Annotated in this window: 97 protein-coding genes, 3 tRNA genes and 2 pseudogenes (1 of these 102 running past the window's edge); 51 read left to right on the forward strand and 51 right to left on the reverse strand. The window is 65.3% G+C overall.

Translation table 11 applies throughout. The annotated features are described in order from the left end of the window. The 4 genes from rplI to rpsF form a co-directional block, all read right to left on the reverse strand. Positions 1 to 417, reverse strand: a 417-nt coding sequence (rplI, locus tag ABD243_RS09845) for a 50S ribosomal protein L9 (RefSeq protein ID WP_344364877.1), incomplete at its 3' end; no start/stop codon positions are given. 17 nt (positions 418 to 434) lie between these two features. Then, on the reverse strand, positions 435 to 674 hold the full coding sequence (rpsR, locus tag ABD243_RS09850; RefSeq protein WP_003800144.1) for a 30S ribosomal protein S18: 240 nt from the start codon (positions 672 to 674) through the stop codon (positions 435 to 437). 125 nt (positions 675 to 799) lie between these two features. Further along, positions 800 to 1,372 (reverse strand): single-stranded DNA-binding protein, encoded by a 573-nt coding sequence (locus ABD243_RS09855; protein ID WP_116766774.1) that lies wholly within the window; start codon positions 1,370 to 1,372, stop codon positions 800 to 802. A 55-nt stretch (positions 1,373 to 1,427) separates the two neighbouring features. Beyond that, positions 1,428 to 1,733, reverse strand: coding sequence for a 30S ribosomal protein S6 (gene rpsF, locus ABD243_RS09860; RefSeq protein WP_026266755.1), 306 nt, complete (start codon positions 1,731 to 1,733; stop codon positions 1,428 to 1,430). Between the two features lie 260 nt (positions 1,734 to 1,993). On the opposite strand from rpsF, the gene ABD243_RS09865 reads away from it, so the two are divergent. The 12 genes and pseudogenes from ABD243_RS09865 to ABD243_RS09920 form a co-directional block, all read left to right on the forward strand. Next, positions 1,994 to 2,677, forward strand: coding sequence for a DUF1345 domain-containing protein (locus tag ABD243_RS09865; protein WP_344364881.1), 684 nt, complete (start codon positions 1,994 to 1,996; stop codon positions 2,675 to 2,677). A 178-nt stretch (positions 2,678 to 2,855) separates the two neighbouring features. Further along, positions 2,856 to 5,729 (forward strand): helix-turn-helix transcriptional regulator, encoded by a 2,874-nt coding sequence (locus ABD243_RS09870; RefSeq protein WP_344364883.1) that lies wholly within the window; start codon positions 2,856 to 2,858, stop codon positions 5,727 to 5,729. Between the two features lie 604 nt (positions 5,730 to 6,333). Then, complete coding sequence (locus tag ABD243_RS09875; RefSeq protein ID WP_344364886.1) at positions 6,334 to 6,993, forward strand: acetyltransferase; 660 nt, start codon at positions 6,334 to 6,336, stop codon at positions 6,991 to 6,993. Beyond that, the gene (locus ABD243_RS09880) at positions 6,990 to 8,129 is read left to right on the forward strand and encodes a DegT/DnrJ/EryC1/StrS family aminotransferase (RefSeq protein ID WP_344364888.1); all 1,140 of its coding nucleotides are present in this window, start codon (positions 6,990 to 6,992) and stop codon (positions 8,127 to 8,129) included. The genes ABD243_RS09875 and ABD243_RS09880 overlap by 4 nt, the downstream gene beginning before the upstream one ends. Beyond that, on the forward strand, positions 8,126 to 9,580 hold the full coding sequence (locus ABD243_RS09885; RefSeq protein WP_344364891.1) for an oligosaccharide flippase family protein: 1,455 nt from the start codon (positions 8,126 to 8,128) through the stop codon (positions 9,578 to 9,580). Before ABD243_RS09880 ends, ABD243_RS09885 begins: the two co-directional genes overlap by 4 nt. Positions 9,581 to 9,609: 29 nt before the next feature. Beyond that, positions 9,610 to 10,854 carry a glycosyltransferase family 4 protein gene (locus ABD243_RS09890; RefSeq protein ID WP_344365306.1) on the forward strand — a complete coding sequence of 415 codons (1,245 nt, stop codon included), beginning with the start codon at positions 9,610 to 9,612 and terminating at the stop codon, positions 10,852 to 10,854. After that, positions 10,851 to 12,065: a glycosyltransferase gene (locus tag ABD243_RS09895; RefSeq protein WP_344364894.1), complete on the forward strand. Its 1,215-nt coding sequence runs from the start codon at positions 10,851 to 10,853 to the stop codon at positions 12,063 to 12,065. The genes ABD243_RS09890 and ABD243_RS09895 overlap by 4 nt, the downstream gene beginning before the upstream one ends. A gap of 1 nt (position 12,066) precedes the next feature. Continuing rightward, complete coding sequence (locus ABD243_RS09900) at positions 12,067 to 12,951, forward strand: glycosyltransferase (RefSeq protein ID WP_344364896.1); 885 nt, start codon at positions 12,067 to 12,069, stop codon at positions 12,949 to 12,951. 426 nt (positions 12,952 to 13,377) lie between these two features. Beyond that, positions 13,378 to 13,803 (forward strand): hypothetical protein, encoded by a 426-nt coding sequence (locus ABD243_RS09905; RefSeq protein WP_344364898.1) that lies wholly within the window; start codon positions 13,378 to 13,380, stop codon positions 13,801 to 13,803. Positions 13,804 to 13,805: 2 nt separating this feature from the next. Next, a complete protein-coding gene (locus ABD243_RS09910; RefSeq protein WP_344364900.1) occupies positions 13,806 to 15,134 on the forward strand; it encodes an O-antigen ligase family protein in 1,329 nt (442 codons plus the stop codon). Next, complete coding sequence (locus ABD243_RS09915; RefSeq protein ID WP_344364903.1) at positions 15,134 to 15,811, forward strand: hypothetical protein; 678 nt, start codon at positions 15,134 to 15,136, stop codon at positions 15,809 to 15,811. The genes ABD243_RS09910 and ABD243_RS09915 overlap by 1 nt, the downstream gene beginning before the upstream one ends. Before the next feature lie 283 nt (positions 15,812 to 16,094). Beyond that, positions 16,095 to 17,278: pseudogene (locus ABD243_RS09920) on the forward strand (IS3 family transposase); the annotation flags it as partial. Between the two features lie 100 nt (positions 17,279 to 17,378). Here ABD243_RS09920 and ABD243_RS09925 read toward each other — a convergent pair. The 16 genes from ABD243_RS09925 to ABD243_RS10000 form a co-directional block, all read right to left on the reverse strand. Next, on the reverse strand, positions 17,379 to 18,470 hold the full coding sequence (locus tag ABD243_RS09925) for a glycosyltransferase family 4 protein (RefSeq protein WP_344364906.1): 1,092 nt from the start codon (positions 18,468 to 18,470) through the stop codon (positions 17,379 to 17,381). After that, the gene (locus tag ABD243_RS09930) at positions 18,463 to 19,716 is read right to left on the reverse strand and encodes a glycosyltransferase (protein ID WP_344364908.1); all 1,254 of its coding nucleotides are present in this window, start codon (positions 19,714 to 19,716) and stop codon (positions 18,463 to 18,465) included. Before ABD243_RS09930 ends, ABD243_RS09925 begins: the two co-directional genes overlap by 8 nt. 266 nt (positions 19,717 to 19,982) lie before the next feature. Continuing rightward, a complete protein-coding gene (locus ABD243_RS09935; protein ID WP_344364911.1) occupies positions 19,983 to 21,296 on the reverse strand; it encodes a M18 family aminopeptidase in 1,314 nt (437 codons plus the stop codon). Between the two features lie 60 nt (positions 21,297 to 21,356). Beyond that, positions 21,357 to 22,808: a hypothetical protein gene (locus tag ABD243_RS09940; RefSeq protein WP_344364913.1), complete on the reverse strand. Its 1,452-nt coding sequence runs from the start codon at positions 22,806 to 22,808 to the stop codon at positions 21,357 to 21,359. 476 nt (positions 22,809 to 23,284) lie between these two features. Continuing rightward, a complete protein-coding gene (locus ABD243_RS09945) occupies positions 23,285 to 24,769 on the reverse strand; it encodes an amino acid permease (RefSeq protein WP_344364916.1) in 1,485 nt (494 codons plus the stop codon). Positions 24,770 to 25,109: 340 nt separating this feature from the next. Continuing rightward, positions 25,110 to 25,802, reverse strand: a complete 693-nt coding sequence (locus ABD243_RS09950) for a response regulator (protein WP_344365308.1) — start codon at positions 25,800 to 25,802, stop codon at positions 25,110 to 25,112. 16 nt (positions 25,803 to 25,818) lie between these two features. Next, entirely contained in the window at positions 25,819 to 27,237 is a 1,419-nt protein-coding gene (locus ABD243_RS09955) for a sensor histidine kinase (protein ID WP_344364918.1), read from the reverse strand. Positions 27,238 to 27,268: 31 nt separating this feature from the next. Beyond that, positions 27,269 to 28,159, reverse strand: a complete 891-nt coding sequence (locus tag ABD243_RS09960) for an ABC transporter permease (protein WP_344364920.1) — start codon at positions 28,157 to 28,159, stop codon at positions 27,269 to 27,271. 3 nt (positions 28,160 to 28,162) lie between these two features. Then, positions 28,163 to 29,104 (reverse strand): ABC transporter ATP-binding protein, encoded by a 942-nt coding sequence (locus ABD243_RS09965; protein ID WP_344364923.1) that lies wholly within the window; start codon positions 29,102 to 29,104, stop codon positions 28,163 to 28,165. A 180-nt stretch (positions 29,105 to 29,284) separates the two neighbouring features. Next, a complete protein-coding gene (locus ABD243_RS09970) occupies positions 29,285 to 30,781 on the reverse strand; it encodes a bifunctional phosphatase PAP2/diacylglycerol kinase family protein (protein WP_344364925.1) in 1,497 nt (498 codons plus the stop codon). A gap of 74 nt (positions 30,782 to 30,855) precedes the next feature. After that, entirely contained in the window at positions 30,856 to 32,043 is a 1,188-nt protein-coding gene (locus ABD243_RS09975) for an MFS transporter (protein WP_344364927.1), read from the reverse strand. Next, entirely contained in the window at positions 32,040 to 32,813 is a 774-nt protein-coding gene (locus ABD243_RS09980; RefSeq protein WP_344364930.1) for a DeoR/GlpR family DNA-binding transcription regulator, read from the reverse strand. Before ABD243_RS09980 ends, ABD243_RS09975 begins: the two co-directional genes overlap by 4 nt. 130 nt (positions 32,814 to 32,943) lie before the next feature. Beyond that, the gene (locus tag ABD243_RS09985; protein WP_116766317.1) at positions 32,944 to 34,626 is read right to left on the reverse strand and encodes an ABC-F family ATP-binding cassette domain-containing protein; all 1,683 of its coding nucleotides are present in this window, start codon (positions 34,624 to 34,626) and stop codon (positions 32,944 to 32,946) included. Positions 34,627 to 34,697: 71 nt separating this feature from the next. After that, positions 34,698 to 36,722, reverse strand: coding sequence for a penicillin-binding transpeptidase domain-containing protein (locus ABD243_RS09990; protein WP_344364934.1), 2,025 nt, complete (start codon positions 36,720 to 36,722; stop codon positions 34,698 to 34,700). Between the two features lie 103 nt (positions 36,723 to 36,825). Beyond that, positions 36,826 to 37,482, reverse strand: coding sequence for a response regulator (locus ABD243_RS09995; protein WP_344364937.1), 657 nt, complete (start codon positions 37,480 to 37,482; stop codon positions 36,826 to 36,828). Then, the gene (locus ABD243_RS10000) at positions 37,479 to 38,849 is read right to left on the reverse strand and encodes a sensor histidine kinase (protein ID WP_344364939.1); all 1,371 of its coding nucleotides are present in this window, start codon (positions 38,847 to 38,849) and stop codon (positions 37,479 to 37,481) included. Before ABD243_RS10000 ends, ABD243_RS09995 begins: the two co-directional genes overlap by 4 nt. Before the next feature lie 188 nt (positions 38,850 to 39,037). On the opposite strand from ABD243_RS10000, the gene ABD243_RS10005 reads away from it, so the two are divergent. Together ABD243_RS10005 and ABD243_RS10010 are read left to right on the forward strand one after the other, a co-directional pair. After that, positions 39,038 to 40,147: an FtsX-like permease family protein gene (locus ABD243_RS10005; protein ID WP_344364941.1), complete on the forward strand. Its 1,110-nt coding sequence runs from the start codon at positions 39,038 to 39,040 to the stop codon at positions 40,145 to 40,147. A 45-nt stretch (positions 40,148 to 40,192) separates the two neighbouring features. Beyond that, positions 40,193 to 40,975, forward strand: coding sequence for an ABC transporter ATP-binding protein (locus tag ABD243_RS10010; RefSeq protein WP_344364942.1), 783 nt, complete (start codon positions 40,193 to 40,195; stop codon positions 40,973 to 40,975). A gap of 33 nt (positions 40,976 to 41,008) precedes the next feature. Here the strand turns inward: ABD243_RS10010 and ABD243_RS10015 are convergent, their stop codons facing one another. From ABD243_RS10015 to ABD243_RS10035, 5 genes are all read right to left on the reverse strand, one after another. Further along, positions 41,009 to 42,457, reverse strand: coding sequence for a phytoene desaturase family protein (locus tag ABD243_RS10015; RefSeq protein ID WP_344364944.1), 1,449 nt, complete (start codon positions 42,455 to 42,457; stop codon positions 41,009 to 41,011). Then, the gene (locus ABD243_RS10020) at positions 42,450 to 43,919 is read right to left on the reverse strand and encodes a glycosyltransferase family 87 protein (protein ID WP_344365310.1); all 1,470 of its coding nucleotides are present in this window, start codon (positions 43,917 to 43,919) and stop codon (positions 42,450 to 42,452) included. Before ABD243_RS10020 ends, ABD243_RS10015 begins: the two co-directional genes overlap by 8 nt. 270 nt (positions 43,920 to 44,189) lie before the next feature. Continuing rightward, positions 44,190 to 44,411, reverse strand: a complete 222-nt coding sequence (locus ABD243_RS10025) for a hypothetical protein (RefSeq protein WP_344364948.1) — start codon at positions 44,409 to 44,411, stop codon at positions 44,190 to 44,192. Between the two features lie 650 nt (positions 44,412 to 45,061). Then, positions 45,062 to 45,646, reverse strand: a complete 585-nt coding sequence (locus ABD243_RS10030) for a histidine phosphatase family protein (RefSeq protein ID WP_175460367.1) — start codon at positions 45,644 to 45,646, stop codon at positions 45,062 to 45,064. After that, a complete protein-coding gene (locus tag ABD243_RS10035) occupies positions 45,647 to 47,125 on the reverse strand; it encodes a CCA tRNA nucleotidyltransferase (RefSeq protein ID WP_344364950.1) in 1,479 nt (492 codons plus the stop codon). It abuts the gene before it with no gap. Positions 47,126 to 47,296: 171 nt separating this feature from the next. On the opposite strand from ABD243_RS10035, the gene ABD243_RS10040 reads away from it, so the two are divergent. The 5 genes from ABD243_RS10040 to trxA all read left to right on the forward strand — a co-directional run bounded on the left by ABD243_RS10040 (position 47,297) and on the right by trxA (position 53,345). Beyond that, positions 47,297 to 47,845: an NUDIX hydrolase gene (locus ABD243_RS10040; protein ID WP_344364952.1), complete on the forward strand. Its 549-nt coding sequence runs from the start codon at positions 47,297 to 47,299 to the stop codon at positions 47,843 to 47,845. A 60-nt stretch (positions 47,846 to 47,905) separates the two neighbouring features. Next, entirely contained in the window at positions 47,906 to 49,972 is a 2,067-nt protein-coding gene (murJ, locus tag ABD243_RS10045) for a murein biosynthesis integral membrane protein MurJ (RefSeq protein WP_344364954.1), read from the forward strand. 171 nt (positions 49,973 to 50,143) lie between these two features. Further along, positions 50,144 to 51,760 (forward strand): protein kinase family protein, encoded by a 1,617-nt coding sequence (locus ABD243_RS10050; protein ID WP_344364957.1) that lies wholly within the window; start codon positions 50,144 to 50,146, stop codon positions 51,758 to 51,760. 261 nt (positions 51,761 to 52,021) lie between these two features. Then, positions 52,022 to 52,978, forward strand: a complete 957-nt coding sequence (trxB, locus tag ABD243_RS10055; protein WP_344364959.1) for a thioredoxin-disulfide reductase — start codon at positions 52,022 to 52,024, stop codon at positions 52,976 to 52,978. A gap of 40 nt (positions 52,979 to 53,018) precedes the next feature. After that, entirely contained in the window at positions 53,019 to 53,345 is a 327-nt protein-coding gene (gene trxA, locus ABD243_RS10060; protein ID WP_091248528.1) for a thioredoxin, read from the forward strand. A 6,175-nt stretch (positions 53,346 to 59,520) separates the two neighbouring features. On the opposite strand, the gene ABD243_RS10065 is transcribed toward trxA, so the two are convergent. From ABD243_RS10065 to rpmH, 8 genes are all read right to left on the reverse strand, one after another. Next, positions 59,521 to 60,792 carry a ParB/RepB/Spo0J family partition protein gene (locus ABD243_RS10065; RefSeq protein WP_344364963.1) on the reverse strand — a complete coding sequence of 424 codons (1,272 nt, stop codon included), beginning with the start codon at positions 60,790 to 60,792 and terminating at the stop codon, positions 59,521 to 59,523. A 68-nt stretch (positions 60,793 to 60,860) separates the two neighbouring features. Further along, entirely contained in the window at positions 60,861 to 61,928 is a 1,068-nt protein-coding gene (locus ABD243_RS10070; RefSeq protein ID WP_344364965.1) for a ParA family protein, read from the reverse strand. An 87-nt stretch (positions 61,929 to 62,015) separates the two neighbouring features. Beyond that, positions 62,016 to 62,666, reverse strand: coding sequence for a 16S rRNA (guanine(527)-N(7))-methyltransferase RsmG (rsmG, locus tag ABD243_RS10075; RefSeq protein ID WP_116766328.1), 651 nt, complete (start codon positions 62,664 to 62,666; stop codon positions 62,016 to 62,018). Between the two features lie 16 nt (positions 62,667 to 62,682). Next, positions 62,683 to 63,273 carry a Jag family protein gene (locus ABD243_RS10080; RefSeq protein ID WP_116766329.1) on the reverse strand — a complete coding sequence of 197 codons (591 nt, stop codon included), beginning with the start codon at positions 63,271 to 63,273 and terminating at the stop codon, positions 62,683 to 62,685. Further along, complete coding sequence (gene yidC / locus ABD243_RS10085; protein WP_344364968.1) at positions 63,273 to 64,247, reverse strand: membrane protein insertase YidC; 975 nt, start codon at positions 64,245 to 64,247, stop codon at positions 63,273 to 63,275. Before yidC ends, ABD243_RS10080 begins: the two co-directional genes overlap by 1 nt. A gap of 15 nt (positions 64,248 to 64,262) precedes the next feature. Continuing rightward, a complete protein-coding gene (yidD, locus tag ABD243_RS10090; RefSeq protein ID WP_425547167.1) occupies positions 64,263 to 64,673 on the reverse strand; it encodes a membrane protein insertion efficiency factor YidD in 411 nt (136 codons plus the stop codon). After that, positions 64,637 to 65,077 (reverse strand): ribonuclease P protein component, encoded by a 441-nt coding sequence (rnpA, locus tag ABD243_RS10095; RefSeq protein WP_116766331.1) that lies wholly within the window; start codon positions 65,075 to 65,077, stop codon positions 64,637 to 64,639. The genes yidD and rnpA overlap by 37 nt, the downstream gene beginning before the upstream one ends. A 41-nt stretch (positions 65,078 to 65,118) precedes the next feature. After that, complete coding sequence (rpmH, locus tag ABD243_RS10100; protein ID WP_003800212.1) at positions 65,119 to 65,256, reverse strand: 50S ribosomal protein L34; 138 nt, start codon at positions 65,254 to 65,256, stop codon at positions 65,119 to 65,121. A gap of 463 nt (positions 65,257 to 65,719) precedes the next feature. Here rpmH and dnaA point away from each other — a divergent pair, with 463 nt between their 5' ends. From dnaA to ABD243_RS10155, 11 genes are all read left to right on the forward strand, one after another. Continuing rightward, positions 65,720 to 67,141 (forward strand): chromosomal replication initiator protein DnaA, encoded by a 1,422-nt coding sequence (gene dnaA / locus ABD243_RS10105; protein WP_018775671.1) that lies wholly within the window; start codon positions 65,720 to 65,722, stop codon positions 67,139 to 67,141. A 584-nt stretch (positions 67,142 to 67,725) separates the two neighbouring features. Further along, complete coding sequence (dnaN, locus tag ABD243_RS10110; protein WP_091248545.1) at positions 67,726 to 68,850, forward strand: DNA polymerase III subunit beta; 1,125 nt, start codon at positions 67,726 to 67,728, stop codon at positions 68,848 to 68,850. Between the two features lie 103 nt (positions 68,851 to 68,953). Beyond that, positions 68,954 to 69,838 carry a phosphogluconate dehydrogenase (NAD(+)-dependent, decarboxylating) gene (gene gnd / locus ABD243_RS10115; RefSeq protein ID WP_116766332.1) on the forward strand — a complete coding sequence of 295 codons (885 nt, stop codon included), beginning with the start codon at positions 68,954 to 68,956 and terminating at the stop codon, positions 69,836 to 69,838. A gap of 27 nt (positions 69,839 to 69,865) precedes the next feature. After that, positions 69,866 to 71,089 carry a DNA replication/repair protein RecF gene (recF, locus tag ABD243_RS10120; RefSeq protein ID WP_344364975.1) on the forward strand — a complete coding sequence of 408 codons (1,224 nt, stop codon included), beginning with the start codon at positions 69,866 to 69,868 and terminating at the stop codon, positions 71,087 to 71,089. Further along, positions 71,086 to 71,646 carry a DciA family protein gene (locus ABD243_RS10125; RefSeq protein ID WP_116766334.1) on the forward strand — a complete coding sequence of 187 codons (561 nt, stop codon included), beginning with the start codon at positions 71,086 to 71,088 and terminating at the stop codon, positions 71,644 to 71,646. Before recF ends, ABD243_RS10125 begins: the two co-directional genes overlap by 4 nt. A 454-nt stretch (positions 71,647 to 72,100) precedes the next feature. Further along, the gene (gyrB, locus tag ABD243_RS10130; RefSeq protein WP_116766335.1) at positions 72,101 to 74,158 is read left to right on the forward strand and encodes a DNA topoisomerase (ATP-hydrolyzing) subunit B; all 2,058 of its coding nucleotides are present in this window, start codon (positions 72,101 to 72,103) and stop codon (positions 74,156 to 74,158) included. Between the two features lie 59 nt (positions 74,159 to 74,217). Next, positions 74,218 to 76,953 carry a DNA gyrase subunit A gene (gyrA, locus tag ABD243_RS10135; RefSeq protein ID WP_344364977.1) on the forward strand — a complete coding sequence of 912 codons (2,736 nt, stop codon included), beginning with the start codon at positions 74,218 to 74,220 and terminating at the stop codon, positions 76,951 to 76,953. Beyond that, positions 76,950 to 77,582 (forward strand): DUF3566 domain-containing protein, encoded by a 633-nt coding sequence (locus ABD243_RS10140; protein WP_116766337.1) that lies wholly within the window; start codon positions 76,950 to 76,952, stop codon positions 77,580 to 77,582. Before gyrA ends, ABD243_RS10140 begins: the two co-directional genes overlap by 4 nt. A gap of 97 nt (positions 77,583 to 77,679) precedes the next feature. After that, positions 77,680 to 77,753, forward strand: a tRNA-Ile gene (locus ABD243_RS10145). A gap of 69 nt (positions 77,754 to 77,822) precedes the next feature. Further along, positions 77,823 to 77,939: a DLW-39 family protein gene (locus ABD243_RS10150; RefSeq protein ID WP_217639728.1), complete on the forward strand. Its 117-nt coding sequence runs from the start codon at positions 77,823 to 77,825 to the stop codon at positions 77,937 to 77,939. Positions 77,940 to 78,008: 69 nt separating this feature from the next. Beyond that, positions 78,009 to 78,084, forward strand: a tRNA-Ala gene (locus ABD243_RS10155). Positions 78,085 to 78,159: 75 nt separating this feature from the next. On the opposite strand, the gene ABD243_RS10160 is transcribed toward ABD243_RS10155, so the two are convergent. Further along, complete coding sequence (locus ABD243_RS10160) at positions 78,160 to 78,528, reverse strand: cupin domain-containing protein (RefSeq protein ID WP_091248561.1); 369 nt, start codon at positions 78,526 to 78,528, stop codon at positions 78,160 to 78,162. A 131-nt stretch (positions 78,529 to 78,659) separates the two neighbouring features. Here ABD243_RS10160 and ABD243_RS10165 point away from each other — a divergent pair, with 131 nt between their 5' ends. Beyond that, positions 78,660 to 79,604 carry a DMT family transporter gene (locus tag ABD243_RS10165; protein ID WP_344364985.1) on the forward strand — a complete coding sequence of 315 codons (945 nt, stop codon included), beginning with the start codon at positions 78,660 to 78,662 and terminating at the stop codon, positions 79,602 to 79,604. Positions 79,605 to 79,650: 46 nt separating this feature from the next. Here ABD243_RS10165 and ABD243_RS10170 read toward each other — a convergent pair whose 3' ends face one another. Together ABD243_RS10170 and ABD243_RS10175 are read right to left on the reverse strand one after the other, a co-directional pair. Then, positions 79,651 to 80,523, reverse strand: coding sequence for a glycosyltransferase family 2 protein (locus tag ABD243_RS10170; protein WP_116766340.1), 873 nt, complete (start codon positions 80,521 to 80,523; stop codon positions 79,651 to 79,653). 145 nt (positions 80,524 to 80,668) lie between these two features. Beyond that, positions 80,669 to 81,661 carry a hypothetical protein gene (locus ABD243_RS10175; RefSeq protein ID WP_344364989.1) on the reverse strand — a complete coding sequence of 331 codons (993 nt, stop codon included), beginning with the start codon at positions 81,659 to 81,661 and terminating at the stop codon, positions 80,669 to 80,671. A 155-nt stretch (positions 81,662 to 81,816) separates the two neighbouring features. Here ABD243_RS10175 and ABD243_RS10180 point away from each other — a divergent pair, with 155 nt between their 5' ends. Continuing rightward, complete coding sequence (locus ABD243_RS10180; RefSeq protein WP_116766342.1) at positions 81,817 to 82,362, forward strand: peptidylprolyl isomerase; 546 nt, start codon at positions 81,817 to 81,819, stop codon at positions 82,360 to 82,362. 9 nt (positions 82,363 to 82,371) lie between these two features. Further along, positions 82,372 to 83,238 (forward strand): rhomboid family intramembrane serine protease, encoded by an 867-nt coding sequence (locus ABD243_RS10185; protein ID WP_344364993.1) that lies wholly within the window; start codon positions 82,372 to 82,374, stop codon positions 83,236 to 83,238. Between the two features lie 1,202 nt (positions 83,239 to 84,440). Here the strand turns inward: ABD243_RS10185 and ABD243_RS10190 are convergent. Continuing rightward, a complete protein-coding gene (locus ABD243_RS10190; protein WP_116766344.1) occupies positions 84,441 to 85,046 on the reverse strand; it encodes a DNA-3-methyladenine glycosylase I in 606 nt (201 codons plus the stop codon). Between the two features lie 164 nt (positions 85,047 to 85,210). Continuing rightward, on the reverse strand, positions 85,211 to 85,462 hold the full coding sequence (locus ABD243_RS10195) for a cell division protein CrgA (RefSeq protein WP_116766345.1): 252 nt from the start codon (positions 85,460 to 85,462) through the stop codon (positions 85,211 to 85,213). 167 nt (positions 85,463 to 85,629) lie between these two features. On the opposite strand from ABD243_RS10195, the gene ABD243_RS10200 reads away from it, so the two are divergent. Together ABD243_RS10200 and ABD243_RS10205 are read left to right on the forward strand one after the other, a co-directional pair. After that, positions 85,630 to 86,430, forward strand: a complete 801-nt coding sequence (locus tag ABD243_RS10200; protein ID WP_344364997.1) for a class E sortase — start codon at positions 85,630 to 85,632, stop codon at positions 86,428 to 86,430. 170 nt (positions 86,431 to 86,600) lie between these two features. Beyond that, positions 86,601 to 87,242 carry an anthranilate synthase component II gene (locus tag ABD243_RS10205; protein ID WP_116766346.1) on the forward strand — a complete coding sequence of 214 codons (642 nt, stop codon included), beginning with the start codon at positions 86,601 to 86,603 and terminating at the stop codon, positions 87,240 to 87,242. A gap of 36 nt (positions 87,243 to 87,278) precedes the next feature. Here ABD243_RS10205 and pknB read toward each other — a convergent pair whose 3' ends face one another. From pknB to ABD243_RS10240, 7 genes are read right to left on the reverse strand one after another with little or no spacing between them, the layout of a single operon-like run. Beyond that, a complete protein-coding gene (gene pknB / locus ABD243_RS10210) occupies positions 87,279 to 89,255 on the reverse strand; it encodes a Stk1 family PASTA domain-containing Ser/Thr kinase (protein WP_344365002.1) in 1,977 nt (658 codons plus the stop codon). A 6-nt stretch (positions 89,256 to 89,261) separates the two neighbouring features. Further along, positions 89,262 to 91,103, reverse strand: coding sequence for a protein kinase domain-containing protein (locus ABD243_RS10215; protein ID WP_344365004.1), 1,842 nt, complete (start codon positions 91,101 to 91,103; stop codon positions 89,262 to 89,264). Further along, positions 91,100 to 92,557 (reverse strand): peptidoglycan D,D-transpeptidase FtsI family protein, encoded by a 1,458-nt coding sequence (locus tag ABD243_RS10220; RefSeq protein ID WP_344365007.1) that lies wholly within the window; start codon positions 92,555 to 92,557, stop codon positions 91,100 to 91,102. The genes ABD243_RS10215 and ABD243_RS10220 overlap by 4 nt, the downstream gene beginning before the upstream one ends. Then, positions 92,554 to 93,996: an FtsW/RodA/SpoVE family cell cycle protein gene (locus ABD243_RS10225; protein WP_116766349.1), complete on the reverse strand. Its 1,443-nt coding sequence runs from the start codon at positions 93,994 to 93,996 to the stop codon at positions 92,554 to 92,556. Before ABD243_RS10225 ends, ABD243_RS10220 begins: the two co-directional genes overlap by 4 nt. Continuing rightward, positions 93,993 to 95,699: a PP2C family protein-serine/threonine phosphatase gene (locus ABD243_RS10230; protein ID WP_344365012.1), complete on the reverse strand. Its 1,707-nt coding sequence runs from the start codon at positions 95,697 to 95,699 to the stop codon at positions 93,993 to 93,995. Before ABD243_RS10230 ends, ABD243_RS10225 begins: the two co-directional genes overlap by 4 nt. A gap of 2 nt (positions 95,700 to 95,701) precedes the next feature. Further along, on the reverse strand, positions 95,702 to 96,184 hold the full coding sequence (locus ABD243_RS10235; RefSeq protein ID WP_116766351.1) for an FHA domain-containing protein FhaB/FipA: 483 nt from the start codon (positions 96,182 to 96,184) through the stop codon (positions 95,702 to 95,704). Continuing rightward, positions 96,181 to 96,930 carry an FHA domain-containing protein gene (locus ABD243_RS10240; RefSeq protein ID WP_116766352.1) on the reverse strand — a complete coding sequence of 250 codons (750 nt, stop codon included), beginning with the start codon at positions 96,928 to 96,930 and terminating at the stop codon, positions 96,181 to 96,183. Before ABD243_RS10240 ends, ABD243_RS10235 begins: the two co-directional genes overlap by 4 nt. Before the next feature lie 384 nt (positions 96,931 to 97,314). Here ABD243_RS10240 and ABD243_RS10245 point away from each other — a divergent pair. Beyond that, a tRNA-Leu gene (locus tag ABD243_RS10245) sits at positions 97,315 to 97,397 on the forward strand. Between the two features lie 196 nt (positions 97,398 to 97,593). Here ABD243_RS10245 and ABD243_RS10250 read toward each other — a convergent pair. Then, on the reverse strand, positions 97,594 to 98,286 hold the full coding sequence (locus ABD243_RS10250) for a TetR/AcrR family transcriptional regulator (protein ID WP_116766353.1): 693 nt from the start codon (positions 98,284 to 98,286) through the stop codon (positions 97,594 to 97,596). A gap of 183 nt (positions 98,287 to 98,469) precedes the next feature. Between ABD243_RS10250 and ABD243_RS10255 the strand changes: the two genes are divergently transcribed. The 4 genes from ABD243_RS10255 to ABD243_RS10270 all read left to right on the forward strand — a co-directional run bounded on the left by ABD243_RS10255 (position 98,470) and on the right by ABD243_RS10270 (position 102,977). Beyond that, on the forward strand, positions 98,470 to 99,858 hold the full coding sequence (locus tag ABD243_RS10255; protein ID WP_344365017.1) for a flavin monoamine oxidase family protein: 1,389 nt from the start codon (positions 98,470 to 98,472) through the stop codon (positions 99,856 to 99,858). 45 nt (positions 99,859 to 99,903) lie between these two features. Next, positions 99,904 to 100,827 carry a universal stress protein gene (locus tag ABD243_RS10260; RefSeq protein WP_116766355.1) on the forward strand — a complete coding sequence of 308 codons (924 nt, stop codon included), beginning with the start codon at positions 99,904 to 99,906 and terminating at the stop codon, positions 100,825 to 100,827. A 14-nt stretch (positions 100,828 to 100,841) separates the two neighbouring features. Then, entirely contained in the window at positions 100,842 to 102,374 is a 1,533-nt protein-coding gene (locus ABD243_RS10265) for an APC family permease (protein WP_344365314.1), read from the forward strand. A gap of 120 nt (positions 102,375 to 102,494) precedes the next feature. After that, complete coding sequence (locus ABD243_RS10270; RefSeq protein WP_116766356.1) at positions 102,495 to 102,977, forward strand: pyridoxamine 5'-phosphate oxidase family protein; 483 nt, start codon at positions 102,495 to 102,497, stop codon at positions 102,975 to 102,977. 48 nt (positions 102,978 to 103,025) lie between these two features. On the opposite strand, the gene ABD243_RS10275 is transcribed toward ABD243_RS10270, so the two are convergent. Then, complete coding sequence (locus ABD243_RS10275; RefSeq protein WP_344365022.1) at positions 103,026 to 103,664, reverse strand: NADPH-dependent F420 reductase; 639 nt, start codon at positions 103,662 to 103,664, stop codon at positions 103,026 to 103,028. Between the two features lie 52 nt (positions 103,665 to 103,716). Then, the gene (locus ABD243_RS10280; RefSeq protein ID WP_344365024.1) at positions 103,717 to 104,352 is read right to left on the reverse strand and encodes a hypothetical protein; all 636 of its coding nucleotides are present in this window, start codon (positions 104,350 to 104,352) and stop codon (positions 103,717 to 103,719) included. A 206-nt stretch (positions 104,353 to 104,558) separates the two neighbouring features. Between ABD243_RS10280 and ABD243_RS10285 the strand changes: the two genes are divergently transcribed. Further along, complete coding sequence (locus ABD243_RS10285) at positions 104,559 to 104,936, forward strand: VOC family protein (protein WP_091248617.1); 378 nt, start codon at positions 104,559 to 104,561, stop codon at positions 104,934 to 104,936. 65 nt (positions 104,937 to 105,001) lie between these two features. On the opposite strand, the pseudogene ABD243_RS10290 reads toward ABD243_RS10285, so the two are convergent. After that, positions 105,002 to 105,417, reverse strand: a pseudogene (locus ABD243_RS10290) (NADPH-dependent FMN reductase); the annotation flags it as partial. 83 nt (positions 105,418 to 105,500) lie between these two features. After that, entirely contained in the window at positions 105,501 to 105,905 is a 405-nt protein-coding gene (locus ABD243_RS10295) for a DUF5997 family protein (protein ID WP_043479868.1), read from the reverse strand. A 78-nt stretch (positions 105,906 to 105,983) separates the two neighbouring features. Between ABD243_RS10295 and ABD243_RS10300 the strand changes: the two genes are divergently transcribed. The 10 genes from ABD243_RS10300 to ABD243_RS10345 all read left to right on the forward strand — a co-directional run bounded on the left by ABD243_RS10300 (position 105,984) and on the right by ABD243_RS10345 (position 113,779). Then, on the forward strand, positions 105,984 to 106,733 hold the full coding sequence (locus tag ABD243_RS10300) for a LysR family substrate-binding domain-containing protein (RefSeq protein WP_344365030.1): 750 nt from the start codon (positions 105,984 to 105,986) through the stop codon (positions 106,731 to 106,733). A gap of 40 nt (positions 106,734 to 106,773) precedes the next feature. Continuing rightward, a complete protein-coding gene (locus ABD243_RS10305) occupies positions 106,774 to 107,094 on the forward strand; it encodes a DUF6221 family protein (protein ID WP_116766360.1) in 321 nt (106 codons plus the stop codon). A gap of 131 nt (positions 107,095 to 107,225) precedes the next feature. Next, positions 107,226 to 107,528, forward strand: a complete 303-nt coding sequence (locus ABD243_RS10310) for an urease subunit gamma (RefSeq protein WP_018775629.1) — start codon at positions 107,226 to 107,228, stop codon at positions 107,526 to 107,528. A gap of 10 nt (positions 107,529 to 107,538) precedes the next feature. Continuing rightward, a complete protein-coding gene (locus tag ABD243_RS10315; protein WP_344365034.1) occupies positions 107,539 to 107,889 on the forward strand; it encodes an urease subunit beta in 351 nt (116 codons plus the stop codon). After that, entirely contained in the window at positions 107,886 to 109,670 is a 1,785-nt protein-coding gene (ureC, locus tag ABD243_RS10320) for an urease subunit alpha (RefSeq protein WP_344365037.1), read from the forward strand. The genes ABD243_RS10315 and ureC overlap by 4 nt, the downstream gene beginning before the upstream one ends. Before the next feature lie 19 nt (positions 109,671 to 109,689). After that, the gene (ureE, locus tag ABD243_RS10325; RefSeq protein ID WP_344365040.1) at positions 109,690 to 110,172 is read left to right on the forward strand and encodes an urease accessory protein UreE; all 483 of its coding nucleotides are present in this window, start codon (positions 109,690 to 109,692) and stop codon (positions 110,170 to 110,172) included. Positions 110,173 to 110,346: 174 nt separating this feature from the next. Next, the gene (locus tag ABD243_RS10330) at positions 110,347 to 111,015 is read left to right on the forward strand and encodes an urease accessory protein UreF (protein WP_344365042.1); all 669 of its coding nucleotides are present in this window, start codon (positions 110,347 to 110,349) and stop codon (positions 111,013 to 111,015) included. Between the two features lie 54 nt (positions 111,016 to 111,069). Further along, on the forward strand, positions 111,070 to 111,687 hold the full coding sequence (ureG, locus tag ABD243_RS10335; RefSeq protein ID WP_344365043.1) for an urease accessory protein UreG: 618 nt from the start codon (positions 111,070 to 111,072) through the stop codon (positions 111,685 to 111,687). 200 nt (positions 111,688 to 111,887) lie between these two features. Next, positions 111,888 to 112,730, forward strand: coding sequence for an urease accessory protein UreD (locus ABD243_RS10340; RefSeq protein ID WP_425547169.1), 843 nt, complete (start codon positions 111,888 to 111,890; stop codon positions 112,728 to 112,730). A 17-nt stretch (positions 112,731 to 112,747) separates the two neighbouring features. Then, the gene (locus ABD243_RS10345; protein ID WP_344365316.1) at positions 112,748 to 113,779 is read left to right on the forward strand and encodes a HoxN/HupN/NixA family nickel/cobalt transporter; all 1,032 of its coding nucleotides are present in this window, start codon (positions 112,748 to 112,750) and stop codon (positions 113,777 to 113,779) included. A 53-nt stretch (positions 113,780 to 113,832) separates the two neighbouring features. Here ABD243_RS10345 and ABD243_RS10350 read toward each other — a convergent pair whose 3' ends face one another. Next, positions 113,833 to 115,343, reverse strand: partial view of an alpha-galactosidase gene (locus ABD243_RS10350; protein ID WP_344365048.1) — the 3' portion only. Its footprint extends 655 nt past the window's final position; 1,511 of the gene's 2,166 nt are visible here — the last part of the coding sequence; its start codon lies off the right edge, out of view; it ends in the stop codon at positions 113,833 to 113,835.

The following is a 115,343-nucleotide window of genomic DNA, read 5'->3' on the forward strand; positions in this document are numbered from 1 at the left end:
GGAAACGTCGTCGTGCAGACGGACGTTTGCCTGGTAGGAACCGGTCGACTTGATGTGTGCCGGCAGTTCAACCTTGCGCTTGTCGATGCGGCCCAGGCCAGCGGCCTCAACAGCGTCGGCCACGTCGCCCTGCTTGACGGTGCCGAACAGGCGTCCGGTTGCGCCAGCCTTGACGACCAGCTTGACCGGCTTGGCGGAGAGTGCAGCGGCCTGCTTCTGAGCGTCTTCCAGGGAAGCGTGCTCGCGGGCAACGCGGGCAGCCTTGATGGACTCAACCTGCTTCTCGCCACCCTTGGACCAGGTCAGGGCGAAGTTGCGGGGCAGCAGGTAGTTACGTGCGTAACCGTCCTTGACCTCGACAACATCGCCAGCAGCACCGAGACCGGTTACTTCGTGGGTCAGAATGAGCTTTGCCATGTTAGTTAATCCCTTCCTTAGCCGCGGCCAGCGCCGGAGTAAGGCAGCAGAGCAACTTCGCGGGCGTTCTTGATTGCCTGGGCGATCTTGCGCTGTTCCTGCACCGTGACGCCAGTGACGCGACGGGCGCGGATCTTTCCGCGGTCGGAGATGAACTTGCGCAGCAATGCTACGTCCTTGTAGTCGATGACAGTGATGTCAGCGGCCTTCAAGGGGTTGGACTTTGGTTTGGGCTTACGGAGTTCAGCCTTAGCCATCGTGGAGCTCCTATTCGATGGAGCCCGTGGATATTGATCCACGGGATGGTGGTGATCCGGCGCAGTCTGCACCCGGCCGCCTTGCGGCGTCCCGGCGGCTTTCGTTGCCGGACCTTAAATGTTGTTTAGAAGGGAGGTTCGGAATCCGGGCCGTTGCCCCAGCCGCCGCCTGCATTGCTGACCCCGGGCGTGGCCCAGGGGTCTTCCTGCGCTGCGGGCTGGTTGCCGCCCCAGTTTCCACCGGCGTTGCCGCCCTGGTTTCCACCAGAGTTGCCACCGAAACCGCCGCTGTTGCCGCCGCCGAAGCCGCCCTGTCCACCCGGAGCGCCGGAGCGCTGGGTGCGGTTGACCTTGGCATTGGCGTAGCGCAGGCTCGGGCCGATTTCATCGACCTCGAGCTCGATAACGGTGCGCTTCTCGCCTTCTTTGGTTTCGTAGGAACGGCTCTTCAGCCGGCCGGAGACGATCACGCGCATGCCCTTGGTCAGGGATTCGGCGACGTTCTCGGCTGCTTCACGCCAGACCGACGCGCGGAGGAACAGGGTTTCCCCGTCCTTCCACTCATTGGACTGCCGATCGAAGGTACGGGGAGTAGAAGCGATGGTGAAATTCGCTACGGCCGAACCGGACGGTGTGAACCTGAGTTCGGGGTCACTGGTGAGATTACCGATGACCGTGATAGTGGTTTCGCCTGCCATCTACTGCCTCCTTGTGCGTTCCTGCGGGGATGAAGATTGAAGGTTGACCGCTGAATTACTCAGCAACAACTTTCTGCTCTTCAGGGCGGGTGATCTTGGTGCGCATGATGGTCTCGTTGAGACTCAGCTGGCGGTCAAGTTCCTTGGCGGTGGCCGGCTCAGCGGTGAAGTTCACCACGGCGTAGATACCTTCGGACTTCTTCTGGATTTCGTAAGCCAGGCGACGACGGCCCCAGATGTCAACCTTTTCGATGGTTCCACCATCGTTGGTGATGACGTTCAGGAACTTCTGAAGCGACGGCTCAACGGCACGCTCTTCGACCTCGGGGTCGATGATTACCATCAATTCGTAAGGACGCATATGTGAACCCACCTCCTTTGGGCTAAGCGGTTACGGCATTTCCGTAACAGGAGGTTCATTTGCGGTGCCGTGCGATGCCCGGCCACCGGAACGGAGGCAGGGCGCAGCACAGACTTCAATATCTTAGTGCATCGTGGCTTGTTTCGGCGATTCCGTGTCCCCACCGTACGGGTCCCGCGGCAGGCCCCGGAAGGGCGGGGGCGGCCATGTGGATAACTGCGGCGGCGAGGTGGTCGCCGTCGGCATGCCATGATCGGGGAATGAACACCGGATCCCGGCCCCGACGTAATGTCCGCATCAGGAGGAGCCGCCTGCGTTTCGCCGTCATGCTGCTGGCAGGGTTGCTTGCCGCAACGGCAGCCGGCCTGACCGGGCACTGGGTTCAGGCTCCCACCATTGGCTGGTGCGGCGCTGCCCTGACCTACATCGTCTGGATCTGGCTCGTCATCGGGCGCCTCGATCCCGCAGACACACGGTTGCACGCCACAACAGAAGACCCGTCTCGGAGCACGACGGACCTGCTTATCCTGGCCGCAAACATGGCCAGCCTGGCGGCGGCAGCGGCGGTCATCGTGGATTCCCACAACAACACTGACACCTTGTCCCGGATTGCCGGCGGCCTGCTCGCCGTGGTTTCGGTGGCACTGTCCTGGACGCTGGTCCAGACGCTCTTCACCCTCCGCTACGCGGAGTTGTACTACGGCACGGGCGCGAAGGCAGGCTCCCGGGTGGGCGGCATCGACTTCAACCAGAGCCGGCCGCCGCAGTACACCGACTTCGCTTATCTGGCCACGAGCCTCGGCATGACCTACCAGGTCTCGGACACCGCCCTGCAGAACCATGGCATCCGGGCCGAGGCGCTCAAGCACAGCCTGCTGTCCTACCTCTTTGGGACCATCATTCTGGCTACTACCATCAACCTCGTGGTCGGCGTCGCCGCGTAGGCCGGAGGGTGGGGGCGCCCTCGAGTTGTCCGCCGGGTCAGGCAATGCGGATAGTTCTTCTGTCTGGTCCGAGTACTTCCGAGCCCCACTACTCGTGTTTTGCAAACCCTGTACTCGATTATCCGAACTTCCTAGTCCCCGGGTAGAACACAAGCTACATTGTCATCAGCGCAGCCATTTGGTCAGGGCTTACGGTCCAGTCTGGAGCGTTATCCCGGACCATTGTTTTGCAAAAAGCGTTGGCGTGTCGAAGGTGAATTTGTCAGTTCGGGCTGCTTTCTCTTTTCCGAAAGAGGCTGGAACCCTGACTGAAAGGTCTCTTGGGGATGGAATCGGGGCACCTATGGTTTTGTTTGGCAGGGAAAAGGAAATCGTCCGTGTCATAGCGCTGATCCGGAGCCCCCGGGAATCCGCCCTGGCGGTCACGGGAGGCCGCGGAAGCGGCAAGTCTTCGCTGCTGGCGGAGATCCCGAATTTGCACGACTACAAGACGGTGCTCCTCCGCGCCAATCCGTCAGAGTCGACGTGGCCCTTTTCCGGTCTTACGGCCCTGCTCAACGGAATCGACGATCCCGCACTGGCGCCCCTCACCGACTACGTGGCCACCTCGCCGCGCGGAAACCTCGACGCCGCCGATATTTCAACGATGCTCCTCTCTGCGCTCCGGCAATGGTCCGCAGACCGGACGGTCGTCGTTGTTGACGACGCTGAGCAACTGGATCCTGCCAGTCAGATCGTTCTCGGCTTCGTGGCCCGTCGCCTCGCCGGCACAGGGCTCGTGCTCATCGTCAGCATGCGCGGCGAGACGCCGCACAGTCCGTTTGCCCGGATGGCAACGCTTCGCTTGGAGAATCTGAGCCATGGCGACACTGTGAGAATGCTCGAATCCATGTCGCCTGGACAGGTCGGCCAGGCAGCAATCCACGCTGTTGCCACGGCCACTCAAGGCAATCCCTTGGCAGCGATTGAGCTCTACAATGAGCTGACTAAGCGCCAAATCCAGGGGAAATACGCCCTCCCCATCCCCTTGTACTTGAATGGAAGCTTTGAGCCTGATCTGGCGGCATCGATTTCGGGGCTGTCGCCGCGTGCGAAGCGGGCGGTTGATCTCCTTTCCCTTTCTTATCGGAGCAGCGCCGATCTTCTGGAAGAAATGCACGGGGACCTGTCGGCCGGGGTGGATGAAATTGTCTCTGCCGGAATTGCCGTCCGAACCGGATCGTACGTCAGAATTCAGAACCAAATGCTACGTGCCCATATCTTCTCGGCTATGCAGCCGGCGGAAAGAACCGCACATCACCACGAGTTGGCTGCGGCCGCCGAAACCGCGGATCACCAGGCGTGGCCGTGGCATATGAGCTACACCCCGGCCATGCGCCGGGACACGTCCTTCAGCCTGCTCCGCCATGCCGTTGAGCTTGCGCGGGCGGAGGAGACGCAATCCGCGATCGAGTACATCGAGCGGGCCCTCGCCATCAACCCCTGGGAAGCGGAGACCGCTGCCAGACTGGGCACGGTCGCGGAGGTGTTGTTCAGCAGGGGAGAATTCGTCCACGCGAAACGCTACCTGGACTGGGCACAACGGATCACGAAGAACCGGGCCCTGACGCTGCGCCTCACCGGTCTCGATTTCCAGATGGAGCTGATGAAGGGCAATTCCATGCGGCCGAGCATGATGATTCGGTTGATCAAGGAATTCGGGCATCACGATCCGGGACTCTCCGCCTGCCTCCTGTCCATCGGCGCCCTGCACATGGCCGAACGCTGGCAGGTCCAGGACGCCGGGCAGCTGTTGGAGCATGCGGAGCAGTTCCTGGGTGACGCGTCCGGCGAAGCCGTGGCCGTGAACCAGCGCGCAAGGCTTCTGGCCGACGCCGTCAAGGGGAGCGTTGATCGGATCTCGCGAGCTGCCGACGGCGGCACCAACAGTTCCCCCGCGTCGCTGCTGCTCAAAGGCCGCGCCTTGACGTACGCCGAGAACTACGAAGGAGCCCGCGACCTCTTTTCCCTCGTCCGGAACTTGAGCGGGGCCAGCGACGCGAACTGGAGTGAGACTGCACGGTACTTCGCGGCGGACAACGAAATCCGCGCCGGGAACTTCCGTTCCGCCGTTGCACTGATAGACGAGATTGCCGGATCCCCAACAAGCCAGCAGTATCACCGCGGGATGCGCAACAACTTCCTCCTCTGGCGGGCCCATTCAGTCGGCGACACGGTGGAGGCTCAGGCTTGCCTCGCAGAGGCGCAAAAGTTTGTCAGCGCCGACGCACCTCCACGGACGGTAGCGCAATTGTTCGCGTGGCAGGGGCATTTTGCGCTGATGCGCGGCGAGCTTGAGGAGGCGGGAGCCCTGCTGTCCAGGGCTGCAGAAATTGGCATGGACTTCAGCAACCCCGCTCTTTTGCGCTGCGAGTCGGACCTGGTTGAAGTGCTGGTCAAATCAGGTCACCGTCGCGAGGCCGCCCGTGCCCTCACCAGGATGGAATACAGGTCAGCCGGCCTGAAATCCCGGTGGCTGCTGATGGCCGTGTCCCGCTCCCGCGCCCTGGTTGCGGAGGGCGAACGCTCCTTGGAGCTCTTCTCACAGGCCCTGGATTCGTGGCAAAAGGACGATTCCCTCTTCGAGCGGGCGCGGACACTTCTTTGCTATGCCGAGCGGCTGGAGACTTCCGGCAGGCCCAAGGACGCCAAGAACGCCCTACTGAGATCTAAGGCGCTTTTCGAAGAATCGGGCGCCGCGTCTTGGACACAACATGTGGACGCGATGTTGCTCGGCGACGGCGTGCGGAATGTCCCGGAGATCCAGAGCCCGGCCCTGCTGCTGCTCTCGGACCAGGAGCGCGAACTTGTTCAGCTCGTGGCCCGGGGCCGGCGCAACAAGGAAATCGCCGCATCGCTGTTCGTGTCCGTCAGGACGGTTGAGGTGCGCCTCACCGCGATTTATCGAAAGCTGGCGGTCCAGTCCCGTTCCCAGTTAACATGCCTCGTATCGGCCGGGGGAACCACGCCACCACCGGAGTTGGCCCGCGAGGCGTCCCCGCTGGCTGTTTAGCGGCCCCACTGCTACCCACGACTTCCGGGTTCTGCACTGAGCGGGCCGAGTCGCGCCCTCGGACAGGGCCGCCGCCCCGCCACGTTCGGGCGGACGACATCCGCAATCCCGCAGATCCCGCATACTTCCCCTGCTTTGACCACATGGAGCCGCCGTTTTCCGTTTTTTGCTGTCGTTCAGGGCTAGTTTTTTTCCTAGCGCACGGAGTGAACAGCTGAGACGGGTCGATGTGACCGGCCTCCGCCGGCAAGATCCGGAACGAATCGGCTTCGCGCCCACAGGTTGGGCGAGAAAGTAGGTGGGGGATGACAGTTTGGCCAGTGGCACGTCAGTTCAGGCAACCTGACAGGAATAGTCCGACCCCAGTCGCGGAGCGCCTCTTTATATGGAACGCGGCCGCGGCCGCCCCTCACAGGTTCAACCTTGCCGTCACCGGCTGGGTTGCCGGGTCCGTTGCTGCACAACGGACCCACGAACAAGAGCTGGCAGCTTCCGGACCTGACGGAACCCACGTTCGGAAGCTGCCAGCCGACCTCGCCCGCGGAGCTGCGCTGAAAGCTCAGCGTCCGCGCGCCGGCGTCCCGGGCAACGGGAGGGTGACCCGGTGAGCGAGCTGTTGTTGATCTCCGCCAGCGGCCTGGCACGTGAGGTTCTGGCCACGGTTCGCAGCAGCGGACGCTATGACGTCGTCGGCTTCCTTGATGACGACGAGGAATTGTCCGGAATCGAAGTGGACGGAGCCCCGGTCCTTGGAACCATCGATGACGCGGTCCGCTACACCCACGCTTTCCTTCTGGTCTGCGTGGATTCCAGCCGTCCCCGAAAGGCCGTCGTGGAACGCTTGAATGCGATGGGTATCGGCACCAACCGCTATGCCACCGTGATCGACACGACGGTCCGGATGCCTGAAGGCTGCCGGATCGGCCGGGGCAGCATCCTGCTGCAGAACGTGACGTTGACAGCCTCGGTCACCCTGGGCGCCCACGTGGTGGCCATGCCGGGAGTCACTTTCACGCACGACGACGTCGTGGACGACTACGCAACGTTTGCCGCCGGCACCTCCCTTGGCGGCGGCGTGAGGATTGGCCGGGCGGCTTACCTGGGAATAAATTCCAGCGTCCGGGAACGGACGTCGGTTGGAGCCTACGCCACAGTGGGGATGGGCGCCGCGGTACTCAGCAACGTGCCCGACGGCGAGACCTGGGTGGGTGTCCCGGCGCGCGAGATGGACCGTGAACCATTCGGATTCAGGGGCGGACAATGAGCGCGGGGATACCGGTGCGGGCGGACACTTCCGTACCCTTAGTGGACCTGGTGGCCCAGCAGGCCGACGTGAACGCGGAGGTCATGGAGGGACTCGCGGAGGTCTTCAGCAAAGCGGCCTTTATCGGTGGACCGGCCGTGGCACAGTTCGAGGCTGCATACGCCGAATTCCTGGGTGCCCGGCACTGCGTAGGCGTGGCCAATGGAACTGATGCGCTGGAACTGGCGTTGCGGGCGTCCGGTGTTGCGGCCGGCGACGAGGTCATCCTTCCGGCAAACACCTTTATCGCCACAGCGGAGGCGGCGAGTCGGATCGGTGCCGTCCCGGTACCAGTCGACGTCGATCCTGAATACTTGCTGATTAATCCTGAGGCCGTAGCAGCCGCTGTCACGCCGCGTACGCGGGCCATTGTACCGGTGCACCTTTTCGGTCAGACGGCCTTCGTTGAGCGGCTCATTCCTATTGCCTCGGCCTGCGGCGCCGTGATCATCGAAGACGCCGCGCAGTCGCAGGGCGCCACCCGGTTCGGCCGTTCAGCGGGAACGCTGGGGCTGGCGGCCGGAACCAGTTTTTACCCTGGCAAGAATTTGGGGGCGGCCGGCGACGCCGGTGCGGTCATGACCGACGACGCCGGGCTGGCGGCCCAGGTGCGGACGCTCAGCTCCCACGGGAGCTTGAGCAAGTACGTGCACGATGTCGTGGGGTTCAATTCGCGTCTGGACGCCGTCCAGGCAGTGGTGCTTCGCGCCAAACTCGTGAAGCTCCAGATGTGGAACCAGCGGCGGCGGGCTGCAGCTGAACGGTACAGCCGCATGCTCGCTGAAGTGCCGGGGGTGGAAACCCCCCGCGAGGCTCCCGGCAATGTGGATGTCTGGCACCTGTACGTCGTTCGTGTTCCTGACCGCGATGCCGTGCTCGCTGCCCTTCAGGCCGTTGGAATCCAGGCCGGGGTCCACTACCCGGTGCCCTTGCACCTCAGTGGCGCCTACGCCGTTCCGGGGGTGCGGGAAGGCTCGTTCCCTGTCGCGGAGCACGCCGCCGGCCGAATCATTTCGCTGCCGCTGTATCCACACATCACGGAGGCCCAGCAGGAACGCGTGGTTGGGGCCCTGATCGAGGCCAGGAAGTGGTCATGAAGCCCAGCATTGAAGCACCCGGGGCCACCAATGCCTTCGCGTGGAGTCTTCTCAATACAGCGCTCTCCCGGCTGGGAACTTTGGCGATCGGCATACTACTGGCCCGCCTGCTCGGGCCGGAGTCGTTCGGAACCTTTGCAATCGCCCTCGTGGCCCTGATGGCCATCCTCAGTTTCAATGAGCTCGGAGTTTCTCTGGCAATCGTCCGATGGCCGGGGGATCCGCGGGAAATTGCCCCGACGGTCAACACCATCTCCGTCGCTGGCAGCGCCGTCTTCTGCTGTGGTGCTTTCTTCGCAGCGCCGCTTTTCACCGCAGCGATGGGCGACCCGGAAGCGACTGACGTGATCCGGGTGCTCATCGCCAGTGTCTTCATCAATGGGATTGTTGCGTCACCGGCCGCGCTTCTCCAGCGGGGATTCCGGGAAAAGACCCGCCTGGGTATAGACCAGGTAAACGTTTGGATTGGAGCAATCCTCTCAGTCCTTCTGGCTGTAGCCGGAATGGGAGCGATGGCATTGGCCGTGGGCCGCGTTGCAGGCAGCCTCATCTCCGGAGCCGTGTTTCTTGCGGCCTCACCCCTCCCGTATCGGTTTGGGCTGGATCGTTCGCTGGTTGGACCCTTGCTTCGCTTCGGGATGCCGCTGGCCGGCACCAGCCTGATCTTTTTTGCGGTCAGCTACGCGGACCAATTGGCGGTAGGTACCATCCTTGGTTCCACCGCTCTGGGTTTTTACGCGTTGGCATTTAACCTTTCCAGCTGGCCTGTCAGCATCGTCGCCCAGCCACTTCGGCGGGTCGCCCCTGCTTCGTTTTCTGCCCTGCAGCATGACCGTGCCGCAATGAACGCAGCGCTAACCTCCATCATCGCCCTGCTGGGATCAGCAGCACTTCCTCCCGTCTTCTTCCTCGTGGGAAGCGCGGTCCCCATAGTGGCCTTCATTTACGGCCAGGCCTGGCTGCCTGCCGCTTCTGCACTGTCCTGGCTTGCCGTAGCAGCGATCTCTAAGGTGTTCTGCGATCTTGCGTATGACTTCCTCGTGGTATTGGGAAAGTCCGGGACGGTCCTGATGATCCAGGCCGCGAGCCTCCTGGTGCTGGTACCCGCGCTTGTCGCCGGGGCATCATGGTTTGGTTTGGCGGGGATCGCCGCGGCCCAGGCCTTCGTTGCCTGCAGCGTTGTATTGCCCCTGTACCTTTGGCAACTGCAGAAGAGCGGCATACGGCTGCACCCGATTGCCAGGAAGATGCTGCTCCCCCTTGTGGCTTCGGTTATTACGGGGTTGTTGGCGTGGACAGCGGCATCAATGATCCCGGACACGCTCCTGGCTCTCGTCGCCGGAGGCGTTGCCGCGCTCGTGGTTGCCGCGATTTTGGTTCGTAGGCAAGCAGATCAGTTCAGACTACTGCGAACCATTGGCCGCACCGCGCCTAAGGAGGTTCCGGCGTGAGGATTCTTGTTTACCCCCATGACCTGAATATGGGCGGAAGTCAGCTCAACGCAATAGAACTGGCAGCTGCGGTGCGCGCTCTGGGCCATGACGTGATCATGTTCGGCCAGCCCGGATCCCTGAACCTTAGAATCAAGGAGTTGGGACTGGAATTCATTGCCGCCCCGAAGCCGCACCACCAGCCATCCCGCACAATCGTACGTGCACTGGCCGACGTCATCCGCGACCGGAAGATCGACATAGTGCACGGCTATGAATGGCCACCCGCCCTTGAGTCCCGGCTCGCCGTCGACCGCAGCCCTGGAACAGCCGTGGTGTGCACTGTGATGTCCATGGCCGTTGCGCCGTTTATTCCCAAGACGATGCCCCTGCTGGTGGGGACGCGGGAAATCCTGGATGCGGAAGTCGCCTTCGGTCGTGCCAGCGTCGAGCTTCTGGAACCACCTGTCGACGTCAAGCTCAACAACCCTTTCCTGGAACTGCCGTTGGACGACTTCCGGCAGCGTTGGAACCTTAACCCTGACGCCTACACCGTGGTACTGGTCACCAGGCTTGCCCAACAGCTGAAGCTTGAAGGCATCCTTACCGCCATCAAGGCAGTTGGCGCCTTGGCCGGGGAACTGAAAATCCAACTGCTCCTGGTCGGTGACGGTCCAGAGAGGGACGCTGTGCGGGCCAAGGCTCAAGAAATCAACCAACTGAACGGCCCGGGAACAATTGTCCTGACCGGTCAGCTCGAAGATCCGCGGCCCGCGTACCTGTTGGCAGATGTGGCTTTGGGCATGGGCGGCTCTGCCCTGCGCGCCATGGCCTTCGCCAAGCCGCTGATCGTTCAAGGAGAAATGGGCTATTGGAATCTGGTCACCCCTGAAACACTCCCCGACTTCCTGGAGCAAGGCTGGTTCGGAGTCGGTCCCGGCAAATATGCAGGGGAAGCCCGTCTGGTGGAAATTCTTCGCCGGCTCCTGCCCGACGACAAGCAGCGGACGGCGCTCGGCGAATTAGGCCTTCGGACCGTTCAGGACAGATTTTCTCTCGACCGGGCCGCCCGGTTGCAGGAGCACTTTTACCGTGAGGCTCTGAGGGCTCCCCGGCGATCCAGCCCGGTGACGGACGCTCTGGCCGTACGGCTGCTGATCAAATACCAGGTGGCCGCCCACGCCAAACGGCTCTTTGGGCGGCTTGCTGCCGACGATTTCAACGCAAGGCCAGTCAGGGCGCGAACCGCTCCACGCGCAAAGGGATCCAAAACGAGTCCAGCGAGGATGCTGTGAAAATTCGAGACAGCAAAGCCGACAGGATCTTCGTCTACATCCCAGGGAATCGGTGGGACGACGTCGAGGGCACTGACCAACGCCTGGCCGCGGCGCTGGGGGAAAACATCCCTGTCTTGTGGGTGGACCCGCCGCTCGCCGTCCATCGCTCGTTCGATCGTGGTGCACGGCCACTGTTCGGAGGGATTGAACTTCAGGACGTTGCATCCGGTATCACGCGAGTGCGGTGGCTTTTTGTTCCCGGCGCCACAAGGGAACCCGTGGCCCCCCTCACGGCGGCTGCGCTTTCCATCGTCATCAAGAGTTGCCTGAAAGTAACAGGTGGCAGACCCGTCGCCGTCATGTGCACTTCGCCTGTCATGACCATTCCGGACGGAGTCTCCGGCACAAAGATTTTGTATGTCACGGACGATTGGATCTCGGGCGCGGATTTGATGGGGCTTTCCCCGAGGTTGGTCAAGAAGAACCTGGCCCGCAATCTGCAACGTGCCGACATCACTTTGGCAGTGTCACCGCATCTGGTCAACACCCTCAACCAGGAGTCGGGACTGCGAGTCGAAGCCGGACTCCTGCCCAATGGTTGTGTTCTCCCCGCGAAAGCTGCCAAAGGCAATCGAAGCCGAACGGCTGCACTTGTTGGAACGCTGAACGAACGCCTGGACATTGCGCTGCTCGAAAAGCTGGCTGAATCGGGTATATCGCTGCTCGTCATCGGACCCCGTACCGACAAGGACCCGGCGGTCGGTGCGCGGCTGGACCGCTTTCTTGCCTCTGACACAGTCCGCTGGCTCGGCAAACTGCCGGCAGCGTCCCTCCCGGGTTACCTGGCCACTGTCAGCGTAGGCCTGACACCCTACGTCGACAGTGAATTCAACCGAGCCAGCTTTCCCCTAAAGACCCTGGACTATCTGGCAGCAGGTTTGGCGGTAGTGGCCACGGATCTCCCCGCCGTGCGCTGGCTGGAATCCGAAGACGTGGCGGTGGCGAAGGACCACACCGAGTTTCTGAACCTGGTGCACCTGGCTACGGGCACGCCATCAGATCCGGCGATCGAAGACCGGCGCCGAAGTTTTGCCAGATCACATGCTTGGAGCGCCCGGTCGTCCGCCTTGCTGGCACTTCTGGGCGCACCCTCACCGGACCGTCAGATCAGCACATCAGCGAACACAACTGCCAGCAACCGCACCGCGGTCAGCTTAGCGAAGGAGTGACATGCGAACCGACGTGGACCACGTCATATTGACCCGTTTCAATCTTCCCTCCGAAGGCGCCGAAAGCACCGTCCGCGCCAAAGAAGGCTGGCTGCGCACGCGCGTTGAGCTCTTCGAACGCTATTGCCTGCCGTCAGTGGAAAACCAAACAGTACGTTCCTTTCACTGGGTGATCTACTTTGATCCGCAAAGTCCAGAGTGGCTGAAAGCCAGGATCCACGAGCTAGCCCTTGGGTCCATGTTCACACCGATTTACCGAGCCAGCGTCAATCAGGCGGAACTCGTGACGGATCTTCGCGCGGTTACCGGCTCGAAAGCGCCGCGCCTGCTCACCACGAACTTGGACAACGACGATGGTCTGGCCTCAGATTTCGTTGCCCGGCTTCAACGAGCCCCCGCCGGCGAGCAACGTACTGTCATCTATCTGGTACACGGACTCATCCGTTCCGGAACGGGGCTGTATCTCAGAACCGACAGGGCAAATGCATTTTGTTCTGTTCAAGAGGATTGGGATTCTGCACAGACGTGTTGGGCCAACTGGCACAACCTGCTTGGCCGGACCATGAATGTCATTGAAATCGGGGGGGATCCTGCCTGGCTTCAAGTGATCCACGGAACCAATGTCAGCAACCGGATCCGAGGAAGACGCACAACGGTTGACACCTTCGAACCGTTATTTGGCGCCCTGCTGAACGGTGCAGTAGACCCGGGGCGCGCGGCTCTCGTCCGCGACCTGCTGGTGGACCGGCCGGGTCGCTATGCCAGGGATCTGGGGCGTGGCGCGCTCAAACGAGCAGCCATGTCGGTGCTGGGAAAAGAGGGCATCGACCGGCTAAAGGCCGAGTGGGCATCCCGCCCGATGCAGCGGAACCAGATTTCCCGCTGAAAGCACAAATGTTTTGCACCGTGACCTCGTCGGATCACGTGAATGGAAGAGGGGAGCTGGGCAATGTTCTTGCACAATCTTGGTTGGGGACTCCTGAGACGGTGGTACTTCGTCCTGGTGGGTATCCTCATCACAGCAGCTGGAGGGCTGTTTGTGTGGACCGCCGTTCCCCCCTCATACCAAGCCACCTCGACAGCTGTCCTCCTGCCACCCTCTTCATTGGTCGGAGAGAAGGGAAACCCTTACCTCTTCATGGGTGGCCTAGATCAGGTAGTGTCTGTCCTGACTGTCAGGCTCAGGTCCGCCGAGGTCGCAGAACCGTTGATTCAAGGCCGTGGAGACCTGAGCTATTTGGTGGAGAAGGACCCCGCTTCCCCAGGGCCCATCATGCTTATAACAGCCACCGGTAACTCAGAGGCAAGCGCCATGGAACTACTGGGTGAGGTGGTACGGGTTATTCCCGCGAACCTCACCGTGATGCAGGACCAGCTTCGGATTCCGACCTTTTCCCGAGTTGAAGTCATGACGATCGTTCAGGACCATACCGCGGTCCTCCTCATTAAGGACCAGTTGCGCGTGCTCCTGGCCGCCGTTGCGGGCGGGCTCGCAGTCACCGTTTTGGTGACGGCGCTGTTGGATCGGGTCATGATATCTAGGAGAAAAAGGCGGGATGAACGGCGCAATCAATCGTCGAATCAGATACCAACACTTTTACAGGAACCGGAAGCTCCGCATCTCGAGGTACAGTCCTCCGCCGGCAGGCGAGCCGCGGGCCCAAGCAAGGGGAATGTGGGTAGTGCTATCGCCCGGGATCAGGAGTTTGATATTCCGACCGCGACATCGAACCCGTAGCCATGTCCAACGTTGGAACACCAGCTCTGGCCCGTCTGGCCGAGCTTCGCGGTGAGCTCGGCCGGATCCGGCCTGACGCCACAACGGTCCTGACGGCCTATGCGGTCCTGCTGTATGTGGTCCCGTCTGACCGGCGCATTGCGCCCCTGGGGGGCGCAGGATCACTGGCATCCCTCCTTGCCACCGCAGCCTTGCTCTGGTGGGGCTGGCACCAAATCAACGTCGCAACCCCCGTGCTGCGTCCCAAGATCCAATGGGTCCGCGTCGGCGCCTTCACGTTCTTCGGGGCCTGTGTGGCCAGCTACGCGGTGTCGGCGCTGACTCCGCTGACCGCCGCCGACGCAAGCGTCGCGGACCTGGGGCTGGTCCGCGTTGCGGCCTTGGTGGGGATCCTTCTTGTCGCAAATGACGGCATTACCACCGAAGCGCGTCTGCTGCTGCTGACGCGCCGCCTTTGCTGGTTGGGGGCCGCGTATGCCGGCCTCGGAATCGTGCAGTTCTTTACGGGAACAAGCTTCGTTGACACGATCCAGATCCCAGGGCTCACAGCATCCGTTGACGCGGGGATCAACGCGCGGAACGGCTTTCCGCGGGCCGTCTCGACAGCCCTCCACCCACTGGAGTATTCGGTGGTCCTGACCATGATCCTGCCGCTGGCCCTGGCTATGGCCATTCATGACAAGCAACGGCCAGCCATTCCCCGCTGGAGCCCCGTGGTGCTGATCACCATGGCCTCCGCCCTATCCGTTACACGATCGGCGCTCCTCGCCACGGCTGCCGTCTTTCTGGTGCTCCTTCCCTCCTGGCCCCGCGCTGCCCGCATAGCCATGATCGCCGCAGCTGCCTGCGGATCGCTGGCACTCTACCTGGTCGTGCCGGGGATGGCGAGCACCATCCTCGCCATGTTTACCGAACACGACACCAGCGTCACGTCCAGGACGGACAGCTACGGCACGGCACTGTCGTTCATTTCCATCAGTCCACTATTCGGGCGCGGTTTTGGAACCTTCACGCCGGCCTACCGAATCGTCGACAACCAATATCTGCTCAGCACCATTGAAATCGGCGTCGTGGGACTGGCATCTCTGCTGGCGTTGGTACTTGCAGCAATGATCATCCCCTTGAAGCGCCGGCGGTCATGGAACACTCAACCCATGCGGGGACTGGGACCGGCGCTGTTCGCGTCCATGCTTGCCGGCGGCATGATTCTTGCCTTTTTCGACGCTTTCGCCTTCTCGCAGGCCTGCGGCACGCTCTTCATGGTCATGGGACTGTGCGGCTGTTACTGCAACATACCCAGCAAGGGTTTTGAGACAATAGAGGAACGATAATGGGCACTTGGACCCGGTTGTTTTACCGCATCAGAGCCAACGCCAGCACCATCTTGCGCAGACGGCTCCTGGCACTCCTTGTCGTTCTCATGATGCTCCCAGTGACATTTGCCGCCAGGGGTGTGGAAGGAGTGTTTTACAGCCGCGCGGATGTACTCTTCCTGCCTCCGCCATCGCTTTTTGGCGGGAACCTCCTCCAAGCAGATCCAGCCCAGACGCTGTCGTTTGCCGCGATTATCGAACACCGAATCAATGCCGAGCAGCCCAGCACCGCTCCACGCAGCACATCGGCACCCCTGTACGGAACGGGCGCCCGAAACACCCATGCCGTGTACATTCCCAGCTCCGGCGGTCAGTGGCAATTGAGCTTCAGCCGGCCAGTGATCACCGTGGAAGTTGTTGCCGACTCCGCCGAAGCAGCCACCAAAATGCTCAATCAACTCGTGGGAAGAATTTCCGACCTGTCGTCGCAAACCCAAACGGACAACGGCATTCAGACAGCTGCCCAAATAAGTACCGAACTATCTCCCGGACTGCCTTACGTGACCCATGTTTCCGTGCGCAATGATCGGGCGGTCGTTGCCCTCGTCCTGCTGACTCTGGGGCTTGCCGTCGGCGTTCCGTTGGTCACGGAGCGCTTCACCACGAGCCGAAAGAAACCGGCTCTTCGCACCTAGGCACGGTTGAGTGTGACCTCGCAGGAGGGCGGTGCGCGGCCGCGGCGAGCAAAGCATCTGAGTCTGTTGGTGAGGCGCCGAATGCCGCTCTTCAATGCCCTGCCCATGCTCACCTGCGCAGGGCCAGGAAACCTGCGGCTTGTTGCCCGAGTGCGCGGCCGAACGGAACAGCCCCCAGGATCCTGCGGGGCGGCGCCTGCCGGGTCGGACTGGGCCGCCACGGAGTTCTCGGACAGTGGACCCCCTTAAAATCGGGGGACTACTGAAATGAGGAATGTGCAGAATGCCTGCATCACGTCGCCGGTTCAGCCAGGAGTTCAAGGACCAGCTGTGCGAGGAAGTCGTCTCGACGTCGAAAACGATCAAGTCCGTCGCCGACTCGTACGGGGTCGGTGCCGAGACGCTGCGTAACTGGCTGAAGAAGTACCGGCAGGAACACGACACAGCCGCCACCGAGGCTCCGCTGACGGGCTCGGAGCGGGCCCGGCTGAAGGAGCTGGAACGGGAGAACCAGGAGCTGCGTGCGGCGACCGCGTTCCTGAAAAAAGCCGCTGCATACTTCGCGCGGGATCCACGGTAGTGGCGAAGTATGAATTCATCGATTCCCAGACCCGGTCCCCGGACGCGCCGCCGTTGCTGAAGATGTGCCGCTGGCTCGGGGTGTCCCGGTCCGGGTTCTACCACTGGCGCTCCCGCCCCCTTTCGGCCACCGCGGCGCGCAGGGACGTGCTCACGGAGCGGGTGAAGCACTTCTTCGCCTCCTCCGGCGGCACGTACGGCTACCGGCGGATCCACGCGGACCTGGCCGCGGAGGGCACCGAATGCTCCCCGGAGCTGGTCCGCCAGATCATGCGTGCCAACAACCTGGTGCCGTGCCAGCCGCGCCCGTTCCGCACCACCACGGAAGCGGACGCTGAAGCCGCGGCGAAGATCCCTGACCTGGTCCGCCGGGACTTCACCGCGGACCGTCCCGGGGAGAAGTTCGTCGGCGACATCACCTACATCCACACCTGGCAGGGCTTCGTCTACCTGGCCACTGTCATCGACTGCTTTTCGAAGAAGGTCGTGGGCTGGGCCGTCGCCGACCACATGCGCGCCGAGCTGGTCGAATCCGCGCTCCGGAACGCCGCGGCATCCACGCTCATCCGCCCCGGCGCGATCTGGCACTCGGACCGGGGCAGCCAATACACCTCCGCATCCTTCCGGGCCCTCGTGGCGGGCCTGGGCATGCGTTCGTCGATGGGCCGCACAGGGGTGTGCCGGGACAATGCCGCAGCGGAGACGTTCTTCTCGGCGCTGAAGAACGAGCGCGTCCACCGCACGGTCTACGCCACCAAGGCCCAGGCCAAGCGGGATGTCATCCGCTACATCGAGGGCTTCTACAACAGCCGGCGCCGGCACTCCGCCCTGGACTACCGCTACCCCAACGAGGTCCACTACAGTTACCAGCAGCCGCCCGCGGCAGCGCACAGAAAACCACTAATCCGCTGTCCGAAATCTCCTAAGCGGCCCAGACCGCGAATTTAAGGACGCGTGAGCCAAGTCGGGCGGACTTACCATGCAGCCTTTAAGACCCCGTAGCCGCTTCTGCTATGACGCGGCTAATGCCGTCGCTGAAAATGCGGTTGTCTTTGCTTTGCTCCACCAACAGGCGGCCTGCCGCCCCCATCCTGTCGGCCCGCTCCGGATCGTTCCATAGCGAAACAATTGCCGCCCGCAATGCCTCCACGTCCCCCGCGGGAACCCAGAGCCCCTCGCGCCCTTCAGTAAACGCCCCCCGTTGCCCCTCCACATCAGAAACAATGACCGGCCGGCCCATTGACCAAGCCTCATTCATGCACGTGATGCCGTTGTCACTGTTCGTCGGTTTGAGAGGAACAATCACCAGGCGGCATTTAGCGTACATCGCCCGCAACTGAGAAGGCGGCATTGTGCCAAACGTTACATTTGCCGGAATACTTTCCCCGGCGTCGCATTCTCCGGATGAAGAGTTCCACCAGTCTTGCCGTGACGTATCCAGCGCGCCGGCAATATGACAGGGAATATCCAGTCCCTCCAAGGCCTTCACAAGAGTACGATAGTCACGCATCTCACCGCCGGCGGCACAAACCATGGAGCGTTCAGGAGTCTGACCGCGTCCGCTCCAGAATTCAGAATCGGTTGTCCACGGCAAGCCAATGAGCTTTTCTGCAGGAATGCCGAGTTCGAGTTCCGCAATCTCGCGCTGAGTTGCCGGGGGCAGGATTATCTTGGTTATTCTGCTATGCACCAGTTTGAGCAATCTGGCTTTCTTGGGCTCAGAAATTCTGGTGAAGAGGGCTACGATCGTCATGCGTCGGAATGTCACTTTGAGCAGCAGCGCCAGCACGAGCGCCACATTGGCAACGCTCCAAAAGAAGACAACGTCGTATTTTCGCCCAGTTCGGTATACCTCCAGGACCTGGACAACCCACATCGGCAATCGCTTATAGATCGATTGCCGCCACTTGGGCGGATTCGTCTGAAGGCGCTGGTCCAGATATTCCACTTCAGCGTCAATATCGTGCACCCAACTGCGCGGAATGGCCCCTTGACGTTCCAACTCGCGCAAGTCGTCGAGGTATGGCGGAAAGAATAGTGAGTTTGGCACGAGTAATACCCGCAATCTTTTGTCATCCATCAGATCTGTCCCCTCCGGCTACGCTTTTGGCCCCGCCTGCCGCCATCGAGTCCAGCGATACTCCATCACGTTGGGGTTCCTGGGTGACGATTCTCGGCCGCCTGGGGCCACGCGCCCGGAAACTCCTCAGCAGGTCCGGGCCCGGCAAGACTGGCACGGTCGGAAACGCCGTTGCGGCACTCTCCCCGGTCGATTTGTGCGGCTCTAACCGCGCCACTTCATCAAGCACTGCATTACCGCTGTCCGACAAGTCAAGGGCCCTGCCAAGGCCCCTGCTAAGAATTTCCCGGGCAAAGTACTCCTGGTGGTCGTCGACATGCTCACGGTTATGCGCCGACCGAACAGCTAGGACAGGAACGGCTCCGTTGTCCAACGCCTGCAGGACAGAACCCACACCGGCATGGCAAACAAAGGCGTCTGCCTCCCTTATGAGTTGCCCCATCTCCGACCAGGGCAATTCACGATGTGCCGCTCCGGGCAGGTCATGGCGTGACGTGGCTCCGAGCTGCCACGTCACTGAACAATCGTCGGGCAGCATTGCCTTCATCGCATCGACGGCGCGGTCGAATCGATACGGCTGGATGGTGCCCAGGCTAATCAGCACATTCCTGACGGGGGTGCCGTCGCCCCGGGACCGGACTTCCCAATTGTCCAGCACGGATCCTGCGTATTTCCACCGGTCATTCGCCCAGCGTTCATACTGGGTGTAGGTCCGCACGGCGGGAAACAAGCCAAGGATCCTGCCCGTGGTCGACGCCGCATGTGTTCTCGTCAAACTCTCCACATAAAGCGCTCGGACGCCCATTGCGGAAGCGAGCGGCAGGAAGGAGACGGCCACTGCGGCTCCGGTGCTCACCACGTAGTCGAATGACCCGCTTCGAAGAATTCTGTATGCGGTCAATAGCGTGCGCAATGTGCCCTGCGCATCCCGGGTTCCAACGGGGGAAATGAAGCGCACGTTGTGGCCAGCAAGCATGGACCGCGCCTGAGGGGTGTCAAAGGTGACCCACACGGATTCTGTATCTGGACCCGGATACAGGTCGGCAATCTTCTTCAGTTCGGCCAGGTGTCCACCGCTTGAAGATACCCATAAGACACGTTTGCCCGGCGCGATCAATCGGCCCAATGTGGCCGTCACGATCGTCCAGTCCCAAAACAGGCCAACGAAAACCGTTTGCGGGAGAAAAATTCTAATGCAGACTTCATTTTCGGCTCCATCAGTCGCGGCACAGCCACGCAGCGGCATGATCCGGGGGTCTGCACTCCCCCTGTTCCTGCCAGAGGCACCGGCTTCCCGGCACCCGCTGTCGCATTCAGTTAGTTGTTACAGGTGTCCCGCGGGTGGTGAGACGGTGAGTCTCTCCGCCATGCGACCCGGATCCATGAGGCCGCATGCCCGCGGAGCATCCGTATTTTTCAACCGTAGGCATGGCCGGCCGTATTCGCTAGGCATTCCTGGCGACTATGTGGCTATCCGCACCAACTTTGTGGTGCGGACCGGAGCCCGGACCTTTACGCCGCCGTGCGGAAGAACAGCTCGGTCACCGTGGCCAGCCGGTGCGGGTCCTCGACCCCGCACAGCTCGCGCGCCGAGTGCATCGAGAGCAGGGGCACCCCGACGTCGACCGTCCGGATCCCCAGCCGGGTGGCGGTCAGGGGGCCGATCGTGGAGCCGCACGGCATCACGTTGTTGGAGACGAATTCCTGGTACGGGATGCCGGCGTCGGTGCACAGCCGCGCCCAGAGGGCGGCCCCGGCGGCGTCGGTGGCATAGCGCTGGTTGGCGTTGATCTTCAGCAGGGGGCCGCCGTTCAGGACCGGCCGGTTGGCGGGGTCGTGCCGTTCCGGGTAGTTCGGGTGGACTGCATGGCCCGCGTCCGCGGAGACACAGAACGACCCCGCAAAGGCCTGCCGCCGCTGGCTCGCCGAAGCCCCGAGCCCGTCGGAGATCCGCACCAGAATGTCTTCAAGGACCGGTCCGCAGGCGCCGGAGCGTGATGCGGAGCCGATTTCCTCGTGGTCGAAGGCTGCCAGCACGGCGATCGGTGCACCCTCCGGCAGGGGCGTGCCGGCGTGGGCGATTAGCGCCGTGAGCCCGGCGTGCGTCGCGGAGAGGTTATCGAGCCGGCCGGAGGCGAAGAATTCGCGTTTCGCGCCGAACACCGCTGGGGCCTGGGTGTCCGCGATGACGACGTCGTACCCGCCGATCTGCGCCGGATCCACGTCCGCGTCCGTGACCCTCGCCGCGAGGAGGCCGAGCAGGTCCTCGCCGGCCGGATCGCCGAGCCCGAACACCGGATTCATGTGCTGCTGCTTGTCCAGGGCCAGGCCTTCGTTCACTGCCCGGTCCAGGTGGATGGCGAGCTGCGGGAAACGCAGCAGCGGCCCCGTGGCCGTGAGGTGCTGCGCGCCGTCGCGCATGACGAGCCTCCCTGCGAGCTGCAGTTCGCGGTCCAGCCAGGAGTTCAGGAGGGGGCCGCCGTAGACCTCGACGCCGGCCTGCAGCCAGCCGAACTTGCCCGTGGTGGGCTTGGGCTTGAGTTTGAACGACGGCGAATCCGTGTGGGCGCCGAGGATATTGAATCCCGTGGTCGGGCCGGCGGCCGGGGGCAGCACCCAGGCGATGAGGGCGCCGTCGCGCATCACGTAGAACTTGCCGGCCGTGGCGGCGGGTGCCGCCCAGGGCCGCAGCTCGTCGAGGCCGGTGAAGCCTGCCTCGTCCAGCCGGCGCGCGGCCTCGTGGACGGCGTGGAAGCTCGACGGCGACGCGCTGACGTAGGCGCCGAGGTCCTGGATGTGGTCTGCGGCAGAGCTCGGTGTTGGCATGGTTTCGAGTCTAGCCCGGCCCGGGACGGCTCAGACCGTGTGCAAATTGGCTATCACGCTTTATTTGCCGTCGCGGCGTGTGCAGATACGCTCGTCCTGCCATTTTTCGCAGGCATAGCCGTCCCGAAGCGTCGACTCCACCTTGGCCCAATAGGCGTTCCAGGTCGGATCTCCATCTTTTGGCCCCGCTGCCGGTGACAGGAGGATCACCTCCGCCCTCGGCAGGCACTCGGCCACACTGTTGAGGACCTCCGCAGTATCGAAGGCGTACTGCTGGAACCGGGGACAAGCCAATTTCCAGTCCCGCAGTCCATAGGCATGGCCGTCGTCGTCGTTCGCGCCAAGTCGCGCATAGGTTCCTGAGGGACCCACGGACAGGACGGCCCGGGCTTCCGCGGACACATCGTTCAGGGCGGCCAAGGAACGGGGACCGGAGATCAGTGCGGCTCCACCATACCGCAAGGGTGCGGTTGGCCCGGAGAGCGCCACTATCAGGCCCACGAGGGCTGCCATGTGGAGCTTGGACCTGACGTTGAAGCCAGACTGGAACCTTTGGACAGCACCGACCCCGACAAGGATCGCAGGAACGTAGAGGACCTGACCGTGATGGTCCCACATACCGGTAAACCCCAGTACCACCAGCGCCGCGACCAATGCAGTTGCCGCGCAGGCCCACAACATCAGGCTGCGTCGTTCCACGGGACGCGTGCCCCCGGCGAGGCGGTTCTCTGCAAACACCCAGACGATGGCCCCTGCGACGGCCGTCGCAACCACAACGGCATCAATCGATGCTACGAGCATCAAGTGCCCGACGAAGGAGCCCCACCGCTCGTCCACAAGGTCACCTTGCGAGTAAGAGACGTTTGCCAGCTGTGCCTGAAGGTAAGGGAACAATTCCCCCCGGGCGTACAACAAGCCCGCCAAGGCTGCCGCGCACAAGGCAAAGGCGGCGCTGCCTGGGACCAGAGCGCGCCATTCCTTGCGGAGGGTGATGACCGTGAGGATCAGCAGCAAAGCGATCGGCAGCATAACCAGCTTCAGACAGGCGAGAATTGCCAGCAGGAAGCCAGCTGCCGCAAACCGCCGTGAAACGGTGGCTGCCAAGACCAAGAGGACAAGCGCCGTCCCCGGCAAATGGGTGTACCCGGGCCGGTACAGCCCACCGGTCAGGATCAGGGGCGTCATCCCGAAAGCGGCAAACAGCGCCCCGGGAGCGTTACACCCCAGCTTCCGGGCCAGTACATAGACGGCAGTCCCGGCACTCACGATCCACGTGAGTTCCAGGAGGATATCCGCGTACGGTGAGATCGTCCTGCCCAAAGCGAGGCTGTAGTAGAACAGTGGATCCTTGTTGTCCCAAACGTCGCGGTACAGGGTGTCTCCGGCCAGGAGCCGCTCGGCCACCGAAACGAAGATGCCTCGGTCGCTGCTGGTACCCGGGATAATCCGCGGGAGCAGGGCCACCCAGATGACGAGCAGGGAAACAGGTACCCATTTTCCCAGTGACCGCACATACGCCCTAGTCCCTGTGCGAGTGTCCCGATCCTGCGCATTGCTTGCGGCTGCAAGTCCCTTGGCTCCCACATCCATGCATTTCCCGCCTTTTCTCCGGTCACCTGAGCAATCGTGGCAATAGCGTGTTCCGACCAGAGGGAAGAGCCAACTTCCGGCACTGTGCCCCCACTAACGAGCCGGGTAGAGCCTGTGCTGGGAGAATATGGCAATCAAAACGACAGGTCAACGGCTCAAGTGGATTCTCTAACGGGTGGTGGCTGGCCTGGTGTGCCTGGCCGTTTCACCTGGGTTGCCGCGGGCGGGGGAGGCCACCGGCACCTTATCCCGCATCCGGCCAGCGACTGGACATGTTCCCCCTTCAGCCTGAACTGGTCCCCGGAAGTTGGACTGGGATATTCATTTCCGACTTCCGGGGAGCAGTTCAGCGCCGGGGTTGGGCATGTCCCGGTGGTGCTGGGTCCCGCGCCGGAAACCTAGGCCTCGGTTCGGGCCCCTGCTGCCTCCAAGTCGGCATCCTTCGCCGCGTCCACGCCCGCAGCGCCCTCGACCTGCCCGGCAGGAGCGGCGGGAGCGGCAGAAGCAGCACCCGTTGCGGGGACGGTGGCCTTGGCGCCGTTCTTGCGGTAGCGGAAAACTCCGAGTCCCACGACGACGGCGGCGAGTGCCAGCGAGAGGACCAGCGATTCCCGCGTGGATTCCAGGATCACCATGCCGATCAGGAGCGCGACGATGCTGACGATGGCCGCCCAGGTCAGGTACGGGAAGAGCCACATCTTCAGCTGGAGGTCCTTGGCGGCGGCGCCCATGCGGCGGCGCAGGATCAGCTGGGAGACGGCGATCACGAGCCACACGAACAGTGCGATGGCGCCGGAGGTGTTAACCAGGAACAGGAAGACAGTGTCCGGGGCGATGTAGTTCAGGCCGACCGTGACGAAGCCGACCACCGTGGAGGCCAGCACGGCGGAGGAGGGCACGCCGGTCTTGGAGATCCGCATCCAGGACCGGGGGGCGTCCCCGCGCCGCGACAGCGAGAACAGCATGCGGCTGGCGGTGTAGAGGCCCGAGTTCAGGCAGGAAAGCACCGAGGTCAGCACCACGATGTCCATGATGGTGCCGGCTCCGGGGATCCCGAACAGTTCGATGACTGCAACGTAGGGGCTCTTGGCGACGGAGGCGGAGTTCCAGGGAAGCAGGGTGACCACGATCGCGATGGATCCGATGTAGAAGACGAGGATGCGCCAGACGGTGGATTTCACGGCCTTCTTGACGGCGTCGACCGGGTTCTCGGATTCGCCGGCGGCGATGGTGGCAATTTCCGCCCCGAAGAAGGAGAAGACGACGACGAGGATGCCGGCCAGGACGGCGCCGGGACCGTTGGGCATAAACCCGCCGTGACCGATCAAATTGTCCAGCCCGGGTGCCGGGACGCCCGGGATGAGGCCCAGGATCGCGGCGACACCGAAGAGCAGGAAGAGCACGATTGCCGCCACTTTGATGGACGCGAACCAGAATTCGAACTCGCCGTAAGACTTCACGGAGCCGAGGTTGGTTAGCGTCAGCAGCACCATCAGGGCAAGAGCCCAAACCCACTGGTCAATACCGGGTACCCAGCGGTGCATGATGGCCGCCCCCGCCGTGGCTTCGATGCCGAGGACAATGATCCAGAACCATGCGTAGAGCCAGCCGATGCTGAACCCTGCCCACCGGCCCAGGGCCTTGTCCGCGTAGGTCGAGAATGAGCCGGTTTCCGGGTTGGCCGCAGCCATTTCGCCGAGCATGCGCATGACGAGGATGACGACGAGTCCCGCCGCGGCGTAGGCCACCAGGATACCGGGGCCGGCCTGCTGGATCGCGGCGCCCGAACCGACAAACAGTCCGGCGCCGATCACGCCGGCGATGGCGATCATGGATAGATGCCTGGGTTTCAGTGATTTTGAGAGCTGCTGGTCAGCGTGCATGGAAGCGCCGTCCTTCGTGGGGGGTCCGGGCCCGTTTTTATGCCGGCAATGCATGGGTTCCATACTGTGCGGCGGGCCACAATGTCGTTTCACCCTAGACCGCCTCGCGCACTGCCCGTCTTGTGCAGTCCTACAAATGACGCGGGGTCAGACCGGGCCATGACCCAACAAAGAGGTGCAGCAAGCAACCAAAGTTGCCTCAAGGGCAATTTGGTAATGTGCCTGAAACCACTGCTTCAAAACTACCGGCCGGTAACCAGGTCGCCTGCCCCGCCAGCCGTCGGGCAGGCGCCCGTCCGACGGGGCGCCTCCGCCGGTCGTGCGCTTCGGCTAGCAGTCGCTAGTAATCCGCGTTGCTCGGCACCACGAGCCCGGTCTCATAGGCGTACACAACCGCCTGGACGCGGTCGCGGAGGTGCAGCTTGGTCAGGATCCGGCGCACGTGCGTCTTGACCGTGGCCTCGGACAGGAAGTACCTATGCGCAATTTCGGCGTTGGAGAGGCCCTCCGCCATCGCCCCCAGCATTTCGGTTTCGCGCGGGGTCAGGTCCTCCAGCAGGGGATCCCTCGCCGGACGCGCCGGGTTACCGGCCGGGCCGCCGCCGCCGTCCACCCCGGACGGGCCCGCCCCCGCCGGGTCGGCGCCGCCCCCGGCACCGCGGACATAGGTCTCCAGCAGCCGCTGCGTGACACGCGGAGCAACGACGGCGTCGCCGCTGGCCACAATCCGCACGGCACTGATCAGTTCGGCAGGGGCGACGTCCTTGAGCAGGAACGCCGAGGCCCCGGCCTGCAGCCCGGCAAAGGCGTATTCATCGAGGTCAAAGGTGGTCAGGATGATGATCTTGGCGCGGGACGCCGAGGCCGCAATGGCCCGGGTCGCCTCGATCCCGTCCAGCACCGGCATCCGGACGTCCATCAGGACGACGTCGGGCACGAGCTCCCGGGCTTGCCGGACCGCATCGGCGCCGTCGGACGCCTCGCCGACGATGCACAAGTCATCTTCGCCCTCGAGGATGAGACGGAACCCCATCCGAAGCAGCGGCTGGTCATCCACCAGCAGAACGCGTATGGCTTCTTTGTCGGCCACTGTTCCCCCTTGTTTGTGTTGCGGCTGTTGGTATTAGAGCTGTTGGTGTTGCGGCTGGTGGAGTTGCCGTGTCTTCATTGCAGTTCAGTTCCGCGTGCACCCGCCAGCCGCCGTTGCCGGTATGCCCTGCCTGCACCGTGCCTGCGTAGATCTTGGCCCGCTCCCGCATCCCGGCAATTCCCTGGCCGGTGCCTAGCGATTCCCGTGAATCGGCGTGCGCGCCGGCCCCCGGACCGCCGAATTCCACGGTTCCGCGGCCGTCGTCGGCCACGTCAATGGTCACGAGCAAACCGTTCCGGACGATGCCCACGTCCACGCGGCTCAGCGCACGCCCGTAGCGCAGCACATTGGTCAGCGACTCCTGCACGATCCTGTAGACGGTCAGCTGGAACGCTGCATCGCCGGGCAGCGCCGGACCGGTGTGCGTGTAATGCAGCGGCAGGCCTGCGGTCCGGAAGCCTTCAAGCAGTTTGGCGAGGCTGCCGCCGTCCACGAGCGGTTCCCGCGGAGCATGTCCCGCGCCGGAATCGTCGCGCAGCACACCGAGGACGCGCCGCATGTCGGCCAGCGCGGTCCGTCCCGTCCGGGAGAGTTCCTCCAGAACGCCGGCGGCGCGCTGCGGATCCTTCTTGACCACGACGGCGGCGCCGTCCGACAGGCTGATCATGACGGTCAGCGAGTGCGCCACGACGTCGTGCATTTCGCGTGCGATCCGGTTGCGTTCGGTGACCGAGCCGAGCTGCTGGGCGCGGGCCGCCCAGGCGGCTATCTCGTGCTCGTGCTCGCGCCGTTGCCGCACCGAGATCCCGATCCCCGTGGCGATCACGTTGGAAAGGGTGATGCTGATGGCGGCCGCGATGCTCGTGATCAGCTGGAAGTTCTCCGGCGTGCTGACGGCCATGTCCGGGAGCCGCCCATCCAGCGGGCCAACCGCGAGCATGAAGTACAGGAGCACGAGCGGGGCCGTCGTCACGGCGAGGGCCGCCAGGGCGAAACGCCGGTTGCGGACCACCGCCACCGCGTACAGCGCAAACCAGAGCCCGGCGGAGACATTGGAACCCCACGGATGCAGGAACGTGACGGCCAGTTCCAGTGCCCCCACGGCCGCCGTTACCTGCACCGGGCGGGAGCGCCGGAAAAGCAGGACCGGAGCGGCCGCCGCGAGCAGCACGGTGACCTGCCATTCGCCGTGAATGAGTGACTCGACCGCCGTGGGCGTGACCAGGAGCAGGTAGCAGAGCACCACCAGGACATCCATGACCCGCGGACGGGCCAACAGGTAGCGGCGGAGCCAACCGCGCCGGCGTGCGGTGATTTCGGCGAAGGACGCGTCGGCCGGAGCGGTTGACGCGTCCTTCACGGGCACAGCATCGATCATGCTCTGAGCCTAGACTGCGGGATCTGCAGGCCTAGACATCCCGCCTCTTGAGCATGACGCCGGCGAGGATCACGGGAACAACAACCCAGGCGCCCAGGACCAGGCCGGCCTGCCAGGCTTCCAGGGTGTCCGGGACGTGGTCCAAAGCCGTGAGCGGATCCACCGTGTTGCCCGGCAGGTACTTGCGGGCCTCCACGAAGAAGTCCCCCGGAATGAGCTGGAAGGCGATGGGTGCCACGAAGAACAGGCCCACCAGGCTCATGATGCCGCCCGCCGAGTTGCGGATCAGGGTTCCCAGGGCCAGGCCGATCGCCGCGACGGCTGCCACGTAGATGCTGTTGACGATGAGCATCTTGACCGACTGCGAGCTGCCCAGGTCAAGGCCAAGGCCGTAGTTGTCCAGGATCGGCACCGAGACGAAACCGGCGGCCAAGGTGGACGCGGCCGTGACCACGAAGGACGTCAGCACCACCACCACGAGCTTGGCCGCGAACGCCGGGATGCGCTTGGGCACGGCCGCGAACGTGGACCGGGCCATGCCGGTGGTGAATTCCGAGCTCATCAGCAGCACGCCGAGGGAGCCGAGGATGAGCTGGGCGAAGGCGATGCCGGAGGTGGGGACGCCGACGGCGAGGTCCCCTCCCTGCGCCGCGATCCTGGCGGCCGCCTGCGGGTCCCGCGCCGCGGCCTCGGAGAACTGCCCCGTTCCCCAGGCGGAGAGTGCCCCAAACCCCACCATCACCACAATCGTGGACCCGAGCAGGATCAGGGTGGAGAGCAGGGTGCGGAACTTGATGAATTCGGAGTTGAGGACCCGCGGGAAGCTGGGTCCGGGCCCGGTACTGGTGCCGTCTCCGGACCGTTGGGGGCCGGCGTCGGCACCGCGGGGCGAGGGCGTGGATTCAACGGTAGTGGAACTCATGGCTTACTTGCCTCCGGCTTCGGCGGGATCGGCGCCCGTGGTGATCAGCGAGTGGTATTCGACCTCATCCTTGGTCAGTTCCATGTAGGCCTCCTCGAGGCTGGCCTGGAGCGGCGTGAGTTCGTAGATCATGACCTGGTGTTCCAGCGCGGCGGTGGCGATCTGCCGGGGGTCCAGCCCCTTGACTTCCAGGAGCTCGCGTTCTTGGACCTCCACCGAGACGCCGGTTCCGGCCAGCAGCTGCATGAGCCGGTCCGGCTGGTCGGTCCGGACCCGCGTGCGGCCCTGGCCTTTGCCGGTGATGATCTCCTGGATCGGGGCGTCGGCGATGATCCTCCCGCGGCCGATCACGATCAGGTGGTCCGCCGTGACGGCCATTTCACTCATGAGGTGGCTGGAGAGGAAGACCGTGCGCCCCTCGGAGGCCAGGTACTTCACCAGGTTGCGGACCCACACCACCCCCTCCGGGTCGAGACCGTTGACGGGCTCGTCGAGGATGACGGTCTGCGGGTCGCCCAGGAGGGCCGCGGCGATGCCCAGCCGCTGGCCCATGCCGAGCGAGAAGCCGCCGACCTTTTTCCTGGCCACTTCGGCCAGTCCGGTCATCTCGATCACGTCGTGGACGCGCTTCTTGGGGATGCTGTGCGTCGCGGCCATGGCCAGCAGGTGGTTGTAGGCGGAGCGGCTCGTGTGGACGGCTTTGGCGTCCAGCAGCGCGCCGACGTCCCGCAGCGGGGCGGCGTGCTTGGTGAGCGGCGATCCGTTGACGGTCACGGAGCCCGACGTCGGCCGGTCCAGTCCCATGATCATGCGCATGGTGGTGGATTTTCCGGCCCCGTTCGGGCCCAGGAAGCCGGTGACCCGGCCGGCTTCGACGGTGAAGTTGACGCCGGCGACGGCGGTCTTGTCGCCGTAAACCTTGGTCAGGCCTCGTGCTTCGATCATGGAAGCGTTCCTTTGCGTAGCGGGCTGTTGTCCGGGGCGCCGCAGTCACGGGCCCGTCTGCACACCACGCTACCGACGCCGGGGGCGAATTTCGCCGGTCTCAGGGATGATTCAGGGGCGAATCAGGGTAGTCCGGGAGGATGACAGGCCGTCCGCGGGCAGGGGCGGCACGAGCGTGATTCAGTCGAGCGGCGAATAGTACGTCAGCGCGCCGCGGCGGACCGCGAACTCCACGCTCCGCACGCCGGGCATGACCTCACCGTCAACGGCCAGGACCATGGGCCCGTCCCCTGGTTCCACCGTGATCCGGTCTGTTTCGGTGAGGTGGGTGATCCCGGAGGTGGCCACGGTGCCGGTCAGCACGGCCCAGAGCAGCCGCAGCCGGGCGAACGGCTCGTCGGCGGTGATCATCCGCAGGTCCAGGACTCCGTCGGCCAGCACGGGGCGCACCAGCGGCGCGTGGTCGCGGGGGTAGTAGCGGCCGCGGCCGATGTAGAGGATCCACAGCCGGTGCCGCACCCCGTTGACGATCAGCGTGGTGGGGGTGCCGGCCGCGAAGGTCCGGAACATGGCCACCACACCGGCGAGGGGTTTGCCGAGTGCCGGCTGGAGCTGTTCGCGCCGGCGGACCAGGTTCGGGTAGAGGCCGATGCTGGCGGTGTTGAGCATGCTCAGTTCGAGGTGCTCGGGGCTGTCGGGGAGCCCTCGCTCAACGCTCACGTGGCCGACGTCGGCCACGGCCGCCTCGCCGCGCGATGCCGCCCGGACGGCCGCCTCCAAGGTGGGTGTCCCGGCGTCGCGGGCGAAGTGATTGAGCGTTCCGCCGGGAAGCACCAGGAGCGGGAGCGAATGTTCGACAGCGGTGGCCGCCGCGGTACCGACGGTTCCGTCACCGCCCCAGACGCCGAGGGCCACAATCCCCGGGCGGGTCCCGACGCCGGCTATTTCCGCCGCGATGTCCTCGCCCTGGCCGATTTCCTGTATATACGCTTTGGGGAATATTTTCTGGAGGGCGTCTGCGGTCTCGTCGGCATAGGAGCCGCCGAGGGCGTTAATCGCGATGCCGAGGCCCTGACCCTCCGGAAGGTCCGGAGCCCGGAGGGCGCTGCGGCGGGTCTCCGGGAACGGCGGCCGGACAGGCCACCATTTCCGCGTCACCATGGCCGCCCCGGCGCCGATCGCGGAGCCGAACAGCACGTCCGAGGGCCAGTGGGCCCCCGTGTGGACCCGCGAGTAGGCCACCCCGGCCGCGACAGGCGCCAGCGCCGCTCCGAGTCCCGGCCGGACCATGCCGACGCCCAGCGCGAAGGCAACCGCGGAGGCGGAGTGGCCCGACGGCATCGACGAACTCGTGGGCTGGGGGTTGACGAAGCGGAAGACCGGCAGGTGTTCGGGCAGGGGGCGCCTCCGGGGCAGGAGCGTCTTGAACACCACGTTGGTGACGGCCGACGCGACGCCTTGCGCAATGAGCCCGTGCACGGCTGCCCGCCGCGTCTTTCCGGGCACGAGGGCCAGGACTCCGGCGATGCCGAACCAGAGCTTGCCTTTGTTGGCGGCTGCGGACAAGCCGCGGAAAAACTCATCGTGGCCACCGCCCGGCAGCTTGGACACGGCGCGCACAAGTTTGCGGTCGAGGGTCGACAGGCGGCCGGGAGCTTTCCTCAGCATGGTTCGCATCTGACCACCATACTGCCGGAGCCGGAGCGCCGCAGGCAGGGCCCCGCGGCAGGCTATCAGCCTCGCAGGGCTCCCTACTTGGCGGGCAGCGGCTTCGCGGCGCCGGCGAGCAGCAGGGCCACGAGAATGGGAATCCCGATCGCCAGCAGTGCGGTCCTGATCCCCGTCGCATCGCCCAGGAAGCCCAGCAGGGGCGGCCCGGCGAGGAACGCGATGTAGCCCAGCGTGGACACCACGGACACCCGTGCGGCCGCCTTCCGGGGGTCATCCGCCGCGGCCGACATCCCGATCGGAAACGCAAGGGCAGCCCCCACGCCCCAGAGCACGGCACCGGCGGCGGCCAGCCAGATGGTGCCGGCGAACACGAAGAGGCAGAGGCCCGCAGCCGCTGCGGCCATGCTGGCGCGGAGTACGGCCACACGGCCGTAGGCGTCGATCGCGCGGCCGCCGAAGAAACGCATGGCCGTCATGGCGAGCACGAAGGCGGCGAACATGAGCGCGCCCGTGGACTGTTCAGCGCCGAGACCGTCGACCGCAGCCTTGGCAATCCAGTCGTTGCCGGCGCCTTCGGTCAGGGTGGCGCCCAGGACGACGACGCCGATCAGGAGCGTGCGGCCGTCCCGCCACGCGGAGACGGCCTTGCCACGGCCCGTTTCTCCGGCGGCGGACCCGGCGTCGGCCTGATGGGGCAGGAAGTAGCGCGGGGCCACGGTGGTCAGGACGGCGACGATCGCGGCGACGACCAGCAGGTGCTCCGGAAGCCCGACCCCCAGGGTGGACAGTCCGGCACCGATGAGGGCTCCGACGAACGCGCCGCCGCTGTAGGCGGCGTGGAACTGCGGCATGATGGTGCGCCCAAGCCGGTGTTCGACGTCGGCGCCTTCGATGTTCTGCGAAACATCCCACAACCCGACGCCGATCCCGAAGAGGAACAGGGAAGCGGCAGTCCCCGGCACGGAGGCCGCCATCAGGGAAAGCGCCACGCCGACGCCGGCCGCCGCGGCAAACAGCCCTGCACTGCGGACCGTATTGGCGGTGCCGATCCGGCCCACGACGAATCCGGCCGTGGGCAGGGCGATCAGCGAGCCGACCGCCAGGCACAGCAGCAGTGTTCCCATCTGCCCCGAGGTAATGTGCAGGATTTCCGTCACCGCGGGGATGCGGGCGGCCCAACTGGCGAAGACCAGTCCGTTGATCCCGAAGACCAGGAACGTGGCCCCGGCGGCGGCCTTCAGTTGCGGCTCGGTTGCGGTGCTGGTCATACGATCACTGCTTCCACTGAGTGTTGCGCGAGGTGGGCATGTTCTTCCGGACTGAGCCGCCGGTCCGTCACGATGGCATCCACGGCATCCAGGGATGCCACGAGGGCGACGGCGCTGGCATCCCACTTGGATCCTGCGCAGGCGACGATCACCCTGCCGGCGGATTCGAGGCCGGCGCGCTTCACGGCGGCGTCGTCAAGATCGTGAGCCAACAGCCCGTCCTTGAGGTTCAGGGCGCAGGGAGTGACCACGGCGGTGTCGAAGCGCAGCGAGCGGATGTTCGATTCCGTCATCGGTCCGCGGAAGGACATCTCGCCGGGGATGAGGCTGCCGCCGGGCATCAGGAGCTCGGGACGCCGACCCGCGGGCGCATCCTCAGGGGACAGTATGCTGACGGCCCGCAGCGACATGGGCATGATGGTCATGTCGCGCTGGCGCAGCTGGCGGGCGATCTCGGTCGCCGTGGTGCCACTGTCCAGCCAGATGTGGCCCCGGTCCTGGAGCATGGCCGCCACGCCGGCGGCAATCCGGACCTTGACGGCGTGGTCCTCCAGCTCGCGCTGGCCGTAGGCAGGGTTTTCTCCCCGCAGCACCAGGCTTCGGGCGCCGCCGTGCACCCTGCGGAGGACGCCATGGAGCGCCAGCACGTCGAGATCGCGCCGGATGGTGGCCCCGGACGCGCCGCAGGCGGTCATCAGTTCGTCCACGGTCATCTGGTCCCGATGCCTCAGCAGCTCGCCGATCAGGCGATGCCGCTCATCAGTATTCATGAAGAAATGATAGCAGTCGGTGATCATTTGATCATCGAATGCGCAACTGCGATCACACCGTATGGGACGGGAGGGCAGCTATGTCCCTACGGCAACGTGGGGAAGTGCAGGACGCGAGGGAGGGTCTACCTTAGCGGGCGCGCTCGACGCGCTTTTCGTCCCAGACCGGCTCGGCCGATTCATAGACCTTGCCGTCCGAGCCGAAGACCAGGAAGCGGTCGAAGGTGCGGGCGAACCAACGGTCGTGGGTGACCGCCAGGACGGTGCCCTCGAAGTGGTCGATCGCCCGTTCCAGGGCCTCGGCCGAATGCAGGTCCAGGTTGTCCGTCGGCTCGTCGAGCAGCAGCAGCGTGGCGCCGGAGAGCTGGAGGAGCAGGATCTGGAAGCGGGCCTGCTGGCCGCCGGAGAGCGACTCGTACTTCTGCTCGGACTGCCCGGCGAGGCCGTAGCCGTCCAGGGCGCCGGCGGCGGCTTCGCGGCCGAGCCCGGAGCGGTGCTCGTCGCCGCGATGCAGGATCTCCAGCAGGGTTTTGCCCAACAGATCGGGCCGGACGTGGGTCTGGGCGAAGAAGCCGGGCCGGATCCGGGCGCCGAGTTTCACGGTGCCCTCGTGCGGAACCTCCGCAATCTCGACGTCGGACACCGGCAGGTGCTCCCGTTCGGGGTCGGTGCCGCCGGTGGCCAGCAGGCGCAGGAAGTGGCTCTTGCCCGAACCGTTGGACCCGAGGACGCCCACGCGGTCACCGAACCAGATCTCCGTCGAGAAGGGCTTCATGAGGCCGGTCAGCTCAAGCTTTTCGGCCACGATGGCGCGCTTGGCGGTGCGCCCGCCCTTGAGCCGCATCTGCACGTTTTGCTCGATCGGCAGGGCCTCGGGCGGGCCGGCCTCGAGGAACTTCGCCAGGCGGGTCTGCGCGGCGTGGTACCGGTTGGCCATGTCTGAGCGGAATGCCGCCTTGTTCTTGTACATGTTGACGAGTTCCTTGAGCTTCACGTGCTCCTCATCCCAGCGCTTGCGCAGCTCCTCAAAGCGTGCGTTCCGGTCCGCGCGGGCGTCCACGTAGGAGCCGAAGCCGCCGCCGTGGATCCACGCGCCGGCACCGTTGATACCCGGTTCCAGCGTGACGATGCGTCCCGCGGCGTTGTTGAGCAGTTCACGGTCGTGGCTGATGAAGAACACGGTCTTCTTCGAGTCATTCAGCTTCGCTTCGAGCCAGCGCTTACCCGGGACATCGAGGTAGTTGTCGGGTTCGTCGAGGAGCAGCAGTTCATCGGGGCCGGCAAAAAGAGCCTCGAGCACCAGCCGCTTCTGCTCGCCTCCGGAGAGGCTCGACGCCGGGCGGTGCTGCGCGCGGTCAAACGGCAGGCCGAGGGCCGCCATGCACACCTCGTCCCAGACGGTCTCGACGTCGTAGCCGCCGGCATCTCCCCAGTCCACGATCGCCTGGGCATAGTTCATCTGCGTGGGCTCGTCGTCGTGCTCCAACATGGCCAATTCTGCCTCGTCCACGGCGCGCGCGGCAGCCGCCAGCGCCGGCGGGGCGGCTGACACCAGGAGGTCCCGGACCGTGGAGTCGTCGCGGACTTGGCCCACGAACTGGCGCATGATGCCCATGTTCCCGGAGCGGCCAATCACGCCTTCGTCCGGGACGAGGTCACCGGAAATGATCCGGAACAGCGTGGTCTTACCAGTTCCGTTCGGCCCGATCAGCGCGGTCTTGGTGCCGTCCGGGACCTTGAAGGTCACCCCGTTGAGCAGCTGGGTGCCATCGGAGAGGAAGTAATCGATGCCGGAAACGTCAATATGAGCCACGCATTCAATCTTCCCACGGCCGCGCGGGACTCCCGGCGGACGCCCCCGCAGGACGTGAGGGAGCGGCCGGGTCAGCTGGCCCGGGTGAGGAACTCCTTGAGCAGCGGACCCGACGTGGTGGCCCCGAGGCCGCCGTCCTCCACGAAGACGGCGACGGCCAGATCACCGTGCACGGCGACGATCCAGGCGTGGGTCTTGGGCGGGGTGTCATTGCCGAACTCGGCCGTTCCGGTCTTTGCTCCGACGGGCTCGCCCGGGACGGACGCCAGGAACCCGGCGTGCCCGCTGGTCACGACGGCGCGCATCATGTCAGCCAGTGACGCCGCCTCCGCCGCAGTAATCGGCGCCCCGGCGGCCGTGGCCGGTGCCGCCGCAGCGGATGTCGTCGCGTCACCGGACGGCGGCGCTGCCGGCGCCGTGCCGGAGGCTCCGGTGCCGGCCGTGGGCGTGCTCCCGGCGCCCGGGGAAGTGACGCCCGCATTTGGATTCAGCACCAGCTGGGCCGCCACCGGGGCACCCTTGGCCACGGAGCCGGCCATGATGGCGGCGGCCAGCGGGGACAGGAGCACCTTGCCCTGGCCGATCATGGACGCGGCGTGCTCGGTGCCGGCGGCTTCACCGGGGACTGAGCCAAGGAACGCGGCCGACCCCAGCGCGGGCGCCTCGACGGCCACGCCGAGGGAGGTCGCCGCTGATTCGAGCTGCGCCTGACTCACGGAGTCCCGGGCGTTGATGAAGGCGGTGTTGCAGGAGTGCGCGAAGGCATCGCGCAGCGTCACGGAACCCAGGGAGGACGCGGGGTACCCCTCGGCGTTCTTGAAGGTGCGGCCGTCCACCGTGAGGGTGGGCGGGCAGTCCACCTTGGAGTCCGGGGTCATTCCGTTGCGGAACATGGCCAGGGAATCAACCATCTTGAAGATCGAGCCGGGGGCGTACTGGCCCAGCATTGCCGTGTCATAGCCGTTGCTGCCCGGGCCGGAAGCCGCTGCCAGGACGGCGCCGCTGGAAGGCCGAAGCGCCACGATGGCCGACGCCGGACCGACGTTGCCGAGGACGTCCTCCGCGAGCTGCTGTAACTTCGGGTCCAGGGTGGTTTTCAGCGCGGTTCCGGGCTTCATCCCGGTCCGGAAGAGCACCCGCCGCGGATCCGGGGAGGTCGCCTGGATTTCCGCGGCGGTAAGGCCGGCTTTCTGCGCGCGGATCACGATGCCGTCGGTTCCCCGCAGCTGCGCGTCATACTGCTGTTGCAGGCCTCCGTTTCCGGTGGTGTCGCCGGGCTTGAGTGCGCCGCCGGACTTTTCGATCTGCTCCGCGTTGGCCTCGGAGACGGTACCCAGCAGGGCCCGTGCAAACGTCCGGGTGGGGGCCAGCGGCAAGGTGTCCGGGATGGTTCGGGCGCCCGGGATGGCCGAGATTTGCTCGTCGGTGACGGTCCGGGCGCCGTCTTCGCGCAGGGTGATGGCCGGGACGAATGCCTCAGGACCTGTCGCGGCGACCTGCTGGGCGTAGGCGGCCGGGTCGACGCCGACGAGTTGGGCAAGGTTCGTGGCGGAGTCAGCGGGGTCCGCGCCGCCGAGTGCGGGTTTGTCGATGCCAATGTTGACCACGGGCCGGTACGTGACCAGCGGGACGTCGCCGGCGCCCAGAATGTCGGCCCGCTGCGGCGTCTGGGTGGCGCGGGTGACGACCTCCCCGTCAGCGAGGTCCGGGACAAGGATGGCCGGTTTCCATACGGTGAGCCATTTGTCGCCGGACTTCTTTAGCTGCGCGGAAACGGTATATTTCCATTCCTCCGCCCCGACCTTCCAGATGTAGTTGAGCGGAAATGTGGCCGTGTCCGCGTCGAATACAAGATCTCCGGCCTGCACGGCCGGTTTGTCCGGATCAAGTCCCTTGAAAATTTCCTTGAGCTGGTCATTTGCGGCGCCCGAGTCCTTGCCCTCAAAGGCGACGGATCCGACGTCGAGCGCGGATACTGCGGTGGCCAGCTGCTTGGCAGCATCTTGCGCGCCGGCCCGGCCGTCGCCGCAGGCGGCCAGCGAGCCGCTAAGAACAAGGCCCACAAGGGCCAGTGCAAGTTTTGGTGAGTTCCCCATGGCGACATTATGCCCCGGGCCACGGACAACGCCCTTGTCACACGAGGCAGTCACACAACGCGATCGCACCGCAGGACCGCCCAACTTCCCCGCATGACGCCGGCTAGGGCCTCCGGATGATGCGCCGCTGCGTGGCCACGGCGATTGCGGCGGTGCGGTTGTCCACGCCGAGCTTGCCGTAGATGTGGACCAGGTGGGTCTTGACCGTTGCCTCGGAGATGAAGAGCTGCTTCGCGATCGCCCGGTTTCCCATGCCCGTGGCCAGCAGTTCCAGCAACTGGATCTCGCGGGCGGACAGGGCCGGCTCCGGGTTCCGGATCCGGCCCATCAGCCGGGCGGCGACCTCGGGGGCCAGCGCCGTTCCGCCCGCGGCGGCGGACAGTACCGCCTGGCGGATCTGCTCGGGCGGGGCATCCTTGAGCATGTAGCCGCTGGCGCCGGCCTCGACGGCGGCGAGGATGTCGGCATCGGAGTCGTAGGTGGTAAGGATGAGCACCGGCGGCGCGGGCTGGCCGGTTTCTCCGGCCTTGATCCTGCCGGTGGCGGTGACCCCGTCCATGCCCGTGCCCATCTGCAGGTCCATGAGCACCACGTCCGCGGGCTCGCCCGAGGTGTGGAGCCTGGCCAGTCCGGCCAGGGCGGCGCCGCCGTCTGCTGCCTCGGCCACGACGGTGATGCCGTCCAGATCACCGAGCATGGCCCGCAGCCCGGCACGGACCACGGGGTGGTCGTCCACGAGGAACACGCGGATGTTGTTCACTGCCATCGCTCCTTGACGTGCGCGGGCCCGGCGGCGGAACGGTTGGCTTCGCCCAGGGGGAGCCGGATGGCCACCACGGTTCCCTCTCCCGGGGCGGATTCGATGTCCAACCGGCCGTGCAGGGCCGCCACGCGCTCCCGCAGCGACGTCAATCCATAGCCGGAACCGTCCGGGCGGGCGGTCAGCGCCGCGGGATCGAACCCGGTGCCGTCGTCGTAGATGTCCATGGCCACGTCCGATCCCAGGAAGGACAGGGTGACGACGGCGGTACTCGCCTTCGCATGAACCCCGACATTGGCCAGGCTCGCTTGTGCGGCGCGGAGCAGGGCGGTCTGCAGCGCTGCGGGAAGGTCCACAGGCGCACCCTCGACGTCGAGGCGGCAGGACAGGCCCGCGCCGCGGGCGGCGGCTTCCGCTTCAGTCTTTTCACACAGCCGAAGGAGACTGGCCACGAGGGAACCGTCCTCAAGATCGGGGGATTGGAGGGCCCGGACGAAGTTGCGGGCCTCTGCAAGGTTGGCGGCGGCCGTGTCCTGGACTATACGGAGCCTTTCCCGGGCCACGGCGGGTTCGCCGTCGTCCAGCGCCTTCTCGGCCGCGCGCCCCATCAGCACGATGCTCGACAGGCCCTGGGCGAGGGTGTCATGGATTTCGCGGGCGAGCCGGCCGCGCTCGGCGAGGGTGCCGGCATCGTGCTGGGTCCGGGCAAGTTCGGCGCGCGTGCGGCGGAGCTCCTCCGCCGCCTGCCGCTGGTTATCCGCCTCCAGAAACAGCGCCCGGTAGGCCAGGCCCGTGACCACAGCGAAGGCTGCGCCGAACGCCGGCCCGAGCACCATGGGCAGCTGCAGCGCCATGCCGGCCGGCTCCGCACCGTCCTGCTCCGAAGGTGCGATACCGCCGTTGTGGAACCAGAGCGCCGCAATGACCAGAAGGGTGCTTAGGGCGATCGCCGGCAGCGCCAGCCGCCGCCGGAGCACGTGCAGCTGCAGGAAGAACAGCGGAAAAGCCAGCCAGACGAAGTCGGCGCTGGTCCAGATCAGCAGGAGCCACAGGAGGCTGACACCGCCCAGCCACCAGCCGGAATAGGGCCTCGGATCGAACCGGGCACGCCCGGCGGCATGCCGCTTCTCCAGGATGGTACCCACGAGATAGAAAGCGGCGAGCAACAGGGCCAGCAGCAGGGTGATCCAGCCCGGGCCCGTAATTCCGCCGGCCACCAGCCGGACCAGCGCCACCAGGAGCAGCACAGCGAAACCGACGTGAAGGCTCACCCGCAGAACGCGCAGAATGACGGCCGCCCCGGTGGACTCGGTCTGACCGCTGTGACGTGTGCCGTCGTGGACCGTGTTGCCGGCGTCGCCCTCCATGCTTCCAGCCTAGTGCCGGGCGGGCGGGCCGCCTGCGGAAATCGGCGCGGCGACGGCGGAATCAACCATTTGGTTGATCGCAGAGCCGTCCTCACGGTGCGGCCGGTCCAGCCGGGCGGCCGATGTCCGGGAGCCGGGCGAAGGGAAGGCTGGAAGAAACGCCTCCTTCCTCACGAAAAAGGACAACCATGTATCTCGCCATCCGCGATATCCGCTTCGCCAAGGGGCGGTTTGCCCTCATGGGGGCGGTCGTCGCCCTCATCACGCTCCTGCTCGTCATGCTCTCCGGGCTCACCGCCGGACTCGGCAACCAGTCGACGTCGGCCCTCGCCGCCCTCCCGGCCGACCAGCTGGTCTTCGGCGCCCCGGCCGGGAGCGCGCCCAAGGCCTCGTTCACCGAATCCGAAGTCACGCGCGCCCAACAGGCCGAGTGGGCGGCACGCGACGGCGTCGCCCGCGCCGACGCCGTGGGAATCAGCCAAAGCCGATTCCAGGCGCTGGGCGCAGGAGGCGTACCGGCACGCACAGCCAGTGTCGCGGTCTTCGGCACCGAGCCGGGCAGCGGCCTGGCGCCCGCCGAACTGACGGAGGGAAGTGTCGCCGTCGGAGCCGTCCTGGCGCAGGAACTGGACCTCAGCGTCGGCAGCCGCGCCTCGGTGGGCGGCACCGAGCTCGTCGTGACGGCCGTCGTTCCGGAGCAGTGGTATTCGCACACCGGCGTCGTCTGGACCACGTTGGCCGACTGGCAGAACCTCGCCCACGTCCCCGACCGGGGCGCCGCAACGGTGCTCGCCGTGACGTTTGGCCCAGGAAACTCCGCCGCCGGCGCCGGCGTGGATCTTGACGCCGCCAACGCGGCGGCGGGAACCGTCAGCACCACCGTGGACGGATCCTTCCAGGCCCTCGGCTCCTACAAGAGCGAGAACGGCTCGCTCCTGCTCATGCAGGCGTTCCTGTACGGCATCTCTGCCCTCGTGATTGTCGCCTTCCTGACGGTCTGGACGGTCCAGCGCACCCGGGATATCGCCGTCCTGAAAGCGCTGGGAGGGTCCGCCCGCTACATCCTCCGGGATGCCATGGCCCAGGCGGCCCTGGTGCTGCTGGCCGGCGCCGCGGCGGGAGGCCTGGCCGGGATGGCCGGCGGGGTCCTCGCATCCCGGGCCGCCCCGTTCCTCCTCACGCCGTGGACAACGCTGCTGCCGATCGCCGGAATCGTGCTCCTGGGCCTGGCCGGGGCTGCCCTCGCCGTCCGCAGCGTTGCACGTGTGGATCCGCTCATCGCCCTCGGCGGCAACTGACCTGCCCACGCCCGGGCCCGTTATATTCCCAGAAAGGCATATCTGATGCATTCCACCCTGAACAACCCTGTCCGGAACAATACCGCCCTGAACCTTGTCAACGTCACACTGGAGTATCCTGACGGAGACGGCACCCTCAAGGCCCTGGATGATGTGAGCCTCAAGGTTCACGCGGGGGAGTTTGTCTCCTTGATTGGCCCGTCGGGGTCCGGCAAGTCGTCCCTGCTGGCCGTCGCCGCCACCCTGGTCCGGCCCTCCGCCGGCCTGGTGGTGATCGACGGACAGGATGCGGGCGGGCTCTCCGACGCCGGACGGACGGCACTGCGCCGGGACAAGATCGGCATCATCTTCCAGCAGCCCAATCTCCTGCCCTCCCTCACCGCGGTGGAACAACTGGTGATCACCCAGCGCCTCCGCGGCGGGGCCGCCCGCGCGGGGGCCGACCGCGCCGCGGGACTCCTGGAACGCGTCGGTCTCGGACAGGCCCTCGCGAAGCGGCCCCACCAGCTATCCGGCGGGCAGCGCCAGCGCGTAAACATTGCCCGGGCGCTCATGGGAAGCCCTGCGGTGTTGCTCGTAGACGAGCCGACGGCGGCCCTGGACCACGACCGCAGCGAGGCGATTGTCAGGCTGCTGCGGGAGGTTACGGACGAGTTCGGCGTGGCGACCGTCATGGTCACCCACGACACCGACTTCGTGCCGTTCACGGATGCCGTGGCAAGCATGCGCGACGGACGGCTTTCGGCCCCGCGCCCGGCCGCGGCCGTGGAAGACACGGCGACGAGTGGGGACGACGCCGCGGCCGTGGAGGTGCCGCACTTGGGATAGCGCCTCGTGTGGGCCGGGTTAACCGGGTTGGGGCTAGGGGACCCGGTGGCCGAGGTCCGGGACGCCTAGCCCGAACATGTCCTTCAGCGCATGGCTCGCCGCGTGGAAGCCGGGCATCCCGGTGACCCCGGGGCCCGGCGGGGTGGAAGACGAGCACAGGTACAGGCCGGGCAGCGGTGTCCGCCAGGGAACGCGGCTGAGCACGGGCCGGCGCAACATGCCGCGAAGGTCCATGCGGCCGGCACTGAAGTCCCCGCCGACGTAGTTCTCGTCATACGCTGCCAGCCCGGCGGCGGTCGTCACCTTGAACTGAATAACCAAGTCGCGGAATCCGGGCGCGAAGCGCTCCAGCTGCGCCATCACAGCCTCGCTCATGTCCACCGTGGAGCCCGACGGAACGTGGCAATAGGTCCAGAGGATGTGCCGGCCAGCCGGAGCGCGGCCGGCATCGAAGCGTGAGGGCTGGGAGACCAGCACGTACGGCCGGTCCGGATGCCGGCCGGACGCAACCTGGTTCTCCGCGTCGGCAGTCTCCGCCCGGGTGCCCCCCACATGGACCGTCCCGGCATCGGCAAGGCCGCCAGCCGCCCACGGAACCGGCCCGGAGAGAATGAAGTCCACCTTGCAGGCCGCGTTCCCGAAGCGGAAGGCCTTCAGGGCACGCCGGTAGCCCGCCGGGAACATGTCCCCGGCCAGGCCCAGCAGCGCGGGGGGCGCCACATCCAGCAGGGTGGCCCGGGCCGGGGGCAGCTCGGCGAGCGAACTGATCCGCTGCCCGGTCTCGATAACTCCGCCGTGGGCTTCGATGTCGGCGGTCAGCGCCCGGGCAATCGCGGCCGATCCGCCGTGCGGAACGGGCCAGCCGCCGACGTGCCCCAGGGCACCCAGCATCAGGCCGGCGCCGGCGGCGGTCACCGAGGGCAGCGGTGCCACGGCGTGCGCGGCGGCGCCGCTGAGCAGGGCCGGGGCCAGGTCCTCCCGGAACCTCGCATTCCACAGCCGCGACCCCTGTTCGAGCGTCCGGAAGCCGAATGCGGCGGCTGCCGCGGGGTGCCGCGGAATCCGCAGCAGCTGGTTCAGGGTCAGATCGGCCACTCCCTCCACCCCGCGCACGAGCGGGGCCATGAGGCGGCGGTAGGCGGCGCCGTCGCGGCCGAGTTCAGTAGCCGTGCGCTCCAGGGAGCGGTATGCCAGCGCCGCGCGGCCGCCGTCGAGCGGGGACCCGTAGGAGACGTCCGGGACCGCGAGGGTCACCCGCCGGGACAGCTCGAACCGGCGGAAGAACGGCGAGGCCAGGACCATCGGATGCACGGCCGAACAGACGTCATGGAAGTGGCCCGGTTCCATGAGTTCGGCGGTGCGCAGTCCGCCGCCGGGGGTGGGCGCGGCCTCGAACACCCGGACCTTGAGCCCGGCCCGCGCCATGGTCACCGCCGCTGCCAGCCCGTTAGGGCCGGCACCGACGACGGCGACGTCAGTCACCTGTTGCAGCCTTCTGCCACGGCAGCAGGGACGCCGCGGGTCGGCGGAGATCCAGCCGCAGCCAGTCCGGGGCGCCGTTGAAGGGGCCGCCGTGGGGATCATCCACGCGAAGCCGCCGGACGACATCCGAGGACGGATCCCAGATGTCCCAAGCGACACGAACCATCAGGTAGCCGGTGGCAAGCATGTGGGCAACCACCGCCAGGACGTAGTACGGCATATCGATGTTGTGCTGGGTGGAGCCGCCGCTGGTGGCCTGCCCGAGGTACATCCAGATGGCGCCCCAGTGCAGTGCTTCGATGGCCTGCCAGATCAGGAAGTCCCGCCAGCGGGGCCGTGCGAGGGCGATCAGCGGGATCAGCCACAAAACGAACTGGGGCGAGTAGACCTTATTCGTAAGGATGAAGGCCGCCACGATCAGGAATGCCAGTTGCGCGATCCGCGGCCGCCGCGGTGCTGTCAGGGCGAGTACCGCGATCAGGACGCAGGCCACGAGGAACAGGTCCAATGCGAGGGAGTTGATGGCTTCGGCCTGAAGCTGGTTCCAGCCCAGGCGGCCGGCCACCAGGTTGAAGGCAAACCACGGTGAGCTGTAGCCGGCCGGACGCTCCTGCGTGAATTGGTAGAAGTATTTCCAGCCGTCCGGATTCGCGGCGGCCACGGGAACGTTGACCACCAGCCAGGCTGCGATCGCGGCACCGGCAGTGATCATGAGCGCCCGGATGCGCCCGGTCCGCAGTGCAAGCAGCAGGACGGCGCCGAGAATCAACACCGGGTAGAGCTTGGTGGCCGTGCCCAGGCCGATGAAGACTCCGGCGAGGATCAGCTTGTTGCGGGAAAAGAAATACATGCCAAGGGCCAGCAGGCACACTGCCCACATGTCCCAGTTGATGACGCCCGCCAGGACTATGCCGGGGGCCAGGGCAACCATCGCCGCGTCCCAGGACCGCCGCCGGTTCGTCCGTGCCGTGGCCAGGACCGTGATGATCCAGACGGCGGCGATCAGGGTGGCGTTGACGTCGAAGTACCCCAGGACCCTCGGGTTCCCCGTACCGGCGCCGGGCACCAGGAGCGCCGTGGCGCCTGCGATGAGTCCCATCAGCACGGGGTACTCAAAGAGAGCCCCCTGGGTGATGAACGGGAAAGCGCCGTCGCCAAGGCCCCGATTGCGGAACAGCTCCGGAAAATCCGAGTAGCACGTGGCGTAGAACTGTCCGGGGGTTTCCCAGCCGTTGGTGCGGCAGTAGTTCTTGAGGACAATGCCGGTCATGGCGGCGATGACGGTGAGGATCACGAGCACGCGGTCCACCGTGAAGAATCCGGGCGAAACGATCCCGGGCGCCGAGCGGTGCCCCAACGGGCCGCCTACCAGTTCCGTGAAGTTTCGGAGAAAAGGGTCGCTGCGGCTCGGGATGACCAATCGGACCCGTTTGCGGTGTTCCGGCGCCTTTGTCTCCTGCATGACCTTGAGCTTACCGGGGGCCGTTGCCGCTCGCCGCGCTCCGGCCCGGCCGGCACGTCGGTTCACTGCCAGAGCCGCGCCGGAGGCGCCCGCGGAGGGGCTTAAATGAGGGAGCCCGTGCGTCGCCGCACGGGCTCCCCGGGGTTCGGTTCCGATGTCAGCCATCAGCTCCTCCTTCGCTGCAGACAGTCCTGCCGGTCCGTGATTTCATCCCGGCGATTTCATCCCTGTACGGGACCGCGGCGGAAGCGTCCGGTCTTCATCGGGGGGTCAGCGGAAGAGGCCGGCCTGGTGAATGGCGAGGAAGACGTCGTCGCGCTTCTGGTCAAGGAGTTGCCCGTTGAAGCGTGTTGACTCCTTGCGGGTCGGCTTCCTGGTCAGAAACAGGGCCTTGTAGAGCTTGGTCATCATGGTGGTCACCTCCTCTCGAGGCTTGATCGGTGCGGCCGCGCGGCGGGTGCGGCGGACTGGGGCGGTGGTTGCTGTGGTCACGGAGACCCTTCGGTCGGGGAACCGCCGGCCGGCCGGGGCGCCACGGAAATGGCCGGGCCAAACGGACGGGCGGCAGTTATTGGGCACAACAAATAAAGCCATATGTGCATTGAATTCGAATAGCACCGTCCGGACACAACAATTAAGCGTGAAATTCCGGAGCTTTAATTTGAGTCGGAATTCCCCGGGTGCGGAGAGATATTCGATGGAGAATGGCCCTGGACGCGGTGGTGCCGCAACCCCAACAAGAAGCTGGGTTCCGAACTATGGGGGCGCTGCGCAACCGCGTGGTTCCGCCTGTTCAGGCTGAGGTCAAAAGGCTTCCCCTCAGGGAAGCCCGCTGCCGCCGTCCCCAGGCTGCGTTACCTGGGAGGGATGGGCGGTTAGGAGACGGTCAGTCCAAAATTTGGGCGCGGTACAGCGAACGAGGCCGGGGTGGCGGTGGTGGAGTACATCCATCCGCTAGTCAAAGTAATCATCATTTTCCCAACCTCCTTTTCTGTCCTGCCGTGGCTCCGGCTGACTGGCCGGGCGACGTGCGCCGTGACCCTGGCAAGTCGCTCTGGGGTCATGAATAAAAATACACTACGAATACGGCAGTTGCCTACCGAATTCATAAAGTTTTTTGAAGTTTATTTTGTTAAGTGAATTTAGAGGCCCCAGCGCACGATTGCCGGCGTCTTCTTATCCCATCCCAGCGTGCACACTTTGGCGGTCCCCAACACGAAATGCCGTCCCTCGTGGGGGTCCAGTCCGAGCCAGCGGGCGGTCAGGATTCGGGAGAAGTGTCCGTGCGCGACGATCAGCACGTTATCCAGGCCCGATTCCAGCACGCGGGCCACGATCTTGTCCGCGCGGGCGGCGACGTCGTCGAGCGCCTCTCCGTTGGGGACGCCGTGCGTCCAGATCAGGTAGTCGGGGTTGTCCTTGCGGATGAGGTCCGAGCTGATGCCCTCGTAGTCGCCGTAGTCCCATTCGACCGCCAGCGGCTCCAGCTGGGCGTCGGGGTAGCCGGCGAGTTCGGCGGTCCGGCGCGCCCGGCGCAGCGGCGAGGTAAGCACGAGGTCAAAGTCGACAGTCTCGAGCACCCTGCGCGCCTCCACGGCCTGCTGCTCGCCTTCCACCGTGAGGGGCATGTCGGTGAGCCCGGTGTACTGACCGCTTTTGGACCACTCGGTTTCCCCGTGCCGCAGGATCCACAGTTGGGGGCGGGGGCCGTTGGAAGGTGCAATCACTTAGGACTCCTCGGTGGTGGAAGGTTCGGCGCCGGCGGGCGCCGCCTCGGGCTGGGCCGCCCACCATTCCCGCAAGCGGGATTCGGCGACGGCGGGATCGAGCGGACCGTGCTCCATGCGTTCTTCCAGCAGGAATTTGTAGGCGCGTCCCACGACCGGGCCGGGCCTGAGCCCGAGCAGGGCCATGATCTGGCCGCCGTCCAGGTCCGGGCGGACGGCGTCGAGGGATTCCTGTTCCCGCAGCGCCGCAATCCTGTCCTCGAGGTCGTCGTAGGCGAAGGACAGCCGGTCCGCCTTGCGCTGGTTCCGGGTGGTGACGTCGGAGCGGGTGAGCCGGTGCAGGCGTTCCAGCAGGGGCCCGGCGTCGGTGACATAGCGGCGGACGGCGGAATCGCTCCAGCCGGCCTCGCCGTAGCCGTAGAAGCGCATGTGCAGCTCGACGAGCCTGGCGACGGCCTTGATGGTGTCGTTGTCGAAGCGGAGCGCCTTCATGCGCTTGGCGGTCAGCTTGGCGCCCACCATGTCGTGGTGGCGGAAGCTCACGGCGCCGCCCGGTTCAAAACGGCGGGTGGCCGGTTTTCCGACGTCGTGCATGAGAGCGGCGAACCGCAGCACAAAATCCGGGCCGGGAACCGGGCCGTCTGTCCCCGTCTCCAAGGCTGCGGCCTGTTCCAGCACCTGGAGCGAGTGCTGGTAGACGTCCTTGTGGCGGTGGTGTTCGTCCGATTCAAGGCGCAGGGCCGCGACTTCAGGCAGCACGAGGTCGGCGAGTCCGGTGTCCACCAGCAGGTCCACGCCGGCCCGCGGGTGTGCCGCGCAAATGAGCTTGGTCAGTTCATCACGCACACGCTCGGCCGAGATGATGCTGATCCGCTCCGCCATCCGGGCCATCGCCTCGCGGACGTCCGGGTGCACCGAGACTCCGAGCTGGGCCGCGAACCTGGCGGCGCGCATCATGCGCAAGGGGTCGTCGGAGAAGGACGTTTCCGGCGGTCCCGGTGTGTTGAGGACGGAGGCGTGCAGGTCGCGGACGCCGCCGAACGGATCCACGAGCTCCAGCATGGGCAGCCGCAGCGCCATGGCGTTGATCGTGAAGTCCCGCCGCAGCAGGTCATCCGTGAGCGACGTTCCGAAGGCCACCACGGGCTTCCGGGATTCAGGATCGTAGGCGTCGGCCCGGTAGGTGGTGATTTCAATCTGGAAATCGCCCTTGCGCATTCCGATGGTGCCGAAGGCGCGCCCGATCTCCCAGTAGTTGTCTGCCCATTTCTTGATCAGGGCGACGGTCTGGTCCGGCGTGGCGTCGGTAGTGAAGTCCAGGTCGGGGGAGATCCGGCCGAGAAACAGGTCACGGACGGGCCCTCCCACGAGCGACAGCTCGTGGCCGGCGTCGACGAAACGCTGCCCAAGCTCCAGAACCACCGGATCCACCTGGAAGGCAACGGTGTGGGAGTCAGTCTTGTGATGTGCGTGCGCCATAGTTACTTAAGCTTGTCAGAAATCCGCGCCAGCACCACACCGGAGCCTTCCGGGATCCGGCTGGTTCGTCACGATTGCGGACGAAGCACCGCAAGCCCAGTTTTCCGGCAGTCCATTTTCCGGCCATGTTTAGGTCATCAACAGCGGGCAAGAGTCGTTAGAGTGGACATCATGGCCCATCCCGTACCGAGCGCTCCCGGCAGGAGGACAAACGCACCGTTGCCGTCGGCAATAGGTGCCAATGTCGCGCCCGTCCAGCACTCGGGCCAGGCTTCCCTTCCCACAGTGGAGGAAATCTCCGCCGGCGGCGTCGTGGTGGACATGTCCGACGCCGAACTCCGGGTCGCGATTATCGCCCGCCTCAACCGCGGCGGCCGGCTCGAGTGGTGCCTGCCGAAAGGGCACCCGGAAGGCAAGGAAAGCAACGAGGAAGCTGCCATCCGCGAGATCGCCGAGGAAACCGGGATCGAAGGGAAAATTCTGGCGCCGCTGGGTAGCATCGACTACTGGTTCACCGTGAGCGGGCACCGTGTCCACAAGACTGTGCACCACTACCTCCTGCGCGCCACGGGCGGGGAACTGACCATAGAAAACGATCCGGACAAGGAAGCGGTGGACGTCGCCTGGGTTCCCATCCAGGAACTGGCGCGCAAGCTGTCCTTCCCTAATGAGCGCCGCATCGCGGATCTGGCCAAGGAAGTCCTCCCGGCGGACCGCTGAGGTCCCCGAGCGGCCGGTCACGGCCCCGGATAGCGACTAATGCCCCGCGCGGGTGAGACGATGAAGACGATGTCATCAGCCAAACCCGCCCCCGTTCCCTCCGGCCCCGCCGATTCCAAAGCTGTCCAGTCCGGAGAAGCCCGTTCCAGCGCCATCATGGCCGCGGGAACGCTCGTTTCGCGTTTTCTGGGCTTCGCCAAGACGTGGATGCTGGCGGCCGCCCTGGGTCTGGGTTCCACCGTCAATGACACCTTCATCAACGCCAACAATCTCCCCAACCTGATCTTCCTGCTGGTGGCGGGCGGGGTCTTCAACGCTGTTCTGGTGCCGCAGATCATCAAGGCCAGCAAGGCGCCGGACAAGGGAGCGGACTATATCAGCCGGCTGCTGACCCTGGCGGTGCTGGTGCTGCTGGTCCTCACGCTGGCGATCACGCTGCTGGCGCCGTCGGTCATTCAACTGACCACCCAGGGCTACTCGCCGCAGCAGAAGGCCCTCGCGGTGTCATTCGCGTTCTGGTGCCTCCCGCAGATCTTCTTTTACGGCCTGTACGCCCTGCTCACCCAGGTCCTCAACGCGCACGGCGCCTTCGGGCCCGCGATGTGGGCGCCGATCGTTAACAACATCGTGGCGATCGCCGGGCTGGGCATGTTCATCGCCATCATGGGGGCGAACGCCGTCAACCCCCACACGGTCGACAACTGGGGGTCCTCCCAGACCTTGCTGGTGGCCGGGTTCTCCACTATCGGCGTCGTCGCGCAGACCGCCATCCTGCTCATTCCCGTGTTCCGGCTGCGCCTGGGCCTGCGGCCGCGCTTTGGCTGGCGCGGGGTCGGGCTGGGCCATGCCGCGAAGCTGAGCGTCTGGACCCTGGCGACGGCCGCCGTCGGGCAGTTGGCGTTCCTTTACGTCATGCGCATCGCAACGATTCCGGGCGGGGAACGGCTCCGCCTGGCACAGGCCGGGGACCCCGCGGCGGAAAGCATCCCGGGCAACGCCGTGCTGGAGGTGGCCAGCCAGCTGTATCTGCTGCCGCACTCCATCATTGCGCTGTCCCTTGCCACGGTGTTGTTCAACCGGATGACCCGGGCGTCGCAGGACGGCGACCGGGCTGCGCTCCGCAGCGCGCTCTCCCACGGGCTGCGGACCATGGCCGTGGCAACCGTCTTCGGCGCGCTGGCGCTCTTCGCGTTGGCCGGGCCGCTGGGCATGTTCTTCTCCGGCGGGGTGCGTCAGGACGGCGTCATGCTGGCCCAAACGCTCACCATCCTGGCTCTCAGCACCCCCTTCATGAGCGCCAACTTCATGATGTCGCGGGTCTTCTACGCCAACGAGGACGCCCGGACACCCTTCTTCATCCAGCTGGTCCTGGCGCTGGTCAACGTGGTGGCCGCGTTCGTGATCCAGTTCCTGCCGTTTGATCAGATCATCTTCGCCATCGCCATCCTCTATACCGGCGGCAATATCCTCTCGGTGATCGTCAGCGCGATCTTCCTGCGCCGGCTCCTGGGCCATCTGGACGGCCCCCGCATCGCCAGCTCCTACATCCGCATGGGCTACGCGGCCCTGGGGTCCGCCCTGGCCGGAGCCGTGGCCCTGTGGCTGCTGGGCAGTTACAACCCGGACGGCTTCGCCTGGAGCGACCGGATCGCCGCTCTGGTGACGATCGTCGTCGTCGGCCCCGTCATGCTGGCCGTATACTTCCTGTTGCTGAAAATGTTCCGTGTGACCGAGCTCCAGGACCTCCTGCAGCCGCTCCTTGGACGGCTCCGGCGCCGGGCAGCCCCGGCAGAGCAGGGCACCGAGCCCCGCGCCCAAGGGGCGGCGGAGGTGCGGAGGGTGCCGGAGCGGGCCACCGTCTCGGTGGACACCGGCCTGATTCCGCGAATTTCCGGCGAGTTCGATGCCGCGTCCTTCCGGGCCGGTCCCGACATCACGGATGAAGATACGTTCCCCTACAGCCGCCAAGCCGGTCCGGAAGGCGGCTACCTGCCGGCCGAAGACCTGCCCAGCACCGCGCAAGGCGGTTTGGGCCGGGGCGACGTTCCCCTGCCGGGGCGCCGGACCTATCAGGGACCGGCCGGTCACAACCCCTATTTCCCGTTCAACCGGAAAAAGAAAAAATGAGCCCGGCTCCGTTTCAAACCGCCGTGCTCACGCGGCCCGGACAGAGCATCGGCTAGGATCGAAGACTAACAAGGGGAGTTGCGGACCAGCGGTCAACCGGCTTGCCGGAGGGCACAGGGTCGCTCACAGAGTGACCACGTCGGCAGGTCCCGGACAGTCTAGGAGGAGCCCGTGTCCCACCCGATCGATGTCGGATCAGTACTCGGTGGCCGCTACAAGGTCACTGCCACTGTACTGACCTCACATGACCAGGATCTGGTGCTGGACGGTGTGGACCAGGTGCTCAACCGTCCCGTGAGCATCCTCGTCGCCGGGCCGGGCAACGCCGAGCAGGTGGCCCAGAGCGCCCGCGAAGTCGCCACGGGCGAACGGCCGGGCAGCGTTCAGATCCTTGACCTCGGCGTCAGCGATGCCACCACGTATCTGATCACCAACCACACCTCCGCGGCGGATCTGCTGGACCTTGTGGTGTCCTCCAACCCGCCGTACATCGAGCCCTTCTTCACCGATACCCTGGGCAGCGAGATCTTCGGGCAGGCACGCTCCCACGAACCCGAAACGTATGACGGACTCTACGACGACGAGGAAGTCGACGCCGGGTACATCAATTACGGGCACACCCAGCCGGTCGCAGGACACCAGCCGGCGCCCCCGGCCGCCCCGGCCGCCGGAATGCCGTCCCGCCCCGCGTCCACACCCTCGTCCGGCGCTGCAGCCGCCGGAGCCGCGGCCGCGGCCGCGGCCGCCAGGGCTCCCAAGGCCCCAAAGACTGCGCCGCAGGAGACTGCTGCACACCACGCCAAAGAAACAACGGCGCCCCAGCCCGTCCAGGAGAGCGCAGCTCCCCGCCCGGCCGAGCCGGCAGCGCCGCAGCCCCCAACTGCCGCGGCTCCCAAGGTCTCCTTGTGGTCCGACGACGACTACGCCGGTACCGATCAGCAGGGCAACGGAATTCAGCAAGGCGTCGAAGACCACCAAGACAGCGGTGACCACCGCGGCGCCGCCGCAGCCGCCTCCGCCGGACTGGCCGGAACCGGATTCAACAGCGCGGACCGCGCTCCTGGCAACTTCCCCGCCTCCGCCCGGTCCGCCGTGGACGAGGACGAGTACGTGGAGTACGACGACGAGCCGCGCCGGGAGCCTCGCTCCATGCGGTGGCTGGTTGGCGGCCTACTGGCTGTCGTCCTGGTGGTGGTCCTCATCTTTGCGGTCACCAATCTCGGCAGCCTTTTCAAGAGCAGCCCCCAGTCGAACGCCGGGTCCTCCTCCTCGTCGTCGACCAGCGCGCCGGAACAGTCAACGGGACAACCTTCGTCGACCGCCAGCGAGGCGCCCGCGGCCGGGCCGCCCGTCATTCAGGACGTGACGCGACTGGGCAACTTCGACTTCGCCGGTAACTACGACTCCGACCTCGTGAAAACCTTCGACGGGAACGGCGCGAGTTACTGGTCCGACATGGAATTCGCCACGGAGGACTGGGGTGGCCTTGCCTCCGAAGTTCCGCTCGTCGTCAAGCTGAAGGGCCCTTCCAAGGTCTCTTCCGTCACTCTGAGCCAGCTTGGTGCGTCCGGCGGCAACATCAGCGTCTACACCAACGACCGTCCTTCCCTGGATGGCGCGAAGCAGGTCGGCAGCAACAGCTTCACCTCGCCGGACCTGACGATGCCGCTGCCGGAACCGGTCACGGCGCAATACGTGATCGTGTCCATCAAGACGCTTCCCAAGCTCGCCGCTCCCAAGACCCGTTATGGCTACGGTCTCCGCCTGGCCGAGATCAAGGTGCAGTAACGGACACCGTGCACTAGCGGGTGCAGTGCGCTAGCGGACGCAGTGCACTAGGGGACACCGTTCGCTAGGGCACACCGTGCAGTAGCGGGCCTGTCATCCGGGCGCCTTCTCCGGCCTCGACCTCGCCAAACCGGTACCCTGAGTAGTGGCGTCGCTCCGTGACGCCCATGTCGGCCGGAATATTCAATGCCCGGCAATAGTTGTGCCATGTGGCCGGCCATCGAGGCGGGCGCATCGACAAAGGAAGAGGTTCACCGTTCAGTGAGCAACGCAGAAAACACTGCCTCCGAAGTACGTGATGTCATCATCGTCGGCTCCGGCCCGGCGGGCTACACCGCAGCGGTGTACACGGCGCGCGCGAACCTGAAGCCGCTGCTCCTGGCAGGCTCGGTCACCGCCGGCGGCGAACTGATGAACACCACGGACGTGGAGAACTACCCTGGATTCCCCGAAGGCATCATGGGTCCGGACCTCATGGAGAACTTCGAGAAGCAGGCTGCCCGCTTCGGCACGGAGATCCAGTTCGAGGACGTCACCGAACTGGACCTCGATGGCGAGATCAAGACGGTGACCATCGGCACGGGGGAGACCTTCAAGACCCGTTCCATCATCCTTTCCACCGGCTCCGCCTACCGCGAGCTCGGACTGCCAAACGAGAAGCGGCTGTCCGGCCACGGCGTTAGTTGGTGTGCAACCTGCGACGGTTTCTTCTTCAAGGATCAGGACATCGCGGTCATCGGCGGCGGCGACTCCGCCATGGAAGAGGCGCTGTTCCTCACCAAGTTCGCCAAGTCCGTCACTGTGGTGCACCGCCGCGACGCCCTCCGCGCTTCAAAGATCATGGCCGACCGTGCCCTGGCCCACGAGAAGATCAACTTCGTGTGGAACACCGCCGTCGAAGACGTCCTTGGACAGGACAAAGTCACCGGATTGCGGTTGAAGAACCTGGTAGACGGCACGGAAACTGAACTGGCCGTGACAGGCGTGTTCGTGGCAATCGGCAATGACCCCCGAACGGACCTCGTCAAGGGCAAGCTCGAGTTGACCGCAGAGGGAACTATCGCCGTCGACGGCCGCACCTCGAAGACCAGCATCCAGGGTGTTTTCGCTGCCGGCGACGTCATTGACCCGACCTACCGCCAGGCCATCACCGCCTCGGGTTCCGGCTGTGTGGCGGCTCTTGACGTCGAGCACTACCTGGCAGATTTTCACGCCTAAGACGGCGCGCAGCAACCAACCGAAGAGAGAGACAAAGGTCATGAGCAACGCAAAAGACGTAACAGACGCCAGCTTCAGCACCGACGTACTGGCCTCCGACAAGCCGGTCATTGTGGACTTCTGGGCCGAATGGTGCGGCCCCTGCCGCAAACTCGGCCCGATTCTCGACGAGATCTCTGTGGAGTACAGCGAAAAGGTTGATGTAGTCAAGGTAAACGTTGACGACAACCCGGCCATCGCCGCCGAGTACGGCATCACGTCAATCCCGGCTGTCTACCTGTTCCAGGGCGGCGAGGTCAAGAGCACCGTCATCGGCGCCCGACCCAAGCAGTTCTTCGAGAAGGAATTCGCGGACGTCCTGTCCTGATTCCGGCTCGGCTTCACCGGTAGTTTCGCAACTAGCTTCTTGAGGGACTTGCTGAGGCCCGAGCAGCTCGGGGCGTAGTGTCCGGTTGGCTCGTGGTGACCCCCGCTTCTGGCGGGGGTCACTTTTTTGCCCGGGTGCCGGTCACGGCTCTGGTCGCTTGCCATGGCTGCCTCTGGCCGAGGGGAGTGGGCTCGGAGGGACGAGTGGGTGCGCCCGGCCGATTGGGATGTTCTCGATTGAGAGAGGCGTCCTCGTTGAGGTGTCATCAGTCTTATTGAGTTGCCCAATTCTTTGGTTTTTCAAGAAGCGGGCCCTCCTCACCAGCGCTCGGCAAACCGTGATCGAGCGGGGTCCGGTGGCGGAATTTCAGCCCATCACCGGCCACGCGAATTCTTGGAAACCGGCATTTCGGGGAATGTCGACGGGCCTCTTGGGAATGCACCTGCGTTTCACGTGAAACATTGGCTGCTCGCGTGCCGGCGCGTGGCCATCGCATACTCCCTAGTGGCTCCGTCTAGAGCGTCCTATACATTCACCGATCGCAACAGGCGATTCTGCCAAATTTCGAGCCACTCGGGACCCGGAACGGAAGCTCGCCAGGAGCGCGGCTGTTTCACGTGAAACGTCGAGTGCCCGCAAGAGGCTCCGGGTTGATCATCATGGCTGGGTTATGCCCACGGCCCGCATTCCACGAACTGCGATGTGATGAATATGGATGATGGCATTGAACCTCGCCGAGGTTGGGCCAGCACCGGTTGAGCGTTATTTGCTCGTAGATGCGCCGCGGGGAAGGTGTACTGAACGGCAGTGCGCCCGCTTCGGCAGTAGGGCCACAACGTAGCCCTGACGGAGGCACAGCCCGCTCGTCAGGTGCTGCCCGCACAAGCCGTGGTGCTAGGTACGGCGCCGGCGCCCCGCAGGCGAGTTCATCAGCCGTGATGACCCTCCTGGCCACCGCAAGCCCGCCGCCGCCCCTTCAATCGGTGCTGCCCTATCAGCCGGCGCTGACTGTGTTTCACGTGAAACATCCGTGAGGAAGGATTCAGTCTCTAGACGCAGGCCGTTCCGCCGTTCTATTCAAAGGGCCGAACCCATCCGAGCGTATGGTCTGGACCGAATAGAGGCGCCAAGCTAAGAAGGGCAGGCGTCATGTTTCACGTGAAACAACTAAGAAGAACATCGACACCCATGCATAAGTGATTGTGCACTATTAGTTACACTCTCGTCTGCCCCTTTCATCCGTGCGCTGAAGTTCGCCGGGGCCGTGCTTGTCGTCGTCTGTCTTTCGCCGTCTGACACACTCATGAAAGCGTCGAGAATTCAGACTCCCTGTCGGCCGGGCTCCGACGGGATGGGGGACAGGGGTCTCTGAAGCACCTGGAGTACTCGCTGAATCCCGGTTGGCCCTCATCCAGCCCTAGCCTGATTGGCCCCGGTCCGAGAGTCCACGCGAAGCCGTGACTACAAGTCACCCTGTTGGCGGCGCACTGGTCTTTCCACATTGTTCCCTAACGGCCCGGCGGCCTTGGCGTCGCCGTTTCACGTGAAACATTCTGCACACACCGCGCGACAGGCTGACTCAGGCCGGGCGGCAGCGCCCGGTGACGCGCAACGTCGCGGCCGCGAATATCGCGGTCTCAGACTTGCCGGCCACGCAAGGGAGGAACCAATCCCGAACAGGGGACAACGGGGGAGCGATTCAGCTCCGAGACGATACCTCAGCAACGCCTCCGCCGCCTACGTCGCCCCAGCGGTGGCAGACGTACCCCCGAGCCGGCCCGCGAGACTCGTCGCGTACAATCCCCCGATTGGCTCCTCAGGAGCCGAAGGGACCGAGGACGTGAAGCCCGGTTCCCATGCCACGAAGAACGCCAGGGCAAAAGAGCGAACCGCAACAGGGCGTAAGCCATTTAGCCGCAAACTCCGATCGGGGCCCAGTTCGCTCAGTCGCAAGGACTCGTCAACCCACCCTCGGTACTGGCCCGGGGCCGGATTCCTAAGTGGTTCTCGCCGGCGCCAGCGAGTCCTCGCTTCCGGCCCGTTCAGGCGTGGACCTCAGCCCGATGGTACTCCCTTCAGTTCAGGACAAGACTCTACGAGCAGGCACTGCGCAGTGCTTTACTCATCTCACGCCGCGTGCATCCCAGCGCCCTTCAATGCCCCCTGGGCTCCCCGTAATCGGCACTCCACATGCTTGGCTAGCAACGATAACCAGCCTCGCGAGTCTGATGAGGAACCCGACGATGCGATAGCCCGCGCAGCGCGAGGTCCCCACGTGCCGTGCTCCGACCCACAGGGGAGGGTTCGCTCCATCCTGGATTCCGCACTACTGACTCGGCGAATTGGGGCCGGCTCGAATCCATGTTGAAGATTTCCACGGCCTCTCGAGGCGTCACGAATCCTCTGTCGACTTACGACGTGAGACTCCATCAGTGTCACTTGGAGTGTGTCCGGGCGCCGTCAGTAATCCATCCAATAGCCTTCGGCGGGGTTGGTGACGGCCCGCACTGGTGCCACCAGTCAACGTCCACAGACCCTCCGCGGCTGGCTCGGATCGGCGACAAGCGGGAGCAGCGACTGCCCTCTTGTGGGATGACCGGTTCCTCCGGCCAGTGATCTGCTCTGTCTCCTCGTCTGTCTCCACCAGGTTCTCCACAGAAGTTATTCACATGGTTATCCACAGGTGCTGAGAGATTATTCACACCGCATGATGCACACCACAGAGCCGGGTCGAAATCCGAACACGCAATGACGCCTGCGGCATCTCGGGCTTGATAATGGTCTTCGCGGAGCCGGACGGCTGGCTCTTGTCACAGTCAAGAAGTGCCCACCAGAAATGGCCAAAATCCTTGGAAAATTAACCATTCCACTGCGAATAGATAGGTGCGGCGTGGTGCCTTAAGCATCCCGACCATGGACGGAGATTTTGTTTCACGTGAAACTCTTCTCCACGATCCTGGCCAAGCAACGGCGCCGGACAGCCGCTGCCGCCTCACCTTCATCCACTCTGGCGGACGGGATTCCTCGCAGACTAATCCACAAAGTTATCCACAGTTATATCCACCGATGTATCCACTGTGGATTGGGAGTGTCTGCTGTCTCCGTGGGACCCCTTAGATCATCTGGGGAGTGCCCCACGTCGACAAACCATCCAGCTGGTGCCTGACGGCTGATTCGCCAGTAGCGCTATAGCTCCAGACCACAGCGTCGGTGAAATCACGATCCGCCGACGCCACTCCCCACCCGGTTACGCCTCCGTGCGACACCGATGGCCAGCCCCCCAGGAGGTGCGCCTCCTTGCATTTAGCCGCGCCATCGAAGAAGAAGCCGTGGAACCAACGTGAACGGCCACGGGCGGAATAGTTCGCCTGACGAGCTACGGATTCCTTCCCCGCTCCGTCTGTTGACGCCGTCCAATATTGTCGCTCGAAGCTCGCATGCCGGACAGGAACTCGTTCTCTGCCTCTCTGGTCTGTACCGGTCTTCGAGAGCGGCAGCCCTGCCAAGGGCTACCTTTGACCGCACACAACGGAGACAGAGCGGGTAGCGTCGGCGTGACCGCCAGGCCAGAGCCGAGGGCTGGCCAAAGGAAGAATTGGTGCAACGGGCCTACTACCGCCAGCGGCGGGGGGAGTGCGATGGGCGTCAGTCAGGCGGGAAGGCGGCCAGGAGGGCGGCCCGAGGGAGGACTCAGGATGACCGGTAAGCCACTTCCATGGACCGAGGCAGCGGGAGCGATAGCGCGCGCCCTAGACCCCCGCTCGGACGGAGCCGGACGAGCACGGCCGCTGCCGGTCGGACACTTGGTGCGGGCACTGCGGAGGGCTTCCAGATCGGCACAGCCGCTGGACGCGAGGTCGGGGCATTCAAGCGGAATCACGTCCCGCTGTTGGGCCGTCGGAGTTCGCGCGGACCAGTTCATGGATCACAACTATGGCCAGCCTTCCTAGCGCCGGGAGTCGGCATCGTTTCACGTGAAACATCCGCGCTCTTGCCAGATGGATCGACTTCGCGCCGTCTTGTCCGCCGACGAACGCCTCGATCACGGGGTGAAGCTCTACCGGCCCTGTGGACGTCCCCGCTCCTGCCGTGGGCCATAGACGTGACTTACGCGGCGCTGGTCCGCATCGGCATCGGCATCGGCATCGGCGAACAGTGCCAGCACCTACACTAGGCGGCGACCATGCCGCTGGAGGGAAAGTCCGAGCCAACGCGATCGAGGGAACGCTTGCTGCCCCTAACGGGGGAGAGCCGCTGGCGCCCTCTCGTACGACACATAGGGGCTGGCTTGCGCACGGAGAAATACCAAAGACGGAGCACGGACAAAAGGTAGCCAGGCGACCAGGCAAATGACCGGGGGAGCCGGGGAGCGCGATCGTCTGGGGCAGTCACACTATTGCTCCTACGCGGGGGATTCCGACTCAGCCGCGACCAAGACGGCCACATTGCTGGCGGTCGCCGCAAACGCAGCTAGGAGGCCCGGGCTTGTGGCCCCGCACCCACAGACCCGCGCCCACAGACCCGCGCCCGCACCCACAGACCCGCGCCCACAGACCCGCGCCCAGGCCCACGCCCACGCCCACGCCCACGCCCACGCCCACGCTGATGATGGCACACCCCCAGGCGTGGTCCGGGGCTCCCGCACCTCGCGCTTGGGCTGGTGCAGTCCATCGACGTCGTGACGGCATACTTTCGCTGTAGCGGATTCCCATCGTGGTCGAGGACAGACAGCCCGAGTCACCGCGGCCGCTATTCGCCGCGACGCAGTGAGGACATGGCATTGGAGACAACAAGTGCCGGCCTCTTGCCGCAAACCGGCGCCCCAGAGTGTGTCCTGTCCAAGAGTCTTCCGCCGTCTGGGCGGAGGTCCGGCTGGAGGGCACTGAATCCAACGGCGCGCGCTGGGCTATCCCGTGCGGGAAGCGGCGTGTGAACCAAAGGGTCGGCTGTGCCGTCCTCCTGGCAGCCCCATCCCCTCATCAGCTGAGCGACATTCTCATCCGGGGAGTTCAGTCGGCCAGAGGCACCGAATGATGTCCACTACTCCCTGTCTTTCTTGTCGGGCGACGGGGACTTTCCTACTCCCGGTCCTCCTTGCGAAGTCGAGGCGCCCTGCCGGCACTGGCCAGAATTCCGAGGTGCAGGCGACTCACCGGAACCCGTCGCCCTGCGGGCCCCATCGCCAGGGCCGAGTCGGATTCCCGAGATCCGGTTGCCGAGATCGAATTGCCGCACGGCAGGCACTACTGCCCGCGGGAGCCGGCGACGGGGCGTCATTTCTGCCCCCCGGCTACTTGCGTTAGTCATGGATCTGGATCCAGGCGGTCATCACGTCACCGAGTCATTTCTGTCCAAACGGAATCCGGCCGATGTCCCCAGGGGCCACCGGTGGCCCCCATGAGTTCGCTGCGAACACAACCTCATGATCCGCGCGCGCAGGCGAGCGGCGATCCGTCGTGGACGCAGTCAGCAACTGTAGAGCCGACCACCTGCTGTCCATCTGCGAGAGCCTAGCCTCCTGGAGGCGAACCAGTGCGTGTGATGTCACGAGCACGGACAACCACTAGTCCGGTATTCCATGTCATGACCATAAGCGCCGAATGGCGGAGACCAGGTGACCAAGGCACCTGCGTCCACCCCGGCCAGCCAAGTGAACACGGTGCCCCTCCCGTCGCGCCGGTGAACCCTGATAAGGAGTCGTGTCCGGCGGTGCGAGTCCACACGAGGAGCAGGCCGGCATTGGGCTTTGGAGGGCGGCATTGGGATTTAGAGGAGAAGAGTACTGCGACCGCGGGAGCTTGCCTTGCGGTGTGGACCTGGGGGAACATCCATTGCGGGCTGGAGGATCTACCACCCAGTCGGAAGACGGAGCCACCCGCGGCCTGCTGCACCAATCTACGCATCGCGGGCAAGCAGCTTACCGCCAACACCCGGCCTTCAACCACGTTCAGGGCGGCACGGACGCACCTCACCAATTTCCCCAAGCGCCACGATGGACCACTCCCGGATGCGGCGGCGGCATCAGCCACGCAGGGTGTAACTAGTGCGCCGCTGGCAGTGAGACGATTCGGCCTCCACCCCTGCAGCGGCAAACGAGGGCATAAAGACAAGGGGCATTAAAAGAAGGTGGGTCTGTTTCACGTGAAACAGACCCACCCCAAACGACTTGGCGACTTTAGCCGGAAGCCCCAGGAGTCAAGACGTCCATAATCCGGTTTAGGTCCTCAACGCTGGCGAACTCGATGCTGACACGACCCTTGCGGGCACCAAGCGAGATCTTGACGTTGGTATCCAGCCGGTCGGACAGCGACGACGCCAAGTAGTCGAGCCTTTCGTGGCGTGCTCCCGGCCGTGGAATGTTGTTCTTGGCCGGTGTCGCGGGGCTCTGGTAGAGAGTCACTGCTTCCTCGGTCGCGCGGACCGACATGCCTTCTGAGACAATTTTCTGCGCCAGGCGTTCCATGGCCGCGGCGTCCGGGAGGGCCAGCAAGGCGCGGGCATGACCTGCCGAAATCACGTTGGCGGCCACACGCCGCTGAACCAGGGGCGGAAGCTTCAGCAGTCGGAGGGTGTTGGACACCTGAGGGCGCGAACGTCCGATCCTGTCGGCGAGCTGCTCATGGGTGGTTCCGAAGTCTTCAAGGAGTTGCTGGTAGGCCGCGGCCTCTTCGAGCGGATTCAGCTGACTGCGGTGCAGATTCTCCAGCAGGGCATCGCGCAGGAGGTCGTCATCGGTCGTATCACGGACAATCGCCGGGATAGTTTCCAGGCCTGCGGCCTGCACTGCACGCCAGCGCCTTTCACCCATGACGAGTTCATAGGGTTCGCCACCTTCTTCGGTTGAAGTGCGGACCACAATTGGCTGGAGGACGCCGATTTCGCGCACGGAGTGCACCAGCTCCGCCATGTCGTCCTCGTCGAAGACAGACCGGGGCTGTTTGCGGTTGGGATGAATGTCCGTGACCGGGATTTCGGCAAACCTCACACCGGGTACGGCCACGAGTTCGACGCCGCCGTCGTCATCGTGCTCGGGAGTGGAATCAAAGGCCAACTGCTCCCCGGCGGCCGCCTCTTTGGCAGCGGTAGTTGAAGCCTTCGGCGCGGGCGTCTTCCGGGCGGGTGCCCTCTTGCTCCCCGCCGCACCGGCCGTGACGCCAGCCCCCGCAGCAGCATCGACACCACCGGATGAAACCGAATCAGGAACAGAAGCCGGGACGTCGGCGGAGTCGTCGGACGTTGCGGCCGCAGCCGGTGACGCCTTGGTTTTCGGGGCGGGGACGTCCAGGAGAATTTCCGTCTCGGACTCGGAAGTCTTCTTCCGGGCTTCGGGAAAGAAGAGGTCCACGGGCCGGGATGGAGCAGCACCGTTTCCGGAGGCGTTAGCCGCGGCGGAACTTGGAATGAGTGCGCCAAGTCCACGGCCGAGGCCGCGTCGCTTATCGCTCATGGATAAATCCCTCCAGTGGAAGAGCCGGGACTCACCTGGCTCTGGCTAGTGCAATTTTTGAAAAGATTCTAACGTTCAGCGATTTCCGCTGCGGCTTCCAGGTAGGACAAGGCGCCGCTGGAAGAAGGATCATATGTCATGACAGTCTGCTGGTAACTCGGAGCCTCGGAAATACGGACGGACCTCGGCACCACAGCCCCCAGCACCTGTTGCGGGAAGTGCTCACGTACCTCCGCCGCAACCTGCGCCGCGAGGTTGGTGCGGCCGTCGTACATGGTCAGGAGAATCGTGGAAACAACCAGATCGGCGTTCAGGTGCTTCTGGATCATCTCGATGTTCTTCAGGAGCTGGCTGAGTCCCTCAAGGGCGTAGTACTCGCACTGGATCGGGATCAGGACTTCACCGGCCGCGCAGAAGGCATTCACCGTCAGGAGCCCCAAGCTCGGCGGGCAGTCGATGAAGATGTAGTCGAGCCGCTCCTCGCCGTTCTTGGCGCGCTCCTTGGAGTACACATCGATTGCACGGCGCAGCCGCTGCTCGCGGGCCACCAGGCTCACGAGTTCGATTTCCGCGCCGGCAAGGTGGATGGTGGCGGGAGCACAGATGAGGTTGTCGATGTCGGGGCACGGGGCCACAACGTCCTTCAGGGGGACGTCGTTGATGAGGACATCGTAGATGCTGTCGACGTCGGCGTGGTGCTCAATGCCCAGGGCCGTAGAAGCGTTGCCCTGCGGATCGATATCGATCACAAGCACGTTCAGGCCGGCGGCCGCCAGGGCAGCCGCAATGTTGACGGTGGTCGTCGTCTTGCCGACGCCGCCCTTCTGGTTGGACACGGTGAAGATGCGGGTCTTTTCCGGCTTGGGCAGCTGCCGTCCCAACAGCCGTTCGCGGCGCTTGTTCTCGTGCGCGAGCTCGCGGGCGATGGGGCTGGAATCATCGATGGAGTCCAGCACGTTGCCCGTGTGAGGAAGGGATGTTTCACGTGAAACACCGGCCATTCCCGTTCCCCTAGCAACCGAACCCGTGTGAGTTCCGGAGTAGTCATGAGCGACTGCGGGAGCCGTAAACGCACGTGCGGACCCCAGGGACATAAACGGCGGGATCCGCTGTGTGGAGGCTTCGCTACTGCTCACTATGACACGCTCACTCTCATTCGGCTTTTACTGCCGGTTACTAGCCTAACCTCTTCCCCTCAGACTCCCCGGGCACCGGGGCCGATGCTAGGCAATCTTTTGAGGCTTGTTTACTACGATTCGGACCACTGTGGTGGGTTCTTCGAGCAGGTCTTCGCCCACCACCACCACAGACGTCTCAATGCCACCCAGCTTGCGGATAACCTTGGCTGCCTTTTCAATTTCCTCGCCGGCGCTGCGGCCCTTGATGGCCACGACTTCGCCCTTGCCGGCCAGGAGCGGAATGGTCAGTCCCGCAAGATTGGAGAGCGCGGATACCGCGCGGGCCGTAACGACGTCGGCGTTCACGAGCCCGACGGCGAGCTCGGCGCGCGTGCGCATGATCGTGACGTTCTCGAGCCCGAGATCATCCACCACTTCCTGGAGCCAGATGACCCGGCGCTCCAGCGGCTCGATCAGGGTCAGTTCCAGGTCCGGCCGGGCAATGGCCAGGCACAGGCCGGGCAGGCCGGCGCCGCTGCCGACGTCGGCAACATGGCTTCCGTGAGCAATCTGGCTTTCGATGACGGCACAGTTGAGGACGTGCCGGCTCCACAGCCGCGGCACTTCCCGGGGGCCAATGAGGCCCCGTTCGGTCCCGGAGGTCGCCAGGTGCTCGACGTAGCGCTTAGCCAGGTCCAGGCGGTCGCCGAAGATCGACTGTGCTGCCTTGAGTTCGGGGGCGGTAATTTCAACCATCAAGCTAGTCAACGGTTCAGTCTGCGGAGACAACGATGTGCCGGTCGGCGCCTTCGCCTTCGGACTCGCTCACGAGCCCCAAATCGGCGACGGCGTCGTGCACGATCTTGCGCTCGTAGGCGCTCATCGGAGCCAGGGCAACGGCCTCGCCGGATTCCTTGACCGTGGCAACGGCGTCTTCAGCGATCTTCTGCAGGTCTCCGGCACGCTCGGCACGGTACCCGTTGATGTCCAGCACCAGGCGGGACCGGTTCTCCGTGGCGGACAGGACGGCCAGCCGGGTCAGTTCCTGGAGCGCCTCAAGGACTTCGCCGTCGCGGCCGACGAGGCTTTCCAGCCCCGCGGATTCTTCCTCGGCAACGATTGAGATGTAGGTGCGGCCGTTGCGGACCTCGATGTCGATGTCGCCGTCGATGTCGGCGATGTCCAGCAGTTCTTCGAGGTAATCAGCGGCCACGTCCCCCTCTTCTTCGAGGCGGCTTGCGGAAACACCCTTGACGGGGCTGGTTCCCGTGTCCTGTGACGCATCGTGGGATGCCTCCTGGGCATCGTCCCGCTCGTCGTCAAACTCGGCGGAAATAGCGTGTTCGGTGCTCTCGGCGGACATTACTTCCTCTTCCTGTTTTTACGTTGCGGCTGGACGCGCTGGGCCTTGGCCTCCACAGCGGCAGCGGCGGAAGCCTCGGCTGCCTCGGCGTCGGCCTTCTTGCCACCCAGAAGGGGCATGGCGGGCAGGCCCTTGGCTGCCCGGCGCTCGGCCAGAGCCTTGGCGGCCGGTGATCCGGGCGTAGGCATCCGGCGGATCACGAAGAACTGCTGTCCCATGGTCCAGAGGTTGGTGGTGGTCCAGTAGATGAGGACACCGATGGGGAAGTTGATGCCACCCACACCGAAGACGACCGGCAGGATGTAGAGCATCATCTTCTGCTGGCGCATGAACGGGCTGGCCAGGGCCTCTTCGGACATGTTCTTGGCCATGATCTGCTTCTGCGTGATGAACTGCGAGGCCGTCATGGCCAGGATCATCACGATGGAGAGGATCCACACGGCGGTCTGGTTGCCGCCGCCGCCATGGAGCAGGGACGCGGACAGCGGTGCGCCGAAAATGGTGGACTCATCGAACTGCTTGACCTGCTCGGCGCTCATGGCGCCGATGCCCTGGCCGCTGACTTTGGCGCTGCTGATGCCCGAGAGCACCTGGAAGAGCGCGAAGAAGAACGGCATCTGGATCAGCATGGGCAGGCAGGCCGAGAACGGGTTGGTGCCGTGCTTCTTGTACAGCGCCATCTGTTCCTGCGCCATGGCCTGGCGGGAGAGCTGGTCAGTCTTGCCCTTGTACTTGTCCTGCATCTTCTTCAGGTCCGGCTGCAGCAGCTGCATGCCGCGCTGGGCCTTGATCTGCTTGACGAAGACGGGAATCAGCGCCGCACGAATGACCAGCACGAGCCCGATGATGGACAGGGTCCACGTCCAGCCGTTGGCCGGCGACATGCCGATGGCGCTGAGGCCGTCATGGAAGCCCACCATAATGGCTGAGACCAGCCATTTAAATGGGGCCAGGATTGTTCCAAAGATGTCCATACGATTCCCTATTCGTCAGGCCGCAGGGCGGCCTTCTCCATCAGGCTGAGCAGCCAAGTACTTGTCCGGATTGTTCAGCACAACAATTGTGGGGGTGTGGTCGGCCGGCCACTCCCGGTGCCCGGCGGGGACATGGTCCACACCGCCGGCATTCCATGGGTGGCAGCGCAACAGGCGCCGGGCAGCCAGCCAGCTTCCCTTCACGGCACCGTGTACCGTGATTGCCTCAAGGGCATAGGCCGAACAGCTGGGAAAAAAGCGGCACACCTGGCCGTACAGCGGCGAGACCACCTTGCGGTAGGCCATCAGCAGCAGGATGAGAATGTTGCGGGGCAGGTTCCAGACCACCTTGCCCAACCAGCGCAGTGCAGATCCGAGAGTCACAACGCTCAGACGGGGGACGACGGCGGCAGTTGAGTTACGCACGCGGGGGTCCCTTCCTGTGTTGTCTCGTAAGAACCTGATGAAGCAGCCTTGGGAAGGCGGTTGCCCAGCCGCTTCATGGTTGTTTCCAAAGCGGCGTCATAGTCTGCGAGCAGCTGGTCCCAGCTGGCCCCCGCCGCGGCGGGCAACGCCCGGACCACGATGGCAAACCCGCTGCCGTATTTCTGCAACGACAAGGCGCCGGCTTCTCTCAGTCTCCTCTTAACGAGGTTTCTGACAACAGCGTTCCCGACACTCTTGGAAACGATGAATCCGATCCGGCTTGGTTCATCGGCAGCGAGAGCTGCCGTATATAACACTACGTTCCGGCGTCCATTGCGGACACCGGAACGTACAGTTGTTGAAAAATCGGTTGATGTCCGCAGACGGTTCCTGGTGGCTAGCACCGTTAAACTCGCACAGGGATGTGGACCGACGAGTCAGTTATTTAGGCCGACAGTTCGGTGCGGCCCTTGCCACGACGGGCTGCCAGGATGGCACGGCCGGCACGGGTACGCATACGAAGGCGGAAGCCGTGCTTCTTGGCTCGACGGCGGTTATTCGGCTGAAAAGTCCGCTTGCTCACGTTAGTTACTCCAGTGGATCAAAGGTGCGCCCACCCGATCAAGGGGAAGAACTGGCCGACGCTAAGTTTTGTATGTGCCGCTTCCCTCGTAACTCGCACGGCGCAGGGCGTCGAGAAAGAATCAAATGAGGCGAAAAGCGTACACATGGGACTTCACAACGTTAGGGCTTGCCAGCCTCCGGAGTCAAACCGAGGGTCGGCTCGCTGCGTTTCCCCAGCTGTGGCTAACTGCCGTCGCAGCCTGTGGATGAAGTGCGTCACGCGCCCCGTTTGAGAACCACAACGGTGTAATTATCCACAGGACAGAACCCAGCTATCTTCTAGCGTTTTCATCCCCTACAGTGTCTCAGTAACCCCTTATCCACGGACTGTGCATAACCCTGTGGATTGAGCCGGGCCGGCGCACAGCTCCGGACCGCGTGGATGCACGTAATGCAGGCCAGCAAGTTTGAGGAACTGATTGATGACAGTAGACGAAGCCAACCAAGCCAACACTGTCGGAAGTTCCTGGCGGCGGGTTGTCAGCCTTCTGGAGAACGACCACCGTGTCTCTCCCCGGCAGCGCGGCTTCGTCATCCTGGCCCAGGCGCAGGGCCTGATCGGTTCCACCCTTCTGGTGGCTGTCCCCAACGAGCTCACCCGCGAAGTCCTGCAGACCCAGGTCAAGGAAGCCCTGGATGACGCCCTCCGGAGCGTCTTCTCCGACGAAATCCGCTGCGCGATCGACGTCGACACGGATCTGGTGCCGCTGCACACGGAACCCGAACCCGCCGTCGAGCTTTCCCTCGCCGCCGATCCGACTGTGGAGTTGAAGCCGCAGCCGATGCTGCCGAGCACCTCACACGAATTCGGCCGGCTCAACCCGAAGTATGTCTTTGACACCTTCGTCATCGGATCCTCCAACCGGTTCGCCCATGCGGCTGCCGTGGCTGTGGCGGAGGCGCCGGCGAAGGCCTACAACCCGCTGTTCATCTACGGCGACTCGGGACTGGGCAAAACCCACCTGCTCCATGCGATCGGCCACTACGCACGCCGGCTCTACAGCGGAATCCGGGTCCGGTACGTCAACTCCGAGGAATTCACCAACGACTTCATCAACTCCATCCGTGACGATGAAGGCACCAGCTTCAAGACCACGTACCGCAACGTGGATGTGCTGCTGATCGACGACATCCAGTTCCTCGCCGGCAAGGATCGGACGCTGGAGGAGTTCTTCCACACGTTCAACGCCCTGCACAACAACAACAAGCAGGTGGTCATCACCTCCGACCAGCCGCCAAAGCTGCTCGCCGGATTCGAAGACCGCATGAAGTCACGCTTCGAGTGGGGCCTGCTGACCGATATCCAGCCCCCGGAACTCGAAACCCGCATCGCGATCCTTCGGAAGAAGGCCCTCAGCGAAGGCCTCTCCGCCCCGGATGACGCCCTCGAATACATCGCGTCGAAGATTTCCAGCAACATCCGCGAACTTGAAGGCGCCCTCATCCGCGTGACGGCCTTCGCCAGCCTGAACCGGCAGCCGGTGGATGTGGCCCTGGCCGAGATGGTGCTCAAGGACCTCATCACCGACGACGGTGCGCAGGAAATAACTTCGGCCCAGATCCTCACCCAGACAGCCGACTACTTCAAGCTCAGCATGGAAGAGCTTTGCAGCAAGTCGCGCACCCGCACGCTGGTGACCGCACGGCAGATCGCAATGTACCTGTGCCGGGAGCTCACGGACATGTCCCTGCCCAAGATCGGCCAGGAGCTCGGCGGCCGCGACCACACCACCGTGATCCACGCCGACCGAAAGATCCGCGAACTGATGGCCGAGCGCCGGGTCATCTACAACCAGGTGACCGAGCTGACCAACCGGATCAAGCAGCAGCAGCGCAATTCCTGAGCCGACGGCCGGCGCACTCTTACCTTATTAACAGGGCCCTGTGGACAACCCTGTGGATACTTAAGGGGACAACCGCGGTTAATGGGCTTAAAACCCTTAAGGCGCCTGTGGATCGGCGATCCGGCCAAAAATCTTGTCCCCATCCACACCCTGTTTAAAACCTGCTCCACCCACAGCCCATGAACAGGGCTTAACCGCGGATTCGCACGGCAGGATCGAGTTATCCACAGTTTCCACAGCAGTTATTAACACTACTAATCCCAAGAAAATGAAATTCCCTCAAACAACAATCTCCTTCCGCCTCCCCGCAGCGCCCAGGCCCGTTCCGGACCGGCGCCGGACACCGGCCCCGCGAACCACACTCGTGTAAGCCGGGGATGGGAGAAACGCTCACCTTGGGGCTAAGCTGTCTGCAGTGCGTCCGTCCCGGACATCTTTTGTGGTTCCCACCGGGCCATGGAGCCGGGGAGGGCGGACGCTTCCCTTGTTGACGGAGTTCGGCAGTCCTGCCGGGGTCCGCGGCAGCTTGAGATGTTTTAGCGATTTTCAGCACTGACAGCAGCAATGAAAGGCGGCACCCTTCCGTGAAGTTCAGAGTCGAACGGGACGTCCTGGCAGAAGCCGTGACATGGACCGCCCGGTCGTTGTCTCCGCGGCCGCCCGTTCCCGTACTTTCAGGCCTGCTCCTGAAGGCTGAAGCCGGTACCGTCAGCCTCTCGAGCTTCGATTACGAGACCTCTGCCAGGCTCGAAATCCCTGCTGACATCAGCACCGAAGGCACCATCCTGGTGTCCGGACGCCTGCTCGCGGACATCTGCCGCAGCCTGCCCTCCGCCCCCGTCGAAGTCGAAACCGACGGCAACAAGGTGACACTGACGTGCCGCCGAAGCAGCTTCCACTTGGCCACGATGCCCGAGGCCGAATACCCGCCCCTTCCGGCCCTGCCCACCATCAGCGGCACCGTTCCGGGCGATTCGTTTGCCCAGGCGGTATCCCAGGTGATCATCGCGGCAAGCAAAGACGACACCCTGCCGATCCTGACCGGTGTGCGGATGGAGATCGAGGACGATCTCATCACCCTCCTGGCCACCGACCGCTACCGCCTGGCCATGCGGGAAGTCCCGTGGAAGCCCGTGACTCCCGGCATCTCCACGAGCGCCCTGGTCAAGGCCAAGACACTGAACGAAGTGGCAAAAACGCTGGGCAGCAGCGGCGACATCAACATCGCCCTTGCCGACGACGACAGCCGGCTGATCGGTTTCGAGAGCGGCGGCAGGACCACCACCTCGCTCCTGGTGGATGGTGACTACCCCAAGATCCGTTCGCTCTTCCCGGAATCCACGCCCATCCACGCCACCGTGCAGACCCAGGAACTGGTCGAGGCCGTGCGCCGCGTCTCGCTGGTCGCCGAACGGAACACCCCTGTCCGCCTCGCCTTCACCCAGGGCCAGCTGCATCTGGATGCCGGCACCGGCGAAGACGCGCAGGCCTCGGAGGAACTCGAAGCCCAGCTGACCGGTGAGGACATCACGGTGGCCTTCAACCCGCACTACCTGATCGAAGGCCTGAGCGTCATCGAAACCAAATTCGTGCGCTTCTCCTTCACCACCGCGCCCAAACCGGCCATGATCACGGCCCAGCAGGACGCCGAGGGTGAAGACCAGGGCGATTACCGCTACCTCGTCATGCCCGTCAGGCTCCCCAACTAACTAACAGATCTGGCCGTTTTGACCCCTCAAAGCGGCCACAACTGCCAGTCAGCTCGGTGACGTCACCAACGAAGCACCCCCAGCGCAGAAAAGAGTTCATCCCGTGCACATCGGACTAATCGGCCTTGGAAAAATGGGCTTCAACATGCGCGAACGCCTGCGCAACGGCGGCATCGAGGTCACCGGTCTTGACCGGAACCCGGACATTACCGACGTCGCCACCGTGGACGAGCTCATCGCCGCCGTTCCGGCTCCGCGCCTCATCTGGGTCATGGTCCCCTCGGGCGACATCACCGACGCCGTGATCACCGAACTGGGCAACAAGCTCGACGCCGGCGACCTCGTCATTGACGGCGGCAACTCGCGGTTCACTGAAGACCAGAAACACGGTGCCGCGCTGGCCGAAAAGGGCATCAGCTTTGCGGATTGTGGCGTCTCGGGCGGAGTATGGGGCCTCCAGAACGGCTACGGCCTCATGGCGGGCGGCGATGCTGCGGACATCGAGCGCGCCCTCCCCGTCTTCGATGCCCTCCGTCCTGCCGGCGAACGCGCCGACAGCTTCGTCCACGTGGGCGGCATCGGCGCCGGACACTACGCCAAGATGGTCCACAACGGGATCGAATACGGCCTGATGCAGGCCTACGCGGAAGGGTACGAACTCCTGGCCGCGAAGGACATCGTCGCCGATCTTCCCGGGACCTTCCGGGCCTGGCAGAAGGGCACGGTTGTCCGCTCCTGGCTCCTGGACCTCATGGTCAAGGCCCTCGACGAGGACCCCGGACTGGAATCGATCTCAGACTACGTCGAGGATTCGGGCGAAGGCCGCTGGACTGTCGAGGAAGCGATCGCCAACGCCGTGCCTGCACCTGCCATCACGGCTGCGCTGTTCGCCAGGTTCTCCTCCCGCGAGGACAACTCGCCGGCCATGAAGATGGTGTCCGCGCTGCGCCACCAGTTCGGCGGCCACGCGACCCGGCCGGCCAAGTAATCCTGCCCGTGAGGTCCTGAATCCCGCGTGTACCTAGAAAAGCTCTCGCTCACAGATTTTCGCAGCTACGCCCAGGTTGATCTCAGCCTGGAGCCCGGAGTCACCGTCCTGGTGGGGTCCAACGGCATCGGCAAGACCAACCTGATGGAAGCCATCGGGTATCTGGCCACGCTCAACTCGCACCGGGTCAGCACGGACGCGCCGCTGCTGCGGTTCGGCACCGAGCGGGCGATGATCAGGGCCAAGCTGGTCCGCGGCGAGCAGGCCACCGTCCTGGAACTGGAAATCAACGCCTCCCGGGCCAACCGCGGACGGATCAACCGCAGCAATCCGGTCCGCGCCCGGGATCTTCTCGGCATCTGCCAGACGGTGCTCTTCGCGCCGGAAGACCTGGCGCTGGTCAAGGGTGATCCGTCGAACCGCCGCCGGTTTCTGGACGAACTCCTGGTCAGCCTCATGCCGCGGCACGCCGCCACCAGAAGTGACTACGACCGGGTCCTGAAGCAGCGCAACGCCCTGCTCAAATCTGCACGGGCCGGAAAATTCACGGCCGGGCATGAGGCAACACTGGATGTCTGGGACCAGCACATGGCGCGGGCCGGGGCCGAACTCCTGCATGCCCGCCTTGAGCTTGTCGACCGCCTGCAGCCGCACCTGAATAACGCCTACGCGCAGCTCACCGACGGCTCAAAGGAAGCGTCCGCGGTGTACCGGTCCACGCTCCAGGACATCCTGGACGACGACGGCGCCGCATCGCGGCCCGCGGGAGACTCCGGAAACGGAGCCGAGGCCGGGGCCGCCGCGCCCGCGGAAGACCTGCGCCTGCTCGACGTCGGGCAGCTCACCGACCGCTACATCCAGGCCTTTGCCGCGTCCCGCCGCAGGGAACTGGAACGAGGTATCTCTTTGGTGGGACCGCACCGCGATGAGCTGGAGCTCGTGCTGGGATCGGCCCCGGCCAAGGGCTACGCCTCGCATGGTGAAACCTGGTCCATGTGCCTGTCGCTGCGCCTGGCCTCGTACTACGTCATGCTTGACGACGCCCGCACCGGCGGATCGCCTCCGATCCTGATCCTGGACGACGTTTTTGCCGAGCTTGACGTCCAGCGGCGGCGTAAACTGGCCGCAATAGTATCCGGCGCCGAGCAAGTGCTGGTCACTGCCGCCGTCGAGGACGATATCCCGGCGGAACTGACCGGACGGCGGGTGAAGGTCATCCCGGGAGGAATCGATGAGCAGGACAATCGATGAATAAGGATACCGACGGCGGCCTGCAGCCGGGCCGCGACCCCGACGACATCGATGCGGCCCAGGCAGCCCTGAACAGGATGCGCGACGCCGCCGCAGCCCGCGGCGAGATCCGGCGTGCGGTCCCGCGCTCCGGCACCGGAACCCAAAAACCTGCCCGCAGCGCGCGCGGAACCCGCGGGTTCACCCAATTCCACGGCACCGGCCGGGATCCGCTGGGCCTGGGCAAGGTCGTGGGACGCCTTGTGGCCGAACGCGGCTGGACCTCGCCGGTGGCCGTCGGATCCGTCATGGCACAGTGGGCCGTCCTGGTGGGGCCGGAAATCTCCGCCCACTGCACTCCCGAGAGTTTCACGGACACCACCTTGCATGTGCGGACCGATTCAACGGCGTGGGCAACCCAGCTGCGGCTGCTGAGCAGCAGCCTGCTGGAAAAATTCCGCACCGAGCTCGGCGACGGCGTCGTGACCAGCATTCAAGTGCTTGGACCGGCCGCACCAAGCTGGCGCAAGGGCCTCCGGACCGTTAACGGCCGAGGACCCCGTGACACGTACGGATAGCCCCGGAAGGCACGGCGCGCGCCGGATCTGAAGCACTTCTTGCAAAAACCCTTGAAAAATCCCCGAACGGCGTGTAGGGCGCTCGAACGCCCCGGAGTCGTATAGGCACCCTAGGGCTGGACCCCGAAAGCCTTGCAGGGGGAGCCAGCGGCCTCTCAGCGGCACTTTCCCACCCGTTTGGCGCCCTGGAATGCGGGTTTGCGCCCTATAACACGATAGAATCGTTGAAGATAACTGGGCGCCGGTGAAACGTTGACTGAGTCCGTTTCCGACGCAATTTCAGCGTGCGGCGGACGGATTCCCAAGTCGGCGTAACCCCGGAGCCGTCAGTGACGTGCCTGTTGGCAGGAGCCCTTTCCACGGTAGAGGCAAGGGCCGGCCTTCAACGAACATAGAGGAGTCGAAAGCGCCTGTGGCTAACGACAATGCAGACATCCGGTCAGCGGAAGATGTAGTGGAAGACGTAGTGAAAGAGGCGGCGGTAGCGGGGTCGTCCGGGACCGCGACTTCGCACGAATACGGCGCCAGCGACATCACGGTACTTGAAGGCCTGGAGGCAGTCCGGAAGCGTCCGGGCATGTACATCGGTTCCACCGGTCCCCGCGGCCTGCACCACCTGGTCTACGAAGTCGTCGACAACTCAGTTGATGAGGCATTGGCCGGCTACTGCACCCACATCGAAATCGTGCTGCAGGCCGACGGCGGCGTCAAAGTGGTGGACAACGGCCGTGGCATCCCGGTCGATATGCACCCGACCGAACACAAGCCCACTGTGGAAGTCGTCATGACCATCCTGCACGCCGGCGGCAAGTTCGGCGGCGGCGGCTACGCGGTCTCCGGCGGCCTGCATGGCGTCGGCATCTCGGTGGTCAACGCGCTCTCCAGCAGGGTCAACACCGAAGTCCGACGCCAGGGGCACGTCTGGCGGATGTCCTTCGCCGACGGCGGCAAGCCGCAGGGCGGCCTGGTCCAGGGCGAGGAAACCTCCGAGACCGGAACCACCCAGACGTTCTACCCGGACGCCGGCATCTTCGAGACCACGGAATTCGACTTCGAGACGCTCCGCGCACGTTTCCAGCAGATGGCGTTCCTGAACAAGGGGCTACGGATCACCCTGACCGACGAACGCCGCGCACCGGAGGAGCCGTCCGATGACGCGGACCTCGATCTGGACGCCGTTGCCGTCGAGGGCGAAGTCCCCGCGGAGTTCCACACCGTCGTCTACCAATACGACGACGGTCTCCTGGACTACGTCAAGCACCTGAACTCCGGCAAGAAGGTCGATGTGGTCCACGAGGACGTCATCGCCTTCGAGACCGAGGACACGGAACGGCACATCGCCCTGGAAATGGCGATGCAGTGGACCAACGCGTACTCCGAGAGCGTCCACACCTACGCCAACACCATCAACACGCATGAGGGCGGCACCCACGAAGAAGGCTTCCGTGCCGCGATGACGTCGCTCATCAACCGCTACGCGCGCGAGAAGAACATCATCAAGGAAAAGGATGACAACCTCACCGGTGACGACATCCGCGAAGGCCTGACGGCCGTCATTTCCGTGAAGCTCTCCGAGCCGCAGTTCGAAGGCCAGACCAAGACCAAGCTCGGCAACTCCGAGGTCAAGGGCTTTGTCCAGCGGGTTGTCACCGACGGGCTGGGCGACTGGCTCGAGCGCAACCCCGGCCCCGCCCGGGACGTCATCCGCAAAGCGATCTCGGCCGCCCAGGCGCGCATGGCGGCCCGGAAGGCCCGCGACAACGCCCGCCGCAAGAGCCCGCTGGAATCCTTCGGCATGCCCGGCAAGCTCTCCGACTGCTCCTCCAAGAACCCGGAGAAGTGCGAGGTCTACATCGTGGAGGGTGACTCGGCCGGCGGTTCGGCCAAACGCGGCCGCAACCCGGAGACCCAAGCCATCCTGCCGCTCCGCGGCAAGATCCTGAACGTGGAACGGGCCCGCCTGGACAAGGCACTCGGCAATGCCGAGGTCCAGTCCATGATCACGGCCTTCGGCACCGGCATTGGCGAGGACTTCGACCTTGCCAAGCTGCGGTACCACAAGATCGTGCTCATGGCCGATGCCGACGTCGACGGCCAGCACATCACGACGCTGCTGATGACCCTGCTGTTCCGCTACATGCGCCCGCTGATCGAAAACGGCTTCGTCTACCTCGCCCAGCCGCCGCTGTACCGGATCAAGTGGTCCAACGCACCGCACGATTACGTCTACAGCGACCGTGAACGGGACGCGAAACTGCTCTCCGGGCAGGCCGCCGGCCGCCGGATCCCCAAGGACAACGGCATCCAGCGCTACAAGGGCCTCGGCGAAATGGACTACACGGAGCTGTGGGACACCACCATGGACCCGGACCACCGGACCCTCCTGCAGGTGACGATGGACGACGCCCTGGCAGCGGACCAGATCTTCTCCGTCCTGATGGGCGAGGACGTGGAATCGCGCCGGAACTTCATTCAGCAGAACGCCAAGGACGTTCGGTTCCTGGATATCTAGCGGCGAAAACCCCCTAATATTCCAGAGCTGATATATACCTGAAACGGAAAATATAGACTATGAGTGACGAAACACCCGAGGTGCCGGTCGGTTCGACCGGCTCCGAGCCCGTCCTTGAAGGCGCCATCCTCGACGGCGACGTGCTGACCGACCGCGTCGAGCAGGTGGACCTGCAGACCGAAATGCAGCGCTCCTACCTCGACTACGCCATGGCCGTCATCGTGGGCCGGGCCCTGCCCGATGTCCGCGACGGCCTCAAGCCGGTCCACCGCCGCGTGCTGTACGCGATGTTCGACGGCGGCTACCGCCCGGAGCGCTCGTTCAACAAATGCGCCCGTGTGGTGGGCGAGGTCATGGGCCAGTACCACCCGCACGGCGACACCGCGATCTACGACGCCCTGGTGCGCCTGATCCAGGACTGGACCATGCGCTACCCGCTGGCGCTGGGCCAGGGGAACTTCGGTTCGCCCGGCAACGACGGGGCCGCGGCCCCGCGGTACACGGAAACCAAGATGGCCCCGCTCGCCATGGAGATGGTCCGGGACATCGACGAGGAAACCGTCGACTTCCAGGACAACTACGACGGCAAGAACCAGGAACCGACCATTCTTCCGGCCCGGTTCCCGAACCTGCTGGTCAACGGCTCGTCGGGCATCGCCGTCGGCATGGCCACCAATATCCCGCCGCACAACCTCCGCGAGGTCGCCGACGGCGTCCAGTGGTACCTCCAGAACCCGAGGGCCAGCCGCGAAGAGCTTCTCGAAGAGTTGATCCTGCGCATCAAGGGACCGGATTTCCCGACCGGTGCCACGATCCTCGGGCACAAGGGCATTGAGGACGCCTACCGCACGGGCCGCGGCTCCATCACCATGCGCGCCGTGGTCAACGTCGAGGAGCTCCAGGGCCGCACGTGCCTGGTGGTCACCGAACTGCCGTATCAGGCCAACCCGGACAACCTGGCCATCAAGATCGCCGAGCTGGTCAGGGACGGCAAGATCTCCGGCATCGCCGACCTCCGCGATGAGACCTCCGGCCGCACAGGCCAGCGCCTGGTGATCGTGCTCAAGCGCGACGCCGTGGCCAAGGTGGTGCTCAACAACCTCTACAAGCACACCCAGCTCCAGGACAACTTCGCGGCCAACATGCTCGCGATCGTTGACGGCGTGCCGCGCACGCTCAGCCTTGATGCGTTCATCCGCCACTGGGTTACCCACCAGATGGACGTCATCGCCCGCCGCACCCGGTACCGCCTGCGCAAGGCCGAGGAAGAGGCGCACATCCTGCGCGCCCTGCTCAAGGCGCTGGATGCGCTCGATGAGGTCATTGCCCTGATCCGCGCGTCCAACACCACCGAGGCCGCCCGCGACGGGCTCATGGAACTGCTGGACATCGATGAGCTGCAGGCCCGGGCCATCCTAGACATGCAGCTGCGCCGGCTTGCGGCCCTGGAACGCCAGAAGATCCAGGACCGCCATGCCGAACTCGAGGCCCTCATTGCCGAGTACAACTCGATCCTGGCCTCTGAGGAGCGCCAGCGCGAGATCATCAGCACCGAACTGGGCGAAATCGTAGCCAAGCACGGCGATGACCGCCGCACCAAGGTGCTCATGGGCTTCGATGGCGACATGTCCATGGAGGACCTGATCCCCGAAGAGGAAATGGTGGTCACCATTACCCGCGGCGGCTACGTCAAGCGCACCCGCAGCGACAACTACCGCTCCCAGCAGCGCGGCGGCAAGGGCATCAAGGGTGCCCAGCTGCGCGGGGATGACGTCGTGGAGCACTTCTTCGTCACCACCACGCACCACTGGCTGCTCTTCTTCACCAACCTGGGACGTGTCTACCGGGCCAAGGCCTACGAGCTCGCCGAAGCCGGACGCGATGCCAAGGGCCAGCACGTGGCCAACCTGCTGGCCTTCCAGCCGGATGAGCACATCGCCCAGGTCCTGGACCTGAAGGACTACCAGCACGCCCCGTACCTGGTGCTCGCCACCAAGCGCGGCTTGGTCAAGAAGACCCGCCTGGAGGACTACGACACCAACCGGTCCGCCGGCGTGATCGCCATCAACCTGCGCGACGGCGATGAGCTTGTCTCGGCCCAACTGGTGTCCGAAACCGATGACCTCATGCTCGTCTCCCGCAAGGGCCAGTCCATCCGCTTCACCGCGACGGACGAGGCGCTGCGCCCGATGGGCCGCGCCACCTCCGGCGTTACCGGCATGAAGTTCCGTGAGGACGACGAACTGCTCGCAGCCGACGTCGTGAAGGACGGCTCGTTCGTGTTCATCGTGACCGAAGGCGGCTTCGCCAAGCGGACCGCGGTAGAGGAATACCGGCTTCAGGGCCGCGGCGGCCTCGGCATCAAGGTCGGCAAATACCAGGAGGAGCGCGGTCACTTGGTGGGCGCCCTCATCGTCCAGGAAGAGGACGAGGTCCTGGTGGTCATGGAGGGCGGGAAGGTGGTCCGCTCCTCGGTCAGCGGTGTGCCGGCCAAGGGCCGGGACACGATGGGTGTGATCTTCGCCAAGCCGGACAAAAACGACCGCATCATCGCCGTTGCGCGCAACAGCGAACGCGGGCTGGAAGGCGACGAGCCTACCGACGGTGAAGATACCGGCGAAGAGGCCGGCGGCGACGCTCAAACTCGGGCTTCCTCGCCGGATGACGTAACGTTGGCTGAAGATGGCGGATTGCACGAGAGGTCCGCAGCGGCAGAATCAGTACCGGCCCCGGAGTCAGATGAGTCATCAGGCAATGCCGAGCTGGACGAAGACAACACCGGAGGTAACGAGTGAGTAATTCCGACTCATATCCCAAACCGAGCAGCGGCGTGCCGGGCGGAGTGCGGCAACCTGCCGCAGCACCGCGTGTGGGCGCTCCCTCGCGTCCGCAGCAGCGCCCCGGCGTGTCCGGCGCGGCCACGGCTGCAGGCCAGCGGCCGCCGGCCCCCGGCCAGCGCCCCGCCGTGCCCGGCCAGCGCCCCGCCGTGCCGGGACAGCGCCCCGCTCAGTCCGGCGGGCAGAACTCGGCCGGATTGATCAAGCCTGCCCCCAAGGCGAAGGTACGCCGGGCCAGACTGCTGATCAGCAAGGTGGACCCCTGGTCCGTGCTGAAAATGGCCTTCCTGCTCTCCGTAGCCTTGGGCATCGTCACGGTCGTGGCGGCAATCGTGCTTTGGACCGTCCTGGACCTGACCGGGATCTTCGACCAGGTGGACAGCCTGCTCGGGACCCTCGCGGGCTCCGAAGGCGGTGGCTTCGAACTGAAGAAGGTGGCATCCCTGGGGCAGGTGGCGTCGTTCGCCACCATTATCGCCGTGATCAACGTGGTGCTGCTGACGGCCCTGTCCATGCTTTCCGCGGTGCTGTACAACATCGCGGCGACGCTCGTGGGCGGCATCGGTGTGACCCTCACGGACGACTAAACCCGTATTTTTCCGCGGAATCCTGCGGAAAAGTTCCTCGATTTGAGATCGGGCCGGGATGTGCTGTACAGTCATATCTCGGCCCGATGAGGCATCGGGGCGTATAGCTCAGGCGGTTAGAGCGCTTCGCTGATAACGAAGAGGTCCCAGGTTCAAGTCCTGGTACGCCCACGGAACCTGTACTGGTTCTGATAGAGGTTAGTGAAGGTTCGTCGATGACTGGACCGGAACGGGGTGCGTGTGAAGAAGTTGCTGGTTATCGCAGCCACGGTCGCAGGCGTCTTCCTCTACCGGAAGGTGCAGGAATCCGAAGCCCGGAAAGTAGTTTGGAGCAACTCAACCGATACGGTTGATTAGCCCGGACCCAGGGATGGAAGCTGCATCAGCTCTCCGGAACTAGGGTATGATTGACGGGTTGCTTCTTATGGGGGCATGGCGCAATTGGTAGCGCACCTGCTTTGCAAGCAGGGGGTTCGGGGTTCGAGTCCCCGTGCCTCCACCATGAGAAAAGTCCCGGATCGCGGAAACGCGGTCCGGGACTTTTTGCATATCCGGGCAAGGGCGCCTGCCTGCAGACTCACTCCTTCGGCTTGGCGTAGTCCGACATCCCTTGCCAGTCGATGTACACATAGGGTTCGTCGCCGAGGACCCAAGCGTCGTGACCCGGCGGGATGACCCCGAAGTCGCCGGGACCGAATTCGATTTCTTCGCCGTCGTCCATGACGACTTTCAGGCGGCCCGAGACGGTGTAGCCCTTGTGGGCAACCATGCAGCTGTCCGTTTGGGCGATCGGCTTGACGTGCTGGGACCACTTCCAGCCCGGCAGGAAGGTCGCTCGCGCCACCGGTCCGGCGTCGAGGTTGACGAGGTCCACCTGACCCATGCCTTCGGCAACGGGGCGTGTTTCTTCCGGCTGGTCCAGGCTCTTGCGGATCATTGACGCCATGTTGGTCTCCTTCTTTGGTGATGGTGAGACCGGACTGTGAGACCGCGATTTAAGACTGGCACCGCGGTATGTACGGGTCAAGGAGTAGCGGACGGAAGGGCCGCCGCCGTCGGTCCCACTAGTGTGGGAGCGTGAACTTTTTACTTGCTGCCGTCGGGGTGCTTGGTGTGGCTTCGTCGGGGCCGCTCATTGCGGCCACGCTGGGTGCCACATCGGTCAGTGCCCTCGCCATCGCCTTCTGGCGCAACGCGATTGGGGCCGTCGTCATGGCTGGTCCCGTGCTGGTCCGCAACCCGCGCCAGTTCGGCAGAGTGACCGGAGCTGAGTTCCGCTGGTCGCTCGCCGCGGCGGTGGCTCTGGCGCTGCATTTTGCCTGCTTCATCACCTCGCTGCAGCTGACATCGGTTGCGGCGGCGACGGCGCTGGTGTGCCTGCAATCGGGCTGGATCGCAGTTTTCCAGATGTTCCGGGGCGTTCGGCACCCGTGGCCGGTCCTCGTGGGGCTGGGGATCGCGTTCGCCGGCGTCGTGACGATTACCGGCTTCGACATGGGCAGTTCTCCGCAGGCGCTCCTGGGTGATCTCCTGGCGGTGGCCGGCGGCGCCCTGGCGGGCATGTACACGCTTGCCGGAGGCAAAGCCCGGCAGACCATGGGAACCGGCATCTATACGACGCTCTGCTATGGCATGTGCGCCGCGATTGTGGCGGGGATGGCGTTGTTGGCCGGACAGCCGCTGGCAGGGTTCGAGGCGGCTGGCTGGCTGGGGATCCTTGCCGTCACTGTGTGCGCCCAGCTCGTGGGGCACACAGCGTTCAACCACCTGCTGGCGACGATGAGCCCGCTGCTCGTATCAATGATCATCCTGCTGGAAATTCCGGGTGCGGCGCTCTTGGCTGCCGCGTTCCTTGGCGAGACGCTGCCGGCCGGGACCTATGCCGGACTGGCGATGATCCTGGTGGGGCTCGCCGTCGTCGTTCTGGGGCAGCGCAGGTCACGGCTGGCCCGGGGCGGCGCGGTGGTACCAGGCGGGGAGGGACCAGGCACTGAACGGCTGGCGGAGCTCGGCACGGACTAGACCGCGGCTATTGCTGGCGGTTCTTGGTAGCGCCTGTTGCTCGCGCCTATTGGCCACCGCGGCGGGCGGGCTGCGCGGTGTTGACGGTGTGAATGGCGCGGAGCAGCTTTGCCGGGAAGTAGACCGAGAAGAACACCACCATGGGCGCCTTCAGGGCCATCTTCTTGACGTTGTGGGCCTTGTAGGTGCGGTCAAAGCGCGTCACGTAGTAGCGGTAGTCGCGGGGTGAATCCTCGAGCCTCCGGGCGGACATGCCCGAGATCATCTGCGGCCAGTACTGGATCCGGAGATCGTGGTCCGCCAGGTGCAGCGAGAGGTCGATGTCCTCGTGCATTTCGTCCCGTTCGTCCCGGCAGGTGTCGGCCCGGATGGTTTCCCAGGCCGAACGGCGGAGGGCCATGTTGGAGCCGAAGAGGAAGTGATACTGGTGCTTGGCAAGCTTGAGCATCAGTTGTCGCATTTTGTCGTCGGCCTTGAGCCCGAAGCGGCGCATCGGCATGTCGTAGTAGACCACCGGACCCGTTGCGGCGTGCACCGAGTCGTCCGTGAAGGCATTCTGGACCTGCTCCACCCAGTCAGGCTCCAGCACGGAGTCGGCGTCGATCCTGCCGAGGATGTCGCCGGTAGCGTGGTCCAGACCGAAATTGCGTGTGGGAATGAGCCCCTGTGCGCTGTGCTGGCTGAGCAGGATGATGGGACTCTCCGGATACTCAAGCTGCATCTGGCGCACGATGTCCGCCGTGCGGTCTTTGGACAGATTGTCCACCACAATGATTTCGTGGGCAGGCACCGACTGGTAGACCGCGGCAATCAGACACTGCCGGATGACGCTTTCCTCGTTGTACGCCGGGATCACAATAGACACAGACGGCGGTGGAGCAGTAAGCAGGTCGTCCTGGGGTGATCTATGGGGTGACATCACCACAAATTTAGCATCTAGCCTGCAGGCTGAAGCCGGGCCGCGGCGCGGCCCGGCGCCGGACCGGGCGAAACAAAGGGAGGGATCCCGCCCCATGGCGGAATCCCTCCCTCGGTTCGGCTCAATGGCCTCGGCTCGGCCGGTGCTACTGGCCCGGCTTGTTCGAGCCGTTGTTCAGGTTGGACGCGATGTTGCGGACGGCGGTCTTGGCATCGGTGGCAACTTTGGTCGCAGCCGTTGTGGTGTCGTCGGCAACGTCCTTGGCCGCCTCCGTTGCATCGTCGGCCGCTGCAGCTGTCGCGTCGGCTGCCTCCGCAGAGGCATCAGCCGCGGCGGCTGCCGCAACAGTGGCGGCGCCGGCCTTGTCGGCGGCGTCCTTGAGGGTCTCGTTGACGCTGCTGGCCGCGACAGGGGCCGGCGTTACCGGCGTCGGCACCTTCCAGGGGTCCTCCACCGGCTTGGAAGCCTTCCAGGCGGCAACACCGGCAGCAGCTGCGGCAGCGATGATGCCGAAGATCAGCAGCCCGCGGTGCTTGTGCTTGGGCTTCTGCGGCTTGGCGAGCTTCGCGCTGGCGGTCTTACCGGCCTCGGCGGCGGCGGCCTTGATGTTCTTTCCGGCAGCCTTGGCCTGCTTTTTGGTGACCTTGGCCTGCTCCTGAACGCTGCGGACGACGCCGGAGTCAACAAGCTTCTGCGCCACGGCGTCCACATGGGCCGGAGCGTTCTCCAGCGTGCGGTGGACGGCCTCGGAAGCGTACCCGAGCTGGTCGGAAAGCTTGGGCAGGTACTCGACCACCACCCGGTCGCGTGCGCTGGCGATCACGGGGGACGCCTTGTCCACGGCTTCGTGCAGGCGCGGAGTCGCGCCCTCGGCGGCTTCGGTGATCTTCGGCGCAAGGTGGGCCAGGCTGTCCTGAAGGCGGGGGGTGACGGTGGCAACGCTGCCGGCCAGATTGTGGGCTGCCGACTTGAGCCCTTCCTGAATCTTGGGGGACGCGGTGTCCAGTCCATGCTGCAACCGGGGAACAGCCCAATTCACGGCCGCTTCAACCCGCGGTGCCGCCCAATCCTTGGCGTTGTCTACTCCGGTGCTGACTGATTGCTCAAGGTCACGGGCAATACGATCCGATTTCTTCACAACTACCTCCCGATTAATGTGACGGTTCTGCTGTTAGCCTACGTGTCTAGGAACGCACCGGCTATTCTTCAGGCCGATTTCCAGTGGATTTCACCCAGCGCGGAACTGACTGCGTGGCCCTATGCGCATGGACCCGTCATGGAAGAATAGGCCCCATGACTGCCAACGCAACCGCAAAAGCCACTATCCACACGAGCCTCGGCGACATCGTCGTCAACCTCTTTGGCAACCACGCGCCGAAGACCGTCGACAACTTCGTCGGACTGGCCACCGGTGAGAAGGCCTGGACCCACCCGGAAACGGGCGAGGACAAGACGGGCACGCCGCTCTACAACGGCACCATCTTCCACCGCATCATCAAGGACTTCATGATCCAGGCCGGCGATCCGCTGGGCCGCGGCACGGGTGGACCGGGCTACAAGTTTGACGACGAAATCCACCCGGAACTGACGTTTAACGAGCCGTACAAGCTGGCCATGGCCAACGCCGGCATCCAGATGGGCCGCGGCACCAACGGTTCGCAGTTCTTCATCACCACCATCCCCACGGGCTGGCTGCAGGGCAAGCACAGCATCTTCGGCGAGGTCGCCGATGACGAATCCAAGAAGGTCGTCGACGCGATCGAAGGCGTCCGCACCGGCATGGGCGACCGCCCCGTCGAGGACGTCACCATCAACAGCATTGATATCGAGAAGCTCTAACCCCACACCATGAGCTACGGAGTTCCGGCGGCAGAGCCGTCCGCGGAGATCCCGGTGTGCCCCAGGCACCCGGACAGGCCCGCCTATGTGCGCTGCCAGCGATGCGGGCGCCCTGCGTGCCCCGATTGCCAGCGGGCGGCCGCCGTCGGATTCCAATGCGTTGACTGCGTCAATGAAACCAAACGCACGACGCCGACCGTCAGGACCGTCTACGGCGGCGCCGCGACGATCGGCAAACCGGTAGTCACTTTCGTGATTATCGGGCTGTGCGCCCTTGTTTATGCCCTGCAGTGGATCGTCCCCAACGACGGGATCTACCAGCAGCTGGCATACGCCCCCGCCTTCACTGACAGCGAGCCGTGGCGGATGCTCACCTCGGCGTTCCTGCACTCCCAGGGATTCCTGCTCCACATCGTCCTGAACATGTACACGCTGTGGATTTTCGGCCAGATCCTTGAACCGCTGCTGGGCCATGTCCGCTTCCTGGCGATCTATCTGCTCTCCGCCATCGGCGGCTCGGCCGGCTTCCTCCTGCTGACCCCGGTCTATCCCGTGAACGGCCCCGTTGGCCTCGTAGGAGCCTCCGGCGCCATCTTCGGCCTGTTCGGCGCCCTGCTGGTGGTCCAGCGGCAACGCGGCGGCGATATCCGCCAACTCCTGGTCCTGATCGCCATCAACGGCGTCATCGGATTCATGGTCCCCCAGATCGCGTGGCAGGCCCATCTGGGCGGCCTCGTCACCGGCGCCCTGAGCGCCGTCGTCATTGCCTACACTCCCCGCGGACCCCGGCAGACTCTGATCCAGGTGATCGGCCTCGCCGGCGTCCTGGCACTGGTGATCGTCGTTTCAGCCGTCCGGATGGCCGGCGCCGCTTAAGTCGGGCCCGCCTCCACCACCTTTGCCGCCTACCCCGGCGGCGCCCCTTTGCCGTCCCTCCCGCCTGCGCCCCGCCGTACTCGTGCCCATCCATCCGGGCGTAGTTCCGGGCAGTTTTGTCTGGGGGCACTTCGACGTGAAAACGCCGCTCCCAGGCCGTCTATCGCCGTCTCCGGCCCGCAAAGTCGCCCCGGACGGCGCACCCTGACAGCCCTGCCGGCGCACCCTGACAGCCCTGCCGGCACGACCCGGGTTCCCGTCTGCACCACCCGTCTGAACCCCCGGGGAAAACCCGTCCGATCTGCGGCGATGTCCCCGGCCGCGGGTGGAAGTTTTCCACAGGGGTTATCCACATTGTTAATAACTTACACGCGTGTAGTTCGTCCCGGGTTTCCCGATCTGAAGGCCACAGCTGGCGAATTTCCGGAAGCGTGGTGACGCCGTCCGATGGATCTCCACACCTGTGGATAACTTCTGTGGGTAGCCCTGTGAGTAAGTGGATAACTCTGTTTGTTCGCCGGGTCCGCTGCTTCGCCCTCCAACAATGCGTCCCCAGGAACTGCAGACGCGCTGGCGGTTTCCCGCCGGCCCGCCGCCCCGTGTCGCTGGATCGTACGCCATCGCCGCAATGTGCAGCGGTGACGTTCTTTGATCCGGCCGCCCTTCAGGCCGCAAGCACCGCTGGCCGACGCCGAGGTCTTTCAACAGGGTTATTCACAGTGTTAATAACTTGATGCGCTTAGTAGCCACGCGAAGAAATCCGGCTCATGGCCCGCCAGCAAGGCATGCCGGTTCCCCGAGCCGGCGGTTATCCCCAGCTGTGGATAACTTGTGGGTAGAACACTGTTACTAAGTGGATAACTTATTCGTCGCACTCCGCCGGCCGGGACAGTCGCTTCTGGCGTGGACTGGCACGGCCGCGGAGCACCGGACGGGGCGGACGGCCGATCCACGGCACTTTTCCACAGGGAATCCACACTGTTAATAACTTACAGAGTTGTAATTCATGGCCCGGCGGAGATACCGCCGCCTCCGGGCTAGCCAGCTGCGGCCTTTTACCCGGGCTGGAAGGCGCGAATGAACGAAAACTTATGAACAATGTGGATAAGTTTCCCCAGACTTGTGCACAGCTGTGGATAAAGCCGGCTCGTGAAACCGGCGCTGCGCGGCACCGCGTCAGGCCGTCCCGCCGGACCGCGGCGTCAGTGCGGCCAGACGCCCGACGTTCCGCGCCGGTGGCTGTCCAGCAAGTGGGTATCCACCATGCCGATGGCTTCCATGAGCGCAAACATGGTGGTGGGTCCGACGAACGCGAAACCCTTCTTGCGCAGCGCCTTAGACAGCGCCACAGACTCGGCCGAGGTCGTGGGGACCTGATCCAGCGAATGCGGCCGGGGCGTGGTTGAGGGCTGAAAGGCCCAGACGAAGTCGACCAGGCCGCCGTCGTCCCGCAACGCCAGAGTGGCACTGGCGTTGGTGATCGTTGCCTGGATCTTGAGCCGGTTCCGGACAATGCCGGCATCGAGCATGAGCCGTTCCACATCGGCGTCGGTGAAGGACGCTACCGTCTCCGGGTGGAAGTTCTTGAATGCCGCACGGAAAGCGGGCCGCTTCCGCAGAATCGTCGCCCAGGACAGCCCGGCCTGGAACCCTTCGAGGCAGATTCGTTCGTAGAGACCTTGCTCATCCCGGACGGGCATTCCCCACTCGGTGTCGTAGTACTCACGCAGCATGGGATCCACGGCTGCCCACACAGGCCGCGCCAGTCCGTCGTCGCCAATAATTGAGCCGCTTACTGCCGGGGTCATCTGGAATCCTTCGCTGGGTTAATGCCGCTCCCAGCATTATCGGTCATAAGGACACGGCCGCCTGAAGCCTGGACAGCCGGGCGCTCGAGCGCCGGGATTAACGCTGATGGGCCGGTACACAGTGTGTACCGGCCCATCAGGGACATGCTCCGCGGAGGCGTGGTTCAGGAACGCCAGCGCGTGGTCATCAGGAAGCCGATGATCGCGATTCCGAACCCGACGACGATGTTCCACGAGGCCCAGGCCTGCACCGGGAAGGCGCCTTGAGTGATGTAGAACGTGATGATCCACAGCAGACCAACGATCATCAGGCCAAACATGACGGGCTTGAACCAGACCGGATTGGGCTTGTAGGCCGCAGCAGAAGTCTGCGGCGCCACACTGGTAGTCCTCTTACGCGGCTTCGAGACGGGCACTGATCCTCCTTGGCGGGCCGGAACAAGAGCGGCTTGGTATCGTGCAGGAGGTAAGCCCCCGGCGGCCAGCGCGCTCTTGGTCAAGTTTGAATTCTCGTTCGCAGTCAATTCTAGCTGTAGTTCAGGCCACACCGTTGACCCCCAATCGCCCACGAGGAGAACCCGTAGTGCTGCAGTTGAAGCAGGGATCCGGCCGGACCGGCTGCCGGCGGGGACTGTTCCGGCGCGGTGTCCGGATCGCAGGTGAACTGCTCATGACGGTCGGCGTCATTCTCCTGCTCTTCGTGGCGTGGCAGTTGTGGTGGACGAATGTAGCCTCCGACGCCCGGCAGCGCGACGTCGTTAGGGAATTCGCCCGTGGGACCGCAGTAGCCGCTCCCGCGGCGTTCGGCGTGCCGGAAACCGGCGGAGCCGCACAGGACGTCGTGCCGGCGGCCGCCGCCGCTGAACCCGTCGTTGCCCCTGAACCAGAAGAGGGCGCAACGATCGGCATCATGTATGTTCCCCGGTTCGGTGCCGGATACACACGCCCCATCGTTCAGGGAACCACTCCGGCGCTGCTGGACACCCTTGGCATCGGGCACTACCAGGGCACCGCGATGCCGGGCGCGGCGGGAAACTTCGCGGTGGCCGGCCACCGGCAGACTCACGGCGCGGTCCTGGACAACATTGATGCCCTGGTGCCCGGGGACCGAATCTACGTCCAGACCCGCGAGGGCTACTATGTCTACGTGTTCCGGAACAGCCAGATAGTCCTGCCCTCGCGGACGGATGTACTGCTGCCGGTGCCGATGCAGCCGGGCGCAGTAGCCACGGAGCGCTACCTGACTATGACGAGCTGCAATCCGCGCTTTGGCTCGCAGGAACGCTTTGTCGCCTACGCACTGCTGGAGCGGTGGCAACCTGTGTCGGCGGGTCCGCCGGCCGAAATCGCTCCCCAGGCGGCCCGCGCGGCCGGGGAAGGCTGAGGCATGTACAGCTGGCTATTCCGCCGCCTTCCAGGGCCCTTGTGGCTCAGGATTGTGACGGCGCTGGTGCTGGCGGCCGGAGCACTGGTATTGATGGTTCAGTTCCTTTTTCCCTGGCTGGCGCAATTCACCCAGTTAACAGATTCAACGATTGGTTCAGCAAGGCACCCATGAGCACAACCAAGATCTTGGTCGTAGACAACTACGACAGCTTTGTCTACACCCTGGTGGGCTACCTCCAGGAGCTCGGCGCGGAGACCACGGTGGTCCGCAACGACGACGTCACGCTCGCCGAGGCGATCGAAATGGCCGAGGCACGCGACGGCGTGCTCATCTCCCCCGGCCCGGGGAATCCGGCCGAGGCCGGCGTCTGCATTGAGCTGATTAAATGGTGCGGCCGCCACGCAAAGCCCATGCTGGGCGTATGCCTGGGCCATCAGGCGCTGGCGGAGGCCTACGGGGGAATCGTGACGCACGCGCCCGAACTGATGCACGGTAAGACGTCCCTGGTCGAACACCACGGAACCAGTGTGTTTGCCGGGCTCCAGTCGCCCCTCACGGCCACCCGCTACCATTCACTGGCCGCTGTCCGCGAGAGCATCCCGGAGGTCTTGGAGATCACCGCGGAAACGGCCACGGGTGTTGTGATGGGTCTGCAGCACCGCACCGCCCCGCTGTGCGGTGTCCAGTTCCACCCGGAATCAGTCCTGACCGAAGGCGGCTACCAGATGCTCGGCAACTGGCTCGAGTCGCTGGGCATGGCTGGCGCCGCCGAACGGGCAGCGGACCTGAGCCCGCTCATCAAGCACTGACCCGTCAGGGACAACCTAGGTAGGAAACAGCCCGGGTCAGGGGAACAACCCGTTCAGGACGGCGTCCTCCTTGGACGCGGTCTTGGTGGGACTCGGCGTGGGCGTCGGTGTGGGAGCTGGCGCCGGAGCCGGCGCCTTCGCCACCGTCACGGTGATGGTCTTGCCCTGTTCCACGAGCGAATCCGCGGCATCAGCCTGCCCTGTCACCTTGCCCGGAGCCACCTGGGAATTCTCCACTTCGGTGGCATTGAGCTTCAAGCCCTGGGCCGTCAGGGCCGCCTCCGCGTCCGCCAGGGGCAGCCCGATCAGCTGCGGCACGGCAACCTTCCCGGTCGAGACGACGATTTCGACGGCGTCCCCCACGGCCACCACCTGGCCAGGGGCCGGGTTGGTGGTGATGACGATGCCGGCCGGGACCGTGGGGTTGTTGGATGTCTTGGTGGTGAGGGAACCGGTCAGTCCCTCTTGGTGCAGGAGGTCGCGGGCCGCCGCCTCCGTCCGGCCGGGCAGGTCCGTCGGGATGGCGATGGTGCTGGGGCCTTCGGAGATGTTCAGGATGATGTCCGAGTTGGCTTCCAGGGAACTTCCCGAGGACGGCACCGTACCAATTGCAGTGCCCTTCGGGATGGTGTCGTGCTGCAGCCGTTTGAGCTGCGGCTTGAACCCGGCGTTATAGAGCCTCTGCAGAGCCTCTGATTCCGTCAAGGACGTCACGGTGGGTATCAGGACCTTGGTCGCCTGTGGCGGGCTTTGGTTCATGAGGTTGTATAGCCACAGGCCGCCCCCGGCCAGCACCAGCATCGTGAGGACTACCAGGGTCGCGATCCAGGTGCGGCGGCGGGATTTCTGCCGCGGCGTGCGTTCGCGTTCGACCGGCAGCGCCAGGGGCAGGCTGCCGGTGTCCGCGGTGCCGTACAGTTCGGTGCCGGCAGGCTGCAGCATGTGATCGTCCAGGGGCGCTTCCTCGGCGGGCCGCAGCCGGCCGCCGGGGGACTCGTCCAGGAACTTGGCCCCGGTCAGCGAGAAGGCTGCCGTGGGCGCCAGCGGGTCTTGACGGGAAACGGCGTTGGTGGGGTCGGTTGGGGCCTCACTGGCCGCCGGCGCGGTTACCGCTACACCGTTGCGCGCGGCCCGCAGGGCCCGCCGGAAGGCAGCCGCGTCCTGGAAACGGTCCGCGCGGTTCTTCTGCAGCGCCTTCATCAGCACGCTGTCCAGCGCGTCGGAGACCTCACGGTTGAGGCTGCTGGCCGGCTCAGGGATTTCACGGACATGCTGGTACGCCACAGAGACCGGGCTGTCCCCGATGAACGGCGGCCGGCCGGTCAGCATTTCATACAGGAGGCATCCGGCGGAGTAGAGATCGCTACGTGCGTCGACCGTTTCGCCGCGGGCCTGTTCCGGGGACAGGTACTGGGCCGTGCCCACCACAGCCTGCGTCTGCGTCATAGTTGCCGAGGAGTCCGCAATGGCGCGGGCGATTCCGAAGTCCATGACCTTCACGCTGTTCGATTCCGGGCAGAACATCACGTTGGCGGGTTTGATGTCGCGGTGCACGATTCCGGCCTTGTGGCTGTAATCGAGGGCGGACAGGACACCCAGGGTGAAGTCGATGGCCTGATCGATGGTGACTTCCTTGGCCCGGACCAGGTCACGAATGGTTTTGCCGGAGACGAATTCCATCACGATGTAGGGCACCCGGACGTTGTCTTCGCGGTCACCGGGGACCGCATGGTCCCCGGTGTCGAAGACAGCCACGATCGAGGGATGGTTGAGCGCGGCGACGGCCTGGGCCTCGCGCTTGAACCGGGCCTGGAACTGGGGATCCCGGGCCAGGTCCGGGCGCAGCAGTTTGACGGCGACAGTGCGTCCCAGCCGGGTATCGACACCGCGGAACACGTCCGCCATGCCGCCGCGGCCGATCAGCTCACCCAGCTCATAGCGTCCGCTGAGGACGCGCTGCGTGTTCACAGGGCGATCCTCCCTGTGCGACGGTGTGCGGGGTGTGTTGTTCATGATTTCTTAGGGTGCGGACTTGGTAGGTGAGGGCGTTGCGGCCGAGGCCTTGGCGAGGTGGTAGGTCACGACGCTCCCGGAGGCCACCTTGCTCCCGGACGCGGGGTCCGAGCTCACAAAGGTTCCCGGGTCTTCCTTCTTGTTCGTGGGGCTGACGTCGGCTCCCCTGGCCCAGCGCAGTCCGGCGTTCTGGATGGCCTGCTGGACTTCGGCCTCGCTGGCGCCTGCCGGAATGGACGGGACGGCGACCATTTCCGGCCCCTTGGAGTAGCTCACGGTGATGGTGGTCCCGGGCTGGACCGGACCGGAGGGGTCAATATTGGTGACGGTACCCGGCGTCGCGTCGTTGAAGACCTCGGCGCCGGTGACTTGGAGCCCCTTGCCGACCAGCTCGTTGCGGACGTCGGCGTAGGGGCGCCCCAGGTAGGCGTCCGGGATCAGGTTGATGGCTGCCGGGGTGGACTCGGTGGGCGTCGCGGAAGAGGCAGTGGGGGTGGGGGTCTCGGAGGGCGACGCGGACGACGGCGAGGGGCTGGCGCTGCTCGGCTTCACGCTGTTGGACGTGGGGGCACTTGTGACCGGCGCCTGTGAGGGAAAGAGGTTACCGGCCTGGCTGATGACCACACCGGCCAGGGCGAAAACCACCAGCAGGATCAGCGCAATCAGCGGCCAGGTCCACGGGCTGCGCTTGCGGCGCTGCGGTTCCTCGGCGTGTTCGTCTTCCTCGTCGTACTCTGCTTCGTCCTGCACCCAGTTGCGCTCGGCGGCCAGGGCGTCGGCGCGGTTGAGCGCGTTGCGTGCCCCGTAGCCGCTGGCTGCTGCCGCGCCGGCCGCAAGGCCTGCCGCCGCGCCGGCACCGGCGGCGCCGACGACGGGCAGCGCGGAGGTTGCCGACGTCGACCTGTCCTCCGCGGCGCTGGAGGCAATGACGCTGGTGGCTGCCGTGGGGAGATCGACCGGGGCCGTGATGGGCCCGGTTGCCGCGTCGAAGAGGAGCATGCCCGGAACAGCTGCGTGGGCCGCCGCGATGTCACCGTTGCGGATGGCCTCGGCCGCCTCGGACAGCTTGATGGCATCAGCAGGGCGGTTCTTCGGATCCTTGGCCAGCATCGACATCAGGAGCGCCCGGACGGGCCGCGGCAGTGTCTCCGGCAGCGGCGGCGGCGCATCATTGACCTGGGCCAGCGCGATGGCGATCTGGGACTCCCCGGAGAACGGCCGGTGGCCCGTGAGGCACTCGTAGCCGATCACGCCGAGGGAGTAGATATCCGAGGCTCCGGTGGCCGTCTGCCCCGTGGCCTGTTCCGGTGCCAGGTACTGGGCGGTGCCCATCACCTGACCGGTCTGGGTCAGCGGAACCTGGTCGGCCAGGCGGGCGATGCCGAAGTCGGTGACCTTGACGCGGCCGTCCGGGGTGATGAGCAGGTTTCCCGGCTTGATGTCGCGGTGCACGAGGCCCTGCGCATGGGCGACGGCGAGGGCACGCGCCGTCTGCGCCATCATCGAGAGGGTCCGGTCCGGGGAGAGGACCTGCTCGTGTTCGATGATGCTGCTCAACGGCTGGCCCGGGACCAGTTCCATGACGAGGTAGGCCGAGCCCTCTTCCTCGCCGTAATCGAAGACGTTGGCGATGCCCACGTGGTTCAGGAGCGCGGTATGGCGTGCCTCGGCGCGGAACCGCTGCAGGAACCCGGGATCACCCGTGTATTCCTCCTTGAGCACCTTGATGGCGACAATGCGGCCAAGGATCAGGTCTTTGGCTTTCCAGACTTCTCCCATGCCGCCGATCGCAATGCGTGTGGTCAGCTGGAATCTGCCGCCGAGGGTGATTCCTGAAGTAGGCCTCACTTATTCAACACCGCCTCAAAAATCTTCTTCGCGTTCGGACTGGTTAGGTTTGCGCCGGTGGTGATGTCTACGCCTTCCATGACGATGGTGACAGCCACCTGCGGGTCATTCGCCGGGGCAAACCCGGTGAACCATGAGTTGTTCAAGCCGTTGCCGAGTTCCGCGGTTCCGGTCTTGCCGGCCACCTGGACGCCGGGCACGGCCGCCTGCTTGGCGATGCCGTCGTCAACGACGCTGACCATCCACTCGTTGATTTGCCGCGCGATCTCCGGCGTGGTGGAGGTGCGCAGGGCCTGCGGCTTCGGCTCGCTGATAGTCCGCAGGTCCGGGGCGCGTACGGCCTTGATCAGGCTCGGCTGCATCTGCACGCCGTCGTTGGCGATCGCGGCCGTCATCGTGTTGATCTGGAGCGGGGTGGCCCTGACGTCCCGCTGGCCGATCGAGGACTGCGCCAGTCCTGCGTCGTCCAGCGGATCGCTCGGGAAAAAGCTCGGCGCCGAGTCCAGCTTCAACTGGTCGCCGAAGTCCTGCCCGAAGCCGAACTTTGACGCCTGGTCCCCGATGGCCTGCTGGCCCAGGTCCAGCGCGATGCTGGCGAACGGGGTGTTGCAGGACTGCTGCAGGGCAAACGCGAACGACGCCGTGCTGCGGGTGTAGCAGTTGCCTCCCGCATAGTTGGGGAGCTTGTATTCGATGCCGGGGAACGACATCTCCGCCGGGTTGGGCAGGACGCTGTCCTTGTTGTACTTGCCCGACTTCAGCGCCGCAGCGGTGTCGATGAGCTTGAACACCGATCCGGGCGCCAGCAATGCCCCGGTGGGGCCGCTGACGTTCTGGTTCAGGTTGATCCCGGGGATCTGGTTCAGCTCGTTGTAGTTGGACTGCTCGGCCACCGGATCCTGCGTGGCAATCAGGTTGGGGTCATAAGAGGGCTTGGAGACCATGGCCAGGATCGCGCCGGTCTTCGGGTTGGTGACCACGATGGAACCACGCTGGCCGTCCGGGATGAGGTCGTAGGCAAGCTTCTGGATCTTGGGGTCCAGTGTCAGCTCCACGGACGCGCCCTTGGGCTGGTTGCCGAGGAACAACTGGCCGACCCGGTCGAGGAACTGCTGGTCCGAGCTGCCGGCCAGCACGTCGTTCATCGACTTCTCAAGGCCGGTGAGGCCGTAGTTCTTGGAGAAGTATCCGGTGACTCCCGCGTAGAGCTCGGGCTGGGAATAGGTCCGCTGGAATTTGCAGCTTTCCGTGGCAGGCACGGATTCTGCCACCGGGGTGCCGCCGACAATGATGGCGCCGCGGTCGTTGCAGTAGTTCTGCAGGATGGCGCGCCTGTTCCAGGCGTTGGCTTGGAGCTCGTCTGCGCCGACCACCTGCACGTAGCTGAGCGCGCCGAAGATCAGCACGAACATCGCGATGGCGGCGATCCATGAATTGCGGATGGCCTGGTTCATAGCTGTTTCACCGCCTCGGTGGGTGCGAAGGGACTGGCTTGGGGAGCGGGAGCGCTGGAAGGCTCCGCGGGGAGGTTCTTTCCGGCGCCTGGTTCCTGGCCGGGTGGCAGCGGCGTCGTATCGACCGGCCGGCGCGCGGTGTGCGAGATCATTAGCAGCAGGCCCACGATGATCCAGTTCGCCAGGAGGGAGGATCCGCCGGCGGCGAGGAACGGCGTCGTGAGGCCGGTCAGCGGGATCAGGCGCGTGACGCCGCCAATCACCACAAAGCACTGCAGCGCGATCGCGAAGGAAAGTCCGGTGGCCAGCAGCTTGCCGAAGGCGTCGCGCGTGCCCAGCGCGGCGCGGAAGCCCCGGGTGAACAGCAGCAGGTACATCAGGACGATCGCGAAGACGCCGATCAGCCCGAGTTCCTCACCGAATGAGGCGATGATCATGTCGCTGTTGGCGAACGGGACGAGGTTGGGGCGGCCCTGGCCGAGGCCGGTGCCGACCAGGCCGCCGTTGGCCATGCCAAACAGGCCTTCGACGATTTGGAGGCTGCCGCCGAACTCCCGGCCGTAGACCTCAGGGGTAAAGGCATTGAGCCAGCCGTCGATCCGCAGGGCGACGTGGGAGAACGCCTTGGCCGCCACGAAGCCGCCTACCACCATCAGGACGAGTCCGATGATGACCCAGCTGATGCGGCTCGTCGCGACGTAGATCATGACGAGGAACAGGCCGAAGAACAGGATCGAGGTGCCGAGGTCGCGCTGGAAGACGAGCACACCGATGCTGACGAGCCAGGCCGTGATCATCGGTCCCATGTCTTTGAACCGCGGGAACTGCACCGGGCCGATCTTGCGGCCGGCCAGCAGGATCAGGTCCCGGTTTGAGGAAAGGTACCCGGCAAAGAATATGGCGAGTGTGATCTTGGCGATTTCACCCGGCTGGAAGGTCATGGAACCGATCTTGATCCAGACGCTCGCGCCCAGGACTTCTCCGGCCGAGATGCCCGGAACCAGCGGCAGGACGAGGAGCGCCGCACTGACGGCCAGCGAAATATAGGTGAAGCGGCGCAGGATCCGGTGGTCCTTGAGGAACCAAATGACGGCGATCGCGACCGCCATGGCCACCAGGGTCCAGCGGAGCTGGTTGTTGCCGGTGTCTTCGCCCACCCTGTCCAGCCGGTGGATCATGGCAAGGCCCAGTCCGTTGAGAGCGACCACGAGCGGAAGTATTACTGGATCGGCATATTTTGCGCGGATCCGCAGCACCACGTGGAAGGCCAATGCGGCTGCCGCCAGGAGGCCGGACTGGAACCAGAAGTCAGTGTCGAACGCTTTCTGCCGGTCCACGCCTACGAGGGCCTGGGCGCCGATCCCGACGGCGAGGGCCAGGACCAGAAGGACAAGCTCCACGTTCCGTCGCGGCTTGGGCACGGGGTCGATGGGTGTCATTTGGCCCCCTCGCAGATCGTTGTCGGAGCGGGGGACGCCGAAGGCTTGGCCGCTCCCGGCGCAGCTGTAGCCCCGGGTGTCGCGGTGGCGCCCGGCGAGGCCTTGGCTCCGGGGGTGGCACTGGCGCCGGCCGTCACGGAGGGGGACGGCGTGAGGCACTCATCGGCCGGGGCTGTGGTACCGGTGCGCTCAAGGTTCTTGACGATCCGCTGTGCGTCGTAGAGATCTCGGGCAGGCACCGTCTGGCGGACCCGCTGCTGCGAGAATTCCGGAAGGTCGGACATCTTAATATCGGTCACCGCTTCGAGAGTGGAAAGCTGGATGGGTCCCAGGCGCTGGGAGACCCCGTTGAAGATGGCCACATGCTGATCGTGCTCGCCGATGTAGTAACGCGTCTGGGTCCAGGCGTAGCCAAGCCAGAGCCCGATTGCCAGCAGCGCGACGATGGCGGCGGCAATGGACACCGTGAGCCAGCGGCGCGGCCGGCCGGCAGCCTTGAATTCTTCGGTGTCCTCGCGGGTCTGTTCCGACTTGTGCGTGAGGACCGTGGCCGCGCGCCGGGCCACGGTGCGTCCGGCGATCGACGGAATGGACCCTGATTCCGCCGCTGCGGCGGCGGCTCCAACAAGTTCGTGCGGACGGGTGGAGAGCTCTTCGCGCAGGACTTCGGCCGAGAGATGTTCGCCCAGATGCGGGTCCGTAGTGGTCTCGGGTTCTTTGTTGCCAGCCGTCTTGTCCGCTTCCTTGCCTTCGGACGCGGGGGCGGGGGCCTGCTTGCCCGTCGCGGCCGGGGACCCGCCAGCGGGTCCAGCGGCGCCGGCACTGCCGGCCAGTGCTCCGGGCAACGCGGCGGCTGAAGGCCCGGCGCCGGGGGCTGCCGGCGCGGGGACGACGTCGACGGCGGCGGTCCGGACGTCGTCGGGCGTCTGCTCGCCGATGTCCAGCACCACAACGGTCACGTTGTCCGGGGCGCCGGCTTCCAGGGTCAGTTCAATGAGCAGGTCGGCGCATTCGTTGAGGTCCTTGGTTTCCCGAACCGTGCGCTCCACGACATGGCCCGCCACGTAGTTCAAACCGTCCGAGCACAGCAGCCAGCGTTCCCCGGGCTGGACGGCGAGGGTATCAAGGTCCAGCTCAGGGCTGGCATCGACGTCGCCCAGGACCCGCATGAGGACATTCTTGTGCGGATGCGTTTCGGCTTCTTCGGGCCGCAGGCGGCCTTCGTCGATGAGGCGCTGGACAAAGGTGTGGTCGATGCTGACCTGTTCCCACTCGCCGTTGCGCAGCCGGTAGGCCCGGGAGTCTCCGATGTGGGCGAAATGAAGCTTGCCCTCAGCGAGCAACAGGGCGGTGACTGTGGTGCCCATCCCGGCGAGCTTCGGATTGATATGGACCAGTTCGGACAGCAGGGAGTTTGCGGTCTGGATTTCGTCGGCCAGGACAGTGCCGGCGTCGCTGTCGTAGTCATCATGATCCAGGTGGATCATGTCCAGGACGGTCGCTGCCGAGGCGACATCGCCGCCGGCGTGGCCTCCCATGCCGTCGGCGACGACGGCGAGGTGCCGGCCCGCGTAGGCAGAGTCGTCGTTCTTGGCGCGCACACGGCCGACGTCCGAACGCGCGGCGTAGCGCATGATGAGTGGCCGCTTCGGGGCAGTTGCCTTGCCTTCGGCCCTGTCTGCGGGAAGATCCGGGGCAGCCATGGCTACGGCCTCAATTCAATGACCGTCTTGCCGATTCTCACGGGGACGCCCAGCTCCACCGGGAGGGCCCGGGTCAGCTGCTGGTCTGCCAGATACGTGCCATTCGTGGAGCCGAGGTCCTCGATGAACCAGCGGCTGCCCTGCGGGAACAGGCGGGCGTGGCGGCCCGAGGCATAGTCATCCTCCAGGACAAGCGTGGCTTCCTGCGCCCGGCCCAAGAGGATGGGGCTCGCCGCCAGCGGGAGCGTGGTGCCCTTGAGTGGGCCCTCGGTCACCACGAGTTGGCGTGCCTGCTGCTTGACGGGTGCGGGCGGGGGCTCGGCCAGGGATGGGTTCTTGCGCACCTGCCGTGCCGTGGGGGCTCCGGCCGCTGCCTTGCGGCCGATCATCAGATCCCGGCGCATGGCCGAGACGATGCCGAAGATCAGCACCCACAGGAGGATAAGAAACCCGAAACGCAGGGCCGTAATGGTCAGTTCGCTCATGCGCGTCCGCCTGTTGTGGCGGGCAGTAGGCGGAAAATGATTTTGGTCCGTCCCATCGTGATTGTGGCGCCGTCAGTAAGTTCCGAACTGCCCACGATCTTTTGGCCGTTGACATAGCTGCCGTTCGTGGAGCCGAGATCGATCGCCTGGGCCGAACCCGGCCCCGTCCGGATTTCCAGGTGGCGGCGCGAAACACCGGTGTCGTCAATGAGGATGTCCGCGTCCGAGGACCGTCCGAGGACGATCGACGGCGCGTTGAGAGAATAGCGCTGCCCGTCGATGTCAAGCACGGGTTGAAGCTGCGCGGGCTGGCGGGTTGGAGCGGCCGGCACATTGCCGTGAACTCCCGGATGGGCCGGGACGGAAGGTGCAGTGGCCTTTTCGGTCCGCGAGGTGATGTCGAAATTTCCGGCGCGCTGCTCCTCATCGCGGCGGAAACTGATCCGGACCGGTCCCTGGAGGGTATAGCCCTGGCTGCGGACGTGGTTGATGACGACGTCGCACAGTTCTTCCGCAAGCGGGGTGCCCCATTCCTGGGCGCGCTGGAAATCGTCGGGGCTGAGGAGAACATCAAAAACGTTGGGGGCCAGCGTGCGTCCCGCGGCAATGGTGATGGCCTTGTTGTCCACTTCGCCACGGAGCCGGCTTGCGATTTCGACAGGCTCAACCTGGGCGCGAGAGCCGGTGGAGAAGACGCCGCGGACGGCCTTTTCGATGCCGCGCTCGACTTTGTCCAGCAATCCCATGGTCCTTCTCCTTTCCTGATGGCTGCCGGGCAGCGTTCGTTCCGGAACTCGGTTTCCAACTTTTGCGAGCCCGCTGTCCGCGGACACTCCTACATCAGATACTACTGGGCGTGTCTGGGAATGGCCTCAATGGACGCCCCCGGTGCGACGCCGAAAGAAGCCCCGGCCACGCCCTGAAGTGCGCGGACATCCCCGGTGCGGCCGTCCCGGCGGTACCCGCCGCGGGGCCCGGCAGCAGGGCGCCCGGACCTCGGAATACACCCGGAACGGCCACCCATCCGGCCCGATTGGTGTTTTCCCGCAATTGTCCGTTATGCTTGATCTCGCTGCTTTTACGAGGTTGGCGGTCCGGGAAACCGGCCCTATCCGGGTGGAAGAAGTTGCGCGCGAGTGGCGGAACGGCAGACGCGCTGGCTTCAGGTGCCAGTGTCCGAAAGGGCGTGGGGGTTCAAATCCCCCCTCGCGCACGCAATCGTAAGAACCCCGGTCTTGGGACCGGGGTTCTTTCGTTTAACCCACGTGGCTGGAATCACCGATCCACGAAGCTGGACGGGCCAATGGCGTCGGGGTTTCCCCGCCTTCAGAGGCTTGGGGCGGCGTGTTGCGCCGGACCGCCGGCGTTTGGCGGTCCCCTGGCGTTGAAGGCGGGGAAACTCTAACCCGCTACGCGGTCCGCAGCGCCCCGAGTCCGGCCAGGAGTGCCTCGAGTCCCAGGCTGAAAGCGACGTCGGCCGGTTTTTCATGGCTGTCCTCGGCCAGGCGCTGGACGGCGGAGGTGAAATTCGGCGTCGAGGACGCCATGCTGCCGGAATCGAAGATGTCCGCCGGCGCCGTGGCGTCGTAGGCCGAGCCAAAGATGAAGGACTCGAGCGCCACGATGGCCGGAATGATGCGCTCTTGCGGGAAGCCCGCGCGGCTGAAGCCGGCGCTGACGGCCTCATACATGGCAAGCGTCCTGGGCGCATCGGCGACGGGCAGTACGGCGATGACAGGGATCAGGGGCGTGTGCTTGGAGAACACGTCGCGGTAGCTCCAGGCCCAGTCCCGCACGGCCTGCTCCCAGGGTCCGGACTCGAACGCGGCGACGTCCACGAACGAGGTCAGGTGGTCCTGGACCAGGACCAGGACGTCCCGCTTGGAGGAGACATGGTTGTACAGCGCAGACGGCGCAACGTTGAGGGTTCTCGCCAGAGCCGCCATGGTGAAGCCGTCGTAGCCGCTCTTGCCGATCAGCTGCAGGGCTGCCAACGTGATGCCCGCCTGGTCCAGCACGGCCGCGGCCGGCCGGCCCACGCGGCGGCGCGGATTGGTAGCGGAGCTGTGCGGATCCGCGGGGGCGCTGGTTGCTGCCGTCATTCCGGGCCTTTCTGCTCAGCTTGGCTGGCGGTTTCGGATGTTCCCATTCTGCTCCCACTTTACGGGCGAAATTTTCTTTAGCCGGGGGGTCTTCCCCAATCCGGCAGAAAGTCCTATCATCATAAATGAACGTCATTCATTTAGTGGTCCGCATCACCTAAGCGGCCACGGGGAGGAATCATCATGCTGGAACTTGACCGCGACGTCGTCATCGTCGGAGCAGGCCCGTCCGGGCTGACCGCCGCACGCCAACTGAAGAAGGCCGGACTGAGCGTCGCAGTGCTCGAGGCGCGGGACCGCGTCGGCGGCCGGACCTGGACCGACACCATCGACGGCGCCATGCTCGAAATCGGCGGCCAGTGGGTTTCGCCGGATCAGACGGCGCTTCTGGCGCTGATCGAAGATCTTGGACTGCAGACGTACTCCCGCTACCGCGACGGCAAATCCGTCTACATCGGCGCGGACGGCAAGCGCACCCTCTACACCGGTGAGACCTTCCCGGTCAGCGAAACCACGGCCGCCGAAATGGACAAGCTCACGGCCTTGCTGGACTCCCTGGCCGCGGAAATCGGTCCCGAGGAGCCGTGGGCACACCCCAAGGCCCGCGAGCTGGACACCATTTCCTTCCACCACTGGCTGCGGGAGAATTCCTCAGATGAGGAAGCCTGCAACAACATCGGCCTGTTCATCGCCGGCGGCATGCTGACCAAGCCCGCCCACGCCTTCTCCGCCCTGCAGGCCGTCCTGATGGCAGCCTCCGCCGGGTCCTTCACCAATCTCACGGATGAGGACTTCATCCTGGACAAGCGGGTTGTCGGCGGGATGCAGCAGGTTTCGCTGCTGCAGGCAGCGGAACTGGGGGACGACGTCGTCCTGGACAGCCCGGTCCGCACCATCAACTGGGCCGAAGACGCGAGCGGCGCACACCGTGTCACGGCCGTTTCCGAACGGGCCATCGTGAACGCCCGCTTCGTCATCATGGCCGTGCCGCCGAACCTCTACTCCCGGGTGTCCTTCAACCCGCCGCTGCCCCGCCGCCAGCACCAGATGCACCAGCACCAGTCGCTGGGCCTGGTCATCAAGGTTCACGCCGTCTACAGCACGCCGTTCTGGCGTGAAGACGGCCTCTCCGGCACCGCGTTCGGCGCCGGCGCCCTGGTGCAGGAGGTCTACGACAACACGAACCACGAGGACCCCCGCGGCACGCTGGTGGGCTTCGTCTCGGACGAGAAAGCCGACGCCATGTTCGAGCTCAGCGCAGAGGACCGCCGCCGTGCCATCCTCGAATCGATCGCGTCCTTCCTCGGCGAGAAGGCCCTGGATCCCGAGGTCTACTACGAGTCCGACTGGGGCTCGGAGGAATGGACCCGCGGTGCCTACGCCGCGAGCTACGACCTCGGCGGCCTGCACCGTTACGGCAAGGACCAGCTGAAGCCGGTCGGTCCGATCTACTGGTCCTCCTCCGACCTCGCGGCCGAGGGCTACCAGCATGTCGACGGCGCCGTGCGGATGGGGCAGATCACGGCGGCACGGATCGTCGCCGCCGCGGACCGCGCGTCCGTCACCTCCTAAAAATCACCCAACAGTCCTGTTCAGTTCAGTAAGGAGAGCGGCCGGATGCGTTACGTAGTGGGGTACTCAGCCAATGCCAGAGGCCACGATGCGGTCAATCTGGCCGTTTCCCTGGCTCTCGGGCGCGGAGCGAGCCTGGAACTTGTGCTGGTGGTTCCCGAAGTGCAGCAGTTCGGGGCCGCCCACGCACCCAGGGTCGGATTCGAGCACCTGCTCAATGAGCAGGCGCAGGAGTGGCTGGACCAGGCGCTGGCACTGGTTCCGGCCGGTGTCCCGGCCCGGGCCCACGTCCGCAGCGGCGATTCCGACGCCCACGCGCTCATCGCGGCCGCCGAGGAGTTCGGGGCGGACCTGCTCATCATCGGTGCCACCAGCAGCGGGATCTTCAAGCGGTTCTCGATCGGGTCGGTGGCCAGCGCCCTGCTCCACGCCTCCACCGTTCCGGTGGCCCTGGCACCGCATGGCTACCACCGGCAGGAGGCCCTGACCCGGATCAGCTGCGGGCTCGGCACCCGGGCGGGCGCCGAGAAGCTGCTCGATTTCGCCCTCGGCATGGCCACGAACCGGGACGTCCCGCTGCGCGTGGTGTCGCTTCTGGCGCTCGACGGCGGCGATGCTGCCGGTGCCGCCAGCGCCGCCGAAGCGGCCCGGGAGTACGCGACGAAGCACCTTGCCGCCGCCCTGCCCGGTGGCGAGCAGGACGTCCGGGAGGAACCGAAGACGGAAGTCGTCGTCGCGCAGGGCCGCAGCATCGAGGAAGCGGTGGACCGACTGGACTGGGAAGACGGCGAGGTCCTGTTGATCGGATCGAGCAGGCTTGCCACGAGCCGGTCCATCTTCCTCGGCAGCACGGCCAACCGCATTCTGCGCGCCCTGCCGGTGCCGATGATTGTGGTCCCGAGTGACTATGAACTCAAGCAGATGAACCATTCAGCGTCGAATGACGTCCCCCGAGAGGCACAAAAATGAGCGCCGACCACGCGATGTCCAATACGTCGCAAACCGGACAGCACCCCGGACAGAACCCCGAAGACCAGCACGGACTCAGCGAGAAGGGCCTGAAAGCAGGCTCGGTGGGCCTGATTGGCGCCGTTGTGATCGGCGTTTCCTGCATCGCCCCGGCGTATACCTTGACGGCGGCCCTGGGCCCCACCGTCGCCGAGGTCGGCGTGCACCTGCCGGCGATCTTCCTGGTGGGCTTCGTCCCGATGCTGCTCGTGGCGTTCGGCTACCGCGAGCTGAACAACGCCATGCCCGACGCCGGCACCTCCTTCACGTGGGCCTCGCGGGCCTTTGGCCCGTGGCTTGGCTGGATGGGCGGCTGGGGGCTCGTTGCGGCGACCATCATCGTGCTCTCGAATCTGGCCGCCGTCGCGGTGGACTTCTTCTACCTGATGCTGGGGCAGATCTTCGGCAGTCCGGACCTCGCCGATCTCACCAAGAACCTGCCGCTGAATATCGCCACCACGCTGGTGTTCATTACGCTCGCGTGCTGGATCTCGTACCGCGGCATGGAAACCACCAAGACGGTCCAGTACGTGCTCGTGGGATTCCAGCTACTGGTGCTCGGCTGGTTCGCCGTGGCTGCGTTCAGCCACGTCGCCAACGGAACCGCTTTTGACGCCACGGCCATCGCGCCGGACTGGTTCAACCCCTTCGCGGTCGAATCCTTTTCCGCCTTTGCCGCCGGCGTTTCGCTGTCCATCTTCATTTACTGGGGCTGGGACGTCACGCTGACCATGAATGAGGAGACCAAGAACCCGGAAAAGACCCCGGGCCGCGCCGCTACCGTCACCGTGCTGGTCATCGTGATCATCTACATGACCGTTGCCCTGGCCACGCTGTCGTACGCCGGAATCGGTACGGAAGGCCTGGGCGCCGGCAACCCGGAGAACCAGGGCAGCATCTTCGCCGTCCTCGCGGGACCCGTGATGGGCCCCTTCGCCATCCTGATGTCCCTGGCCATCCTCAGCAGCTCGGCCGCGTCACTGCAGTCCACCTTCGTCTCGCCCGCGCGGACCCTGCTGTCGATGGGCCACTACAAGGCCCTTCCGAAGAAGTTCAGCAGGATCAGCCCCACGCACAAGTCGCCGAGCTATGCCACGATCGCCTCGGCCGTGGCGGCCGCCGCGTTTTACGTCATTACCCGCACGACGTCGGAGAACGCGCTGTGGGACACCATCACGGCCCTGGGCATGATGATCTGCTTCTACTACGGCATCACCGCGCTGGCCTGTGTCTGGTTCTTCCGCGCCGAGGCGTTCAGCGGAGCGCATGCGTTCTTCTTCAAGTTCCTCGCGCCCCTCCTGGGCGGCGTTATCCTGCTGGTCATGTTCTTTAAGACCGCCTACGACTCCATGGATCCGGCATACGGTTCAGGCTCCTCGATCGGCGGTCTGGGACTGGTCTTCATCCTTGGCATGGGCGTCATCCTGCTGGGCGTGGTGCTCATGCTGGTCATGGCCAAGGTGCGGCCCGAGTTCTTCAAGGGCGAGGTCCTGTCCCGGGGAAATTGAGTCCGCGGCCTGTTCCGGTCAGAGAGGTCCCCATCCGGCAGCCCTTGGAAAGTAAGCACACTTACCAATAGGCTGTCCGGAGGGGGACCTTCCTCCGTGGAACGAGAACGAGGTGAGAGCATGTCGGATGCCGCCAGCATCAGTAAAGTCACGGACATCATCAACGATTCGCACATCGGAATGTTCACCACCATCAACGAAGAAGGCGCGCTCGTCAGCCGGCCGCTGGCCGTCCAGGAGGTCAAGGACGACGGCGACATGTGGTTCTTCACGTCGGCGACCACCTCGCAGGTGGCCCACATCCGGGCGAACCCGGCCGTGAACGTTTCCTTCGGCAAGCGCACCGAATGGGTCTCCGTTGCCGGGACCGCCGAAGTCGTGACCGACCGGCAGCTGATCCATGACATGTGGAACCAGGTGGTGGAGGCCTGGTTCCCGGACGGACCGGACACCCCGGAGGTGGTTCTGCTGCACGTCGACTCGGACTCCGCCGAGTACTGGACCAGCCCGGGCGGCACAGCGGCCACCGCGCTGCAGTGGATCAAGTCCAAGGTCACCAACGGCCGCATGAGCGTCGGCGAGAGCGCAACCGTAGAGCTGTAGCGTGCCGGACCGGGCCGGCGGGGAATCCGGGCTGCTGCCGGCCGATTCCTAGTCGATGATTTTCAGGCCGGTGCCCCAGTTGAAGTCGGGATACGCGGGGTTGGCCTGCAGCGCCATGATCAGCAGCTGGAAGCCTTCGAGCTCGCGGGCGTGGCGCAGTCCGCCGACCTGGAGCGGACGCAGCCCTGCGGCCTCGGCGAAGGCTGCGACCTCGTTGCGGGCCTGTTCCGAGTCCGATGCGATGAAGACATCCAGCGGCATGCCGCCCTTGGTCCCGGCGCCGAGCGTGCCGGCGAAGGTGGTGTTGAACGCTTTCACCACCCGTGCGCCTGGTAGCAGCGCGGCGATTTCTTCGGCCGCTGACGTCCCCGGGCCGACCACCAGGGAATCAAAAGTTTCGGTGTCGATCGGATTGCTGATCTCCACGACCGTCTTGCCGCTGAGCGTGTCGCCGAAATGCGTGGCAACTTCCTTCGCGGGGCCGAAGTAGAGCGCGAGGACGACGATGTCGCCCTCGGGAACCTCGCTCAGGCCGCCGGAGGTGGTGGTGCCGCCAAGTTCAGCAGCGAGCTTGGCGGCATTCTCCGGCGTCCGGTCCAGAACCTGGACGGAGCGGCCGGCGGCGACGGCCCGGGTTCCGATCGCCCGTGCCATATTTCCGCTGCCGATGATCGTGATGTCAGTCATGGTGGTTCCTTCCGAGGTTGGGCGGGAACTGCGGAATCAGCAATTCCGGAGGTCAGCTGTGGGCGCGGTCCGGGCCGTGGAGCCCCGCGGGGTTGACGCCGGCCGCGCGTTCAGCGGCAGCCAGGGCACGTTCCAGCTGGTCCACTGCCGGAGCGTACGCCGTGTCAGCCGAGCCGCGGTCCGTGCGGCCGCCGGGACGGCCGGCGGCCTTGATGGCCCGGATCAGGGCGGCCGTTTCCGGTTGCCGGGGATCGCTCATCGCCGGGTAGTCAATCGAGTACCCGGGATCGAGCTCGTAGCGTTGCCACCGGGCGAGGGCGTTCTTGTGCCGCTCAGCAGCGGCCTCATTCATGAGCTGAGTCTTCCGGCCTGCCCGGCGCGATTCCTGCCGGCGGAGCAGCCGGGGAGCGGCCGCAAAAGCCGCCAGGGCCGTCACGGCGGCCAGCATGCCGAGCGCCAGGCCTGCCCAGGGCCACGTGAAGCAGGCGATCAGGACGGCGGGAACCACAACGGCGAGTCCGGCGAAAACGTCCCAAAATGCGCCGTCTGCGCCCTCTGAGCGTCCCTCGCCGGCTGCCAGGTGCTTGCGGGCCAGGTACATCGAGACGAATGCAGCCCCGGCAACCACGAGCGCAAGGGCCAGGAACTGCCCTGCCGCGAGGGCACCGGATTGTGAGAGCGACGTCATTGCACACCTCCGGCGGAACCGTCCCGGACGGCGCTGTTCCGCTAGTTCCATTGGAATCCCTCGCGGCGGGGCCGTCAATGGCCCTTCGGCCCTGCCGGACAGCCGGCAGGACCCCCGCCGGCGAGCCGGGGACGGCCGCCGCTGAGGCAGTCACGAAGGCCGCGCCCCGGTTCCTTCAGGGGTACTCCCGGCGTACCCTAGGGGCCATGCGACTGAAAATGTGCAGTATCCACGTCAAGGACCCGGCCTCGGCCCATGAGTTCTACACCGGCATCCTGGGCTTTGAAACGCTGATGGCCATGCCGGAGCACAACCTCTTCATCGTTAAGGATCCGGACGGGGCCGGCGGCGCCGGACTGCTGCTGGAGCCCAGTGACAACCCGATCGGGGCGGCCTACATGAACGGCCTGCACGACGCCGGAATTCCGGCGATCGTCTTTGGCGTGCCCGACGTGCGCGCCGAATATGCCCGGCTGGCGGCCAAGGGCGTGATGTTCCAGGCGGAGCCGTCCGAGGGCCCCGGCGGGACCACCGCAGTGTTGGATGACGGCTGCGGCAACTACGTGCAGCTGCACCAGGACTAGCCACACCAGGACCGGCCGCATTAGGTTCGGCGGGAGGGCCCAGGATCAGCCCCACTCAAGTCATATCAGCGGCTCACTTTGTCCTTGTCCGGGTGCTCGTCGCCGATATGGCCGGGCGCGGTGGCGGCCAGGACCCGCTCCACGAAGGAGGCATACTCCTCCATGTAGTGGCGCAGCAGCTTGGCCGTGGCCTCGTCTTTGACCTCGCCGTCCTCGCCGTAGACCTCCGGAGCGAGGACTGCATCACTGCCGTGCCGATGCCGCCGGGGGAGGCGCCGATGATCCCGGTGGGCTTGCGGGCGAAGGAATTGGTGCCCGAGGGCCGGGATCCCCAGTCGATGGCGTTCTTGAGTGCCCCGGGAATGGACCGGTTGTATTCGGGCGAGACAAACAGGATGCCGTCGGACGCGGCGATTGCCATGGCCTGTTTCCTTCCCGATGCTCCGCCGGTGGCTGGTGGATGGGAAGTGAACATGGGGATCGGACCGGCGGTCCCGACTCACCCCGCGAGCATAGTCCTGCGTCCGCGGGATGAAAATAGAAACCGGGATGAGCCCTCCGCCGCTATTCGGCCTTGGCGCGGGCCTTTTTGGCGTCCTTCTTGGCGGCCTCGTCCTTGACCCGCTGGGCCTCGGCGCGGACGGCGGCGTGGGTGGAGCGTTCGGCGACCAGCCACGCGGGGGGAGCCTGCAGCAGCGCGGTGATTTCCGCCGTCGTCAGCGCTTCCTCAACGCCGCCGCGGGCCAGGCCGCTGATGGAGACGTTGAGCTTTTGCGCGACCACCGGGCGGGGGTGCGGGCCGTTGCGGCGCAGTTCCGCGAGCCACTCCGGCGGGTTGGCCTGGAGCTCGGCGAAATCGGCGCGGGTGATGACCGAATCCTGGAACTCCTGGGGTGTTGCGGGCAGGTAGATGCCAAGCTTCTTGGCAACGGTGGCCGGCTTCATGGACTGGGAGTTTGCAGAGGTCATGCTTCAAGGGTATCCGGCCAGAGGCTGACCGGGCACCGGCACTGAGGCCTGCACGAGCCCGGGCGGTACTGTGAACATGTGTCCGCAGCCGATGAAACACCCCAGACCCCCGACGAAACCGCCGTCCCGGCCGAAGCAGCAGCGCGGGAGCTGCGCTTCGCGTACGTCGCCGGCGTCACGCCCGGAAAATGGATCCGGCGCTGGGAGGAACGGATGCCCGATGTTCCGTTGCACTCCTTTATGTCCGACGACGGCGCCCAGCTCGCCGTGCTCCGCGACGGTTCCGCGGACCTGAGCTTCGTCCGGTTGCCGGTGGAACGCGACGGCCTCAGTGTGATCCCGCTGTACGAGGAACAGCCGGTGGTGGTGGCACCCAAGGGACACGAGATCTCGGTGTTCGAGGAAGTGGACCTGGCGGACCTCTCCAAGGAGACCTTCCTTGACGTGCAGGAACTTGGCGGCGCCGCGATGGCCCTGCAGGTGGTGGCGACCGGTGCCGGGCTGGTGATCCTGCCGATGTCCGTGGCCCGGCACTTCAATGTCAAAGACACCGTGGCCCGGAAACTCACCGGTGCGCCCGTCACGGAGATCGCCCTGGCGTGGCCCAGCGACTCCACGGATGAGGTGATCGAGGAATTCATCGGGATTGTCCGCGGGCGAACCGCGGCGAGCTCCCGCCAGCCCTCGGCGCAGCAGGAAAAGCCCAAGCGGGAGCCCAAGCCGGACCGGCGCGGCCCCGCGGTCAAGAAACCCAAGGTGGCCCAGCGGTACGCGCCGAACCCGGACAAGGGCCGCGGCAAGGGATCCCGGAAAAAGGGCAAACGCTAGGGCGTAGCCGAGTGAGGGCCGGCACGCATAGGCTCGGTCCGTGGACATCGTCGAATTCCTGACCGCACGGATAAGAGAAGACGAAGCTGCCGCCCTGAAGCTGCTCGGCGACCCCACCCTGGCCGTTTCCGGCGAGTGGTACGAACGCCGCCTGCTTCGCGAGTGCGAGGCCAAACGCCGGCTGATCGACATCATTGAATCCGCCCGGCAGTCCGTCCTGGCGGCGCTGGTCAGCCAGGAACTGGCCGACGCCGGATGGGTGCCGGACGTGATCGAATGGACCACCCTGTCCTTGAACACCCTGGCCCTGCCGTACGCCGACCACCCCGAATTCCAGGCCCGCTGGCGGACCCCCGGGTAGGGATGCGGAAAACCGTGCCGGACGCCGGCGCATGTGACGCCGGAAACACGCGGGAAATCTTCCCAGCCTACGCTGGTCACACCGCGGCATCCGCGGTCCGCCAGCCGGGCGGTTCTTGAAGGGATTCCGTCATGCACTTATTGCCCCGTGAGCAGGAAAAACTCATGATCGTGGTCGCGGCGGACCTCGCCCGGCGCCGCCAGGCACGCGGCCTGAAGCTGAACTTCCCCGAGGCCGTCGCCGTCATTAGCTATGAACTGATCGAGGGCGCCCGGGACGGCCGGACCGTGGCAGAGCTCATGAGTTACGGAACCACCCTCCTGGGTCGCGACGACGTCATGGAGGGCGTGCCGGAAATGATCCACGACGTCCAGATCGAGGCCACCTTCCCGGACGGCACCAAGCTCGTCACCGTCCACGATCCCATCCGCTAGGAGAGCCCTGATGATTCCCGGAGAATACGTTCTCGGCACCGCGCCGCTGACGATCAATGCCGGCCGCGAGGCGGTTGACGTCGCCGTGACCAACACCGGTGACCGGCCCGTCCAGGTGGGCTCGCACTACCACTTTGCCGAAGCGAACGCCGCGCTGCAGTTCGACCGGCAGGCAGCCTACGGCCGCCGCCTGGACATTCCGGCCGGCACCGCCGCACGGTTCGAACCGGGGGACAGCAGGACCGTCCGGCTGATCGAACTCGCGGGCCGCCGTGAAGTGTACGGCCTCAGCAACGCCGTCAATGGCAGACTCCGCGAGACAGGACTCCACGTTTCCGAGGGGACAGGTGACGCACAGTGAGTTTCGAATTGTCCCGCAGGCAGTACGCGGACCTCTACGGCCCGACGACTGGAGACTCCATCCGCCTGGCCGACACCGATCTGTTCCTTGAGATCGAGAATGACCTCACCGTCTACGGCGAGGAAGTGGTGTTCGGCGGCGGCAAGGTGATCCGCGACGGCATGGGCCAGAACGGCCAACTGACCCGGGACGGGGACGACAGTACTGGTTTCGGCAGTGTTGGTTCCGGCGGCGGAGTTCCGGACACCGTGATCACGAACGTCGTGGTGCTGGACTACACCGGCATCTACAAGGCCGACGTCGCGCTCCGGGACGGCCACATCTTCCGGATCGGCAAGGCAGGCAACCCGCAGATCACTGACGGCGTGGACATCGTGATCGGTGCCAGCACCGAGATCATTGCCGGCGAACGGAAGATCCTGACCGCCGGCGGCGTGGACTCCCACATCCACTTCATCTCCCCGGACCAGGTCCCCGCCGCCCTGTGCAGTGGGGTGACCACGATGGTGGGCGGCGGCACCGGCCCCGCCGAAGGCACCAAGGCCACCACGGTCACGCCCGGGAAATGGCACATCCAGCGGATGCTGCAGGCCGCCGAAGGGCTGCCGATCAACATCGGCCTGTTCGGCAAGGGGCACGCGTCCGCCGTCGAACCCCTGGCCGAACAAATCCGCGCCGGCGCGATCGGGCTGAAAGTCCATGAGGACTGGGGCTCCACCACCTCCTCGATCGAAACCTCGCTGCAGGTCGCGGACCAGTACGACGTCCAGGTGGCCATCCACACCGACACCCTGAACGAGTGCGGCTTCGTGGAGGACACCATCCGGGCCATCGACGGCCGCGTGATCCACACCTTCCACACCGAGGGCGCCGGCGGTGGCCACGCCCCGGACATCATCAAGATCGCCGGGCTGCCCAACGTGCTGCCGGCCTCCACGAACCCCACGCTGCCGTACACGCGCAACACGATCGAAGAGCACCTGGACATGCTCATGGTGTGCCACCACCTGAACCCGGACATCCCGGAGGACGTGGCATTCGCGGACTCCCGCATCCGCGCCGAAACCATCGCCGCCGAGGACGTCCTGCAGGACCTGGGTATCTTCGCGATCACGTCCTCGGACTCCCAGGCAATGGGCCGGGTGGGTGAGGTCATCATCCGCACCTGGCAAGTGGCGGACAAGATGAAGAAGCAGCGCGGCGTGTTGAAGGATCCTGACGGTGGCGTGCACGGTGCGGCGTCCGGTCTGGGCGCGGAGAGCGATAACTTCCGGTTGAAGCGGTACGTGGCGAAATACACCATCAACCCGGCCATCGCGCAGGGCATGGCCGATTCCATCGGCTCCGTGGAGGTCGGCAAGTTCGCGGACCTCGTGCTCTGGGATCCTGCGTTCTTCGGAGTCAAACCGGAGCTGGTTCTCAAGGGCGGCCAGATCGCCTACGCCCTCATGGGGGACGCCAACGCCTCCATCCCCACCCCGCAGCCGCGCACCATGCGGCCGATGTTTGCCGCCTACGGCAAGGCACTCCAGCAGTCCTCCATCACCTTCCTGTCCCAGGCAGCCATAGAGGCCGGGGTCCCGGAAGAACTCGGACTGGAGAAGGTCATCCGGCCGGTGTCCGGCATCCGCAGCCTGACCAAGGCGGACCTGAAGTACAACGGCGCCACCCCGGAGATCGAGGTGGACCCGGAAACGTACAAGGTGACGGTCGACGGCGAGGACGTCACGTGCGAACCGTCGGACGTCCTGCCCATGGCGCAGCGCTACTTCCTTTTCTAGGCTTCCAGAGGAGACGAACATGATCATCGAAAAGATCCTCGGCAACACACACGACCTTCCTCCCGGGCCGGACCCGTACGCCGGGCTGCACCAGGAAAAGGTCATCCTGCCCAGCGCCCAGCTGGTCAAGCGCATCCAGCGCGTCACCACCGACCACGGCAAAGAGTTGGGCCTGCGCCTCCCCTCCGGTTCCGGGGACCTGCGCGACGGCGACATCCTGCACGTGGCCGAGACCAACATGATCGTTGTCTCGGTGCTGCCCACCGACGTCCTGGTGATCGCCCCGCGCTCCATCCACGAGATGGGCGTGGTGGCGCACTCCCTGGGCAACCGGCACCTGCAGGCCCAGTTCTTCGATGCGTCCTCGGACTATGGGGCAGAGGTAATGGTGTGCCAGTACGACCACACCGTGGAGGACTATCTCAAACACGTCGGAGCGCCCTACGACCGCCAGGAACGCGTGATGCCCGTCCCCTTCCGCCATGCCGAACATTCGCACTAGTTCCGCAGTTAAGCGGGTGGCGATTGGGTGCGCCACCCCGGATTGGGGGCCGTGCCCGTCCCCAGCCGCTCCCAACTCTCGCAAGCTCGAGTCGGGGCTCTCGCGGCAGTGGGCCCATCGCGGTGCCCATCACACCGCAGCCCCCTTCCCAGCTTCGCGCCTTCGGAGGCTGCCATGACGCGGTACCAGTTGGCATTGCAGCAGCTGACGGATTCTGCGCTGCCTACCGGGGCGTTTGCTCACTCTTTGGGGTTTGAGACGTATGTGGAGCGTGGGCTGGTGCACGATGAGGAGTCGTTTGGGGTGTGGCTGGCTGCGTTTGTGGGGCAGCAGTTGACGTATTCGGACGCACTGGCCATTCGGTTCCTCTATGAGGGCGTTGCTCTGGCTGAACTGGACGCGTTGCTGACCGCCCAGCTGTTGCCGCGGCAGATGCGCGAGGCCAGCACCAAGATGGGAACCCGGCTGCTGGAGATTGGCGCGGAGGTCTTTCCTTCCCCTGAACTGGCGGAATACCGGGCGTGGGTGACTTCGGGCCGGGGCGCCGGCCACCAGCCGCTGGCGTTCGCGGTGATTGCCCGTTCCCTGGGAGTCCCGCTGCCCGAGGCCCTCGCCGCCTACCTGTTCGCCACGGTCACGTCGCTGACGCAAAACGCCGTCCGGGCGATCCCCCTGGGGCAGAACGCCGGCCAGCGGCTCCTGCGGAAGGCGGCCGACGACGTCGCTGCTGCGGCCGAGCGGGCCGTCCACCTCACGCCTGACGACTTCGGGGCCGTCAGCCCCGGATTGGAAATTTCGCAGATGCGGCACGAACGCCAGCGCGCCCGAATGTTCATGAGCTGAGCTGACCGAGCAGTACAAGTTGGTCCAATACAGGAAATATGTCTGGAGAAGAATATGTCTGAGCCCATCAAAATCGGCATCGGCGGCCCGGTGGGTGCCGGCAAGACCCAGCTCGTGGAGCGCCTCACCCGTCACATGAGCGGGGAAATCTCCATGGCGGCCATCACCAACGACATCTACACAATCGAGGACGCCAAGATCCTTGCCGCCAACGGGATCCTCCCGCTGGACCGGATCATCGGCGTCGAAACCGGTGGCTGCCCGCACACCGCCATCCGCGAGGACACCTCCATGAACACGGTGGCCATCGAGGAACTGAAGAAACGGCACCCGGACCTGCAGGTGATCTTTGTCGAATCCGGCGGCGACAACCTCTCCGCCACCTTCAGCCCGGAACTCGTGGACTTCTCGATCTACATCATCGACGTCGCCCAGGGCGAGAAGATCCCGCGCAAGGCCGGCCAGGGCATGATCAAGTCCGATCTCTTCATCATCAACAAGACCGACCTCGCACCCCACGTGGGCGCGGACCTGTCCGTCATGGAACGGGACTCCAAGGAATTTCGCGGCGAGAAACCGTTCTGCTTCACGAACCTCAAGACCGACGAAGGGCTGGAACGCGTCATCGACTGGGTGCGGCGGGACGTCCTGATGCTCGACCTGGCGCCATGAGCGTTCTCGGGGTCAGTCCTGGCGACCTAACAGCTGAGGCGGCGAGGCCGGATTTTGGGGCCGCGGCGTGGCGGGCACCGCGGGGGGCCCACCGCCGCGAGGGCCCCGACTCGAGCTTGCGAGAGTTGGGAGCGGCTGGGGACGGGCACGGCCCCAAATCCGGTGAAGCCGCCGGAGCCGGCCAGAGCGCCCAAGAACACATGGGAGAGCTCGAACTCGTCGTCACCAACCGTGCAGGACGTTCTGTGGCCACGCATCAGTTCCATCGGGGCGCCCTGAGGGTTTTGCGGCCGCATTACTTGGATGGGTCCGGGCAGGTTTGTTATGTGCTCGTCAATCCCGGCGGGGCGTATTTGGGGGCTGACCTGTATGTGATTGACGTGGAAGTGGCGGACGGGGCGAAGCTGTTGCTCGCCACGCAGTCGGCCACCAAGATCTACCGGACTCCGGGGTCCTTTGCGGAGCAGCGGATGCGGCTGCGCCTAGGGGAGGGGGCACGGCTGGAGTTCGCCCCGGACCAGGTGATCGCCTACCGGGAGGCCAGCTACCGGCAGAACACGCACGTGACGGTACGGCCGTCGTCGAGCCTCATCATGGCCGAAATCGTCACTCCCGGGTGGTCGCCGGACGGGGCCTCGTTCCGGTACGAGGAGCTGCGGCTGCGGACGGAGATCCGGGTCGAATCCGCGGGAGAAGGCGGGCCGGAGAGCGGGCTGCTGGTCCTGGACAACGTGCTCATCCGGCCGACCCTGAAGGATGTCACCGGTATGGCGTTCATGGAGGGCTTCAGCCATCTGGGATCGCTGATCGTGGTTGATCCGCGGGTGGACCAGGCCCTTGCCGACGAGCTGCACGAGATCACTGCGGGTTACGGGGCCCACACCGGCATTTCGCTCACGGCCACGGTGCTGGGAACGGCCGGGCTGGTGCTGAGGTCGCTCTCCAACAGCACGGAGGAACTGCGGCGCGTGACGGGAGCCGCCACTTCCTTGTTGCGGAAACGCTGGTACGGGCAGGATCCCCTGGACCTGAGGAAGTACTGATGGCCACGACCGCGCAGATGACGGCGTTGCATCGGCTTTACCGGGACCGGGCGAGCCTGCCGGTGCGGACCCGGCTGTTGGTGACCTTCGGTGCGGTGGCCGCACTTCACGCAGCCGCCGTCGTGCTCCTGGTGGCAGGAGCCGCCGGAGGTGGTCAGCCGCTGGGGATCGGGCTGGTCCTGACGGCCTACCTGGCCGGGGTGAAGCACAGCTACGACTGGGACCACCTCGCGGCGATCGATAACTCCACCCGGAAGTTCGCGGCCGAACACCGCGATCCGGTCAGCGTGGGCTTTGCGTTCAGCCTGGGCCACAGCTCCGTGGTGGTCCTCGCCGGGGTGCTCGTGGTGGCCGGTGCATCCCTGGTGGGGAGCTTCATGGCCGAGGGGAGCCCCGGGAACCTGCTGCTGGGGCTGATCGGCAGCGGGGTGTCGGGGCTGTTCCTGCTGGCGATGGGTGCCTTCAACGGCTCGGCGTTCCTCCGGACGCTCAAGGTTTACCGCGGCGCCCGGAATGGTGCACCGATCTCGCCTGAGGACCTGGCTGCGAAGGGCTTCGTGGCACGGCTGCTCGCCCGTCCGCTGGCCCGGGTCCGGCATCCCCGGAACATCTACGTGATCGGCTTCCTCTTCGGGCTGGGGTTCGATACCGCCACCACGATCGGGCTGCTGGTCATGGCGACGGCGGCCTCGCTGGCCGGCGTGTCCCCTTTCGCCCTACTGGCGCTCCCGCTGGCGTTTGCGGCAGCCATGACGCTGTGCGACACCGTCAACGGCGTGGCCATGATGCGGATGTACCGCTCGGCCCTGACGGACCCGCGCCGCAAACTCGGCTTCAATGCCGTCATCACGGGCATTTCAGCGGTGTCAGCCCTCTTCATCGCGGTGATCACCCTGGGCGGGGCCGTTCATGAGGCCTTCGGACTCGGGGACCCGCTGACCAGCTGGCTCGGGTCGGTGGACCTGGGCGACGCCGGGCTGCTGCTGGTGGCGCTGTTGATGTCCGTCTGGGCCGTAGCGTCATTGCGCCGGCGGGCTCCCGGTGAGTGAGGCGCGGGGCTGACTGCAACCGCCGTGCCCCTCGGCCGGCAGCCCGCCGGTGCTCAGACGGCCTGGACGTGCAGGAGCAGGGCATGCTCCGGGTTCAGGACCGGCAGGGGCAGGCCGACGTGCTGGAGGAAGGCGCCGGAGGCAACGGCCCCGTCTTCCAGCCATGCGGGCGGGCTGATCTGCGTGAAGGTGTGCGCGTAGTCGCCGTCAAGGGGGGTGGGCAGTTCGGCCCGGACACGATAGGTCCGCTTCGGATCAAGGCCCGGCAGTGAGGCCTGCCCGGGGACCTCTGCCGGGGCGGACGCCAGCGACACGGCCGCGAACAGGGCCTCGCCGGCGTCGTGCGCGACCACACCGTGGACGCTCAGGGTGGGCTCGCCGGTGTCCGCGTTCACGCGCTTGCCGGAGTGGATCAGTGCCCGGTGGCGCTTGTAGAGCGCAATCGCGCGGCGCAGCGTGGCCCGCTCGTCATCCGTGGCCGCGCGGATGTCCCACTCCATGCCGAAGTGGCCAAAGAGGGCCGTGATGGCGCGGAACGAGATGTCGTGGGTGCGTGCCGTGGTGTGCGAGGTGGTGGGGCCGATATGCGCTCCGACTAGTTCCGGCGGGAGGACCGCCTGGGTCCACCGCTGGATAGTCTGGCGCTCCAGGGCGTCGTTGCAGTCCGATGCCCACACGCGGTCGGTGCGCTGCAGGATGCCGAGGTCCACGCGTGCCCCGCCGGAGGAGCAGCTCTCGATCTCCACGTCCGGATGTGCTGCCTTGAGCGCGTCGAAGAGGCGGTAGGCAGCCAGCGTCTGCTCATGGACGGACGGGCGTCCGCCGCTCCCGTGCTCGGTGAGGTCGCGGTTCTGGTCCCATTTGAGGTAGGCGATGTCGTTCTCGCGCAGGAGGGCGTCGAGGCGGCCGTAGATGTACTGCCAGGCCTCCGGATTGGCGAGGTCCAGGACATGCTGGTGGCGCCAGGGCTGCGGGAGGCGGCCGCCGTCCTTGTGGGAAAGCGCCGACGGGCCCACGATCCAGTCCGGGTGTTCGCGGGCGACGTCGGAGTCCAGGTTGACCATCTCTGGCTCCACCCAGAGTCCAAACTCCATGCCGTGGGCGGTCACGGCGTCGATCAGCGGGGTCAGGCCCTTGGGCCACAGACCCTCGTCGACGTACCAGTCGCCCAGTCCTGCATGGTCGTCGCGGCGGCCGCGGAACCAGCCGTCGTCGAGGACGAAGCGTTCCACGCCGAGCCCGGCGGCGGAGTCGGCGAGTTCCAGCAGGGGTTCGAGGCGGTGGTCGAAGTACACCGCCTCCCAGGTGTTGAGGACCACGGGGCGGAGCCGCCCGGACGTGGTGTCCACGTGTTGGGCCCGAGCGCGGAACCAGTCGTAGAAGGCCTCGGTGATGCCGTCCAGGCCGTGGCCGGAGTAGGCGGCGAAGAGCGACGGCGTCCGGTAGCTGGCGCCGGGGTGAAGCAGCACTTCGCCGGAGCCGAGCAGTTCCGCGGCGCCGAGCATCCGCCGGCCGTCGGCGAGGCTGTCGAGGTACTGCTCGTGGTTGCCGCTCCAGCCGAAGT

The sequence above is a fragment of the Arthrobacter humicola genome (assembly GCF_039531445.1).
Classification (GTDB): Bacteria; Actinomycetota; Actinomycetes; order Actinomycetales; family Micrococcaceae; genus Arthrobacter; species Arthrobacter humicola.

Excerpts from the sequence above, each read along its gene's own strand:
- rpsR (WP_003800144.1), bottom strand. The coding sequence starts at position 674 with ATGGCTAAGGCTGAACTCCGTAAGCCCAAACCAAAGTCCAACCCCTTG.
- ABD243_RS09855 (WP_116766774.1), bottom strand. The coding sequence starts at position 1,372 with ATGGCAGGCGAAACCACTATCACGGTCATCGGTAATCTCACCAGTGAC.
- rpsF (WP_026266755.1), bottom strand. The coding sequence starts at position 1,733 with ATGCGTCCTTACGAATTGATGGTAATCATCGACCCCGAGGTCGAAGAG.
- ABD243_RS09865 (WP_344364881.1), top strand. The coding sequence starts at position 1,994 with ATGAACACCGGATCCCGGCCCCGACGTAATGTCCGCATCAGGAGGAGC.
- ABD243_RS09880 (WP_344364888.1), top strand. The coding sequence starts at position 6,990 with ATGAGCGCGGGGATACCGGTGCGGGCGGACACTTCCGTACCCTTAGTG.
- ABD243_RS09885 (WP_344364891.1), top strand. The coding sequence starts at position 8,126 with ATGAAGCCCAGCATTGAAGCACCCGGGGCCACCAATGCCTTCGCGTGG.
- ABD243_RS09890 (WP_344365306.1), top strand. The coding sequence starts at position 9,610 with ATGGGCGGAAGTCAGCTCAACGCAATAGAACTGGCAGCTGCGGTGCGC.
- ABD243_RS09900 (WP_344364896.1), top strand. The coding sequence starts at position 12,067 with ATGCGAACCGACGTGGACCACGTCATATTGACCCGTTTCAATCTTCCC.
- ABD243_RS09905 (WP_344364898.1), top strand. The coding sequence starts at position 13,378 with ATGGAACTACTGGGTGAGGTGGTACGGGTTATTCCCGCGAACCTCACC.
- ABD243_RS09910 (WP_344364900.1), top strand. The coding sequence starts at position 13,806 with ATGTCCAACGTTGGAACACCAGCTCTGGCCCGTCTGGCCGAGCTTCGC.
- ABD243_RS09915 (WP_344364903.1), top strand. The coding sequence starts at position 15,134 with ATGGGCACTTGGACCCGGTTGTTTTACCGCATCAGAGCCAACGCCAGC.
- ABD243_RS09925 (WP_344364906.1), bottom strand. The coding sequence starts at position 18,470 with ATGGATGACAAAAGATTGCGGGTATTACTCGTGCCAAACTCACTATTC.
- ABD243_RS09930 (WP_344364908.1), bottom strand. The coding sequence starts at position 19,716 with ATGCCGCTGCGTGGCTGTGCCGCGACTGATGGAGCCGAAAATGAAGTC.
- ABD243_RS09935 (WP_344364911.1), bottom strand. The coding sequence starts at position 21,296 with ATGCCAACACCGAGCTCTGCCGCAGACCACATCCAGGACCTCGGCGCC.
- ABD243_RS09945 (WP_344364916.1), bottom strand. The coding sequence starts at position 24,769 with ATGCACGCTGACCAGCAGCTCTCAAAATCACTGAAACCCAGGCATCTA.
- ABD243_RS09950 (WP_344365308.1), bottom strand. The coding sequence starts at position 25,802 with ATGGGGTTCCGTCTCATCCTCGAGGGCGAAGATGACTTGTGCATCGTC.
- ABD243_RS09955 (WP_344364918.1), bottom strand. The coding sequence starts at position 27,237 with ATGATCGATGCTGTGCCCGTGAAGGACGCGTCAACCGCTCCGGCCGAC.
- ABD243_RS09960 (WP_344364920.1), bottom strand. The coding sequence starts at position 28,159 with ATGAGTTCCACTACCGTTGAATCCACGCCCTCGCCCCGCGGTGCCGAC.
- ABD243_RS09965 (WP_344364923.1), bottom strand. The coding sequence starts at position 29,104 with ATGATCGAAGCACGAGGCCTGACCAAGGTTTACGGCGACAAGACCGCC.
- ABD243_RS09970 (WP_344364925.1), bottom strand. The coding sequence starts at position 30,781 with ATGCGAACCATGCTGAGGAAAGCTCCCGGCCGCCTGTCGACCCTCGAC.
- ABD243_RS09975 (WP_344364927.1), bottom strand. The coding sequence starts at position 32,043 with ATGACCAGCACCGCAACCGAGCCGCAACTGAAGGCCGCCGCCGGGGCC.
- ABD243_RS09980 (WP_344364930.1), bottom strand. The coding sequence starts at position 32,813 with ATGAATACTGATGAGCGGCATCGCCTGATCGGCGAGCTGCTGAGGCAT.
- ABD243_RS09990 (WP_344364934.1), bottom strand. The coding sequence starts at position 36,722 with ATGGGGAACTCACCAAAACTTGCACTGGCCCTTGTGGGCCTTGTTCTT.
- ABD243_RS10000 (WP_344364939.1), bottom strand. The coding sequence starts at position 38,849 with ATGGAGGGCGACGCCGGCAACACGGTCCACGACGGCACACGTCACAGC.
- ABD243_RS10005 (WP_344364941.1), top strand. The coding sequence starts at position 39,038 with ATGTATCTCGCCATCCGCGATATCCGCTTCGCCAAGGGGCGGTTTGCC.
- ABD243_RS10010 (WP_344364942.1), top strand. The coding sequence starts at position 40,193 with ATGCATTCCACCCTGAACAACCCTGTCCGGAACAATACCGCCCTGAAC.
- ABD243_RS10020 (WP_344365310.1), bottom strand. The coding sequence starts at position 43,919 with ATGCAGGAGACAAAGGCGCCGGAACACCGCAAACGGGTCCGATTGGTC.
- ABD243_RS10035 (WP_344364950.1), bottom strand. The coding sequence starts at position 47,125 with ATGGCGCACGCACATCACAAGACTGACTCCCACACCGTTGCCTTCCAG.
- ABD243_RS10040 (WP_344364952.1), top strand. The coding sequence starts at position 47,297 with ATGGCCCATCCCGTACCGAGCGCTCCCGGCAGGAGGACAAACGCACCG.
- murJ (WP_344364954.1), top strand. The coding sequence starts at position 47,906 with ATGAAGACGATGTCATCAGCCAAACCCGCCCCCGTTCCCTCCGGCCCC.
- trxA (WP_091248528.1), top strand. The coding sequence starts at position 53,019 with ATGAGCAACGCAAAAGACGTAACAGACGCCAGCTTCAGCACCGACGTA.
- ABD243_RS10065 (WP_344364963.1), bottom strand. The coding sequence starts at position 60,792 with ATGAGCGATAAGCGACGCGGCCTCGGCCGTGGACTTGGCGCACTCATT.
- rsmG (WP_116766328.1), bottom strand. The coding sequence starts at position 62,666 with ATGGTTGAAATTACCGCCCCCGAACTCAAGGCAGCACAGTCGATCTTC.
- ABD243_RS10080 (WP_116766329.1), bottom strand. The coding sequence starts at position 63,273 with ATGTCCGCCGAGAGCACCGAACACGCTATTTCCGCCGAGTTTGACGAC.
- yidC (WP_344364968.1), bottom strand. The coding sequence starts at position 64,247 with ATGGACATCTTTGGAACAATCCTGGCCCCATTTAAATGGCTGGTCTCA.
- dnaA (WP_018775671.1), top strand. The coding sequence starts at position 65,720 with ATGACAGTAGACGAAGCCAACCAAGCCAACACTGTCGGAAGTTCCTGG.
- ABD243_RS10125 (WP_116766334.1), top strand. The coding sequence starts at position 71,086 with ATGAATAAGGATACCGACGGCGGCCTGCAGCCGGGCCGCGACCCCGAC.
- gyrA (WP_344364977.1), top strand. The coding sequence starts at position 74,218 with ATGAGTGACGAAACACCCGAGGTGCCGGTCGGTTCGACCGGCTCCGAG.
- ABD243_RS10160 (WP_091248561.1), bottom strand. The coding sequence starts at position 78,528 with ATGGCGTCAATGATCCGCAAGAGCCTGGACCAGCCGGAAGAAACACGC.
- ABD243_RS10170 (WP_116766340.1), bottom strand. The coding sequence starts at position 80,523 with ATGTCACCCCATAGATCACCCCAGGACGACCTGCTTACTGCTCCACCG.
- ABD243_RS10180 (WP_116766342.1), top strand. The coding sequence starts at position 81,817 with ATGACTGCCAACGCAACCGCAAAAGCCACTATCCACACGAGCCTCGGC.
- ABD243_RS10185 (WP_344364993.1), top strand. The coding sequence starts at position 82,372 with ATGAGCTACGGAGTTCCGGCGGCAGAGCCGTCCGCGGAGATCCCGGTG.
- ABD243_RS10190 (WP_116766344.1), bottom strand. The coding sequence starts at position 85,046 with ATGACCCCGGCAGTAAGCGGCTCAATTATTGGCGACGACGGACTGGCG.
- ABD243_RS10205 (WP_116766346.1), top strand. The coding sequence starts at position 86,601 with ATGAGCACAACCAAGATCTTGGTCGTAGACAACTACGACAGCTTTGTC.
- pknB (WP_344365002.1), bottom strand. The coding sequence starts at position 89,255 with ATGAACAACACACCCCGCACACCGTCGCACAGGGAGGATCGCCCTGTG.
- ABD243_RS10220 (WP_344365007.1), bottom strand. The coding sequence starts at position 92,557 with ATGAACCAGGCCATCCGCAATTCATGGATCGCCGCCATCGCGATGTTC.
- ABD243_RS10225 (WP_116766349.1), bottom strand. The coding sequence starts at position 93,996 with ATGACACCCATCGACCCCGTGCCCAAGCCGCGACGGAACGTGGAGCTT.
- ABD243_RS10230 (WP_344365012.1), bottom strand. The coding sequence starts at position 95,699 with ATGGCTGCCCCGGATCTTCCCGCAGACAGGGCCGAAGGCAAGGCAACT.
- ABD243_RS10235 (WP_116766351.1), bottom strand. The coding sequence starts at position 96,184 with ATGAGCGAACTGACCATTACGGCCCTGCGTTTCGGGTTTCTTATCCTC.
- ABD243_RS10240 (WP_116766352.1), bottom strand. The coding sequence starts at position 96,930 with ATGGGATTGCTGGACAAAGTCGAGCGCGGCATCGAAAAGGCCGTCCGC.
- ABD243_RS10250 (WP_116766353.1), bottom strand. The coding sequence starts at position 98,286 with ATGACGGCAGCAACCAGCGCCCCCGCGGATCCGCACAGCTCCGCTACC.
- ABD243_RS10255 (WP_344365017.1), top strand. The coding sequence starts at position 98,470 with ATGCTGGAACTTGACCGCGACGTCGTCATCGTCGGAGCAGGCCCGTCC.
- ABD243_RS10260 (WP_116766355.1), top strand. The coding sequence starts at position 99,904 with ATGCGTTACGTAGTGGGGTACTCAGCCAATGCCAGAGGCCACGATGCG.
- ABD243_RS10265 (WP_344365314.1), top strand. The coding sequence starts at position 100,842 with ATGTCCAATACGTCGCAAACCGGACAGCACCCCGGACAGAACCCCGAA.
- ABD243_RS10270 (WP_116766356.1), top strand. The coding sequence starts at position 102,495 with ATGTCGGATGCCGCCAGCATCAGTAAAGTCACGGACATCATCAACGAT.
- ABD243_RS10275 (WP_344365022.1), bottom strand. The coding sequence starts at position 103,664 with ATGACTGACATCACGATCATCGGCAGCGGAAATATGGCACGGGCGATC.
- ABD243_RS10280 (WP_344365024.1), bottom strand. The coding sequence starts at position 104,352 with ATGACGTCGCTCTCACAATCCGGTGCCCTCGCGGCAGGGCAGTTCCTG.
- ABD243_RS10285 (WP_091248617.1), top strand. The coding sequence starts at position 104,559 with ATGCGACTGAAAATGTGCAGTATCCACGTCAAGGACCCGGCCTCGGCC.
- ABD243_RS10295 (WP_043479868.1), bottom strand. The coding sequence starts at position 105,905 with ATGACCTCTGCAAACTCCCAGTCCATGAAGCCGGCCACCGTTGCCAAG.
- ABD243_RS10310 (WP_018775629.1), top strand. The coding sequence starts at position 107,226 with ATGCACTTATTGCCCCGTGAGCAGGAAAAACTCATGATCGTGGTCGCG.
- ABD243_RS10315 (WP_344365034.1), top strand. The coding sequence starts at position 107,539 with ATGATTCCCGGAGAATACGTTCTCGGCACCGCGCCGCTGACGATCAAT.
- ureE (WP_344365040.1), top strand. The coding sequence starts at position 109,690 with ATGATCATCGAAAAGATCCTCGGCAACACACACGACCTTCCTCCCGGG.
- ABD243_RS10330 (WP_344365042.1), top strand. The coding sequence starts at position 110,347 with ATGACGCGGTACCAGTTGGCATTGCAGCAGCTGACGGATTCTGCGCTG.
- ureG (WP_344365043.1), top strand. The coding sequence starts at position 111,070 with ATGTCTGAGCCCATCAAAATCGGCATCGGCGGCCCGGTGGGTGCCGGC.
- ABD243_RS10340 (WP_425547169.1), top strand. The coding sequence starts at position 111,888 with ATGGGAGAGCTCGAACTCGTCGTCACCAACCGTGCAGGACGTTCTGTG.
- ABD243_RS10345 (WP_344365316.1), top strand. The coding sequence starts at position 112,748 with ATGACGGCGTTGCATCGGCTTTACCGGGACCGGGCGAGCCTGCCGGTG.